This is a genomic window from Herminiimonas sp. Marseille-P9896 (genome assembly GCF_903993245.1).
Taxonomy (GTDB): Bacteria; Pseudomonadota; Gammaproteobacteria; order Burkholderiales; family Burkholderiaceae_D; genus Oxalicibacterium; species Oxalicibacterium contaminans.
On sequence record NZ_CAJEVT010000002.1, the window covers coordinates 917918 to 1033260 of the forward strand.

Sequence of the window (115343 nt, forward strand, 5' to 3'; positions counted from 1 at the left end):
TGAGTAGGGAAGCCAACAGGATGGGAAGTTTGGGCAGACGGATCATTTAACACCTCATGGTAAAAGTAGGGCGTGAATAGGGATTTCAACGTCTATGAAACGAACTGTGTTACGAACTCGGGAACTACGGGGAAGTGCGACAGCAAACAGAGATTAATCTTTAATGTATTTGCAGCTGTTGATGGTGCCTACAAGTGTAGACGAATGCAAGATTAAATTACGCCCAAACAACGGCCCTGCCAGCACAGCAAGGCTTTATGCTGCTTTGCAGCGTTCTCCCGGGATGTTTGCAGCTGATTTACCCGCTCGGAAATGGACGTGTAACAGCTGTTTCACTTTAAAATTCCGGACGATTATTCCAGAACTGTATGATCATTAAATACTTTGCAAAAGCGATCATGCAAAATCATTTTCATAACTACTTCAAGGAGTGTTGATATGAAAAGTGTGAAATATTTGATCCAGGTCCAGGAGAAGCACGGCCTGAAAAATGATGCTGCCTTAGCCGAGAAACTGAAGATCACCCGCAGCGCGATCAGCTTATACAAAAGTGGTCAACGCATCATGGATGAAGACACCTGTCTCAAGGTTGCCGTGGCGTTGAAATTAGATAATCCGCTGGAAGTATTAATGGCAGCCGGCACAGACCGGGCGAAAAAATCCGGCAAAAAATCGATTTGGTCTTACTTCACCCGTAAACAAGGTAAAGCGGTATTTCAGTAATGAGTAGTAAAGAGTCGCCTGGATGCGTGGCATTTCATTGCCGTTGAAACACTTGTACACGGTTGATTGCACTGGCGGGCGCAATCAACCGTTTTTACATCTGGCTTACTAGAACGCGTAACCCACACCTGCACTAATCGTTGTATAGCGGGTCCGGCTATCCGGTTCCCAGGTAACCGTGCCGCCGACCGGATAATTGGCGCTGGCTCCATACTTAAAGGCGGAGTAATTAATGCCCACATTCCCCCTGAATCTCTGCGTAAACGCATAATCCGCTGACAAGCCTGCTCTATACAGGTTGGAGTTGCCCAATCCGCCAGAAAAGCCCAGCGGACCGTTCACGCTAATGTCGGAGCTGAAAGTTCGGCCGATCAAAGCATTAGCGCTCAAGACCAGGCGCGGCATAGGCGAATATTGGGCGAGGGCGCCGATACCGTAGTAATTATTGGTATAGGTTTCACCTTGATTGACACCACGTTTCCATTCATGACGGCCGAATTCAAGGAAGGGAGTGAACATGCTGCTCTGGTTTACGCTAAAGCCTTTACCCCAGCGCAGACTGTAGTCAGTCAGCGTCGCATCATTCTCCTGTACGGCCGAGCCGAACACGCCACCAGTCAAGCGTGAGCCGGTATAGTCGGTATGCCCTTTATTCCGGCTGTACTGGAACTGCAGATAGTCATTCCCGAACAACCAATCCTTCATCACAGAAGCAGAAACCGCAAAGCCCGGCACCCAGCCCTTTTCTGTATTCAAGGTTCCGACCGTGGTGCCAAAGCGGCCGTCGTTGGTTTCCGTGTAGTCGACATAGCTGGAAATGCCTTGTATTCCGATCTGATTATTCGATGATTTGATTTCCTGGATTTGCGCTAGGGCGCTGATGCAGGAGACGGATGAGGCTACAAAAACGATTGCTTTGCAGATATTCATGGCAGTCTCCAGTGAGGTTGGATGATTGTTGCCTAAATTGCAGTTAACCACAGTTAAGCACAAGATGAAGATGATTGCCATCAATTTTAGATTCAGATGTTTTACATTAATTAGAACTCCTAAATTCATGTTTTTATTGATTAATTTAAAATTAAACGAGGTAAGCAATGCTCATTATAGAAAAATCCACTCAAGTCATACAACGTTGTTTTACTGTGCGTAGCCATCCATAGAATCGGGATAATGTCTCCTATTTATCTCATTGGGGGTCGCCCCGAAGCAGATGCCATGAACTGGTATCTACAGCGCAAGGACAGGCTGCCGGACGTGCTTTGGAAGCACGCTATCGCCACGGTTTGGGGTGACTGTCGTTGTGGTTGAGGATATGATTAACTTCGTATAATTTATATTATGTCAAATAACGTTTGCCAGAGGACTCAGACGTTCACATGCCTATATGCCCTACAACGATAAGCCCGCTAGCTGCAGGCTTATCTACGCTCCGGCTTTTCAGTTGTTCTTCTGAAAGGCGCTTCCTGCTGATGCTGGTGTCGCACCATCCTTGAGTTCAAATACGCACTCCAGATAAGGCTTGACGGTATCCCATGGCAGATTCTTGTCCAGCATGGCGACCAGGTTCCTGCCAACCTCGATCACACCGCCTTGGCTGGCAGCGCGTGCGTAATTCAGGGCGTCGCCGGAATCTGCGTGCCCATGCAAGGCGGTGTCCTGGTTGCCGTATGCATGGAACTGTGCGATTGAGCCGGGTTTAAACATGGCGATAGCTCCATTGCATTGCTTCCCATAGATAGGCTCGGCTCTTTCCACATGTCCGGCGGCGAAACTGTCTTCGACGACGTGGAGCAAGCTGCCAAAGGCTACTTCATCAATGTTGCGGCGTAATGCCACATTACCCAATGTGAATAAATCCTGGACGTTCCATTCGGTTCTGCCGAAGTGTTCGGCAAAACCCTCAATTTTCACGTCGCGCAGACGTGTATCCAGGCCATATTCCCGCAAGGCGATACGCCAGCTGAACTCTGCCCACATAAGGATCTTTTGACGCGTTACCTCAGGCGTTTCACCGTCTTTGGATGCCATCGCATGCAGGAATTGCAGATCGCCAAAATGAGAGCGATGTAATAGGGAGTAACCATTGGATCCATCCATCGCCACACCACTCTTTGCCCTCTTCTCTGCATCCCAGAATAAACCAGCCCAGCATTTTGGTTGCGTGATGAAACGTACGGTTTCATCGGTCTTGCATGGCAAATTCTTGGCCTGATCTGGCAATAAGCGAAAAGGCGGATCGTCGTTCCAGCGTACGCCAGCTATGACATATGGACTGGCCATGCCGAGGTCGGCATCCTGACAAAATGCGGTATCTCCTTCGCAGCCATAGATGCGTTGGGTAATCTCTTCGTGGACTGCTTCTGTAAACAGGGGTAATCCTTTGAGCGCGGCACTGTTAAGTAATTTATCGAAGAAACCGGAATTCATCCTGCTGAGCTTGCGCTCCATCGCCGTGCCTTCCGTCGATAACTTAAAGGCATATGAGGGCGCGGAAAGCGTTAAAGCGAGTAGCAGGACGCTCCCACTTTTCAAGCAAGCTGTAATCGTCATTCTTGTCTTCCTCCTGATTTTTTTGAATTGTTCACGTCATTTTTAAGCAGCCAGCTTTATCGCAATAATGACGCGCTTATGCCGCCCCATATTTATGGGAATTTTAAAACGGGAAAGCATAACGAAACTTGACCGTACCCACACAACCGGTCATTCAAGTGCCGAACGACTGTGTTTACACATGTGCCGTACTTTATCCAATTAGTTAACTTTTTAGGTTGACGGGTGTTGAGATCAGGCATTACATTCGTCAAAACACCACAAAACAAGTAAGCCTATTTATTTAGGAGCGCAAGAATGTGGAATCCTTTTGCGAAGGTACCGTCTGACACCAGCCCTTCCAGTCGCAAGGAAGAATTGCGCAGTTTTGTATTCCTCTCAGTTGTCATCGCCCCCATCCTCGCAGTAATGATCGTTGCCAGTTATGGCTTCGCAATCTGGTTTTACCAAATCCTGACCGGTCCGCCGGGTAGTTAGTTTCTAGCGTTCCCTCGAGTAGCCAATCCAACAGGACCAGCCAATGAGTGATGAATTGCATATTGTTAGCCTGATTGTCCATTCGATGCCAGCGTCGGTCGCTTCGGTGAGCGCGCTCATTACTACCCTCCCCGAGGCGCGTATCCACGGCTCACAAGCCAATGGCAAGCTGGTTGTCACGCTTGAAGCCTTGAGTTCGGCAGAGATCCTGGATCAGATCGCAATCCTCCAGCGCAGCGACGGCGTGATTAATGTCGCCATGGTCTATCAACATATCGAATCCCTGGAATCATTAAACACGGAGATGCATCATGCCGATTACACGACGTGACTTTATGAGGCAATCTGCCGCCGTTGCGGCGGGTACGGTTGCCGGTATTCCTATCGTCAACGCGCAGAGCGGCAACGCTTATGCTGATGCCTCCAAGCTGACCTGGTCCAAAGCTCCTTGCCGGTTCTGCGGCACCGGCTGTGGCGTGAGCGTGGCGGTGAAGGATAACCGCGTCGTTGCGACTCAAGGGGACGTCGAGGCGGAAGTGAATCGCGGACTGAATTGCGTGAAGGGTTATTTCCTTTCCAAGATCATGTACGGCGCTGACCGGCTGACTACGCCTATGCTGCGCATGAAGAATGGGCAGTACGCCAAGGATGGCGAGTTCCAGCCGATCTCCTGGGATCGTGCCTTCGACGAGATGGCAGTTCAGTTCAAAAAGACACTCAAAGCCAAAGGACCAACTGCAGTGGGGATGTTCGGCTCCGGCCAGTGGACGGTATGGGAAGGTTATGCCGCCTCCAAGTTGATGAAGGCCGGATTCCGTACCAATAATATAGATCCCAATGCGCGCCATTGCATGGCCTCTGCCGTTACCGGTTTCATGCGTACCTTCGGGATGGATGAGCCTATGGGCTGCTACGACGATATCGAAGCAGCGACCGTGTTCGTGCTGTGGGGCTCGAATATGGCGGAGATGCATCCTGTGTTGTGGACACGTGTCACCGACCGCCGCCTGAGCGGCCCTGACGTCAAGGTAGTGCTGCTGTCTACGTTTGAACAGCGCTCCTACGAGCTGGCCGACATTGAGCTGACTTTCACACCGCAGACCGATCTCGCGATCCTCAATTACATCGCGCATCATATTATTTCCACCGGCAAGGTGAATCAGGAGTTCGTCCAGAAGCACGCAATTTTCAAGATCGGCAATCCTGATATCGGCTACGGCCTGCGGCCTGAGCATCCGTTGCAAAAAGCAGCGAAGCACGCCGATGATCCGAATGGTGCGCAACCTTATACCTTTGAAGAATACGCCAAGTTCGTCTCGACTTACGATCTTGATTACACCGCCAAACTGACCGGGGTACCGAAGAATCGTTTGCTGGCACTGGCCGAGCTGTATGCCGATCCGAAAACCAAGGTGATGTCGTTCTGGACCATGGGCTTCAACCAGCATACGCGTGGTACCTGGGCCAACAATATGATTTACAACATTCATCTGTTGACCGGCAAGATATCCACCCCGGGCAACAGCCCGTTCTCGCTGACGGGTCAACCATCCGCCTGCGGCACGGCACGCGAGGTCGGTACCTTCTCGCACCGCTTGCCAGCCGATATGGTGGTCACCAATCCCAAGCATCGTGCCACGGCCGAAGAAATCTGGCGCATACCGCCCGGCACCATACCCGACAAGCCTGGCTACCATGCGGTGCTGCAAAACCGCATGCTCAAGGACGGCAAACTCAACTGCTATTGGGTGATGGTGAACAACAATATGCAGGCTGGTGCCAACATCATGCAGGAAGGCTATGCCGGTTATCGCAATCCGGAAAACTTCATCGTAGTTTCTGACGCCTATCCAACCGTCACCGGTATCGCGGCCGATCTGGTGCTGCCAACCGCAATGTGGGTGGAAAAGGAAGGCGCTTACGGTAATGCCGAACGACGCACGCAGTTCTGGCATCAGCTGGTGACCGCACCTGGTGAAGCGCGTTCCGATCTGTGGCAATTGATGGAGTTTTCCAAACGCTTCAAGGTAGAAGAAGTCTGGCCGGAAGAGCTGATCGCGAAGAAGCCGGAGCTGCGCGGCAAGACCCTATTCGAAGTGCTGTACAAAAACGGTAACGTGGATAAATTCCCTATAACGGAAACCGCGAAGGAATACCCGAACGACGAAGCCAAGGCCTTTGGTTTCTATGTGCAAAAAGGCCTGTTCGAAGAATACGCAGCCTTCGGTCGCGGCCACGGACATGATCTCGCACCATTTGACGATTACCACAAGGCACGCGGCATACGCTGGCCGGTTGTTAACGGCAAGGAAACACGCTGGCGCTACCGTGAGGGCTCCGACCCGTATGTGAAAGCAGGTACCGGCTTCCAGTTCTATGGCAATCCCGATGGCAAGGCCATTATCTTTGCCCTGCCCTATGAACCTCCAGCCGAATCACCAGACAAGGAATATCCATTCTGGCTATCTACTGGCCGGGTACTCGAGCACTGGCATTCCGGTTCCATGACGCGACGTGTGCCGGAGTTGCATCGCGCGGTGCCGAATGCGCTGTGCTATATGCATCCGGACGACGCCAAAGCACTAGGTGTACGACGCGGCACCGAAGTCGCAATCACTTCACGCCGCGGCACGATGCGTACCCGGGTCGAAACACGCGGCCGCAACAAGCCACCGATGGGCCTGGTTTTTGTGCCATGGTTCGACGCCAGTCAGCTGATCAACAAGGTCACGCTGGATGCCACTGATCCGATCTCGCTGCAGACTGACTTCAAGAAGTGCGCGGTCAAGATCACCAAGGTCTGAGACGAGGAGCCACGGTTATGAGAGCCCTACTCCGCACCATCACCCTGCTGCTTTGCCTGGTGCCTGTGTTTGCCCAGGCGCAGCAGGCCAAGCCGGTCAAGCCCTTCATCGATGCAGCACGCGGCCCGACTGCAATTCCGGATGAACCCAAGCCACCAGTACTGGGTAATGCCGTCAACGATGACCTGCGTCGCACACGCAACTACGCGATGCAACCACCGACCATTCCACATCGCGTCGACGGTTATCAGGTGGATAAAAACTTTAATAAATGCCTGGATTGCCACGCCCGCGCCAAGATCGAAATGTCGCAAGCGATTCCGGTCAGTATTACCCACTATATGGATAGGGACGGCCGCATGCTGGGGCAGATTTCGACACGGCGTTATTTCTGCCTGCAATGTCATGTGCCACAGGATCCAGTGAAGCCGATAGTGCCGAATACCTTTGAGGACATAGATACCGTGATCCAGAAATCGCTGAAAACGTCGAAGAAATAAGGCTGACCGGAGACGCCAACCATGCTGAATTCTCTCATGCGACTTGTGCAACGTTACTGGACGGTAATACGCCGTCCCAGTGTTCATTTCAGCCTGGGTTTCCTGACCATCGGTGGCTTTATCGGCGGCATCATCTTCTGGGGTGCTTTCAATACTGCGATGGAGCTGACCAATACCGAAAAGTTCTGCACCGGCTGTCATGAGATGCGCGACAACGTATTCGCTGAACTGAAGACCACCATTCACTACACCAACCGTTCCGGTGTGCGCGCCGTGTGTTCAGACTGCCATGTGCCGCATAACTGGACCGACAAAATAGCGCGCAAGATGCAGGCCTCCAAAGAAGTCTGGGGCAAGATCTTTGGCACCATCAATACCAGGGAAAAATTCCAGGACAAGCGACTGGAGCTGGCGCAACACGAATGGGCGCGCATGAAGGCCAACGATTCGCTTGAGTGCCGCAACTGCCATAACTACGACTCGATGGACTTCACGCGGCAAAGTCTGCGGGCGCAAGCCATGCATTCGACCTACCTGGCCAATAAGGAAAAAACCTGTATTGATTGCCACAAGGGTATTGCCCATCATTTGCCGCACATACCGCCCGGTGAAGGGCCTACCGACTCCCCAGGTCAGCAAGTTCCTAAAGGTGACCATGCTTCGTAATTCGTATGGGGAAAATATGCTGTCTGCACATAGCCTGCACTGCCGCCGCGGCGGCCGTACCGTGCTGAAGAATATGAGCTTTACGGTCAGTCCTGGCCAGGTGCTGGAACTGCACGGTGCCAATGGCAGCGGCAAGACCAGCCTGTTGCGTGTGCTGGCAGGCCTGGCACCGCTCGCCAGCGGTCAACTATCGTGGGGAGAACAAGCACTGAAGCCAGGTGATGCCGGACATGCGGCTCGCATGGCTTACCTCGGACATCAAAATGGCTTGAGCGCAGAACTCAGCGCAACAGAAAACCTGTGCTTCTCGCAGCAACTGGGCGGTGGCACAGAAGTCGCAGCTGCACTGCAAGCATGGAACCTGGACACCCTAGCCGAACAGCCGGTACGTTATCTGTCGCAAGGACAACGCCGACGCCTGGCGCTGGCACGCGTCTGGCTCAGTCAACGCGCGCTCTGGTTGCTGGATGAACCCTGCGCAGCACTCGATAGTGCCGGCGTTGCCATGTTCGATACACACTTGTCACAACACCTGGCAGCCGGTGGCATGGCCGTAATCGCCACACACCGTGCACTGGCAGTGCCAGCACAGGCATTGCAACGTGTTGATCTCGATGCCTTAGCCTTGAATCCCACACTCCATGAGGACACTTACGCTGCATGCTGATTCCTGTTTTCACGCGCGAACTGCTACTGGCAGTGCGACGTCCTTCGGATGCGCTCAGCGGCCTTTTGTTTTTCATTCTCGTCGGCAGTCTGTTCCCGCTGGCCATAGGCCCGGACGCTGCCTTATTGCGCGTGATCGGTCCTGGTGTCGTCTGGGTCGCAGCGCTGCTGGCCGTGCTGATTTCCCTCCATCGCTTGTTCGAACACGATCTGGCAGACGGCAGCCTCGAGCAATGGCTACTGGTTCCGCGTACGCTGATCGGTCTGGTCGCAACCAAGATAGCCGCACATTGGCTGATTGCCTGTTTGCCGCTGATCCTGGTGGCGCCGTTGCTGGCTTTGCAATACGGGCTTTCCAACGAAGCGACACTTTGTTTGCTCATCACCCTGTTGCTCGGCACGCCGACCCTGGCCTTGCTTGGCGCACTCGGTGCGGCGCTCACACTGGGCATGCGCGGCCAGGTCTTGCAGGCCTTGATCGTGCTGCCTATGAGTATTCCGCCGCTAGTGTTTGCCTGCTCGGCAGTGTCCGCCAGTCAGCAAGGTTTACCTGCCGGGCCTGCTTTGAATCTACTCGGTGCCTGCCTGTCGCTGGCGGCTTTTCTTTGTCCATGGGCCACCGCTGCGGCCTTGCGCCTGGCACTGGAATGATGAAATGAATATTTCACCTGCCTCCCCTACCACTGCACCACATATCGCGCGTAACTGGCGCAGCCTGGCCTCGCCCCGCATCTTTTATCCATTTGCTGGCAAGCTCATTCCCTGGTTTATCGCCATCGCCGTGATCACCTCCGTAGCTGGTTTATGGATAGGCTTCTTTGTTGCGCCAACGGATCATCAACAAGGTGAGGTCTACCGCATCATTTTCCTGCACGTGCCTGCAGCGTGGATGTCGATGTTTCTGTACTTGCTCGCTGCCATGCATGCGGGCATCGGCCTGGTATTCGGTACACGCCTGTCACCGTTAATGGCGCGTGCATTGGCACCGACCGGTGCGCTGTTCACCGTGATTGCACTATGGACCGGTGCAGCCTGGGGCAAGCCGACCTGGGGTGCATGGTGGGTGTGGGATGCACGCCTCACCTCCGAACTGATTTTGCTATTCCTTTACCTGGGTTACCTCGGATTGGTATCTGCGATCGAGGATCCACGCCGAGCCGATAATGCCGGCGCGATTGTGCTGTTAGCAGGTGTGGTCAACGTCCCCATTATCTATTTCTCGGTGCAGTGGTGGAGTACGCTGCATCAGGGAGCAACCATACGGTTTGATGCCGCACCCAGCATGACTCAAGCAATGCTGGCTGGCATGTTGCTGATGGCCGTAGCCTGCTGGGCCTACAGCATAGCCGTTGCACTGGCGCGGGTACGTTGCCTGATCACTGAGCGTGCTGCACTGGAGAGAACGTGATGAACCATACTTTCTACCTGTCCCTAGCCTACGGTGTCGGCGCAGTGTTACTGCTGCTTGAAATCATTTTATTGCGTCGCCGTTGCCGTCGTGCCCGCAAGTTGCAGCAAGGCGAGCAAGTATGACGCCACGCAAACGACGCCTTGCTTTCATTGCACTCGGGCTCGCTGCGGTATCGATCACGATTGCACTGGTGCTGAATGCCTTGAATAGCAATGTGATGTTTTTTTATAGCCCGAGTCAAATACAGGCTGGTGAAGCGCCGCGCCAGACCAGTTTCAGATTGGGTGGCCTGGTCGAAACCGGTTCCTTGCGGCGTGGTGCTGACGGTCTGGATGTGCATTTCGTAGTGACCGATGGTGCTTACAGTATTCCAGTCAGCTATCGCGGTTTGCTGCCCGATTTGTTCCGTGAAGGTAAAGGCGTGGTGGTCGCCGGTCAGATGCATGATGGCACTGCATTCACAGCAACCGAAGTACTGGCCAAGCACGACGAAAACTACATGCCGCCGGAAGCCGCCGCGGCCCTGAAGCAAGCACATGATGCCAAGGGAGTGAACCTGAAATGATGCCGGAAGCCGGTCTATTCGCACTGATACTGGCACTACTGGTCGCCGTGGTGCAGGCCATCCTGCCGCTGGCTGGCGCACACTGGGGCATCAATTCATGGATGCGCGTGGCGCGTCCTGCCGCTGCACTGCAGTGCCTGCTGGTCTGGCTGGCACTGGCCATCCTGGCGCATGCTTTTCTGACGAATGATTTCTCTGTCCTGTATGTCGCGTCCAATTCACATACCGACTTGCCTGCCATCTACCGCTTCACTGCGGTATGGGGTGGTCATGAAGGATCGATGTTGCTGTGGCAGGGCTTGCTTTCAGCCTGGACGCTGGCGGTGGCCTTACGCAGTCATCAATTGCCGCAAGCATATGCCGCGCGTGTGCTTGGTGTCATGGCTGTACTCAGTGTCGGACTACTGCTTTTCCTGCTGCTATTGTCCAATCCGTTCGAACGCCTGATTCCGGTCGCGATCCAGGGACGTGACCTCAATCCGCTGCTGCAAGATCCCGGCATGGTGGTGCATCCGCCGCTGCTTTACATGGGCTATGTAGGCTTCTCGGTCGCCTTTGCATTTGCGATTGCGGCGCTGCTGTCGGGTGAACTCAATGCTGCATGGGCGCGCTGGTCACGTCCGTGGACACTGGCGGCGTGGAGCTTTCTCACGCTCGGCATCCTGCTGGGTAGCGGCTGGGCGTACTACCTGCTGGGCTGGGGCGGCTGGTGGTTTTGGGATCCGGTGGAGAATGCGTCCTTCATGCCCTGGCTGGTTGGTACTGCCCTCATCCATTCACTGATTGTCACCGACCAGCGTGGTGCTTTCCGCAGCTGGACAGTGATGCTTGCGATCACTGCTTTCTCGCTGAGCTTGCTGGGTACCTTCCTGGTTCGTTCCGGCGTGCTGACTTCGGTGCATGCCTTCGCCGTCGATCCTGGCCGCGGGCTCTACATCCTCTGCTTCATGGTTTTTGTGGTGGGTACTTCGCTGTTGCTGTTCGCCTGGCGTGCGCCCCGTATCGGATTAGGCGGCTGGTTCTCTGTCCTCTCACGTGAATCACTGCTGCTGGTCAATAACGTGTTGTTCACTGCTGCAGCATTGGCGGTACTGACTGGCACACTTTATCCATTGCTGCTGGATGTGCTCGGCAGTGACAAGATCTCAGTCGGCCCACCCTACTTTGACGCTATTTTTGTTCCGTTGATGGTACCGGCGCTGATGCTGATGGGCGTAGGCCCGCTCGCGCGCTGGAAACGCAGCACCCTGCCCGACCTGAAACGACAGCTACGCTGGGCATTGGTCGCCAGTGGCATCAGCGCCTTATTGCTGGGCTTGCTGTTACCGGTCAGTGCGAGTGGCTGGACACCGATGTCGGCTTTCGGATTATTGCTGGCAACCTGGTGTGTCTGCAGCACGCTGGCGCATGCGTGGCAGCGCTTGAGGGGCAATGGCGGCAATGCACAGCGCGTCTCGCGGCAACCGCTTAGCTGGTGGGGCATGTTGGCCGCGCATTTGGGTATAGGCATATTCGTCTTTGGCGCGACGCTGGCGACCAGCTTTGAAGTAAAGCGCGAGTTGAGCCTGTCCATGCATCAGGATGTCAGCGTTGGCGGCTACGACTTCCGCTTCGACAAACTGGAATTGGTTGCAGGTCCCAACTATGACGCGCAACGTGCGTCCATCAGCGTACAGCGCGATGGCAAACTGGTCGGCGTGTTGCAGCCAGAGAAGCGGCTGTATCGTGCGCAAAATATGCCACTCAGCCAGGCTGCCATCGATAGCGGGCTGACGCGCGATCTGTTCGTCGCATTGGGTGATGCAGTGAATGAAAAAACCTGGACCCTGCGCATCCAGGTCAAGCCTTTCATGAACTGGATCTGGGGTGGTTGCCTGCTGATGGCGCTCGGTGGTTTCCTGGCGCTGGCTGATCGTCGCTATCGTATCTACGCAGCGCGTCGCGCAAACCAGGCTACCGCCACCGCGCCGCTCAAAGCCGGAGGAATCGCCTGATGCGCTACATCCTCCCCCTCGTCGCATTCCTCATCCTGGCGGCAGTACTCGGCCTCGGTCTCCAACGTGATCCGCGCGCACTGCCCTCGGCCTTGCTGGATAGGCCGGCTCCAATGATAGAGCTGCCGTTATTGAATGAAGCACAGCGCCAGTTTGACTCCAGCAAATTGCAAGGCCAGGTCTGGCTGCTCAATGTATGGGCTTCATGGTGCGGTCCCTGCCGTGAAGAATTACCCGCACTGAAAGTGCTGGCGAGTCGCGACCAGGTTCCGCTGTACGGTTTGAATTACAAGGACGATACCGAGCAAGCACGCATGCTATTGCAACAAGTCGGCAATCCTTACCTCGGATCAGCGGTCGACAGCAAAGGCCGCGTTGGTATGGACTATGGCGTGCAAGGTGTGCCTGAGACCTTTGTGATCGATGCTGCCGGACGCATACGTTATCGCCATGTGGGCCCAGTCACGGCGGAAGTATGGCGCGAAAAATTGCTGCCATTGGTGAGGTCCTTGCAATGAGAACGCTGACTTTGCTCCTAAGCCTGCTGCTGGCGACGCCACTATATGCAGTCGACCAGGCCGAACTCGATGCACGCGAAGCACGCTTGGCGTCGCAATTGCGTTGCGTAGTGTGCCAGAACCAGACTGTGGCCGAATCCAATGCGCCACTGGCAGCCGACATGCGCAATGAGATACGCAAGCAATTGGAAAATGGCCGTACGGATCAACAAGTCATCGATTTCTTTGAACAGCGTTATGGCAGCTTCGTGCACTACCTTCCACCATTTCGTCCTGCCACCTGGTTGCTCTGGGGAGCACCTTTCCTGTTTGGCCTGTGCGGATTGGTACTGCTATTCCGCGTACTGCGTCGCCGCAGCCGTGAGCCGCATGCAAGGCCATTGACTGACGAGCAGCGCGCGCAGGCACGTCGTCTATTGAATGAGGATTCAATATCATGAGGATCCCAGCATGAATGCATTGTGGCCCTTATGGGCAAGCGCACTTGCGCTATTGCTGCTGACCCTGGGTGGCTTGCTGTGGCCTTTATTACGCGAGTCCAATGAGACAGTTACTGGCAATCCGGATGCTGGTGAACGCTTGCGCCAGATCTACCGCACCCAGCTCGCGGAACTGGAGCGCGAACACCAGCGCAAGTCCTTGACAGATGATGACTATGCACAAGCTGTCCTTGAACTGGAGCGACGCCTGCTGGAAGACCTGGACGGCATCCCTGCCCCTGTCCAGCTAGCAAAGGAAGGCGTATGGCGTAAACGCATGCCAGCGGCATTCCTGAGTGTGCTGCTACCCGCTGTTGCGTTTGTACTGTATCTGCAGGTCGGTGATCCGCGTGCTGCGGCCACGGTAGCCATGGGGACGCCGGATATCCACGCCAATACTGGTGCCGATGTAGAAGACATGGTGCGACGACTGGAAGAACGCTTGCGCGAGACGCCGGATAATCTCGAAGGCTGGATCGTGCTCGCCCGTTCACGTGAGGTACTGGAAGATTTTCCGGCAGCTACCGCTGCCTATCAGCGCGCGCTGGAACTGGCGGTGCAGCAGAAAACGCCACCAGCATTGCAAGCGCGTCTATATGCCGACATGGCCGACGCGATGGCGTCCGCGCGCGGCGGTGCATTGGATAAGCCGGTGCAAGCCGCACTCAACTCTGCGTTGCAACTGGATGCCGAGCAACCCAAGGCACTGGCACTCGCCGGTACCGCAGCCTTGCGTGAAGGTGACCTCGCCGGCGCGCGGCAATATTGGCAGCGCTTGTTGAAATTACTGGAACCTGATTCCGACATGGCTTTGCGTGTGCAAAACGATCTCGCGCGTCTGGAGCCCGGCAAGCAAGACCAGCCACCAGCCGAAGCCAACGCTGTAGCAGGCCTGACCGGTACCGTAAGGCTGGATCCTGCGTTACAGGACAGAGTTGAACCAGGCGATACCGTATTCATCGTGGCGCGTGCAGCCGAAACCGGTCGCATGCCAGTGGCAGTACTGCGCCTGACTGCAGCACAACTACCTGCGCAGTTCAAACTGGATGATACGAATGCGATGACGCCTGATATGCCGCTGTCGCGTTTCGACGAACTGATGATAGAAGCCCGTATCAGCCGCTCAGGGACGGCTCAACGGCAACCGGGGCAGCCTGTCAGCATCGTGCAAACTGTACGTCGTGGCAGTAGCGGACTCACCTTGCTGATAGGGGCGATTGAGCCCTAACGATAGTTTGACTAATCCGCGCACTGTCAGCTGTCACTGGCGCTTGTGGTGCGTCCGGCGACTTGCAGGACGGCATTGATCACTGTCCTGTATAACGATGCCGGCAGGTCGTGCCCCATCCCCTCTATCAACATCAGCTCGGCATGTGGAATGACGTCCGAAGTATCCATGCCACATGCGGGCAATATCAATGGATCATCCGTCCCATGTATGACCAAGGTCGGCACGGCAATGCTTGCCAGACGCGTGCGTCGATCACCAGTCACAGCCATCGCAGCAATCTGGCGGCCGGTGCCGCCCGGATGATAGGCACGGCGGACTTCATCCAGGATCAACGCACGATGCGCATCTTCATCAAATGTATAACGCGTTCCGGCAATTCGACGCGCGAAAGCCAACGCAACACTTAGATAAGCTGCTTCATCAACCCTTGGGTCAGGCACCGGACGCATCATGCTCGCCATGACATCAGGAGCGGCCTGAGGCAGTGCCGGATTACCGGTGCTTGACATGATAGACGTGAGCGACCGTACCCGATCCGGATACTCACTCGCCATGATCTGCGCAATCATCCCGCCCATGGAACGGCCCACGACATGAGCGCGCTTGATTTCAAGCACATCCAGCAAACCAATTGCATCCGCTGCCATGTCATACAAGGTATAAGGCACATCCGGCCGTTGTCCGGACATGAGTGTCGCCACCAGCGTGTTGAAATCGGGCACACCATGCGTAGTGAAATGCGTCGAACAACCAGCGTCGCGATTATCGAAACGTATAACGCGATAACCGGCCTGTGCCAGTTCCACACAGAATGGATCTGTCCAGCGAATCATTTGCGTGCCCAGCCCGGCGATGAACAGGATGCTCTCGGCAGCTTGGTCGCCGAAACTATCGTAGGCCAGTGTTACATCTCTGACTTTTGCATACTCCATCGCTGTCACCCGCCGAATGAACGTTCAGATAAAGGCAGCAAGCGTGCATCTTCAAGTGCGGCAGCACGGTGACCTATCCCTGCGAGATAAGCCTCATGGCTGGCAAAAGCCAGGAAGGATGCGACACTGTTTTGCCGCACCAGCATTACCTTGTCCCAGCGCTCCTCATCCGGCCCGATAAGCAAGTGACCACCATCACCAAGGAAAACAATGTCACCGCCACTTGCGCGCAAATGAGGCAAGGTATGTTCGATATAGAGGTCGAATGCCGTCGCGCCGCTGATAGGCGTGGCAGGTGCCAGCTCGGGATGTGCCGAATAATCAGCAACGTCGCGGAAGCGCAGCATATTCAGCATGACTATATTTCCCGCCATGCCACGCTTCACAAAGCGCGCGCCCGTGGTTTGTGTCGGTTCCAGATAACTTTTATTCATTGATTCAGACATGGTATGCCTCTGCTCTATTTGCTTATGCTGGCCGCTGGTGCTGACAATTGCAGGATATAAGCCTTGACGTCCTGCGGCCATTTCTTGATCAGTTGTTCCAGCTTCGGATAATCGTGCGCAAACAGTGCCCGTGTAGCCTCTTCGTAGCCAACCCTGTCACCGGCAATCGCCAGCATGAATTGATAAGTCGCCTCCTGCGCTGCTTTCTTTTGCTGTGCTCCCGTATTGCGCCTCGCTTCGTCTACCAGCTTGCGGATGATTGAAGATGCTCCCTCCGGTTGCGCGGCCAGCCATTCCCACTGCGCGGGCAACAGCGTAATCTCTCGTGACACCACGCCCAGTTTGGGCCGTCCCCGACCGCGTGGCTCGGCACCTTCATCCTTGCTTTCAGTTGTCTTGTTTGGTGAACGGAAACGTCCGCTCGTTGCCGGATGTGGTTGCGACAACCTGGCGATGACATCCGCGCTGCTGCCTCGCAAATCCAGATCGATGACGCGTCCATTCGCATCGTCAAAAACCAGGATGGCTTCATTCAGATTGCGCTCAGCTGCCGCTTGCACGCTCAGGATGACATCCGCCAATGGTCCGGACGCCAGGCGCCGCGTGCCCTGGAAGGCTGTGCAAGGTTTGTTTGCTAGATCGGTCATATCGCACACCATGATTTATAGTGAGCGAATAATACCCGGATAAAAATAGTTCGTCAATAATACCCGGGTATTAATTGGCTGCTGTAACACAGCAAATGTGGCAGCATAGAGTTTCTCTCGATAAATACGACAACCATGTCTACTAACAAACTCCCCGTACTGGAATACCTGCAAAAATCCCTGGCTGGCACGCTGCAGGATGGCGACACCACGCATATGCAGTACCCCACTCCGATTTCGCAAACACTGGGGATACGCATCGTTGAAGTTGGCCTCGGTACGGCCACAGTAGAGATAGATGCATCGCCGGATTTGCACGGCAATCAGCAGGCAACTGTTCACGGGGGCTTAATGTGTGAGCTGGCAGATGCGGCAATCGGAACCGCGCATTCAACGCTAATGGCAGAAGGTGAATCATTCGCCAGCATTGATTTAAAGATTAATTTCTTCCGTCCGGTCTGGGCCACCAGATTGCGCGCTACCGCCAAGCCGATACAAAGCGGGCGCACCATCACTCACTACACCTGCGAGATAGTGCGTGAAGATGGCAAGGCGGCTGCGACAGTGATCAGTTCTGTCATGACCTTGCGTGGCGAAAAAGCCCAGGGAAGATAAGGCTACTGCACCTGCCACCACGCTGGCAGCAAGTCCATCACATCCGGCCGCGCAAAGCGATCATCAATCAGGTGGATATAGCCACGGTCATCCTGCGTGCGGATGACGCGACCGGCAGCCTGCACCACTTTCTGCATGCCCGGATAGAGATAGGTGTAGTCATAGCCTTTGCCGAAAATCTGATCCATACGCACACGCATTTCTTCATTGATCGGATTCATTTGCGGCAAGCCTAAGGTAGCGACGAACGCACCGATCAGGCGCTCACCCGGCAAATCCACGCCTTCAGCAAACGCGCCACCGAGTACGGCAAAGCCTATGCCCTGCCCGCCATCAGTGAAACGCGCGAGAAAGTCCTGCTTTTCACCTTCACCCATGCCACGTGACTGCTGCCAGATCGTGACATCCGGATACAGTTCAGCAAATAAATCAAGGACCTGCTGCAGGTAATCAAAGCTGCTGAAGAATGCCATGTAGTTACCCGGCGTATGGCTGTACTGCGCAGCGATCAGCTTGGCGATAGGTGCCAGCGAGTGTGACCGGTGCTGGTAGCGGGTCGAGATGGTGCGCGCTATGCGTACCGATAATTGCTGCGCCATGAATGGTGACTCCACATCTATCCATGCCGTGTCGTCCGGCAAGCCCAGCATGTCGGAATAGAAATGATGCGGCCCCAGCGTGGCGGAGAATAAGGTGGCGGTATGTGCAGTGGCGAAGCGTTGCTTGAGGAAAGGTGCCGGCACGATATTGCGTATGCACAGCGTCGCTTGCGGCTTAGGGCCGGACATGTCCGTGGTGATATCAAACATCGAATGCTCGCCAAACACCTCAGCCAGTTTGGAAAACTGCATCGCATCGAAGTAAAAGCGTTGCAGCTCCGGACTCACGCTATCCGGCTCATCCGTCATCAGATCGGTGATATCGGTACCGGCCTGCTGCAAGGCAAACAGGAATTTTTCCGCGATCGCGTGATACACCGCGTACTCGGCTTCCTGATTGCGATACAAGTCATTCCACTGTCGATTGACGCGATCCAGTACCGTCTTCAATGATTTGGGCGCTGACTTGCGCGCGTAGCGGAAGCTGCTTTGCGTCAGCTCGGCGCTATACATCTTGCGCGCACGCCCCACCATATTGTGTGCTTCATCCACCAGCACGGCGACACGCCAGTCATTCTCTACGGTCAGGCCATACAGCATCGCGCTGATGTCGAAGTAGTAGTTGTAATCCCCGACCACCACATCACTCCACCGCACCAACTCCTGGCTCAGGTAATACGGGCAGACCTGATGCGCGAGCGCGATGGCGCGCAAGGCTTGCTGATCCAGTACCGCTGCCCGGACTGCAGCCTGGCGTGCAGCCACGACGCGATCATAGAATCCCTGCGCCAATGGACAGGACTCACCGTGGCAGGCCTTATCCGGATGCTCACATGCCTTGTCACGTGCGACCAACTCCAACACGCGCAATGGCAAGACGGCAGAGTCCTTGCCCTTGCCGATCAACTCCATCGCATCCAGCGCCAGAGCACGGCCCGGTGTCTTCGCTGCCAGGAAGAATATCTTGTCCAGTTTTTGCCCCGGGCTGGCTTTCAGCAAGGGGAAGATGGTCGCAACTGTCTTGCCTATGCCGGTCGGTGCCTGCGCCATCAGATGACGACCGGACAGTGCTGCCTTGTAAACTGATTCAGCCAGATGACGTTGCCCGGGACGGAATTCCGCATGCGGGAACGCCAGTCCGGTCAGTGCCGTATCGCGCGCCAGCCTGTGCTGGGTCTCTTGTTCCGCCCATGCCACGAAGCGCTCGCACAAGTGATCGAAATGCAGCTCCAGCGCATCGGCCGAGTGCTTCTCGACCAGCATGGTTTCTTTTTGCGTGCCGATATCAAAGTAGACCAGCGCGACATTGATTTCTTTCAAGCCGCGCGTCTGGCACAGCAGCCATGCATATACCTTGACCTGCGCCCAATGCAGCTGGCGGTGGTTGTCGGGTATCGCATGCAGATCACCGCGGAAGGTTTTGAATTCTTCAACCCGGTTGTAGCCAGGATCATAGCCATCGGCGCGACCGCGTACGCGCAACTGCTTATAGAGTCCGCTCAGGCTGACCTCTGCTTCGTAATGTTTGCCACGTCGGGACACCACCGTGCCGTGACCGGCTATGCCTTGCTGTGCGGTCGGTGCGGGCGTGAAGCGCAGGTCCAGGTCGCCGACCTTGGCCGCGAATTCGCACAAGGTGCGCACGGCGACGACATAGCTCACGCTGTCTGCTCCGACCATTGCACATAGGTGACCGCCACCGGCATCTGGTGCGCTATGCAGTAATTGATCCAGCGTATCTGGTTATCCTGCAGACGGTCGCCTGGCCCTTTCACTTCCAGCATGCGGTAACGTTGCTCTTGTGGCCAGAACTGAATCAGGTCAGGCAAGCCGGATCGATTGGCCGGGATATCGCGCAAGATACGTTCGAAATACTTTTTCAAATGTGCCGCCGGGATGCAGTGCAAGGCCAGCTTCAGCAACTCTTCATCTACCGTGCTCCAGAATACGAACGGCGACTGGATGTTGGTTTTCGCATGAAAGGTGTTCATGATGGTTTGCTGGTAACGCCCGTCATCAAGCTGTGCCAGGCACACATCAAACAAATCCTGCCGTTTTTGCACGAAGTCAGGATGATGCAAATCGACTGGCCCCAGATGGAAAGGATGGAAGAATGCACCCGGCAAGGCAGCAAATACCGCAGGCCAGCACAACAAGCCAAACAAGGTATTGATCAGCGCATTCTCGACATAGAACACTGGCGCCTCTGCGCTGGAATAATGTGCTTGCACCACCTGCTCCACAGATGCCGGCAAGGCCGGATAAGGCAAACTCAGGCTTAGTTCTTCGATCGCAGGCGCTTTGTCGGCCAGCACCTTCGCATGCCCTGCCTTGCGTCGCAAACGCGGCAACATGCGCAATAAAGCCTGCTGCTCGGTTTCGCTTTCCGCTTGCTGCCATGCAGTCATGGCCAGTGCATATGCCTCTGCCTCGGCACCACTCTTTTCCAGCACGCGTATGGTACGCACACGCGCTCCAGCGTAGTTGCAGTTGCGATAAAGCGCGAGTGCACTGTCCAGTTCATTACAGCGTTCATACTCTTGCGCAAAGCGAAACAACAGTTTGTTGCGCCGCCCTTCCAGCCAGCTATTTGCATAAGGCACTGTCGGTATATCCGGCAATATCTCATCCAGATACTCGCCTTCATCAAAGCGCTGACGGCAATGATGCAGATGCAGGTAATCGTCTATGTCCTGCCGTGAACGAAATCCGCGCGAGGTTTCTGAGAATTCGACCACTTCATAGCGATAAATGCCCAGATCCGACAGCACGAACTCTGACCAGTCCTGGTACAGATTGCCAAAGAACATCAGGCGCAAACGTTCACACAGCGCTGTGACCTGCACCGCATAAATGGATTCGGCCAACTCCGGTGCCCAGCGCGTCATCGGCTGGCTGTCGGGGAAAGCCTGCGCCAGTTCTTCCAGCATTTCATGCTTCCTGGCCGTGCTGGCGGCTGCAGAGTAGCGAAACGCTAGTGCCAGCTCGGCCTTGCGCAACAAGGCAAATAGCTGCGTCACATTCAGGGACGGGTTTTGCACTATCCATCCCAGCGCAAGCAGAGGTGTCACCGCAGCATCCGGGCAGCCTATTTCTGCATAACGCAATTTACCCGAGCGGAAGACCTCACCCTTACGCATCACCATGCGTACCAGCAAGGCACGCGATGCCTGCGGCAGCGTCGGGAATTGTTCGATGAAGTTACGCTCGTCATCGGCCAACAAATCGCTGTAACGCTGCGCGATCCAGTCAAGGACGCGCTGGAAGTTCTGCAGGTAGTAGAACGGGTCAGGAAGCGTAATGGGCATGGGTGCAGCGACAGAATATTCGATGAGTTACAGCTGTTAGCGTATGGCTGGATCAGGTTTAGCACTGGATATAAAAACAGTATATTGAAGAGCCAGAATAACCGCAATGGCTGACAGGGAATAGCAATTCCATCTTGTTTAAAAAGAGTGCAACGCTTATTATCCAAGGCGTTTCTTTGGTATTTAAGGCCTTACTTCAGGAATCTCCATGTCTGTCACCACTTCCATCTGGCTATTTCAGGTCGTCATCGCTATCGGCCTGGCCAACTGGCTCTCAATTGCAGCGATCAATAATCTGCGCGCATTCCGCGCATCGGTTTGGGCCGTCGGCAATACCATGGCCATGACACCATTAAGCGAAGAACCGCGCATAGATATTCCCTTGCAAACACGTGCAATCACATCTCCAGCCCTGCATCGCCTTGCCCTTGTCGTCGTGATCATTCTGCAAATCATTGCTGCGGTAGCTTGCTGGATGGGTTGTTATCAATTGGCGCTCGCGGGCAACCTGCATGCTGCACGACCATTGCTCAACCTCGCCTTGTGCAGCTTTGCCGCCTTCATCTTTGCCATGCATTTAGGCGGAATATGGTTCGCGTACTGGATACGCCAGGGCGAGCTGCAACTGACGCACATCAGTTTGCTGCTGTGGGCACTGTTAGCCTTTTTCCTTTTTAATATCACCTGGATATAGTCAACCATGCGTGAACGTCTGGAGAAACTGCTGGCTGAAGGGCGCGACAACGCCCTGCTCCGTTTCGGTCTCGGCAACGCCTGCCTGCAGGAAGATGATGCTGCCAGCGCTGTTCTTCATTTACAGCAAGCGACACTGCAAAATCCTGCCTACTCTGCGGCATGGAAACTACTGGGTGTTGCCTTGCGGAAGCTGGAACGCCTGGACGAGGCTGAACAGGCCTGGAATAGCGGCTTAAAAGTCGCACAGGAACAAGGCGACCTGCAGGCGGTCAAGGAAATGACGGTCTTCGTCAAACGCCTGCACCAAGCTAAGTGAGAGCGAAGCACTTACATGCACGGCACTTCGTCTTCACATCAAGCTGATGGCATCTCCTTAAGGCCTATCCAGTGGCCACAGGATGCAGAAAAGATCGCATCGCTGGACGCGTCCTACAGCAGCTTGTACACATATGAAACCAGGCAGAACGGGCTGGGCTTTTCTTTGCACCAGGTCGAGCGCGCAGAGCCTTTCCATAAAAGCTATCCGATGGAGGACATCGCAGATGACGCGCGGGATGCCGACGTCGCCTGGATTGCTGAAGACAGCAGCGGCAAAGTGGCAGGCTTGGCGACCGCCGCATATCAGGAGTGGAATCGCAGCGTGCTGATTACCGGAATCTTTGTCGCACCGGCATACAAGCAGCAAGGCATAGGCCGCAGCCTGCTCGAATTGATAGACAAGTTTGCCCGCACTACTTCGGCACGGTGTTTGCAACTGGAAACGCAGAATACCAACGTCCCCGCCATCAACTTTTATCTGAAAGCAGGCTTTCGCCTGAGCGGCATCAATGTCGATCTTTACGATCCACATCAGGTACAGGCCGGGGAAGCCGCCTTGTACTTCACGCGACCATTAGCACCTGCCTGATCCCCGTCAGCCCTTAGCCATCGCCAGCAAGACCAGCAGCAGGCCGATGAGGCCAGGCAAGGCTTGCGCGTAAAGTATCTTGCGCGCCGCAGTCAGTCCGCCGTAGACACCTGCCACCAGTACGCAGAGCAGGAAGAATATCTTGGTGTGGTCGCCTGCAGCACCCAGCCATACACTCCACAACAAGCCTGCGGCGAGAAAGCCGTTATACAAGCCCTGATTCGCAGCCAGCACTTTCGACGCCGCGGAGAACTCAGCGCTCAGACCAAACGCCTTCCTGCCCTTGGGCGTATCCCATAAAAACATTTCGAGATACAGGATATAGATGTGCAGAATGCCCACCAATGCGGTGGCAATACTTGCGATGGTGTGCATGTCGGAATCTCCCTTATTATTTTTAGCGGGTTGCGACGATGAATAAACGTGGGAAAGGCAGCAATACTGTGCCATCTGACAAGGCAGGATACGCTGCGCGCACCGCATCTTCATAACGCGCCAGATAGTCTTGTTGCTCCTCTTCCGTCAGCGGTGCCAGATAAGGCCGGAGTCCACTGCCCTTGAACCATGCGACCACATCGGCCGCGCCGCCCGGCAAGGCGTGATAGTAGGTGGTGCGCCAGACATCCACGCTTTTGCATAGTGGCCGCAACAATTCGAGGTACCAGTTCGCATTATTGCGTGGGGTACGCCTGACATCGACCAGCCGCTCGGCCCACGGCCCGTTATCTGCGACCTTACGCATGAGTTGATGTGCGGGCTCACCCAGGTTATCCGGTGTTTGCACCGCCAGGACACCACCCGCTTCCAGATTGCTAATCAGTCGCGGATACAGCGTCGCGTGATCCGGTACCCATTGCAATGACGCGTTAGCGAAGATCAGATCAACCTTTGCTGTCGGGTGCCAGTCTTGCGCGCCCATGAGTTCAAACCGGACGCCAGGCAGACGCTTGCGTGCCGTGTCCAGCATATCTTCCGAACTATCCAGCGCCGACACTTGCGCCTCAGGGAAACGTGCGACCAGCGCTTCGGTCGAGTTGCCCGGACCGCAGCCTATATCGACTGCCGTGCGCACCTGCGCCAGCGGGATTGCATTCAGCAGGTCTCGTACCGGACGTGTGCGCTCATCTTCAAAGGTGGTGTACTGCTTCGCATACTGCGTGGCCCAATTCATTTCCTGGCTCCTTCCATACCAACCAATAATGTAAATCCAATCCGCAAACAATAAGGGCGAAACATGCTTGCACACATTTCGCCCCAGTACCGTTTTTTACCTATGCATCAAAGTGCCAGGTCTGCCGTTTCACGTTTAGGTGCAGGCGCAGGAGCTGCCTGCGGCACGACCGTACGATCGATTGCTGGCGGCGGTGTCAGTTGCAACACCTGGCCAGTGCTTACCCATTCCTGATAAACCTTATCCGGCGAGTCGTTCAGCTTGGTGCCGTAACTCGGCACGATCTGGCGGATTTTGCCTTGCCACGCTGGTGATGCAACTTTGTCCTTGAACACTTTCTTCAGCACATCCAGCATGATAGGTGCCGCAGTCGATGCACCTGGCGATGCGCCGAGCAAGCCCGCTATGCTGCCATCTTTCGATGCCACCACTTCGGTGCCGAGCTTCAATACGCCGCCCTTGTCTGCATCACGCTTGATGATTTGCACGCGTTGACCAGCCTGCCACAAGCGCCAGTCTTCTTTCTTCGCATTCGGGAAGTATTCCTGCAATGCTTTCAGGCGATCATCATCTGACAGCATCAACTGACCGGCCAGGTATTCCACCAGCGGATACTCGGCAACGCCGACTTTGACCATAGGCCAGACATTGTGTGTGGTCGTGCTGGTCAGCAAATCAAAGTAAGAACCTTCCTTCAGGAACTTGGTGGAGAAAGTGGCAAATGGTCCAAACAGGATCACGCGCTTGCCATCCAGCACGCGGGTATCCAGATGCGGCACCGACATCGGTGGCGCACCGACCGAAGCCTTGCCATACGCTTTTGCCAGATGACGTTCGGCAATTGCCGGATTCTCCGTTACCAGGAAGGAGCCGCCCACCGGGAAGCCTGCATATTCATTGGCTTCTGGTATGCCGGACTTTTGCAGCAAGTGCAAGGCGCCGCCACCGGCACCGATGAAGACGAACTTGGCATCGGTTTCAGTTTTAGTGCCATCCTTGACGTTCTTGTAGCCTATGCGCCAGGTGCCATCCGCATTACGCTTGATGTCTTGTACTTCGCTGGACAGCTTGAGGGAGAAGTTAGGCTTGCTTTGCAGGTTGGCGACGAACTGGCGGGTGATCTCACCAAAGTTGACGTCGGTACCGATAGGCGTCCAGGTAGCTGCGATCTTCTGGTTGGCAGGACGGCCTTCCATCATCAGCGGTACCCATTTCTTGATTTGCTCTGGATCTTCCGAATACTGCATGCCGCGGAACAACGGGCTGGCCTGCAATGCGTCGTAGCGTTTCTTCAGGTATTTGATATTCTCGTCGCCCCAGACGAAGCTCATATGTGGGGTCGAGTTAATGAAGGAGCGCGGATTCTTCAGGACGCCGTTCTTGACTTGCCAGGCCCAGAATTGACGGGAGATCTGGAAGGCTTCATTGATTTCGATCGCTTTCACAATCTCAATCTTGCCATCCTTGGTTTCCGGTGTGTAGTTCAGTTCGGCGAGTGCCGAGTGACCAGTACCGGCGTTGTTCCAGCCATTTGAGCTTTCCTTGGCGACGCCATCAAGACGCTCGACCATTTCCATGCTCCAGCCGGGTTCCAGTTCATTGAGCCAGATCCCGAGTGTGGCGCTCATGATGCCGCCACCGATCAACATGACATCTACTTTTTTAATTTCTGCAGCGTGCAGAGGCGTGACTACGAGGGTAAAAAGAAAGCCAAATATGGCGAGGTGGTTTTTTTTAAACATTATCGAATCCCTTGATTCATTGATTAACATCCGCTTTCATGTAAGGCAACGGTACTTGCTACATGTACAAACCTAAGGACAGTGTGTGTCCCCGGCAGTGCTGATATGGTGAAGATTCAATACGGAGGTACGAGGCCCTCCTGAGACTGTCTTTCCGGCGAGTAAGCTTTCTGTAACAGACCGATGGAATTTTACTCTTCCTTGGCTTTTCAGGCTTTGCACCACGATTTGGCTGCTATAGTCCTGCCTCTCCGGCTGCATCGCAGATCATGCAAAATTGCAGATCATCGTTACTGCTTAAAAGTTCAACCGCTCGCAATAAATGAATTTGAAGACCCTATTCCGCTCCACCCTTGTGCTGTCTTGCCTGCTCCTGATCACTACTTCGGCATCAGCCGCACCGCGCGCCAAGCCGCTGCATGAACGCACCTATAAAAACTGTCTGGTAGTCGGCGTGACCGATGGCGACACATTGAAAGCACGCTGCGGCAAGCCGGGCTCATACCAGAAAATGATCGTGCGACTCGGCGGCATAGATGCGCCGGAACGCAAGCAAGCGTATGGCAACCGTGCACGCAAGGCTTTGAGCGACCTGAGCTTTGGCAAGCAAGCGAATCTGGTGTGCAATGCGCGCGACCAGTACAAACGTCACATATGCAAAGTGATGGTAGCGCCCGGCTCTGCGCCAAATGGCGCCAAGACGCTGGATAGTGGTCTCGCACTAATTACCGTCGGCCTCGGCTGGTGGTACAAGGCTTACGCGCATGAACAAAGCCCGCAGGAGCGTGGACAATATGAATTCGCTGAATTTGAGGCACGCGCCAAACACGCTGGTTTATGGGCTGATGCGCTTCCGGTAGCACCGTGGGAATGGCGCAGGAATGAAAAGGCGCGACACGATCAGCAGCACTAACTGATCAGCAAGGAATGCCTCGGCATCCCTGCCATCTCCGGTTTACTTATCGGTATCAGCTTGCAGTGCTTTACCTATCGCGTAGAAATTACCGCCTGCTATGTAGTGCAGGCTACCCAGTTCCGGGTTCGCATCTTCAAAATGCCAATGCCCATCCCTGAACACGCGGGTATCTGACCAGGCACCGACGACTTCGCCGATGAACAGATCATAGGTATTTTGATTGTGTGCTTCCGGGATGAGGCGGCATGCCAGCCAGGCCGAGCATCCTGCGACAAATGGCGTCTCATAGCCATCGATCTGAAACAACTCCACGCCAGCACGTTCCAGTTTATCAGGCTCCTGCAGCAGGCTCTTGCTGCCTACATCGTGTGTCAACTGCAGCTGTGCCACGGTCGGCACCTGGATCACGAAATTGCCACTGTTTTCCACCAGCGCGCGTGTCCGTGTCGCCTTGTCGATCACGACAGTCAACTTAGGCGGCGCAAAGTCCAGCGCGCAACACCATGCTGCCGCCATCACATTGTTTACACCTGCATGACTGGCCGACACCAGCACGGTCGGCCCGTGGTTGATCAATCTGTAGGCCTTTTCCAGCGCGACTGGCGCGATATGTTTATCCATATAAATTCATCCGTGCAGCAAGAGCAACGACGAGAGTAATAATCAGAGACGCATCATGCCTGATAAGGTGTAATCACGTTGAAACAGAATTTGGGTGAAGTTAAGCCACGAGCCGCTCATGACAAGGAGCGGCTCGCTTCCGGTGCCTGAGCGGCACTTTACGAAGCTGAGATCTTCAGGGTGTAGTCAGATTTGACACCCTTGCGCGCAGCAGCACGATTGATGTAAATCCGTATCGTGTAATTGCCCGACACATCCAGCCGCTGGCGCCATTCATTCGCACCCTGCATTTCTCCGACGAATAAGGCGGTCGCGTCATGCGGCGGCAGGATATTGAAATACGTCGAGTTGGCTTTGCTGGCCTTCATGCTGACCGTGAGTGTTTCCCCTTGCTTGACGCCCACGATAAAATCCTTGGTCGATTTTTCCGGCCCCTGCAAGCGTCCTTTCAGGACCACAGGCTCGGCGCCGCGCAGCGCGATCGCATAGACCGGTATGCTGTCTTCTGCCGTGGCCACGCCTGCTGCACCAAGTAAGGCACAGCCGATCAAAATTGTCTTTGCAAATTTACGCAACATATACCCGTCCCTAGAGAATAGCCTTGCGTCAAACGAATGACGCAAGGACTCTGTTTTTGTTGTGTTTGTTGTTTACTGCAGGTCTGTTATTTTAATCTGATCACGCCGCATGACAGGCGCTTGCCCGAGTTGCCGGTTGGCTGTGTCACGAAATCATCCGGATCCGCATGCACGATCAGGCCTTTGCCTATGATGCTATTGGCCGCATTCGGATCAAGTGTGATCTGGCTGGTGGTGAGGTTGAGTGCAGCATTGCCATTGGAGTCGGCCGACAAGTTGCCGAAGTCGCCACCGTGGTGTTCAGAATGGCCGGGTGCGCCGTGCTTCTTGCCATCAGGATTGAAGTGGCCGCCGGTGCTCATGCCATCCGGCGCACTGCAATCACCTTTTTCATGGATGTGGAAACCATGCAGGCCAGGCGACAAACCGGTGATGCGTGCGCTGACCAGAACCTTGTCACCGCTTTGCTTGAAGGAGACGACGCCGTTGGTGGTATTGCCTGCAGTTGGCTGCATCACGGCTTCTGCAGTCGGGCCAGAACCATAGCTGGCACAACCGGTAGCAACGATGGCAGCTGTCAATAGTGTAAGGACTGGAAGGGTTTTCATGCGTGAGCTCCTCTTTTAATGTGGATATTGCGATCAACAAAAATACCTGGATTACACATTCCTGCTGCTGGATCACTGCTGGCTAACTCCGTTGTACACGCAGCCGCAGAAAATGCCAATTTTTATTAGCAATACTTCTACACCTTCATAATGACGTCACAGGCGGCGACTAGTTCCTCTGCCAGCGTTTTAGTATGCGTAGAGGCATCACCTTGCATATGCAAGGTTACCTCCAGATCAGGCACGGCGGCAAAACCGTCAGCCTCGTCCAGCACCTTGTGCTGCGCCGCCATGCGCCGTGGCAACAAGCTAATGCCTAGTCCATCCTGGACTGCTGCACTGACACTGGCCAGGCTGGTACTCACGAAACCGATGCGCCAGCGCTGCCCGGTCGCATCCAGCGCGTGCGTCATTTCATTACGATACAAGCCGCCAATAGGGAAAGCCACCAGCGGCACCGGATTGCGTCCGGCGGCGGGATGCTCACGGCTATCGACCCAGCACAGTGGCTCGGGCCAGCTCGCAATGCCGGGCGCGCTATCCTTGCGCTGTTTCACCAGCGCCATGTCCAGCTTGCCTTGCTGGAATAAGCGCCACAACTCATGACTCAAACCGCTGGTAATTTCGAGGCGTATGCCTGGATAGTTTTCTGCGAACGTGGCAAGTATCGGCGTCAGCGCATGTGCGGCGAAATCCTCCGGCACACCAAGCTGAATTTCACCTTGCTCCACGCTTTGCGTGACCTGCTCGACCGCCTCATCCATTAATTGCATGATGCGTCGTGCGTAACCGAGCAGGCGTTCGCCTTCGGGCGTAGTGGCGACGTAGCGCCCGTTGCGATTAAGCAAATCACAACCGAACTGGATTTCGAGACGCCGGATTTGCTGGCTCACTGTCGATTGCGTCAGATGTACGCTATCTGCCGCGCGTGTGAAACTGCCGGTGTCGGCAACCGCGACGAAACTGCGTAAAAGTATCGGGTCCAGTATTTTCGAGGCTGACATATTCAAGGCTAGTATTAGATATGCTCTCAGCCATGCTGTTCGTCTGCGTGGCTGAATACTTAATGTAATACCTTAGGTATGGGTAAATACACTGAATACTATTCAAACATTTAATTTTTAAATCCACAAGCGTCTGCCTAGAATGAAGCATATACAGATTGCCCCACTTGCCAAGTTGAAACGTTCCATGTTGAAACGCCTCTGCTCGCTCATCGTTTTTTCCTGCCTCATGCTCTTGCTTCCTGTCCATGCAACGCCTTTGCTCAATGCCGTTGCCAACAATGATTTAACTGCCGTTCAGTCCATCCTGCAGCAAAGCAGCAACCGTAATCAGCTGGAAACACGTGATGAATTGGGCCGTACGCCTTTGTTAATGGCGACTGACCACAACCGGATTGCCATCGCGCGTGAACTGATCGCGGCTGGAGCTGACGTGAATGCCAAGGATGCACGGCAAGACAGCCCTTACCTGCTGGCCGGTGCCCAGGGTCGGCTGGAAATACTGAAGATGACACTGGCACATGGTGCCGACCTCGGCAGCACCAATCGTTATGGCGGCACCGCCTTGATTCCAGCTGCCGAGCGCGGCCATGTTGCGGTCGTGCGCACCCTGATCGATGCGGGCGTGAAGGTAGACCACATTAATCGCCTCGGCTGGACCGCTTTACTGGAAGCGATCATTCTTTCTGATGGTGGTACACGGCACCAGGAAATCGTGCATCTGCTGATCGCCGCCGGCGCGAATGTGAATCTTGCGGACAAAGACGGCGTCACACCACTACAGCATGCACAGCGACGCAACTACACAGCGATGGTGGCGCAGTTACGCGCTGCCGGAGCACGCTGATTATTGAAATTCAAAAATCACAAAACAATCACAAAAGGAGCTTGCTTATGTCATCCAATCACGAGAAATTCCTGCGTCAGGCGGTCAATCTGGCGAAAGACAACAAGACACGCGGCGGCCGTCCTTTCGGCGCGGTGCTGGCCGTCGGCGGAGAATCGATAGCGATAGGCGTCAACAACATTGTGCATAGCAACGACCCGACCACGCATGCAGAAATGGAAGCGATCCGTGTCGCCAGCCAGAAGCTGGGACGCCCGAACCTGAAAGGCAGTGTGATTTACGCCAGCGGCCATCCCTGCCCTATGTGCCTGGCAGCGATGTTGCTGACTGGTGTCGACGAGGTCTACTACGCGTTCGATAACAACGACGCTGCACCGTATGGCCTGTCCAGCGAAGCCGTGTATCAAAAACTGGGCGTAACTTTACAGCCGCAACCATTGCCGTTGACGCGACTCGATGTTGGCGTCACCGCAGCACAGTTGTATGGCGGCGAAGCCTGAACACGCTGATCTGAAAAAAATGCCTGAGCCGGTTTAATCCCGCTCAGGCATTTTTGTATGCGCGTTCCAGCGTCGCGATATCTAGCTTTTTCATTTGCAGCATCGCCGCCACCGCGCGTTGCGCGCCGGCGGAATCACCACCTTGCAGCATCTCTATCAATGGCCTGGGCACGATTTGCCACGACAAACCGTAACGATCGCTGAGCCAGCCGCATTGACTCTCCTGTCCACCGACCAGCAGTTTCTCCCACATATCATCGACTTCCTGCTGGTTTTCGCAGTAGACGATGAAAGAAGTTGCAGGTGTAAAACTGAAATCGGCACCGCCGTTCAGGGCGAGGAATTCCTGTCCATCCAGTACAAAGCGTATCGTCATCACCTTGCCTTTCGGCATCGGCATGTGATCCAGGTAGTAGGTGGTTTCCAGTACCTCGGTGTTTTTGAATGTTGATGTATAGAAAGCGACTGCTGCTTCTGCCTGTCCGTTGAACCACAGGCAAGGACAAATCTTTTGCATGGTAGTCTCCTTGAACACCTGCTACAGGTGTCAACTTCTGACTCCATCTCCATGCGTTTGTTCAGATCGACATATATTTATTCCTGCAGCACAAGAGATGCGGATTTTCAGCTAAGATAGCACTCATATGTCAGCGCAACTGGCAAACATAAGAGGAGAATTGCATGGGCGTCTTGTCTACCCTAAAGGCATCACAATGATAGCCATCATATTTGAAGTCATTCCACATCCGGAGTTGAAGCAGAACTACCTGGATACCGCAGCGGCACTGCGCCCGCACCTGGAAAAAATGGATGGGTTTATATCTGTCGAACGCTTCCAGAGCCTGACCAATCCCGACAAAGTCCTGTCGCTGTCCTATTGGCGCGATGAAGCGGCAGTTCAAAACTGGCGCAACCTGGAGGTGCACCGCAAGGCGCAAGCCGCTGGGCGCGACCATATCTTTGCTGATTACCGTTTGCGGGTGGCGCATGTGCTGCGCGATTACGGCTTGAATGAGCGAGCCGAAGCGCCGGATGATTCACGTCAGGCGCACAAGGCCTGATCTGATTAACTAACAGCTCGGACGCCGGTACTCGCAGTTTTTTACCGGCGTTCTTTATGTTCCTTATCGAATTTCTTCTCGGCCTCCGCCAGGTGGCTGATCAATATATGTGAAATGATATTCACGCCTATACCGGCAAAGATCGCCGGGATCAAGTACAAAGCCACCGACATTTCCGAAGCAAAGATGCTGTCATCCAGCAAGGATGGCGTATCCCGCGCCAGTATCCGCAGCAAGTGCAGGAGGAAGATATTCCCGCCTGACACCGCAATCAGGAGCACGCCAAACAGCAGCACGACTTTGCGCGAGATCGAGCGCTTCCACATCATGTAACTGTATATGCCGATCGGGAGCACGAAGGTGCAGGCTATCAGCATGAAAAACTGAATCTCTACAAACACGGAATTATTCATTTCCAGCCCTCATCACTACCGTTCGGCTATCAGACAGCCTTGCTGTCCGGAGATTCCTAGGGTTTCAGCTTATTTTAAGCAAGCGAATGTAAAGTTATTCCTTCGCTTTTACGCGCTTTTGTAAAGTAATTAAACGCTCAGGCTTTTTATGCAAATGCGCCCTATAATCAATCTCCCAAATCGCGCAGATATCACCCGCCGCAAATGACCGACCATACCGACAGCAGCACTCCCCCAGCAGCACCCCGCCCTAACCGTACGCGCCCTGGCAAAACCCGCCGCACCCTGATCTGGATACTCGTCATACTGATAGCAGCCGGACTCGGCTTCTGGTGGTGGAAAAGCCCGTCCAGCGAAAACAAGGCGGCGCAAGGCGGTGGCGGCCGTTTCGGCGGACCGAATATGGTGCAACCGGTATCGGTGGCGGAAGCGCGGCGGCAGGATATACGCGTCACCGTGAACGCCATCGGCAGCATCAATGCCGCCAATACCGCCATCGTACGGGTGCAAGTCAGCGGCGTCCTGCAGCAAATCAATTTCAAGGAAGGCCAGCAAGTCCAGGCCGGTCAATTGCTCGCACAAATCGATCCGCGTGCGTTCCAGGCCACGCTGGGCCAGGCTGAAGGCGTATTAGCGCGCGACAAGGCGCAACTCGACAATGCCCGCATCGACCTCGCCCGTTACAAGGATTTGCTGTCCAAAGACGCCATCCCTAAACAGCAACTCGATACCCAGGAAGCACTGGTACGCCAGCTTGAAGGCACCGTCAAATCCGACCAGGGCACGGTAGACAGCGCCAAACTGCAGCTGTCCTACACCCGCGTCACCGCACCTATCGCTGGTCGCGTCGGTCTCAAGCAGGCTGATCTCGGCAATGTGGTACAGCCTTCAGACACCAACGGTGTCGTCATCATTACGCAAACCCGCCCTATCGCACTGGTGTTCTCGGTGCCATCGGCCAACGTCCCTGCCATCACCACTCGCCTGCGTGCGAATGAAAGCATGGCCGTCGAAGCCTGGGATCGCACTGGCAAAACCAAGCTGGCGACCGGCCAGCTGTCTACAGTCGACAACACGATTGATGTGACCACCGACACCATCAAGGTGAAAGCGATGTTCCCCAACCTGGACGATGCGCTCTTCCCTAACCAGGCGGTCAGCGTCGTGATGCAGCTCAACACCCTGAAAGATGTGCTGGCCGTACCGCAAGCAGCCGTCCTGCGCGGCGCGCAAGGCTTCTATGTATACGTCGTCAATGCTGACAGCACCGTCAGTACCCGTGTCGTCAAACCCGGCGCGATCGACAGTGGCTGGATGGCAGTCGAAGCCAAGCTGGAAGCAGGAGAAAAAGTCGTGATCGACGGTACCGACCGCCTGCGCGAAGGCGGCAAGGTCGAAGTCATCGCCGCCGATCCCAAGCAGCGTGCCGGTGCGAGCCCGCCACCAGCAGACAGCAAGCGTCGCAACATCCCGCCGGAAATGGCAGAAAAGCTGAAGAATATGAGCCCGGAAGAACGTCGCGCATGGTTCCAGCAAAACGGTGGCGGCAAGAAAGATAAGCAGGACAAACCAGCCGCTCCGTCCAACTGAAGTTGTTTTAAAAAGCCTGCACCATGAATCCATCACGCATCTTTATTGAGCGTCCGGTTGCCACTTCGCTCTTGATGCTCGCCATTCTGCTGGCAGGCTTGCTGGCGTATCGCCTGCTGCCGCTGTCTGCCTTGCCGGAAGTTGATTACCCGACCATTCAGGTCACCACGCTGTATCCGGGCGCCAGCCCGGACGTCATCTCGACCACGGTGACCGCACCGCTGGAACGCCAGTTCGGCCAGATGCCGGGCCTGAACCAAATGACTTCGACCAGCTCGGGTGGCGCGTCGGTCATCACGCTGCGCTTCTCGCTGGGTCTGTCACTGGACGTCGCCGAACAGGAAGTACAGGCCGCGATCAATGCCGGTAGCAATCTGCTGCCCGGCGATCTGCCTATGCCGCCTATCTATAGCAAGGTGAATCCGGCAGATGCGCCGGTGCTGACGATCGCGATTACCTCGCCGACATTACCGATTATCAAAGTGCATGACCTGGTGGAAAATCGCCTTGCGCCGAAGTTATCGCAAGTTGACGGTGTCGGCCTGGTCAGCATTGCTGGCGGCCAGCGTCCTGCAGTACGCATCCAAGGCAATCCGCAAGCTTTGGCTTCGCTCGGCCTGTCACTGGATGACATCCGTACTGCCATCGTGGCAGCCAACGTCAATCAGGCCAAAGGCAGCTTCGACGGTGCGCAACGCGCATCCACCATTGATGCCAACGACCAGCTGAAATCTGCCGCCGAGTATCAAAACCTCATCATCGCGTGGAAAAACGGTAATCCCTTACGCCTGAGCGATGTCGCGCAAATCGTTGATGATGCCGAAAACCTGCGCCTCGCAGCCTGGGTCGATCGCACGCCAGGCGTGATCCTGAACGTGCAGCGTCAACCAGGTGCGAACGTGATCCAGACCGTGGACCGGGTCAAAGCCTTGCTGCCCAAGCTGCAAGCCTCATTACCGGGTTCGGTCGATGTACAGGTGATCGCTGATCGTACGACCACCATCCGTGCCTCGGTCGATGACACGCAATTTGAATTGCTGCTGGCGATTGCGCTGGTGGTGATGGTGATCTTCCTGTTCCTGCGCAGCGCCTCCGCCACCATCATTCCTAGCGTCGCCGTACCTTTGTCGCTGGTCGGCACCTTTGGTGTGATTTACCTGGCCGGATTCTCCATCAATAACCTGACGCTGATGGCGCTCACCATCTCGACCGGCTTCGTGGTCGATGATGCGATCGTCATGATCGAGAACATTGCGCGCTTCGTCGAAGAAGGTGACTCACCGATGGAAGCCGCACTCAAGGGCTCCAAGCAAATCGGCTTCACCATTATTTCGTTGACCGTATCGCTGATCGCGGTCTTGATCCCGCTGCTATTCATGGGTGATGTCGTCGGTCGTTTGTTCCATGAATTCGCGATTACCATGGCAGTCGCCATCCTGATCTCAGCCTTCGTATCGCTGACGCTGACGCCTATGATGAGCGCCCGTCTGCTGCGTCCTGAGCACGAAAACAAACCAACCCGCCTCGGCAAATGGAGCGAAGAGCAGTTCAACCGCATGGTTGCCGCTTACGGTCGTGCACTGGTGTGGGTGCTGGACCGGCCACGTGCGACGCTGGGCGTATTCGGCCTGACGCTGGCGCTGACCGCACTGCTCTACGTCATCGTGCCTAAAGGCTTTTTCCCGGTACAGGATACCGGGCTGATCCAGGTCATTACCGAAGCGACGCAAACCAGCTCCTTTGAAGCGATGTCACGGCGTCAACAGGCACTGGCCGACATCATCCTCAAGGATAAGGATGTCGATCATCTTGCATCCTTCATCGGCGTCGACGGTGCGAACCCGACCCTCAGTACCGGGCGCATGCAAATCACGCTGAAGCCGTTTGCCGAACGCGACGCTTCCGCCAGCGAGATCATCCGTCGCCTGAACGAAGCCACCTCGCGCCTGCCCGGCATCACTGCATATATGCAACCGGTGCAGGATTTGACCATCGAAGACCGCGTCTCCAAAACCCAGTATCAATTCCTGCTCAGCTCGCCGGATTCGACTGACCTCGCGAAGTCGAATGAATTGCTGCTGGCACGCCTGAAAGAGATACCGGAACTGGTAGATGTCGCCAGCGATCTACAAAACCAGGGCTTGCAAACATATGTCCAGATAGACCGCGAAACTGCAGGTCGTCTCGGCGTCACCGTCGCTGCCATTGATAATGCGCTGTACAACGCCTTTGGCCAGCGCCTGATCTCTACTATCTATACGCAATCCAGCCAGTACCGCGTGGTGCTGGAAGCAGAAGCCGGACGCAGACGCGGCCCGGTGTCACTGGAAGGTTTGTATGTGCCGGTGACCAACAACAATACCAACACCACCAACGGTACTGGTGGCACCAGCTCGACACTGGTCTTCCCTGCCACCGGACAGGTACCGCTAACTTCGGTCGCACAAATCATCGAGCGTCCTACTGCGCTGGCGATCAACCATGTGGCGCAATTCCCGTCGGCGACGATTTCATTCAACCTCGCACCGGGTGCCTCACTCGGTAAGGCGGTCGATGCGATCAAGGCCGAAGAAGCCAAGCTGAACCTGCCGCCTAGTGTGGAAACCAGTTTCCAGGGCGCGGCCGAAGCCTTCCGCGCTTCGCTCAGCAGTACTTTGCTGCTGATCCTGGCGGCGGTCGTCACCATGTATATCGTGCTTGGCGTGCTGTATGAAAGCTACATCCATCCAGTCACCATTCTCTCGACCTTACCGTCTGCCGGTCTCGGTGCCTTGCTGGCACTACTGGTCGCCGGACTCGATCTGGGCATCGTCGGCATCATCGGTATCGTGCTGCTGATCGGTATCGTGAAGAAGAACGCGATCATGATGATCGACTTCGCGCTGTATGCGGAACGGGAAGAACACCTGGCGCCACGCGAAGCGATTTACAAAGCCTGCCTGCTGCGCTTCCGTCCTATCCTGATGACCACCATGGCCGCTTTGCTGGGTGCCTTGCCGCTGATGCTGGGTACCGGTGCCGGACATGAGCTGCGTCATCCGCTCGGCGTCACCATGGTCGGTGGTCTGATCGTCAGTCAGTTGCTGACCTTGTTCACCACTCCGGTGATTTACCTCGGCTTTGCCAAACAGGCACAACGCCTGAAAGAGTGGCAGGAACGCCGTGCCGCTGCCCGCGCCCAGGGTGGAAGCGCAACGTGAACATCTCTGCGCCATTTATTGCGCGGCCAGTTGCGACCACGCTGATCACGATAGGTATCGCGCTGGCTGGTGTGCTGGGTTTCAACCTGCTGCCTATCGCGCCGCTGCCGCAGGTAGACTTCCCGACCATCTCGGTCAGTGCATCGCTGCCTGGCGCCAGCCCGGATACCATGGCGGCCACCGTCGCCACGCCACTGGAACGTGCGCTCGGCAGCATCGCCGGCGTCAATGAAATCACCTCGCGCTCTTCATTAGGCTCGACCAACGTCGTGCTGCAATTCGACCTCGATCGCGATATCGACGGTGCGGCACGCGACGTGCAGGCGGCAATCAATGCAGCCCGCACGCTATTGCCGACCGGGATGCCGAGCAACCCGACCTACCGCAAGGTCAATCCGGCCGCCGCGCCCATCATGATCATCGCGCTGACCTCGGATACGCTCACGCGTGGCCAGATGTATGACGCTGCCTCCACCGTGCTGGCGCAACGTTTGTCACAGGTCGATGGTGTAGGCCAGGTCAACGTCGGTGGCGGTGCCCTGCCCGCGGTGCGCGTGCAGTTGAACCCGGACAAGCTCGCCAACATCGGCATCTCGCTCGACAACGTACGCACCGCCATCACCAATACCAATGCCAACCGTCCCAAGGGTTCAGTCGAACTGGATGATCTGTACTGGCAAATAGGTGCGAATGACCAGGCCCGCACCGCTGCCGAATACGCACCGGTCGTCATCAACTATCGCAACGGCGCAGCAGTACGCCTGCGTGATGTAGCCGAGGTCGTCGATTCGGTACAGGACGTGCGCAACTATGGCCTGGCCAACGGCAAGCCTGCGATCGTGCTGTTTCTGCTGAAGGAACCGGGCGCCAACATCATCAAAACCGTAGAAAACGTGCGTGAAATCCTGCCGCGCCTGCAGGCATCCATCCCGCAGGCGATACAGATGAACGTCATTACTGACCGCACGCCGACCATCAAGGCCTCATTGCGTGAAGTCGAACGTTCGATGGGCATCGCGGTGGGCCTGGTGATCCTGGTCGTGTTGCTGTTCCTGCGTAACTGGCGCGCCACGCTGATCCCTGCGGTCGCAGTGCCGGTTTCGCTGGCGGGTACCTTTGGCGTCATGTATCTGTGTGGTTATAGTCTGGATAATCTATCGGCTATGGCACTCACGGTAGCGACCGGCTTCGTGGTCGATGATGCGATCGTGGTGCTGGAAAACATCACGCGCTATCTGGAACAGGGTCTGAGTCCGCGTGAAGCGGCCCTCAAAGGTGCACGTGAAATCGGCTTTACCGTGGTCTCGATCAGCCTGTCGCTGATCGCCGTCTTCATTCCCCTGCTGATGATGGGTGGCGTAGTCGGTCGTCTGTTCCGCGAATTTGCCGTGGTGCTGACGGCGGCCATCCTGGTATCCATGGTGGTGTCGCTGACCACCACGCCTATGATGGCGGCTACCCTGCTGCAGCCCAAGCGTGAAACCCGCAATCCGGGACGCATCGCAATCCTGTTTGCTCGCTTCAATCGCGCCGTCATGCGCGGCTATCGTCATACCCTGATCTGGACTTTGCGCCACCAACCGCTGGCCATCATTGCCTTGCTCGCAGTGGTCGCGCTTAATGTCCATCTCTACGTCGCGATACCGAAGACCTTTTTCCCGCAACAGGACACCGGCGTGTTGATAGGTGGTGTGCAAGCCGACCAGGGCAGCTCCTTCCAGATGATGCAAAAGCGGCTGGATACCTTCTCCGACATCATCCGCTCCGATCCTGCGGTTGCCAACGTCAGCGGCAATACCGGCGGTGGTCAAAGCAACTCGGCGATGTTTTACATCACGCTCAAACCGCTGGCCGAACGCAAAGTTCCGGCCGATGTCGTGATTGCCCGCCTGCGCAAGCAACTGGCGCATGAACCGGGAGCCAACCTCTTTATGGTGCCGGTGCAGGATATCCGTATCGGTGGGCGTCAATCGAACGCGCAGTACCAGTACACACTGCAAGCCGACACGATAGAAGACTTGCGTACCTGGGATCCGCTGATCCGTAATGCGCTGGCGCAAATCCCTGAGCTGACAGACGTCAATTCCGATCAGCAGGACAAGGGCATGCAAACCTCGCTGGTGATAGACCGTGAAGCAGCCGCACGTCTCGGTATCAGCGTCGCCACCATAGACAGCACGCTCAATAACGCCTTCGGCCAACGTCAGGTCGGCGTCATCTACAACCCGCTGAATCAATACCGGGTCGTGATGGAACTGGCCCCTGAATTCCTGCAAGGGCCGGAAACCCTGAAGCGCCTGTACGTTACCAGCAGTAGCGGCGCGCAAGTGCCGCTGTCTGCTTTCACGCGGGTCGAAACCACCAACACGCCGCTGGCGGTCAGCCACCAAAGCGGCACCCCCGCTTCGACCATCAGCTTCAACTTGCCGCTGGGTGTGTCCTTGTCGGATGCAACGGTCGCCATCAATACTGCGATCAGCAAGCTGGGTGTGCCGGTGTCGGTACGCGGCGGCTTCCAGGGCACGGCGAATGCGTTCCAGCAATCGTTGTCGTCGCAACCCTTGCTGATAGGCGCGGCGATTATCGTGATTTATCTGGTGCTGGGTATATTGTATGAAAGCCTGATCCACCCGATCACCATCCTGTCGACCTTGCCATCGGCTGGTGTCGGTGCGTTGCTGGCTTTGAAAATGTTCAATACCGAGTTCTCCATCATCGCGCTGATCGGTGTGATCCTGCTAATAGGTATCGTCAAGAAGAACGCCATCATGATGATCGACTTTGCGATTACCCGGCAGCGCCACGGCAGCATCAGTGCCGGCCCGGCGATTTATCGTGCAGCGCTGTTACGCGTGCGCCCTATCCTGATGACGACCTTTGCCGCCATCTTTGGTGCCTTGCCATTGGCGCTGGGCAGCGGCGACGGCGCAGAGTTGCGCCAGCCGCTGGGTATCGCCATCGTCGGCGGCCTGATCCTGAGCCAATTGCTGACGCTGTACACCACACCTGTGGTCTTTGTCTTGATGGACAAGCTGCGCCGTGACAAACATAAGCCCAGCCCGGCTCCACAATTGGCTACGGCCTGAGTTTTAGAGGAATTTTATGCGCCCTTACTATTTATTAATTGCGCCCACCTTGCTGCTGGCAGCTTGCGCCAGTGCGCCGACCCCACCTCCACCGGTCGCCGCGCCGACCCAGTTCAAGGAAGCTGGCTTGTGGCAGGAAGGCACAGCAGCTAACGCCGCGACCGTCCCGGACGACTGGTGGACGCTGTTCAATGATCCGATCCTGAACGAGCTGGAGGGCCGCCTCGTCGTCGGCAATGAAAACCTGAAGTCGCTGGTAGCCCAGGTCGCCGCCGCACGCGCCGCCGTTGCCGCCAGCTATAGCGCCCGCCTGCCCACCTTGTCGGTCGGGCTGGACGGCACGCGCAGCAGCAGTGCGACCAGCACCAATCGCTCGACTGCAGTGCGGGATCCCAACAACAACGTTTCGCTATCCGGCAATGCAAGCTGGGAGATAGACCTGTGGGGTCGCCTGGCACAAGCAACGACTGGCGCACAAGCCAGCCTGCAAGCCAGCGTAGACGACCTCGCTGCGGCGCGCTTATCAGCCCAGGCCACGTTGGCGCAAACCTATTTCTCGCTGCGCACCGCCGATGCGCAAATGGTGGTACTCGAACGCAGCGTCGCCGCTTACCAACGCTCGCTCGACCTGACACAGTTCCGTTATGGCGGTGGTGTGGCAGCACGCGTAGATGTGTTGCAGGCGCAAACCCAGCTCAAAGCGGCACAGGCGCAATTGGCTGAAGCTGTCGCGCAACGGCAGATACTGGAGCATGCAATCGCCGTATTGCTGGGCGTGCCGCCCTCCGCACTGGCGCTGGAGCGCAATACCGCCTTGCCGCAGGCACCGCTGGTACCGCAACTGCTGCCAGCCACCCTGCTCGAACGTCGGCCTGACATTGCCGCGGCGCAAAGACGGGTCGCCGCAGCCTACGCGCAAATCGGCGTGGCCCACGCCGCCTACTTTCCATCTCTGGTGCTATCAGCGGGTGGCGGTTATCAAAACAGTTCGCTGAATAACCTGATCAGTGCACCGAATCTATTCTGGTCGCTGGGTGCATCAGTAGCGCAAGCTATCTTCGACGGCGGCCAAAGACAACTGGCCAGCGCGCAGGCACAAAGCGCCGCGGACCAGGCCACTTCGACTTACCGCCAAACAGTGCTGACAGCCCTGCAGGAAGTAGAAGACAATCTCATCCTCGCCGCACAACTGCAGCAAGAAGCGCAGCTGCAGCGCGAAAGCCTGGAAGCCGCGCAAAGAACGCTGGAAATTACGCTGGATCAATATCGTGCTGGTACCGTCAGCTACCTGAATGTAGTGATCGCGCAGAACACTGCGTTGACCAGCGAAAACAGTTTGCTCAGTACACAGAACCGTCAATTGGCAGCCGTGAACATTCTGCTGAAGAACATTGCCGGACGTTGGGAACCTGATAATCCGGATGCTGCCAAAACGAAGCAGGAAACAAAAGTTGAATAAATTCAGATACTTGCAACAACATCTGAATCTCGATTAGCTGAAGTAAATTATGACCAGATTATCCGTACTGCAATACCCTGATCCTCGCCTGCATACGGTTGCAGAACCGGTGCAGCAGATCACGCCGGATATCCGTCGCCTGGTCGCAGACATGACGCAAACCATGTATGCACTCGACGGCATAGGCCTGGCCGCAACCCAGGTCGATGTGCATCTGCAAATCATCGTGCTGGATGTATCAGAAAAAGGAAACCGCCCGCAGGTGCTGATCAACCCCGTCATCATCAAGATAGGTGGCAAGGCTGAATTCGAGGAAGGCTGTTTGTCGGTACCGGATGTGTATGAAAGTGTGCGACGTGCAGCGTGGGTGCATGTGCGCGCACTGGACCTGAATGGCAAGACTATCGATGTGCAGGCCGAAGGTTTAAAAGCGATGTGCATCCAACATGAAATGGATCACTTGCAGGGCATGGTATTCGTCGAACACCTATCCCCGACCAACCAGCGCCGCGTCCTCGCGTCATTAAGCAAACAAGGCAGGCGGAGTAACGCCAAGGCAATTGTTAAATAGCGATATTTCATTTAAATTCAAATAGATGCAAAATAAATCTAATTTGAATTATCATGTTATTTAACCTTCTATTTTGTTGCCAGACGCGCCTCTACCGGTGCCATAGCCCCGGTCGCCGGATGCCTTAACTTGCTGACACGCGCCACCAATACCTGCTCCAGCTGATCCTGCTGCAGCTTATGTCGCGTCAGATAATCATCCGGAATTTCTATCTCGGCGATCACCAGGCCCTGCTCCCGCAGTATCTCCAGCGCGCTGACTTTGCCAAACAAATCGATTTGCAATCCGCTTACCGGATTGCGGATATCGATGAAACGCGGCTCTATCGCATTGATAAATTGCTGCTCATTCAGGGAATTCAAAACCGGAAAGCAGCCGCTAATTTCTATTCTTGTTTTCATACGAACTCTGTTTTAATTTCCACATGGAAATATTATCTGCGTCTTAAAGCGCTTATTATCTGCGCTTCGTTGCGCTTTAACAAAATTAATGAGCTGCAAATTCTCTTTTGCCAATAAATTCGCGGAGCGCGAGACGACTTGAGATAAAATTCCGCCTTCCCCGCTTCTTTTACCGCCACTTAGCCGCCGTAGAGAATGAAAACCAAGCTCGCGCCAACTATCCGCTCCAAGCTGGTTTTACTCGTCATGGCATGCGTGGTGCCTGCGGCCCTGATGGCCGTCCTCCTCATCACCCACGATTACCAGCGCGCCCGCGATCAGTTGCTGCTCAATTCACTGAGCACTGCCCGCGCAATGATTTCAGTTGTTGACCGCGACTTCGCCAGTATCGAATCTTCGCTGATTACCCTGGCGACCTCACCCTACCTCGCGAATAACGATTTACGCGCCTTCTATAACCAGGCGCAGGAAGTCCTGAAAAACCAGCGCGACCAGGACGGCATCAACATCGTGCTGTCAGACAGTCAGGGCAACCAGTATCTGAACACGCATCAGCCTTACGGTTCCGCGCTGCCACCGCATACTGAAATCATCCGCCTGGAAGAGTTATTCAAGGATGAGCAGCCGGTAATTTCCGACCTGTTTTTTGGTACCGTCTCCAAACAAAACCTGTTTGCCATTACCGTGCCTGTGCCTGGCAAGCGCGATATACGCTATAGCCTGAGTGCCGGGGTCTTGCCCGAACGCATGGATAAGCTGCTTCAACAGCAGCACGTACCGGACGGCTGGATCGCCGCCATCTTTGACAGCACCGGCACCATCGTCGCCCGTACCGGCAACAAGCCAGAATTGATAGGTAAAAAAGGCGTGCCTGAAATCGTGCGCCGCATGCGCAGCACTGATGAAGACATGTTTGAAAGCGTGACCTATGACGGCACCGCGGTACAAACCGTTTTCAGCCGTTCCAAATTGTCGAACTGGGCGCTGGCAATCGGCATCCCGACCCAGGACATCATGCATGAGCTGCGCAATACCCTGTTCCTGCTCATCCTCGCCACCATCATCCTGCTGGCTTGCAGCGTCGCCGCCGCCTGGCTGATCGGCGGCCGCATCGCCGATTCCATCCATGGCCTGACCGGCCCGGCGCTGGCGCTGGGTGCAGGCAAGCTGGTCACCGTGCCGCCACTGCATCTGCGCGAAGCGGATGAAGTCGGCACTTCACTCGCACGTGCTTCGGAAATGCTGCATCAGGCGCAGCATCAAGCCAATCACGACGTCCTCACGGGTTTGGCGAATCGCGCGCTATTCCATGAAATTGTCAGCCAACAACTGGCACTATGCGAACGCAACAAGACCGTGCTGTCGATACTCTATATCGACCTCGATGGCTTCAAGGCAGTCAATGACAAGTACGGCCACGAAGCGGGTGATAAATTGCTGCGCGCCGTCGCCACACGGCTGAAAACAAACAGCCGTCATTCCGACGTAGTGGCGCGACTGGGTGGCGATGAATTCGCGATGGTGATGGTTGGCGCCACCATGGACAATGCCCGTTTTGTTGCTGAAAAGATGGTGGAAGCCATTTCTGCACCTTATGTGCTGGACGACACGCTCACGTCACATATCTCTGCCAGTATAGGCGTCGCGACGTATCCGGAGTCCGGCACCACCAGTGAAGGCTTGCTGCATCGCGCTGACGGTGCCATGTACAAGGCGAAGAACCTGGGACGACGACGGGTTGCACTTGCCACCTCGCATTAGCGCGGACATCTCCTTATTTACCCGAGGGTAAAAGAATCAAGAAAGACTGAGCATGCGTTTTACCCCCTACACTCTCCCGCTGCTGCGTAGCGCACTGGTCATCATGGCCGCAGCGACCAGCCTGAACCTCCACGCGGCACGGCCGATGATTACCGACGATGCGCGCATCGTAGATGCCAAAGCCTGTCAGGTCGAAAGCTGGGTCAAGGGCAACAAGAACAGCACCGAATACTGGGCCATCCCGGCCTGCAACTTCACCGGCAACCTCGAAGTCAGCCTGGGCGCTACCGCCATCAATGAATACGGCCATACGCAAAACCACGGCTACGTCATGCAGGGCAAGACCCTGTTCAAGACGCTGGAGAAAAACGGCTGGGGCATAGGCCTGGCCTTCGGCAACTCCATGCAGCCGCGCTCGGATACCCAGCGCCATCTGCTCAGCTCGCCCTACGCTTATGTACCAGCTAGTTTCTCGTTTGCCGATGATCGCTTCGTGCTGCATACCAACGTCGGCTGGCTGCATGACAAGCCCAACAACCGCAATCGCGCCACCTGGGGTCTGGGTTCAGAAACCCAGTTGTCGGAACGTACCTGGCTGATCGCAGAAACCTTCGATCAAAGCGCAGGCCGTCCCTTCTATCAGCTTGGTGTGCGTCACTGGCTGGTGCCTGACCATGTGCAGATCGACACCACTTACGGCAATCGCTTTGGCAGCGGTAGCGAAGAACGCTGGATCTCGATCGGTTTGCGCCTGTTGTCCGTACCGTTCCTGCCGTAAAACACACACTGAAGCACTGCAAGATCAAGGACTTGCAAGCGCTGGTTTACGCCGATTATTTAAAGTGAATTCAGAAAGAAAAACAGCCACTGCAGTTGTGCAGTGGCTGTTTTGATTTGAGTGCCAGGTCAGATTAGCCGCGATACAAATCGTCGAGGCGTTTCTTCTCCCGCTCTTCAGGTGAGCCTGGGGCTGGTGCTGCCGGTGTTTGCAGCTGTGGCGTCGTGTTCGGATCGGTATTGAACATACGCTCCCAGAAACTCTTCTGTTCATCCACATCCAGCGATTTGACTGAATCGCCATTCGCGTACTCATCGTACATCCAGTCGCCGTCCACCTGCGTGACACCCGGCGGCGCGATCTTGGCCATTTCCGGCTTGCCGCGCAAGGCGGTACGCATATAGTCGATCCAGATCGGCAAGGCCAGCGTGCCGCCGAACTCGCGGGTACCGAGTGAGCGTGGCTTGTCGTAACCCATCCATGCGACCGCGACGATATCCCGACCATAACCGGCAAACCAGCCATCCATCGCATTATCGGTAGTACCTGTTTTACCTGCCAGGTCACTACGACCCAGGCGCTGGCTGGCCAGGTAGCCGGTACCGGAACGCACGACGTCACGCATCATGGAATCGGTAATAAAGGCATTGCGCGGATCGATGGCGCGTGCGGTTTCATCACCGGCCTGCGGATGCTGCGCTTCCAGCAAGACCTTGCCGCGCGCATCGACCACTTTTTCGATCAGATACGGTGCAACCTTGAAGCCGCCATTGGCAAATACCGAATACGCGCCTGCCATTTGCAGCGGTGTGACCGAACCGGTACCCAGCGTCAGCGTCAGGTTGGCCGGTTGTTTGTCTGCTTCGAAGCCAAAATGGCCGAGATGCTCAATCGCGTATGCAGGCGTGATCTTGCGCAGGATGCGGATCGAAACCAGGTTCTTCGAACGCTTGAGGCCGGTACGCATGGTCACTGGACCGTCGTATTTGCCATTGTCATTACCCGGGTTCCAGGCTTTGCTACCCTGCTCGCCGTCGCTGTCTTCTGCCAGCGGCGCATCATTAATCAGCGTGCCTGGCGAGAAGCCTTTTTCCAGCGCAGCCGAGTAAATGAAAGGCTTGATGGTCGAACCCGGCTGACGCCAGGCTTGCGTGACGTGATCGAACTGATTCAATGCGAAGTCGAAACCACCAACCAGCGCACGGATGGAACCATCCTGGCCATTGACTGCGACAAAGGCTGCCGCCACTTCAGGCAACTGCGAGATCATCCATTTTTTCTTCGCATCCTGTACCACGCGGATGACGGAGCCCGGCACCAGCTTCTTCTGTGCGGTCGCCTTATCGGACAGATAAGCAGTAGCAAAGCGCAAGCCTTCGCCGGTGATCTCTACCGTTTCACCTGACAACAACTCGGCGCGTATCAGTTTGGAATTCGCCTCTGTCACCACGGCGGCGCGCAGATCATCGCTATCCGGGTATTTGGCCAGCACGTCATCGATGGCTTGCTGTCTGTCTTCTTCATCCTTGGGCAGATCGACAGAGCCTTCCGGTCCGCGATAGCCATGACGACGGTCATAGTCCAGCACGCCACGGCGCACCGCATCATAAGCTGCGTCCTGATCCGCCTTGGTCAGCGTGGTGTAGACGGTGAAACCGCTGGTATAAATCTCGTCTTTATATTGTGCGTACATGAACTGACGCACGGTTTCAGCCGCGTGTTCTGCGTGGGTGCGGAAACGATTGCCGTTCGGCAGCACGTTCAGTTTCTCGGCCGCGGCCTGCTTGTACTGCTCATCCGTGATGAACTTCAACTCATGCATGCGCTTGAGGATGTACTGCTGGCGCTCGGTCGCACGCTTCGGATTGACCACCGGATTCGCGCTGGCGGGCGCTTTCGGGATACCCGCCAGCATCGCCGACTCGGCTATCGTCAGATCCTTGATCGGCTTGCCGAAATAAATCCGCGCCGCACTGCCGAAGCCGTAGGCACGTTCACCCAGGTAGATCTGATTCATATACAGCTCAAGAATCTGGTCTTTGCTCAGGTTCTTTTCTATGCGGTAAGCGAGGATGACTTCCTGCAGTTTACGACTGTAAGTTTTCTTGCGCGTCAGCAGGAAGGTACGTGCCACCTGCATGGTGATGGTCGACGCACCCTGCGAACGGCTACGCACCAGATTAGCCAGACCGGCACGCACCACACCCAGCACATCGACGCCGCCATGCTCATAGAAGTTATTGTCTTCAATCGCGATGATCGCATTCTTCATGCTGGCCGGAATATTCGCGACCGAGACAAAGTCACGGCGCTCTTCGCCGTATTCGCCGATGAGGACATTATCTGCGGTGTACACACGCAGTGGAATCTTGGGTTTGTAATCAGTCAGCGCATCAATGGATGGCAGGTTCGGCACGATAAAGAGCAGCGTGTAAGCGACACCCAGGATGGCAACTAAGATGGAAGCGATGAAGGCAGCGATGGCTGCTTGACGGAGCTTGATATTGGTTGGTCGTTCGGACCAGGCAACAAACTGTGATGAAATGTACGAGAAAAACCGCAACGCGATCCCCTATTAAGTCTTAGCGTCGCAACTTTAGCAGGCATTGGCCATTTAAGTTGAAACCAATTGTTATCTTGTTAGAAATACATTTGTCTTGCATTTGTCATTTCAACAGCTGTTTACCGGGCGCATATAGCAATGGCCCGCATCACAGCGGGCCATTTTGCAATGTATACGGCTGTAAGCCGGATACTCAGTATCTGATCTGCTAGTTATCTGCGACCGATTTCATTACCGATCACGCCGCCAACCGCAGCACCACCAACGGTACCCAGCGTGCTGCCACCTGTCAGGATCGCGCCGCCGACAGCGCCGATACTGGCACCAGTCACCATATTCCGGTCGCGGCGCGACATACCACTACAACCTGCAACGGTAAGCACCACAACAGCAATCACGGCAGTACTGGCAATTTTTTGCATCATTTTCATCGAAGACCTCAAGACAGAGTGTTAAGACAGGTAAATAGAAAAGTTAATTACCTGTCACTGACAGCAAAGGCAGCGGAAAGATTCCCTGCCCGTCGCAGCAAATTTTCAATCTTGCCGGCACTCAACAAAATATGTGGTGACAGCTCAGGGCGAAAGCTGCGACAGCGGCGCCATCGTAAAAAAATCTGTCCAAGTTAGCCATCAGACAATGCAGCTACTTGCTGTAGGAATACGGGAAGGAACCCGTTTTTAACGACGCCCGGCATGCGCTACTTTTGCAAAACTGATGAAAATAATTCGCATTTGGCCGGATTCGCTATATACGTTTGGACATAGCTAGCTATAATCAAACCTCATTACCGTATTCAGGCTGCATGATGAGCACTACACAGTATTTGGCACCCGCCGACCAGACGATCATGGAATCGCGCCGCGAAGTCTACAAAGGCTGGAAGATCCTGGTTGAAATCTCCGGTGCCTCCCGTTATGAAGATGCCACCGTCTGCATGTACGCGCCGCGCATCGTCGTCACCGAACAGCTTTCCATCGGCTTTCGTGAGCTGGATGTCGCCACCGAGCACTGTTTTATGACGCCAGCGCAGTGTTTACAAGGCGGCATGATGATCGCGCGCGATTTTATTGACCGGCGCGGTTAGCAGTTTCCCCATCTTTTGCTAGAATGCGGGCGATATTGTTGTCGGAGCCCGGCAAGAAGCACATTTGGGACATTATTTAAATAAGGGAAGCAAGCATGAGTTCGAACTATTGGCGTGAGCGCTGGATCAAGGCATTGGTAAAAACCGGCATGGACCGTAGCGCCGCAGAAGCTGCTTTTGCAGCAACCTACAGCAAAGAACCTGCAGATCAATCCAAAAGCCCTGAAATCCAGGCGCTGATGTCCATCGATCTCGGCCAGGGCAACTTCAAAGCAGCGGCCCCAGCCCACGCTTAAGACGCCAGCCGTCAGCAAACCAGCCAGGCCTGACACTCGTCAGGCTGTCTGTCCGCCGAATACATAGCCGGACACGACTACATTCATTACCTTGTCTTCAAAAATCTTGCGTCCGGTATCGTCACCGGCGGCACCTGCTGCGACCATCAACGGTAGCAAGTGATCCGGATGTGGCTGCGTCAGTTTTGCATCCGGCGCTTTTTCCCACTCTGTCAGCAAGGCATCACGTTCCTGTGCGCTGGGTGCAGCGATGCTATCGCTGAGCCAGGTATCAAAGCGTTTCGATGGTTCGGTGAACGCCGGGCTGAAGCCGCGCATATTGTGGAAACTCATGCCACTGCCGACGATCAGCACGCCTTCATCGCGTAGCTGCTGCAAGGCGGCACCTGCCTTGAGGTGCTCGGCCGGGTCCAGTGTTTTCTTCATCGACAATTGCAGCACCGGGATATCCGCATCCGGATAGATCAGCTTGAACGGAATAAACACGCCGTGATCATAGCCGCGCTGATTATCGGTATGCACCGGGATATTTGCAGCCGTCAGCAATTCGACGACGCGCTGCGCCACATCAGGCGCGCCCGGCGCCGGATAGGTCAGCTCATAGGTATGCGGAGGAAAACCGTAGTAATCGTAAATCAGCGACGGCTGTGCCGTGCTCATCACGGTGAATTCATCCTCCATCCAGTGCCCGGAAATGATCAGGATGGCTTTGGGTTTGCTGCCGACTTCCTTATGCATATTGCGCAGGAAGTCCGCCATCTTGTCCCACATATGCGGATCACCCGGCCAGTCCATGAAAAAGCACGGACCACCGCCGTGGGGAATGAAAAAGGTTGGGACGCGCTTGGAATCGGCCATGGCTATATCCTGTTCTGCTGTTTCAAATTAGTACTAATTAAAACAGTATTGTGCAGCCGTTGTGATTTTTTTGCTGGCGCTGCGTTTTCAGGTGTCAGCGCAGGACGGTAAACATGGCCTGGCGTATTACTCCGCTTCGTTTTCCGGTAATTTGAGCTGACCGGTGTGATAGTCATATTCATAGACTTCACCATAACGTCCCCACTCCACCACCACTTCCAGCACACGCTTGGCTTCTTCTTCCTTGAGGAATTCTTCCAGCGTATCGAGGAAACGTTTCTCCGACAGCGAGCCATTCGGTTCGCGCTCCAGGCTTTGACGAATATGGGTTGCCAGCGGCACATGCGTCAGCAACTGCTGGCCAAAGATTTCCTTGCGCCGGATATGTGCTGCCTGTGCATAGCCATGACCGAGGGCGGTCAGCGTAATGTCACCCTTCTCTACCTGCGCCAGGCCCAGCAAGCCGAGCGCTTCATATGTCGGGAACAATTCTTCATCCGGCAGCTTCGCTTCTTCGGTCAGCTCCGGCAAGTCGGCGCGACCGTTGAACGGCGGTGCCGCCAGCAAATCGAGTACGCCTTCGATATGCGCAACGTCGGTTTCCGGCAAGCGATAGCTGAGGTGCGCCTGCACGGCCACACCGGTCGTCGCTTCCTGCGGGGTACGCATGGTCATCAGTGCATAGACTTCATCGATCAGTGCACGCACTTCAGCCGAATCCGGATTACGCGGACGCGGCAAACTGATTTTGATCTCGCTGCGTATCCGTCCTGGGCTGCTCGACAGCACCAGGATGCGATCCGACATCATCACCGCTTCTTCGATATTGTGCGAAACGATCAATATACCCTTGGTCGGGATACGCTTTTCTTCCCACATCTCAAGGATGTCATCGCGCAAGGTTTCGCCCGTCAACACGTCGAGCGCCGAGAACGCCTCATCCATCAACAGCACATCCGGCCCGGTCACCAGGCCACGCGCGATACCGACGCGCTGCTTCATGCCACCCGATAATTCACGCGGCAAAGCGCCGCCAAAACCAGCGAGTCCGATCAGGTCCAGCATTGCATCGGCGCGTTTTTCACGCTCCTCCGGTGGCACACCTTGCGCCTCCAGTCCGAGCTCCACGTTTTGCTGCACTGTCAGCCACGGAAACAAGGCAAACGACTGGAACACCATCGCGATCCCTGCGACCGGGCCATAAATAGTCTGGCCACGATAGGTAGCGCTACCACTATCGGCCGGAATCAAACCAGCCATGATGCGCAACAGCGTCGATTTACCGGAGCCGGACTTACCCAGCAAGGCGACGATCTCACCTTCGGCCAGCGTGAAATCCACCTGCTCCAGCACACTCGAAGGCGTGCCGTCTGCGGTCTGGAAGGATTTATCGACGCCCTTCAAATTGATCAATACATTCTGGCTCATCATGCCTCCTCAACGACTGCGGTCTTCTGCCAGCAGGTACAGCTTGCGCCAGAAAAATCGGTTCAACAACATTACAAATATGCACATCACGCCTATGCCAAGCGCGATGCGATGAAAATCACCAGCATCCGTCATCTGTTTGATGTAACTGCCGAGGCCGTCAGCGATCAGTGTCGTCTTGCCCCATGTCACATACTCGGCGACGATGCTGGCATTCCACGAACCGCCGCTTGCGGTAATCGCACCGGTGATATAGCTGGGGAACACTGCAGGCAAATAAACCCGTTTCCACTTCAACCAGCCTTTCAAGCCCAGGTTGTCCGCGGCCAGGCGCAATTCATTCGGGATGGTCGATGCACCTGCCACCACATTGAACAGGATGTACCACTGTGTACCGAACACCATCAGGGGACTGAGCCAGATATTCGGATTCAGCTGCAAAGTCAGCAGTACATACACCACCAGCGGGAACATCAGGTTCACCGGGAAGGCCGCGAGGAATTGCGCCAGTCCCTGCACGCGTTGTGAATACTTGGGACGCAGACCTATCCACACTGCTATCGGCACCCACACCAGCGATGCCAGTGCGATCAGCAATAAAACACGCGTCAACGTAATCAGCCCCAGCCACACCACATGCCCGACCTCGGCCCAGCCGACATCGCTATGGACAAAAATCACCAGGCGATACAAAGCCAGACAGGCGGCGATCAGCAGGAAAATGTTCCACGCCCGCATCCACATCGGATGGATAGCGCGTGCGCTCGCACGTGGTGCCGTGCCGTCGTACGACACACTGAACCAGCCCAAGGTCCTGCGCAGCATCGCCCACATGCGGTCGGTACCGGCACGCATCCAGCGGCTGCGCCGTCCCCAGTTCAGCAGCCACGAACGCTGCCCGGTTTCGCCCTGCGACTCTTCGAAACGGAATTTATCGGCCCAGGCCAACAAGGGACGGAAAAACAATTGGTCATACAAGATGATACCGGCCAACATCGCACCGATAGCCCACAAGATCGCGTGCAAATTCTTTTCTTCGATCGCCACTGCGATATAAGCACCGATGCCGGGCAATTTAATATCCTGATTGGCGACTGAAATTGCCTCGGCCGCAACCAGGAAGAACCAGCCGCCGGACATGGACATCATCATGTTCCACAACAAGCCCGGCATCGCAAACGGCAACTCCAGCCGCCAGAAGCGCTGCCAGCCGGACAGGCGAAATACGCGCGCCGCTTCATTCAATTCTGACGGCACGGTGCGTATCGACTGATACAGGCTAAACGCCATATTCCACGCCTGCGATGAAAAAATCGCAAAGATCGCAGCACACTCGACACCGAGCAAACTACCCGGAAACAAAGCAATGAACGGCGCAATCGCAATCGCCTGAAAACCGAGGATAGGCACCGACTGCAGGATATCCAGCGTCGGGATCATCACCTTCTCTGCCGCACGGTACTTGGCCGCAATCGCGGCAAAGACAAAGCTGAACAACAAGGCACAGCCAAGCGCAATAAACATACGCAAGATAGTGCGCAGCAGGTAATAAGGAAGGTTGGCCGGATCGAGTGAGATAGGCGTGACTTCACCAACCACAAATGGTCGGGCCATCTGCATCGCGCCGAAACCGACTGCTACCAGTACCGACAGCACCAATGGCAGCAAAGCCCAGTCCCAGCGATTGGGTGTGACCGCGAGCAGGGAGCGCTCGGTCTTGCGAGGAACGATGGCCTCAAACATATCAATAAAACCTTGTATTCAGGGTATCGGCTTGGGTGACATGGAGAGTTCGTCAACCATCATCCGGCGCGGCCATGTATGCCGCCACCTCATTAGCCAGATACAACGCAGTCGCGCCCTGGGCGGTGCACACGGGCAACGCAGGGCGAACCAGATAAATCGATCAATCAGGGAGTAGATAAAGAACCAACGAGAACCGTCAGTCCGGTATGCCACTACCCGCCATTGCGGCAAGGTAGCGATGAGGAGATGAGCTACCTTGCCAGTGTACTGCCTGTGTGAGAACTACAACTGGAACAGCTCATGCTGGAACCCCATAACAAAATAATCGACGCACTTTACCACCAAGCCAGCACCTCCGCCAGCGAATATGCGTTTCTTGGTTTACGGCAGAAAACTTTTATTGGCAGATAGATACCTGCACGCTTAATCCGGTACGCGCTGCTCTTGCGGAAAACAAATCGCACCAACGATCACCAGCACACACAAAGCACCCAGCGCCTGCAGCATCAAGCCAAAGCCGCCGCTCTCATGCAAGCTCGCCACCACACCGACCGATACACCTGCCGCCGTGAAGCCCAGGAAGTAGCGTACTGAATACGCACGGGCGCGCCATTCATCGCTGGTGTACTTGCCTATCATCGCGTCATTCACCGTGACCTGGCCGAAGATGCAAATCACGATGCCTATGCAGATCAATATCAGTGGCAAACCAAACAGGCTGGCGCTGAAGTACAGCAGCGGTGCCAAAGTGAATGCCAGCGGCAGGAATAAGGTTTTCAGCGAGTGCTTATCCAGCAAATGGCCGATGGTGTACTGCGCCAGCGCTCCGAATGTATAAGTCCCGGCAACGATCATGCCGAGCAATGCCGCATTCACCGTGATGCCTGACAGCCGCTCGGCAAATAACTTGGGCATGGCAACAGTGAACGCGTTAAAGGTCGTCGAGCTGGCAATGATGGTGATGACCAATGCGACGATCACGCGCCACATCGCATCCCGGGATACGCGCACCGAACCCTGCTGCCCTCCTTTGCGCACGATGCGCGCTTCATGTTTGACGTTGATGGCAAACATGATGCCCAGGACTACCGTAGCAAAACCAGGCAGCAGGAAAGCCCAGCGCCAGCCCAGGTACTGGCACACGACGCCGGTGATCAAAGCCGACGATGCCACGCCCAGATTGCCCCATACGCCATTGATACCAACTTCACGCCCGAGCTTCTCTGCATGCGCGACCAGCATCGCAGTGCCGACCGGATGATAAATCGCAGCGAACAAACCGACTGCCAGCAAGGCGATGCCCAGCTGCAGCGGCGTCTGCGTCAGACCAACTGCCATCATGGCAGCGCCTATGCCGATGAAGAACAGCACCATCATGTGCCGCCGACTCCAGCGATCACCGAGCCAGCCGGTGACCAGTGCACCAGCGCCGAATGCAACAAAACCCGGCGTCGCATACGGCAACAACTCGCCATAGCTCATACCAAACACCGGCGCGATCACGATCACCGCCGCTGCGAATACCAGCATGGCGTAGTGGTCGATGAAGTGGGCGATGTTGATGTAGGCGATGACGGTGCTGGGTTTGTTCCGGGGCTGATCCATGAGCTGCTTTCCTTAAAAACAGCAGCTAGGTTAATATGACCAGTCATCGATAGGAAGACAAGCAACATCGCCAATGCGCCAAATTGCATGTTTCCAATTAGCCTCCATCACAGGGAATGAAATGAATATAGGCGCCCGCTTCTATCCACGTGGCACGCACCTCGGCTTGCACGTACATCGCGAAGCGCAATTGCTATTCGCGTCCAGCGGCGTGATGCAAGTGACGACGCCGAAAGGCCGCTGGCTGGTGCCGCCTGCACGTGCGGTCTGGCTGCCACCTGGTATCGAACATGCAGTCGATATGCTGGCCGATATAGAAATGCGCGCCCTGCTGATTCCGTCCGAAATGCTGGCCCAGCATCCGGAGGCGCCGCGTCTGGAAAAAGAGTTTGTCGTCGCCGTCGGTCCGCTGCTGCGCGAAACCATACTCGGTGCGTTCAAACCAGATTTAAATTCAGCGCAACATCCGCGCCGCATCGCCCTGCTGGTTGAGCTGGCCTTGTTCGAACTGGCCGAAGATGAAGATGCAGCGACCTTCATGCCCATGCCTGCCGATGCACGTGCGCGCCGCGTCGCAGACATCATCCTGGCCGATCCGGCGAATAACAGTGAACTCGAATTACTGGCACACACTGCAGGCGCATCAGCGCGCACCATCACGCGTTTGTTTCCGGCAGAAACCAATCTGACTTTCAAGGAATGGCGACAACGCGCGCGCATCATGGCGGCGGTCGAAGTGCTGGGCAATGGCCAGACTTCCATCAAGCAACTGGCAGCGCAACTGGGCTTTAGCAGCGTCGCCGCGTTTGGTCATGCATTCCGCCAAATCATGGGGATGACGCCGAGTGAAATGATGCAACGTTCCGATATGGAAAACTCATAATTGCCTCACTTCACTTCCTGCATTCTTACAACAGGTCACAAGCTACGCTGACATCGCAATTTTTTATCTTTCGATATGATGTTTCCCATCACACCGGAGCCGGCGGTTCGAAAATATACCGGTACCAATTCCTGACTGAAACACATGCATTTCCTCTGTTTCAGCACTCCCAGCAGTTCATATCCAGTCAACGCTTATCTTTTGTTCAGATAGCTGCTCGGTGATTCGCCGAGTACACGTTTGAACATCGCTGAAAAAGCACTGGGACTGGCATAGCCTAGTTCATCTGCCAGCGTTGCTATCGGCACGCCATCTTCCAGGCGACTCAAGGCACTCGCCAGCTTTACTTGCTGCACCCACTGACGGAAAGTGAGATCGGTTTCCTTGAGAAACAAGCGGATCAGGGTACGACTACTCGCCCCGACCTGCTCTGCCCAGTACTCAATACTCATCGCATGCTCGGGCGCATCCAGTATCGTCTGGCACACCGCAAGCAAACGCCGATCGGTCGGCCAAGGTATGGCGAGCGGGATGGTTTTGGAATGCTGTAGCTGATGCAGGATCAGTGTCACGACCGCACGATTTTTTTCATTGTCTTCATACTCCACCGGCTCTTCTACCAGCGCCAGTATCAGTTCACGCAACATGGGGCTGACCTCAATCACGCGCACTTTGTCGCCCAGATGCGCAGCGTGCCTTTCATCTATATACAGTGTGCGCATCTGCACTGCGCTGAGTATCAACTGATCGTGCACGATACCTGCCGGTATCCATAAGCCACGTGTCGGTGGGATGAACCAGATACCATTGTTGCTGGCGACGCGCATCAATCCTTTAGTCGCGTACAGCAATTGTCCGCGCGCATGCTGGTGCGGCGTGTTGTAGCTGCCGGTTTCCTGATCACGCGCCAAGGCAGTGATAGGTTGGCGCACATATTGATAATCGTCGGCATTCTCGCTGCGCCCTTGAGCGAATCTGTCACTTTTACGACGATTTTTGGCATTCATTGATATTTACCCTCCCGGTAGCAAAAATTATAGTTTGCCCGTACAGCAAGTAGCAAACATTGTTATCGGACGAAGGGAAATACCATCATGCATCACAACACGCATTCATCGACCGCGGCGACCACAGTCGCGCATACACACCGCATCACCGCCATCATCGGCTTGCTCGTCCTGTCACTCGCACTGCGACCCGGCATCGTTTCCATCGGGCCTATCCTGCTGCAGATCCAGCATGAGTTCGCACTCAGCTATACCAAATCGTCGTTGCTGATCGCCATTCCGGATATCTGCATGGGTGTGTTTGCCCTGTTCGTCCCGCGGATAGCCCGCACGCTGGGCAGCGACCGCGCGGTTATCACTGCATTGTTTTTGTTGGCAGCCGCCACCTTGTTGCGCGGATTGTCTGGCTCAGTTTCCACCCTGCTCTTATCCACTCTCTTTGTCGGTATAGGCATAGCGGTTTCGGGTTCGCTGGTAGGCGGCTGGATTAAAACCCACTTCCCGCGTGAAGCGTCGTTCTTTATGGGAATTTACGCAGCAGGACTGAGCGTAGGCGCAACCGCCGCAGCGGTGTTGACGGATGTGGTGGCGCAGATCAATCAGGACTGGCGCTGGGCAGCAGCCATGTGGTCGCTGCTGTGTGTGACAGCCATCCTGAGCTGGCGCACATTGATCAGGAAATTCCCGTCTACAGACGCAAATAAATCAGTGAAGCAACAAGCGACTTCCATCAAGCTGCCGTTCCGCAATGGCAAAGCCTGGCTTATCGCACTCTACTTCGGCATCAGCCAATTCATGGTCTACGCCTGCTTCGCGTGGATCGCACCCAGCAGTACGGAAATGAATCTTCCGCACATCAGTGCTGGTGTATTGCTGGCGCTGCTCACTCTGACCTTCGCGATTGCCAGCTTTGCGGCCGGGTATATTGCACGTCACTCGACTGACAGACGCGGCTGGCTGCTGCTTGCCATGTTGTTGACGATTGTTGGCTTCGCGGGTCTCTGCTTCTGGCCGACATCTTATGCGATGGCTGACATCATCCTCGTCGCAATAGGACAAGGCATCTGCTTTCCGCTGGTGATGACACTTCCGCTGGACAATACCGCGAGTACCAACGACGCCAACTTATGGACAGTGTTCATGCTCTTCATCGGTTATCTGATTGCTGCACTCGGCCCGGTGAGCTTTGGTTTGCTGCGTGACCTGACGCATGGTTACGGTGCTTCGTATGGATTGTTAACAGCAGCTAGCGTGCTCCTGCTCGTCATGACTCCGGCGCTGAAACCGAATACCAAAACAGCGGCTAATGCCGTCTGATAAGCGATCGCTAAGCGCGGCGCAGTTCTATGTTCAGGAATTGTGCTGCGCCAGGATGGCGTTCAGCAAGCCGGGGAAACGGCTTTCAATATCGGCCCGTCGCAGCGTGTTCATGTGGATGGTGCCACTGTTTTCCGTATGCACCAGGCCGGACTCGCGCAAGACCTTGAAGTGATGGGAGACGGTGGATTTGGGACGCCCGCCATCCAGCTCACCGCAGGTAGCAGCATCAACGCGCGCCAGGTGGCGCACGATGTCCAGACGTATCGAATCGCTCAATGCATACAGCACACGTTCGAGCGAAAACTCACTGGCAGCAGGATGTTTAAAAGGACGCATGAGCAACATTATACGCGTTGCGCTATACTTATTCCATTGTTCGTATATTTACGAACTAACGAAGCAATTAGCACGCAATGCCGATCAATTACTTATAGACAACTTACTGAAAGCCATCATGTCCGCTCTATTTCAGCCTTACACCCTCAAAGACGTCACCCTCCGCAACCGCATCGCCATCCCGCCCATGTGCCAATACATGGCGGTCGATGGCCTGGTTAACGACTGGCATCAAACTCACTATGCCAGCCTGGCACGTGGCGGCGCGGGCCTGGTCATCGTCGAAGCAACTGCGGTCGCCCCGGAAGGCCGCATCACACCAGGCTGCACCGGCATCTGGAATGAAGCGCAGGCACAAGCATTCGTCCCCATCGTGCAAGCCATCAAGGCTGCAGGTTCGGTACCCGGCATCCAGATCGCACATGCCGGACGCAAGGCCAGCGCCAACCGTCCATGGGAAGGCGACGACCACATTGCGGACGGCGACGCACGCGGCTGGCAAACAATCGCTCCATCCGCCCTCGCCTACGGCAAAGGTTTGCCGAAGGTACCGCAAGCAATGACGCTGGATGACATCGCCCGTGTCCGCCAAAACTTCGTCGACGCCGCTATCCGCGCGCGTGACGTCGGCTTCGAATGGCTGGAACTGCACTTCGCACACGGCTATCTGGCGCAAAGCTTCTTCTCCGCCCACTCCAACCAGCGTGACGACATCTATGGTGGCAGCGCAGAAAACCGCGCGCGCTTCCTGCTCGAAACCTTGCGTGCAGTCCGTGCCGTGTGGCCAGAGAACCTGCCGCTGACCGTGCGTTTCGGTGTGCTCGAATACGATGGCCGCGATGAAGAAACATTGATCGAATCCATCAAGCTGGTGCGCGAATTCAAAAAATCCGGCATGGACATGATCAGTGTCAGCATCGGCTTCACCATTCCGGAAACTTCGATTCCATGGGGTCCGGCCTTCCTCGGCCCCATCGCTGAACGTGTACGTCGTGAAGCTGATGTACCGGTTTCATCGGCATGGGGCTTTGGTACTCCAGAGATCGCTGAACGTGTGGTCGCTGACCAGCAACTGGACATCGTCATGGTCGGCCGCTCGCACCTGGCCAATCCACACTGGCCTTACCAGGCAGCGAAAGAACTCAAGGTCGAACGCGCGTCATGGGTATTGCCTGCGCCTTACGCGCACTGGCTGGAACGCTATTAATCACTAGTCAGCAACAGGTACGCGGCAGGCTGTCGCGTACCACCTGAAACTACTGGAGGAACGCAATGGGTAAGCCAGAATTTTTTATCACTCCCGGCTATGGCGATTTCATGCTCAAGGAGTTGCACTACTCGCAGGCAGTCAAGATAGGCAATCGTGTCGAAACGTCAGGACAAGGTGGCTGGGATGACGCGTTTAACTTTCCGGCATCCGTAGAAGATGAAATCGCTAAAGCGTTCGACAACATCACACGCACGCTGGCTACTGCAGGTGCAAGCTGGGAGCATGTGATCCACGTTAACTCTTACCATGTCGGTGGTTTTCCGCCGGAAGTGAATGCAACTATGGTCAAGCTGTTCCGGCGGTACATGCCACAGCACTCACCTATCTGGACCCAGCTTGGCGTTGCTGCACTCGGACTGCCACAGATGCGTATAGAGATACGCGTGACTGCGATTATTCCTGAATAACAGGAAACCTTACTGCAGCAAGCGAGAGCCAAGCGGCTCTCGCCTTGCAATCTTCAGAGGAGTTATTTGCGCGTACGCGCGAAGCTATACCACAACCCTACTGCGATGGGCGCAGCCAAAGCGCCCCATGCAAACCAGTGCCAGACACCAGTCTTGACCAGCGCGATGATCAGGCCGAACAAAGTCAGTGCAGCCAGCAATATGGGCATGCGCCAGACGAACCAGAAGTGACTGCGTTTTGCAGTATGAGTAGCTTTCATATTCTTTCAAGTTTCAAGCTGATGCGCCTGTATCAGTTTCTCCATGCGCGCTTCATTCGTCTTGCGTCGCACTATCCACAAATACAAACCACTCCCCAGTACCACGATGGAAATCAGGTCGAGTATCGCCCACATGATTTGCATAGGACGTCCGCCGTAATCACCGAAATGCAAAGGCTGCGACAACAACAAGCCCGTCAGGTACCACGGCAAGGTACGGCTATCCGTTACCTCACCCGTCGTCGCATCCACCAGCACCGGCTTGAACAAGCGCGAAGTCAATGCTTCGGTACCACGCATGAAAATGCCGTAATGATGTGGACTGGTAAAGCTGGTGCCGGGGAATGCGATAAAGCCCATCTTCATATCAGGCTCCAGTGTGATCGCGGCATCAACCGCTTTTTGCAGTGAACCCAATTCGGTCAGCGCCGGCTTGCCCTTGTATGGCGCAACCATCTCTGCCATCTGATCGAACTGCCAGTACTTCACCAGCAGATCGGCCCAGGTATTGATGACACCTGTCGCACCGACCACCAATAACCAGGACAGCGTCACGATGCCGAGCAGATTGTGCAGGTCCAGCCACTTCAGGCGATTCGATCGTTCCGCACGTACCGTACCGAACTCCAGCTTCTTCATGAATGGCCCGTACAACACCACACCAGACACGATGGCCACCAGCAGCAAGATGCCCATGAAGCCGAGGAACAGCATGCCCGCCAGACCGGCAAACAGATTCACATGCAGCGAAAACATGATGTACATAAAGCCGCTGCTTAACGGCGGCTGGCCGAGTACCTCGCCAGTACGCGCATCTACCGCTACCTGCTTCATATCCACTTCAGAAGTCGGCGTCGTCGCCAGTGTCACGAACCAGATGCGATCATCGTCCGGCTCCTGCGAAGCAAACATGCCGACCTTGTCCGGATGCTGCGCCAGCGCAATCTCCATCACGCGATCCATGCTGATGCGCGGCGTATGCGCAGGCATTTCCTTCGCCTCTATCTCGGTGCCGAGCAAATGCCCGATCTCGTGATGGAAGATCAGTGGCAAGCCGGTCACGCATAGCAGCAGCATGAACACTGTACACACCAGGCTGGACCACTTATGGATCCAGGCCCAGCGCCTGAGTTTGGTACCTGTCATCAGAAGTCGACGGAAGCGGTCAGGCTGAAGGTGCGTGGATTGCCCAGAACCAGATAGCCGCTGCCTTCGGAGCCACCAACGGAAGCCCAGTAGTTGCGATCGGTGACGTTATCCACGCGGGCACGGAAGGTAACCAGCTTGCCCTGCACTTCGGTCAGATAACGTGCACCTATATCCAGACGTGCCCAGCCCGGCACTTTCAAGGTATTGACCGCGTCTGCGTAGCTGCTGCCAGTCGCTGTTACACGGCCATTCACCGAGAATCCTTGCACGCTCGCGACATCCCACTCGGCGCCCAGGCTACCCTGCACTTTAGGCACACCGATCACACGCTTGCCATCAGTCGTGGCACTACCGCTGGATTCCTGTTTCGCATCCAGGAAAGTGACGCCGCCCAAAATCTTCAGGCCGCGCGTAATTTCACCGAAGGCTGTCAGCTCCAGGCCTTTATGGTTATCCGTTCCCTGCGCGCCATAGATACCGGCCGCATTGGTGAATACGCGAGGTTTATCAGTTGTGAACACAACCGCAGATGCACCCAGTCTGCCGCCATCATATTTCACGCCCACTTCTTTTTGCTTCGCGACATAAGGCGAGAGTATTTCCCCGGCATTTGCCACCGGACGCGTGCCGTCCAGCGTAGGTGCTACTTTGCCCGGGCTGAGACTCTCTATGTAGTTGGCATAAATGGAAACTTCTTTTGCAGGCTTATAGACTATGCCAGCGGCCGGACTCACACGACTTGCTTTATATGCGCTGGTTTGGATGGCGCTACCGTAGGCGTAACCCCTGGTATCCACTGTTTGGTGACGGGCGCCAACCGTGAGCAAGACTTTGTCGTCGAGGAAAGACATCGTGTCGCCGATTGCATAGCTGGTGAGCTGATTTTTTGCAGTTAATGTCGGATTTGCCAGACTGCCACCACCTATTGCGCCAGCACTGAACGCCGGGAGTGTGGTTAACACTGGATTGTACAAATTCGTATTTTGCGTATTGCCCGCATCATATGTGTAGGCATTTTTCCGCTCTGAATCAAAGTAGGCATATGACGCTACCAGCGTATGTTTGACTGAACCGGTCACCAGCTTGCCGCGGATACCGAGCTCCCCTGCCTTCACTGTTTCTATCGCCGTATTATCGAAGCGATACGTGGTACCGGCACCGCTGAGCGCATCGCTCAATCTAATATTTCCGAGCGAGTTGGCTTCCTTGCCGCGACGCATGCCAGCGGCAAACCAGGTCGTCACATTCGAATTGATGTCATATTCACCGCGCACAGTGCCAAAGGTATCGCGCTCATCCGAGTAGCTGCCCGGCTGCGCCCAGTTACTGGAAGCGTCCGGTGTACGCGGCACCGAAGTGACGCCACTGACATCCACGTTAGTACGTGTTTCATTCAGGCGATGATTCTGATGACCGATATCGGCGGACAGTCGCGCATTACTACTACGCCAGTCGACACCGACCGAGACCACATTCAGATTTACATTTTCACGGCTAACACCAGTGCCACCATCCCTGTGCGCAGCATTGATGCGTATACCTGTGCTGTCGTTCGGGCCAAAGCGACGCGAAAGATCTGCCGCGACATACGCTTGCGATCCGCTGGCTGTACCTGCAGTGACTTGTGTCAACGGATCGTTTCCAGCGCGTTTAGGCAAAAGGTTAATCGTGCCACCTATGCCATCACCGCTAGGTGTGATACCGGTCAGGAAGGTGCTCGCACCGTGCAATACTTCGACGCGTTCAAACAGTTCGGAAGAAATGTACTGACGTGGCAACAAACTGTAGAGGCCGTTGTAAGCAATGTTGTCGGAACTCAAAAGGAAGCCACGTACAAAGTACGATTCCTGGAAATTACCAAAGCCGCGCGCTACACGTATCGATGGATCATTTTGTAAAACATCACCGACGCTGCGCGCCTGTTGATTCTGTATCAGTTCATTGGTATAGCTGGTAATGGAAAACGGCGTATCCATATTGTCCTGCGTACCCAAAATACCAGCACGTCCGCCGCGCGCCACCTGCCCACCGGCATATGCCTTCGACAAACCTTCAGCTGATGCATCGGCACTCGATGTCACCGTAATCGCTTCCAGCTGCGTGGTAGTCGGCGCCTGCGTAGTTTGTGCATGCGCTGTACTAATAAAAAACGGGAGCGCTGCCTGCAAGGCGCACACTAATAAAGTTGGTTTGAAAAAAGCCGGAAGATTGAGATGGGCAGCCATCGATGTTTCCTTTGTTCTGGGAGTAGATAGACAGTTGTTGACCACTGGAAACAGTTGCAAACAATAATAGAAATGATTCTCATTATAAATTTTGCATAAAAGTGCCGCAATTGATCTTTGGGCAGACGCGCGTTTTCCCGCTGCCTATATGCAGGCAGCGGCAGCGCTACAGAGGGGGAATCAGAAGTTTACAGCTGTGGTCAGTGAACAACAGCACGTGCTCAGGCGCTGATATCGTCAAGGAAACGATGCATCACATAGGCATCGACATAGCCCAGCTCGCTATGCAGGTAAGCCTTGGGTACGATGCCAACGATGGTGAAGCCCAGTTTCTTCCACAAGGCGATGGCTGCTTCATTGCTGCTGACGACGAAGTTGAATTGCATGGCGCTGAAGCCGGCAGCTTTGGCGGTTTGCAGGCAATGCTGCCCCATCAGCTTGCCTGCGCCCTTGCCGCTGCAATCCGGATCAACCATGAAGGAAGCATTCGCGACGTGCGAACCGAGATCACGCTGATTGGCGATCAGTTTGTACATACCAACGATACGTCCGTCGTCTTCTGCAACATATGAAGTCACGCCAGGCGCAAACCAGTATGCGTATGCATCTTCATAACTGGTATCTGCAGCGAAGACATAACTCACACCCGGCGCTACGACCTTTTGAAAAATAGGCCACATGGCACCGAAATCTGCTGCTATCGCACGACGAATAATCATGACAAAGAAATTGCTGGCCCGAAAGCCAGAATTTTAACCTGCCTGTACTGCTGGTGCCGGAGACGGGCGATGCAGCAAACGCGCTCTTTGCAGCAGATGGACGTCTGCTTCATCTTCGTAGTTGGCGCTTTCTACACGTGGCGGCTTGCGGACCTCAAGCGCCGCATGTATTTTGCGTGGCGATTTGCCGACTATCTCGCTGCGCGCAATGAAGCCTTGTGCAGTGAAATTGTGTTCCAGGAAGATTTCGATGAAATCACGTGCCGCTTCCGGCTGCCTGGCTGCCAGCGGAATCGTTACTGCATGCGAGATGGCGGAAGCTTGCACGATGTTTTTTCCATCGCCAGTCAGGTCATGCTTTGCTGAGGAATAATGCGCATTGAATGCCGGATTAGAAAGGTCCATCGTGTCTGGCAAGGATGCGTACGATATCTTTTTTGCGATGCACTCCGTGCGGTAAGCGAATGCATAGTCAGTCACTTCCGTGTCGGCTGCCACTACTTTGCGGCCAGGATGGTTCAACAAGGTGCGCGACATGCCGGGCGCTACGCTATCCGCTAACATGCATGCCATCAAGGCGGCATAACCTACCGAGTGTGCATTTGGTTCGAAGTGGGCGATCGATGCTTTCGGATCGCTCAGTTTTTCACGCCAGTTTTTCGCATTCAGGATTTTTCCCGGTGCATAGGCCAGCACCATGCTGTTACCGGCAAAGACGTAATATCCGTCGGTATGCTCCGGCATCATCGCAGCGGCCACGCCGCTGTCTGCCAGAATAGCCAGATCGTATACATCGCCGGTTTTCAGTTGTTGCAGACTATCTTTTGCACCTGCGATGCTGACTACTGCCTGTATTTCCGGGTGGCTTGCGTTGAAACGCTTCACTGCCTGACCTACCTGCGCCGAGAAACAAGCATCGGCAAGAATACGAAGTTCTTTCATGTTGTTCATTCTTTAAGCTATCAATTTTCGGTGGTAACGAAACATGCATTTAAGCCCGCACTTTCGATATGCACGGAAGGATATAGCGTTGATCGTCACTACGCAAGAAATTGATGCGCAAAAACGAAGAAATATGAGAATGAGCATCGCTTGATAACTTCTGCTTATCAAGCGATTACATACAGTAATGAAGTATGGGTATTTACACAGGCGACAGGCAATAAAAAAGCACCCGATACGGGTGCTTTGTAGCCATGTATATATAGCGAGCTTTAGCTGGCAGCGGCTGCCCTGGCCCGTGCCTGATGCAGTTTCCGGTAACTATCCATCAGGCGATGGTGTCTATCCAGCCCGTCCAGTTGCATATTGGTAGGTGTCAATCCATAGAAGCGCACGCTGCCATCGACCGAGCCCAGCACCGCATCCATGCGCGCATTGCCAAACATGCGACGGAAGTTAGTCTCGTAGTCTTCCAACTCCAGATCATCATCCAGCACGACTTCCAGCACCACATTCAACGCCTGATAGAACAAGCCGCGCTCTACTGTGTTGTCGTTGTATTGCAGGAATGCGCCAACCAGATCATGCGCGTCTTCGAATTTCTTCAACGCGAGATTGATCAGCAGTTTCAATTCGAGCACGGTCAGCTGACCCCAGTCTGTGTTCTCGTCAAACTCGACGCCGATCAGGGTGGCGATATCCGAGTATTCATCCAGCTCATTGTTTTCCAGGCGATCCAGTAATGCTGCCAGCTTCTTCTTGTCGAGTGTATGCAGGTTCAGGATGTCAGCGCGGAACAGCAGCGATTTGTTGGTGTTATCCCAGATCAAATCTTCTACCGGGTAAACCTCGGAGTAACCAGGCACCAGGATGCGGCATGCAGTCGCGCCCAGCTGGTCGTATACGGCTGTATAAACCTCCTTACCCATGCCCTCGAGTATGCCGAACAGCATCGCTGCTTCTTCCGCATTTGAGTTCTCGCCCTGCCCTGAGAAATCCCATTCGACGAATTCATAGTCAGCCTTGGCGCTGAAGAAGCGCCACGACACCACGCCGCTGGAATCAATGAAGTGTTCAACGAAGTTGTATGGCTCGGTCACGGCATTGCTGGCGAAGGTAGGACGCGGCAAGTCGTTCAAACCTTCAAAGCTGCGCCCCTGCATCAATTCCGTCAGGCTGCGCTCCAGCGCGACTTCCAGGCTAGGATGTGCACCGAAGGAAGCGAACACGCCACCGGTGCGCGGATTCATCAGGGTCACGCACATGACCGGATAAGTACCGCCCAGCGATGCATCTTTCACCAGTACCGGAAAGCCCTGCTCTTCCAGACCTTTAATCCCGGCCACGATGCCAGGATATTTCGCCAGCACTTCTTGCGGCACATCCGGCAAGGCAATTTCGCCTTCGAGGATTTCGCGTTTGACCGCGCGCTCAAAGATTTCAGATAAACATTGCACCTGCGCTTCAACCAGCGTGTTGCCTGCACTCATGCCATTGCTGGCGTACAGGTTTTCCACCAGGTTAGATGGGAAGTACACGGTTTCACCATCCGATTGCCGCACAAATGGCAAGGAACAGATGCCGCGCTCCACATTGCCGGAGTTGGTATCGATCAGATGTGAGCCGCGCAGCTCGCCATCAGGATCGTATACCTCACGGCAGTATTCATCGAGGATGTCGACAGGCAGCGCATCTTTGCGGCCAGGTTTGAACCAGCGCTCGTTCGGGTAATGGACGAACTCCGCATTCGCAAACTCTTCACCCCAGTAGGTACCAGCATAGAAATGGTTGTTGCTCAGGCGCTCGATGTACTCGCCAAGCGCCGAAGCCAGCGCACTTTCCTTGGTCGCGCCTTTGCCATTGGTGAAGCACATGGGCGAATGCGCATCGCGGATATGCAGCGACCAGACATTCGGCACGATGTTGCGCCATGACGCAATTTCTATCTTGATGCCCAGTCCGGCCAGCAAGCTCGACATATTCGCGATAGTTTGCTCCAGCGGCAAATCCTTGCCCGCTATATAAGTGTGTGCATCCGCAGTTGGTGCCAGGGTCAGCAGTGCCTGTGCATCAGCGTCCAGGTTGTCGACTTCTTCAATCACGAAATCCGGGCCGGCCTGCACGACTTTCTTCACTGTGCAGCGCTCGATCGAACGCAAGATGCCGCGCCTGTCTACATCCGGCAGGTCGGCTGGCAGTTCAACCTGGATCTTGAAGATTTGTTTGTAGCGATCTTCCGGGTCAACGATATTGTTTTGCGACAGGCGGATGTTTTCGGTCGGGATGTTGCGCGTATTGCAGTACAGCTTCACGAAATAAGCCGCACACAAGGCTGACGACGCAAGGAAGTAATCGAATGGGCCAGGCGCGGAACCGTCGCCTTTGTAACGTATAGGCTGATCGGCGATCACCGTGAAATCATCGAACTTGGCTTCCAGGCGAAGCTTGTCGAGAAAGTTGACCTTAATTTCCATGGGGGAATTCCAAAAATGATGCTTGATTTGAAGCGCTAGGCGCGCTGGCGGCGACACTTTAACACGAGCAGTCATACCAGACAGCTAGGCATGTCCTGCCGGCCTCATGCAAATCCGACATTGCACAGAATGACTATCCCGTTGAAAATTGCCATTCTTTAAAGATAGATAGCACGAATGAATATCGAAAATATAAGATCGCAGCTCGAAGAAAAGCAGGTCGCGATCTACTTTGCGGCAGTAGTGATCGCCGCCATTACCGCATTGCTGATACCTGGCACCACCGCGGCCGAGAGTGCGATTAATCCTGCGCTGGCATTCATGCTGTTTGTCACCTTCCTGCAAGTGCCGCTGGTCAAACTGGGCCAGGCCCTTAAACAATTGCGCTTTATGGCTGCACTGCTAATCGCCAACTTTATTGTTATTCCTCTACTGGTTTTCGCGCTGGTGGGATTCTTTCTTGAAGATACTATGCTGCGCCTGGGCGTGATGCTGGTCTTGCTGGCTCCGTGCATAGATTACGTCGTCACCTTCGCGCACCTCGGCCGTGCCGATGCCAGACTCTTGCTCGCAGCCACACCGATACTGCTCATCGCGCAGATGCTGATGCTGCCGCTCTACCTGCGCCTGATGCTGGGCGCAGAAGTCGCCAACTATATAGAAGTGGCTCCCTTCATCCATGCCTTTACCTGGCTGATCGCAGTACCGCTGTTCCTGGCCGCGATCATGCAGTTGTTCGCCAAACGCAGTGCGACCGGCACCAGCATCAGCAACTACCTCGGCCTGGCTCCGGTTCCGGCCACTGCACTGGTACTCATCATCGTCATCATCTCGGTGCTACCGCAACTGGGTACGGCACTGACATCGGTACAACAAGTGCTGCCGCTGTATGTCGCTTATGCGGTACTGGCTCCGCTTTGCGGCTGGTGGATCGCCCGCAAGGCCAGGCTGGAAGCAGCATCCTCCCGCGCGATAGCCTTTAGCTCGGCGACACGCAATTCACTGGTGATACTGCCGCTTGCACTGGCCATTCCCGGTGCGATACCAGTCCTGCCGGCCATCATCGTGGCGCAAACGCTAGTGGAATTAATCAGTGAACTCGTTTATGTCCGTGTCATCGCCAGATGGGGACAAAAATAAAACTGACGCTATAAAACCTGCTCAATTACCACTCCAATTTCCCGCTTCGGGGGCAAATCTGCCATGACCGTTTACAATGTCGTATCTGAGCGTAGAAATGAAAGCAGGAAATGCCGTTTGTCGTCACCGAAGCATGTATTCAATGTAAATACACCGATTGTGTGGTCGTTTGCCCGATGGACTGCTTTTTTGAAGGTCCCAACTTCCTGGCCATCAATCCGGATGAATGCATAGATTGCTCGGTGTGCGTACCGGAATGCCCGGTGAATGCCATCATAGGGGCGACTGAGGTGTCACCGGAACAGCAGCATTTCGTCGCCCTGAATCGTGAACTGTCGCAGCATCCGGACTGGAAGCGCATCAGCAAGCAAAAGGAACCTATGCCCGAGCATGACAAATGGGCGCAGGTCAAAGACAAGTTGCCCTTGCTGCTGATTGATGACAAGATCACATGAAGTAACAGCCGTCCTGATAAACCAATTACCGCCTTGCTTCGCATCGCGGTCCACATGAGTAAAGAATACGAGCCAGGAATATGAGCCAGCCTTCCCCATCCAGCACTGATCCCGCCTTGACCGTCAACGCGCTGCGCGCCAGTTGCTCCACCTGCAGCATGCATCAGTTGTGCCTGCCGATGGGACTGGGTGAAAACGATATGGACAGGCTGGACAAGATCATCGGTCGCCGCCGCAAGGTGGCGCGTGATGATTATCTGTACCGGATGGGCGATGCCTTTACCAATCTGTATGCGGTACGCGTCGGGCATTTCAAAACCTGTCAGATCAATGCCGGCGGCGAACAGCAAATTACCGGTTTCCAGATGACAGGTGAATTGCTCGGCATGGATGCGATCAGCACCGATCGCCACCACTGCAATGCAGTCGCACTCGAAGATAGCGAAGTCTGCGAAATTCCATTCCCGCGCCTGGAAGAATTGTTCAGCACCATGCCGACGCTGCTGCGTCATTTCCACCGCATGATGAGCCAGGAAATCACGCGTGAACAAAGCGTCATGCTCTTGCTGGGCAATATGCGCGCCGAGCAGCGCTTCGCTGCTTTCCTGGTCAACCTCGCCTCGCGTTACACCACACGTGGCTACTCATCGACCAACTTCCAGTTGCGCATGTCGCGTGAAGACATAGGCAACTACCTCGGCCTCACCATAGAAAGCATCAGCCGCCTGCTCTCCAAGTTCAAGAAACAGGGACTGCTGAAAGTCAACAACCGTGAAATCGAATTGCTCGACCTCACGCTGTTGAAGGCGATGGCAGCCGGCACCGAAACCTGCAGCTAAACCGGCAGGTACGCGAACAGCTTCCCCCTGCTCAAAACTTCACCAGTAAATTGGCTTTGACTGAATGCTGCTTCGCATCCAGGCCAAGCTGGCCTTGATAGGCAAAGGTGAGCGTGCTCGATGACGACAAACGCAAGTCAAGACTGGTTTCGACCAGCGCGCTATTTTTGACGATAGGCACGCCTGCCACCGTGAAAACATTACCCGCCGAAAACGCCTGCGTCGATAATGGTGCGCTATCGCCAAACGCATGACGCCAGCCCAACGCGCCGCGCACGGTCGCGCTTTTACCACCCAAGGCGAGCTGATTGGCAGCACGCAAACCAACGGTGGTGAAACTCGCACTGGTGTTCTGGCTCTCGGCATCCAATGCCGCCGCCCCCAAAGTCGCAAAGAAATATAAAGGTCGTGACCAGGATAGATACGCAGACTTTACATTCATGATTTTTTAAAAGACCAAAGGACTGCCCCGCACATTTATTGCTAAACGTACGGAACCGGACACCGACCAGGCGGCATCTCTTGTTTGCTAGGCTTGAATTAAAATATGCAGTTCTGGATCAACACTATCCAGTGTTGAAGACCGACCTAAGCAACTACTCATCGTTGTTCGTCAGGCGAACCAGTCGGCTAATGCATCCTGATTTCTGAATGATGCGGGGATATATACGGCAAGGGGTTGGTGCTAAGCATAGGGTAAAGCAAGAGCCTGGATGAAAGCCCATTGTGCGCAATCCCATACGGCAATGATTGCACTATCGTTCTAACTTGCACGATCATCCAATTATTTTTTCATGTGCATTGCGCACGGCTCGACGTATCTATTCCATACATTTATTGCGCAGAATATTGCTGCGACAGGGCCTCACGTCGATAGTGTCCGGGTGATACGCCGACATAACGCTTGAAGAAACGCGTCAGGTGTGACTGATCGGAATAGCCACAGGCAAACGCAATGTCCAGCAACGTGAACTGAGGATCACACATCAGCTCCTTGGCTTTTTCTATGCGCAAAAATTGCAGATACTGATTCGGCGTCATGTTTGCCGTCATCGTGAAGCGTTCGAAGAAGCTGGTGCGTCCCATTCCTATCAGCGCCGCCAGTCCGGCGACCTGCATACGGCCATTCAGATGCGCTGCAAGATAAGCACACACCTTATCCATTTGCGCATTGGACAGGGGCACGCGCTTGTGCACTGGAACAGCAGTGGCACAGACGTACTGCGCAGAGACAGTCATCTTTTCCTGAGACTCAATTTGTTCACTGACAAAGAAATTCATATACAAACCTCACCATAATTTGCACACCAAAAATCGCGTGTTGAATGTGTTCCAGACTCCTTAGAACAATCATTCGTTTTTTGATATGGGAGTACTGTAATGGAGAGAAGGCCCGCAATTTCATCGCGCCCCGAGCTTCAAGAACAATCCTATCCGCATCGCTTTTATGCGATTACGCACGCAGACTCAGGTAAAAAAACAATTCTCCCGCGACCTCTTCGCAGCTATCAAGAGAGCCGATGCATCGGAAATTGCTGGTGGTGTTCGCAGAGTAGCGATACAGGAATGAATAGTAGAAAACGACCAGAAGCAAAAGGTCGTCGGCCGCCGTTACTTCATGAGCGGACAAAAGTCAGCTGCGTAAGACCGGCTTGCACGGGAAAGATCAATTAGCGCCGCCAGTTATGAGAGTTTTCTGTGACGGTCATAGCTATACATCGCCAGGCTACCGGTCGGCCGGCACATCAACATCCGTCAGCTCGCGCTGCCTGGATGCAGAGCAAGTATGGCGGCGCTATGGATCTCGGAACGCTGGGTAGAGTCTTTGTCTATCTCATAGTTTCTCATCGGCGTCGACGGCGAAGTTTTCCTGTGTCGGCCACAACCACACGCCGCCCAGGCGCCAATCGCGCTGCTTGTTCTCAACCAGTATCTGCCAGCGTCCGGCTTCCAGATCTGGCAAGCTGATTTCGAACCGTCCGGCGGCATCGGTCTTCGCGTAGAGCACGATGTCTTTCTCCGGCAAGGTGGCGTGGATCAGGCGTAACTGGATTTCACCTGCTTGCTGGCGCGCATCGCTGGAAACATTACCGACCAGCTTCTGTTTGTCGGTGTCGTAGTAAACCTTGAAATGCATGCCCAGGTTGCTGGCGACACGGTCGCGACGCAGATCCTGGTTAATCGCCTTACCTTGCTTGTAGTAGTCGTCTACCACCAGCGCATCCTGTTGCTTGACCGCTATCCATATCGTGAAGATACCGGCGATGACGACTATGAACGGCCCCAGCATCAGTAGCCACGGCCAGCGATGCTTGTACCATGGCGCTTCTTCAGGCAGGCGGTTTAGAACTGGTGATGTCGTTGCCATGATGTTCTCCTTGTTATTGCTATCAGCGTGGTACAAAAAAGACCGCCTTTTCGGTGACGCGCAGGCTCTCATCATCCACGGCCTGCAGGCTGAAGCTAATGTCATTCGAGCCCGGCGCACCCTGCCCTGCTTCTGCCTGCACCCGGACCGGTACAGCGCGTGTTTCGGTACCGTCCAGCTGGACTTCGTCCGAGTTGACCAACTTCAATGTGTCTATGCCATCGACAGTGATTTTGTATAAATGGGCTGTTTCCGAGGTGTTCATGATTTGCAGCCGGTAGACGTTTTCTATCATGCCGTCCTCGACCTCGCGCCCCAATGCACCACGATCACGAATGACGTCCAGCTTCAATGGCGTACGCATGGTCAGCGCGGTGAAGAAGGCGATGACTATCATGCTCAGGATCGCGCCATAGATCAGCACGCGTGGCCGCAATGCGCGTCGCTTGATTTCCTTGACTGACAGATTGTTCGCCAACGCGTTGTCGGTTGTATAGCGTATGAGCCCACGTGCATCTCCGGTTTTGTCCATCACCGAATTACAGGCGTCGACGCAGGCGGCACAGCCTATGCATTCGTATTGCAAACCATCGCGGATGTCGATGCCGACCGGACACACTTGCACGCACATCGAGCAATCTATGCAGGAGCCGAACTGCTTGCCCTGCGCCTCGCTGTGTTTATTCGGCATGCCGCGCGGCTCGCCACGCTTGCGGTCGTAACTGATGATGAGCGAATCCTTGTCAAACATCGAGCTTTGGAAGCGCGCGTACGGGCACATGTATTTACAGACCTGTTCGCGCAACCAGCCGGCATTGCCGTAGGTGGCGAATGAGTAGAACAGTACCCAAAAGGTTTGCCACGGCCCCAGCGTCATCGCGGTAACTTGCAGCGCCAGTTCGCGTATCGGCGTGAAGTAGCCGACAAAGGTGAAGCCGGTCCAGAGTGCCACGCTGCCCCAGGCCAGATGCTTGGCGGTTTTCTTCGCGTACTTGCTGAGCGAGGCTGGCTGCTTGTCCAGGCGGATGCGCGCGCTACGCTTGCCTTCTATGACGCGCTCTATCCACAGGAAGATTTCGGTGTAGACCGTTTGCGGACAGGTGAAGCCGCACCAGACCCGTCCTGCGATCGCCGTTGCAAGGAATAGCAAGTAGGCGCAGATGATGAGCAAAGCGGCCAGGTAGATGAAATCCTGCGGCCACAAGACGATGCCAAAGATGTAGAACTTGCGCGCCGCCAGGTCAAACAGCAAAGCCTGCCGACCGTTCCAGCTCAGCCACGGCAAACCGTAGAAAGCCAGCTGCGTCAGCCACACGCATAGCCAGCGTATGCTGGCGTAACGTCCCTTGATCTCGCGCGGGTAAATCTCTTCCCGCGCCGCATACATCTTGATGACGGAGATTTCAGGCTTGCTGTTGTCCATACTCATTGCTTAGCAGCTGCTTCTTTCTTTTCAGCGTTCGACAGGCTCCAGACATAAGCGGCCAGCACCTGTATTTTGGCGTCACCGAGGAAGTCTTCAAACGGCGGCATATTGTTGTCGCGCCCTTTGCGTATGGTTTCCATGATGGTGTTCACACCGCCGCCATACAGCCAGACCTTGTCGCTCAGGTTGGGTGCGCCCAGCGCCTGGTTACCCTTGCCGTCCGCACCATGGCAGGCAGCACAGGCAGCCATGAATTTAGGCTTGCCGAATACCACCTTGATCGGATCCGCAGTACTGCCGGACAGGCTGAGCACATAGTGCGCGACGTTTTCCACATCCTTGTCCGAACCGAGCGCGGCAGCCATCGGTGGCATTACGCCATGCCGTCCGTGCAGGATGGTGGTCTTGATGGTTTCCGGCTCGCCGCCATACAACCAGTCCCTGTCGGTCAGGTTCGGGAAGCCCTTGTTGCCGCGTGCGTCCGAACCGTGGCATTGCGCGCAGTAATTGAGAAACAAACGTTCACCGATGGCCTGTGCCTGCGGATCAGCCGCTACTTCCTTCAAGTCCTGCTGCTGATATTTGGCAAACAGCGGGCCGTATTCAGCATCGGCTTTCTTCAATTCGGTTTCGTAAGCACCTGTCGACTTCCAGCCGAGCTTGCCTGCGTAGCTACCCAGTCCCGGGAACAGCACCAGATATGCCAGGCCGAAGGCGATGGTCAGGTAAAACAGCCACATCCACCAGCGCGGCATCGGTGTATTCAGCTCAGTCAGGTTTTCATCCCAGACATGGCCGGTGGTTTCCGCCGCACGTCCGGTTTCTTTATCAAGCTTGACCTTCACTTTCGATTGCGACCACAGCAGGATGCCGCAGCCGAAGATGCCGAGCAGTGTCAGGATGCTGATGTAGAGATCCCAGAACCCGTTGGTGAAATCAGCCATGCTTGTTCTCCTGCTGCTCCATATCTTCTTCATCGGCAAACGGTGCCCGCGCCGCGACGGCGAAGTCGGTGTCACGATGCAGGACGAAGGTCCAGGCCAGGATGCCGAGGAAGGTCAGGAAACTCACTACGGTAACGATGCTGCTGGCATCTATGCTGATATGGTCTAGTGTCATGATTAGCGTCTCGCTTTGATCAAAGTGCCCAATCCCTGCAGGTATGCGACCAGCGCGTCCTGCTCCGTCTTGCCTTCCAGCTCGGCTGGTGCGGCTTTGATTTCTTCATCCGTGTACGGCACGCCGAGACGTTGCAAGGCGCGCATGCGCGGCATGATTTCGTTCGGTACCAGTTTGGTTTTTGCCAGCCACGGATAACCCGGCATATTCGATTCCGGCACCAGGTCACGCGGCCTATCCAGATGCGCGCGATGCCATTCATCGTTGTAACGACCACCTACCCGCGCCAGGTCGGGACCGGTACGCTTCGAGCCCCACTGGAACGGATGGTCATAGACAAACTCACCGGCCACCGAGTAATGGCCATAGCGCTCGGTCTCGGCGCGGAACGGACGTATCATTTGCGAGTGACAGTTGTAGCAACCTTCGCGGGTGTACACATCGCGTCCGGCCAGGCGCAGCGGCGAATACGGTTTCAGTCCGGCCACTGGTTCGGTGGTCGATTTCTGGAAGAACAGCGGCACGATCTCTACCGCACCACCGACGCTGACCACCAGTGTCACCAGCGCGATCAGCAGCCACGGATTTTTTTCTATCCACTCATGGGAAAATTTCATACTTGCTCCTTGCAACTATTCGATATGCGATGTTCAGGCGTGAGCCGTGACGACCGGGATGCGGGCAGCTACTGCTTCGCCGTCACGCATGGTCATGAAGGTGTTGTAAGCCATCAGCAACATGCCACCCAGGTACAGCGCGCCACCGGTAAAGCGGATCACGTAGTACGGATAAGTCGCTTTCACGCTTTCCACAAAGGTGTAGGTCAAGGTGCCGTCCGGATTCACCGCACGCCACATCAGGCCCTGCATCACACCGGCGATCCACATCGAGGCGATGTACAGCACGATGCCGATGGTCGCGACCCAGAAGTGCAACTCGATCAGGTTGGTACTCCACATTTGCTTCTTGCCCGAAAGGCGTGGAATCAGGTAGTAGATCGAGCCCATGGTGATGAAGCCGACCCAGCCGAGCGCACCAGCGTGCACGTGGCCGATGGTCCAGTCGGTGTAATGCGACAAGGCATTCACGGTTTTGATCGACATCATCGGACCTTCGAAGGTAGCGATACCGTAGAAGGACAAAGAAACGATGAGGAATTTGAGGATAGGATCCGAGCGCAATTTATGCCATGCGCCAGACAGGGTCATCATGCCGTTGATCATGCCGCCCCACGACGGTGCCAGCAGGATCAGCGAGAACACCATACCGATGGACTGGGTCCAGTCCGGCAATGCGGTGTAGTGCAAGTGATGCGGACCTGCCCACATATAGGTGAAGATCAGCGCCCAGAAGTGGACGATGGACAGACGATACGAATACACCGGACGCTCTGCCTGCTTCGGAATGAAGTAGTACACCATGCCGAGATAACCGGCGGTGAGGATGAAGCCCACCGCGTTATGGCCGTACCACCACTGGATCATTGCATCCTGTACCCCGGCATAGGCCGAGTAAGACTTGCCCAATGACGCAGGACTCACCGCACCGTTGACGATGTGTAGCAAGGCGACCGCGATGATGTATGCGCCGAAGAACCAGTTGGCGACGTAGATATGCTGCACCTTGCGCTTGATCAGGGTGCCGAAGAACACCACTGCATACGCCACCCAGACGATGGTGATCAGGATGGCGATAGGCCATTCCAGCTCAGCGTATTCCTTGCCGCGGGTCCAGCCCATAGGCAGCGTAATCACCGCGAGCACCAGCACCAGTTGCCAGCCCCAGAATGTGAAAGCCGCCAGCTTGTCCGAAAACAGTCGTACCTGGCAGGTACGCTGCACCACGTAATACGAAGTGGCAAACAGGCCACAGATACCGAAAGCGAAGATTACGCCATTCGTATGCAAAGGACGTAATCGTCCATAACTCAACCACGCAATATCGAAATTCAGCGCTGGCCATGCCAGTTGCGCCGCGATGAAGACGCCGACCAGCATGCCGATCACGCCCCACACAACTGTCGCGATCGCGAACTGCTTGACGACCTTGTAGTTGTAATTAAGTGCTGTATCCACTGACCACTCCCCTTAGAGCTCACTATGATGATCAGAGAGTAAGTGCGAGTGCGTGTTGGCGTTTTGATTTGCATCAAACGGAAGTGAAACAGCAGGCGTGGCGCGGCTTTTATCCGACATGCGCTTGTATCAGCAATGCTGATAGCAAGTGTCGTTTAATCAAAGCAAATATGATTATGGAATCAGCCTGCAGTGCTGTCGTCGTCCTGCAGTATGCGTTCGGCCGGTCCCTGCAGATCTTCAAACTGCCCGCCATCGGACGCCTTGAAGAAAAGCCAGATCGCGAAGAAAACCAGGCCAGTACTGAGCGGTATCAAAAGATAAAGCGCTTCCATCTGCCCTCCTACACGCGCAGCGGACGCGCCAGGCGTGCCGGTTCAGGTTTGAATCTGAGTCGTGATACGCGACGCAGGCGCAAGGCATTCAGTACCACCAGCGCCGAACTCAGCGACATGCCTACGCCGGACATCCACGGATTGATCCAGCCTATCGCAGCAGCCGGGATCGCAATCAGGTTATAGGCCGTGGCCCAGCCCAGATTCTGCCGGATCACGCGCATGGTACGCGCTGCCAGCTCGGCGGTATCAGCTATAGCCGACAACCTTGGCGACAGCAGGACGGTATCCGCATGTGTTTGCGCCAGCTCGGCACCGCTGCCCATCGCGAATGACACATCGGCCGCACGCAGCACGGCTGCATCATTGATGCCGTCGCCTACCATCGCCACCATAGCGCCCTGCTGTTGCAACTGCTGAACGTAGGCCAGCTTTTGCTCCGGCAGGCAGCCGCCATGCGCTACACGTATGCCTAACCGGTCCGCCACATACTGCGCGACCGCTTGCTGATCGCCGCTCAGCAGGATGACTTGCTTGCCCAGTTTCTGGAAGTGCTGTACCACTTGCTGTGCATCGCTGCGGATAGCATCGGCCAGATCGAAACGTGCCAGCCAGGTGCCGCTGCAACCCAGGTACACAGGCGTCATTCCGGCTGGCACCTGGTCTTGTATGGATGAGCCGGTCAGTTCTGCGACATAGGCCGCATTGCCGAGACGATACGGGATGCCATCAACCAGTCCTTCCAAGCCCTGCCCTGCTTGCGTGACAACTTCATCTGCGATCACTTCCGGCAGCAAGGTAAGGTCAGCCGCCGCAACGATGGCCTGCGCCAGTGGATGTGCGCTATTCGCCTCCAGGGCAGCTGCAAATTGCAGGCAGGCGGCACTTTCCATTTCATCGAAAGTAAGCACTTTTTGCAAAGCTGGCTTACCGACTGTCAGCGTGCCGGTTTTATCGAACACGATATGTGTAGTGCGATGCAGGACTTCGAGTACATGCGGCTGCACGAGGAGTACGCCTTGCCGCACCAGCCGGTCGGTCGCCGCCGCCAGCGCGGTCGGTGTTGCCAGCGACAAGGCGCAAGGACATGACACCACCAGCACCGCAATCGCGATCGGCCATGCGCGTGCCGGATCATGCCATTGCCAGAATGCGAATACTGCGATGGCAAACAATAGCAGGGCCGCCACGAACCAGCTCGCCACACTATCTGCCCATAGTGCAATACGTGGCTTGCCATTGCCTGCGCGCTCTATGAGTTTGAGCAAGGAAGCCAGTGTACTGTCAGCTGCCAGCTTGCTGACACGCAGCACGATCACTTGCGCAATATTGATCGCACCGCCTGGCACCTGATCGCCCTGACCTTTGCGCATCGCAGCGCTCTCACCTGTCAGCAAGGACATATCCAACGAACTTTCACCAGCCACGATTTCACCATCGGCCGGTATCGCCTCACCCGGCTTGACCAGGATATAATCGCCTTCGCGCAACTGTGCCGCGGCCACCACATCCACCTGGTGGTTGCCGGGATAAGCAGGCATGCGCGCTGCCGATGCGGGTAAGGCATGCTGCAGTTTTTCCACTGCACCTGCTGCCTTGCGTCGTGCCACCAGTTCCAGATAGCGGCTGCATAGCAGGAGGAAGATGAACATGGTCACCGAATCGAAATACACTTCACCGCTGCCACGCCACACCGCCAACACACTGGCACCGAAAGCGGCGGCTATGCCCAGTGCAACCGGCACATCCATGCCCAGCGTGCGCTGGCGCAGATAACCATACGCGCCACGGAAGAATGGCAAGGCTGAATAGCAGACCGCAGGTATCGTCAGCAGCAAGCTGGCCCAGCGCATCAAACCCGCCATATCCGCATCCAGCGTGCCGTCGTCGGCGATGTAAGCCGGTACCGCATACATCATGACTTGCATCATCGACAAACCGGCGACAAATAATTGGCGGAACAGGGTTTTACCGGCACGACGCAATTGAGCTTCATGCCGCTCGGCATCGTAGGGATAGGCGGCGTAACCGATATCGCGCACAGCCTGCAGCACTGTGCTGGGCTTGCAGCTGCTTTTACTCCAGCGCACATACAGACGTTCAGTCGCCACGTTCAGATTGACGGCCAGCACACCGGGTACACGTGCCAGTCGTCGCTCTATCAGCCAGACGCAGGCAGCACAGCGTATGCCTTCCACCGTGAGCGTTGCTTCGGCACTTTCCGCATCCAGATCGAATTGCTGCTGCGCATCCGGCAAGTCATAGAGCAGCAATTCAGGCGGTAACAATGTTTGCCTGTCTACTGTAGAAGCGAAGGCCGAACGCGTGCGGTAGTAATCTTCCAGTCCCATGTCGACGATGGCTTGCGCCGCCGCCTCACAGCCAGGACAACACATCGCGCGTGCGACCCCGCCTATCTGTACCTTCCACGCACCCGCCGCCGGTAACGGCAAGCCACAGTGGTAGCAGTCGTAAACTTGAGCAAGCATGTCCATCAATGCCCTCCGATCTGTGGCGTCAGGCACAGGATATCCAGCCAGCCATTGGCGACCATGCCACTAGCGCGCAGCAAACCCAGCACGCCGAAAGCCAGCACGATCAGTCCGCAAGCGATGCGCACACTGCGCTGCTGCGCCAGTACACACAAGCGACTGCCCAGCATGCCGAGGCCAAGCAGCGCAGGCAAAGTACCAAGGCCAAAAGCCAGCATCACGCTGGCACCCGATAAAGCTGAACCGGAAAACATCGCCGTCAGCAACACGCTATACACCATGCCGCACGGCAGCCAGCCCCAGATGCCACCAAGGGCAAATGCTTTGCCCATGCTATCCATCGGCAATAAGGGTTGTATCAACGGACGCAAACGCGACCACAGTATCTGCCCCCATGCTTCCAGCCGGGTCAGGCCATGCCACGCATCCATCAGGTACAAACCCAGTGCCACCAGCATCAGGTTGGCCAGCCAGTAGCCAGCCACCTGTATGGCTGAAATATTGATCAGGCTGTGTACACCACCGGCCAGCCCGCCGACGATAGCACCGGCGACGGCATAGCTGCCTATGCGCCCGGCGTTATAAGCAAGTACGTGCGTCGCAGCTGTTAATGCCTGATAACGCACGGTAGGGATAGTGACGACCACAGCCGGAAATGGACGAGTGGGTCGCGGCTTCGCGGGCCCTGTCGCAGCCGAGAACGCACTCACGATGCCACCGCACATGCCTATGCAATGCAGGCTGCCGAGCAGGCCTAACATGAAGATGGGTATGAGTGCGACAGCTGTCATTGATCGGTCTTTAAATCGTTTTCGAGTAACGCAATGGTTGCGTCGCGCCATCGTCAGCTTTTGCGGCCTGCGCAGAAGCCAGGTAGCGATCAAACACCATGCAGATATTGCGTATCAGGAGCCGGCCTTTCGGCGTGACCGTGATCCACTCTTCGTCTATGGTGAGCAAGCCACTCTGCTCCAGCTCACGCAGCTTCAGCAACTCCGTCGCGAAGTAGCTGTTGAAGGTGATCGGGTACGCCAGCTCTATCGATGCAATCGACAGTTCGAAATTACACATCAGCATCTGGATGATGATGCGTCTGAGCAAATCATCCATATTCAGCTTGATGCCGCGTGCGATCGGCAGCTCGTTTTGCTCTATGTGTTCGTAATATTCATCCAGCGTTTTGACATTCTGGCTGTAGGTCGCACCAATCGCACTGATGGCGGAGACGCCGCAGGAAACCAGATCCGCACCGACATGCGTCGAGTAACCCTGGAAGTTGCGATGCAACCTGCCCTGACGCTGCGCGATTGCGAGATCGTCAGTCGGTTTGGCAAAGTGATCCATGCCTATATAGATGTAGCCCGCATCATTCAGGCGCTTGATACACAGCGCCAGCATGTCCAGCTTGGTTTCGGCGGATGGCAGGTCGGCTTCCGCGATCCGTCGTTGCGGCTTGAACAGATGCGGCATATGCGCATAGTTGTAGATGGCGATACGATCCGGATCGGCTGCAATCACCTTCTCCAGCGTCTGCTCCATCGTCTGCAGGTTTTGCTTCGGCAGGCCGTAGATCAGGTCTACGCTGACCGAACGGAAACCGGCAGCGCGCGCAGCATCGATAATCGCGACGGTTTCACTTTCCGGCTGCATGCGGTTCACCGCCTTCTGCACTTCAGCGTCGAAGTCCTGCACGCCTAGGCTAATGCGATTGAAACCCTGGCGGCGCAGGCTGTGCACGCGCTCTGGCGTGACAGTACGCGGATCGACCTCTATCGAGTATTCGCCCTCAGCATCCGGCGCAAAGTTGAACCAGCGACGCAGGTGTTGCATCAGCTCGCCCATCTGCGCATCGCTGAGGTAGGTCGGTGTACCGCCACCGAAATGCAGTTGCTCGACCTGGTTGGCACCTGCCAGCAGCTTGCCTTGCATTTCAATTTCGCGTTTCAGGTAGATCAGGTAGTTGGCGGCCTTGCTCCTGTCCCTGGTGACTATCTTGTTGCAACCACAGTAGTAGCAAATCGATTCACAAAACGGGATATGGATGTAGAGCGACAACGGATGCATATTGCCGCGCGCGGTGGCACCGGTCACCGCCTGCAGGTAATCGCGGTAACCGAACTCGGCATTGAACCGGTCTGCGGTCGGATACGAGGTATAGCGTGGCCCAAGCTGGCTCAGCTTCCTGATCAGCGCAGTATCGAATTCCACAGTTTGCGTTACGGGTAGCAGTGCTGCCGATCCTACCGTTCCTTCCATACCTCACTCCTGTTGCCGGACGCGTCCAACATGGATGCATCCAGATTAGTTCAGAGTGTAAGCAGGGTCGGACGTAGTCGCTTTGACATATATCAAAAACGATAGAGAGGCATGCGCGGTAGTCAGGCGTGTACTGAAAACCACGCGCAAAGACCGAGATCATTATTGAATACACAAGTTAAGTTTAGCTTTGCACAACTCTGCACCCGTATTAACAAACGTTTACTCGTGAGTGCCAAAACGCTTTGCTAAGGTGAAAGCAGGCCAGTAACAGCCGTAAACATATCGACCACGGAAAGAATGATATGAAACCCAATCACCGCCCTCTCTCCATCAAGCCCATCGCCGTCAACAACGACGACGGCACTTTGCGTGTGATTCATCCGCTGCTGGCAAGTCGTGCGCGTCGCATGACGCATTGGCTGGCAACGCAATTGGGCGTCGAGCGGCCGCATGATGCAGGCTTGTGGTTGCTGCGTGTTTTCATCCGTCCAAAGAAAGCGGTCAGCCTGACGCTGCAACAAGTCCCCGATCCACTCCATCTACTCGCCGCCCGCCTGGATGTGAAGAACCAGCGTTCGTTACGTGAATGGCTGCTGCGCACCTTCGTCCTTGCATCCAAACCGGCAGCAGCGCAAGAACTGCGTTTGTCGACAGATGCCGACAACGCCGCACCAGCACCGCAAAAGACCGAAAACCAGCAGCGCTACGCTGCCTGAACTACTCCCGCCAGCTTCCCTCCCGTCCATCGCGGCTTCTTATATAGAAGCCGCGTTGCGCATGAAAATATCAATTTGCAAATACTTCCACCAGCAGTGCAACTAAGGGTATGCTAACGAAAGTTGATAAAAAATATACTCTTTAAGCTGAGCCTTGCATCACCCGCGGCTTCGGCAGTAGTTAGACTGATTTTGGCAGTACCTGGATTTCGCGCCTTTAGCTAAGCACAATTCAACCTATCCAAGTCAGGGCCCTGAGATGCAATACTGGAGCTTGTACTTTTTTGCCAAGTTCGCCTTGTATTTCAACCACGCGATTAAATTCAACTGGTTCCTGAATCTACTGCTCGCGATTTTTGTCACCTTCAGCTTCCGTCATCCGCGCTGGCGCATCGCCCAGCAAAGCATCGCCGTCATCGCTGCCGTCGCCCTGCTGTATTACGAATCCAGCCTGCCCCCACCAGCACGCCTGCTGGCAGAGCTTGCGCGCATGAGCAGCTACAGTTTTGACTACCTGCTGGAATTGCTGGCCCGCTTTATCAACCTTTGGTATGTCCTCATCTTTGCAGCGATGGTGGCGCTGTATGCGTTGCTGGCCAACCGTTTGCGCTTCAGCAGCTTCGTCTTTGTCGGCATCCTGTGCATTCCTGTACTCGCGCACTTTGGCTTGCCCAACCCGAATATCGAGGTCGTGGCCGGTAGCGCTGAAAAAGGCAGCGAGCGCGACCCGACTGTCATGTTGCAGAACTTCTATACCGCAGAAAAAAGCCGCCAACTGAGCCTGCCGTCCATCGCCCACGCCAAACACCCGTTCGATATCGTGATCCTGCAGCCGGGCGAACTGAGCTGGGATGACCTGGCATTTGTCGATGCACCGTATCCCAAATTCCTGAATCGCTTCGATGCGGTAATGCTCAATTTCAACTCCGTGACCAGCCATAGCACGCCAGCGGCCAAGCGCCTGATGCGCGGTAGCTGTGGCCAAACCAGCGATAGCGTGCTGGCTGAAGCGGCAGCACCCGGATGCGCGCTCTTCCCCGGCTTGAAACAGGCTGGTTACGACACCGCCGCAGTGATGAATCACAACGGCCGTTACAACGATTTCGGCACTACCCTCAGCGCCTATGCCGGTACCCGCGCGCTTGAAGGCAAGTGGGGCGCGGTCACCATGCACGGCTTCGATGGCACCCCGGTCTATGACGATTTTTCGGTGCTATCCAAATGGTGGAGCAAGCACCACGCGCATCCTGGCACCAAGCCGGTTGCGCTGTACTACAACAGCATCACCCTGCACGACGGCACCACTATAGACCACGCCCGTCCTGTCAACAGCGTGCAAAGTTACAAGCCGCGGCTGGATAAGCTGCTGCAGGACTTTGAACACTTTATCGAACAAGTCGAACATAGCGGCCGCCCTACCGTCGTCATCTTAATCCCGGCGCACGGTGTAGCGATGCGTGGCGATACGCTGCAGGCGGCCGGAGTACGTGAGATACCCAGCCCCAGGCTGACGCTGGTACCAGTCGCCATCAAACTGGTCGGGCTGCAACGCGACAAGGAAGCAGGGCCGCCGCTGGAAGTGAAGCACCCTATCAGCTACTTCGGCTTATTCAGCTTGCTGGCCGACCTGATGGCGGATAATCCGTACCAACAAACCGGCAAATCATGGGCTGAACGCCTGGCGCTGCTACCGGAAACCAGCTTCGTCAGCGAGAATGAAAACATCGTCATCATGCGCCGCAACGATGGCTACGTGATGCGCTCGGCAGAAGACCTCTGGATTAAATACGACAGCAACTGAGCTTCGAAGATGTCGCGTCAGCACACAAAATATTTCTGCATTTTTCAACGCGACGGGAGTTTCTGATATGTCAGATTATGGTATTAATGAAGGGCTTGGATTTTCATAAGCAAGTAATGATGGCAACGTCATTAAAGGTCGTTGGATGAGGCTAACACTAAAAATAATGGAGCAAGAGACAGATGAATACATTCAAGAAAACCGCAATTAGCCTGCTATTCCTGGCTGCCCTGCCTGCCTTCGCGCAAAACAAGCCCGTCGTGCAATTCATCGCTACCGGCGGCACGATTGCGATGAAGATAGACCCGGTCAAGAATGCACCGGTCCCCGCCATTTCCGGTGATGACTTGCTGGCGACCGTACCGGATGTCGCCAAGTACGCGACCATCGAAGTCAACAATCTGTCGAACGTGCCGTCCGACTATATGGATCCGCCACGCTGGATCGGCCTGACCAAGGCGGTACAAACCGCGCTGGATCGCAGCGATGTCTCCGGCGTAATCGTGTCGCACGGTACCGATACGCTGGAAGAAACCGCTTACTGGCTGGACCTGACGGTCAAGTCGAACAAGCCTATCGTGCTGATCGGCGCGCAGCGCAACGCGTCGGTGTCCGACTTTGACGGCCCACGCAACCTGCTGAATGCGGTGCGCATCGCAGTTGATCCGCAAGCCAAGGACAAAGGCGCAATGCTGGCCATGAATAACCAGATCAATGCCGCTCGCTACGTCACCAAGACGCATACCGCCAACGTTGAAACCTTCAAGTCCGGCGACTATGGCTTCCTCGGTGAAGTCTATCCGGATCGCGTGACCTTCTCCTACACCCAGCTACGTCGCATGCATATCCCTATCCGCACTGACAAAATGCCGGAAGTTGAAATCATTGCGATGTACGGTGGTGCCGATGGCGCAGCCTTGCGCAACGCGGTTGATCGCGGCGTGCGCGGCATCGTGGTACAGGCACTGGGCATGGGCAATATGAACGTCGCCATGCTGGAAGCAGTGAAGTATGCGATCTCGAAAAACGTCGCCGTCGTGGTGTCGACCCGCGTCCATAACGGCCGCGTGCTGCCTAGCTACGGCTTCCAGGGTGGCGGCAAGACCTCGTTCGAGGCTGGCGCAGTGATGGCGGATGATTTGAAACCGGCGAAGGCACGCATACTGCTGATGCTGGCGCTGCAACATGGCATCAGCACACAAAAAGGCCTGCAGGAAGTTTTCGACCGTTAATCCCGGCGTCTGAATAAGCAGTCTGTAGAGTAAAAACGCCCGGCAACTACCGGGCGTTTTTTATTGCTCATAGAGGACAGTTCAGGCTGCCACCCGGTTGCGTCCCAGGTTCTTCGCCCTATACATCATTTCATCCGCGCGCTGCAGCAGCGCTTCGAAGCTCTGGTCACTATCCTTGAGCTGGGCGACGCCAAAGCTGGCAGTGAACGCCAGTTTTTTGCCCTGGTAATAGATTTCGGTCGTGTTTACCAGTTCGCGCAAGCGTTCGGCAGTCGCCGCAGCCTGCTCGAGAGTTGATCCCGGCAGCAGGATGGCGAACTCTTCGCCCCCTATCCGGGCGACAAAATCAATCTCGCGTACCGCATTCTTGCTGACGCTGGCGGCGGCCTTGATTACTTCATCGCCTGCCGCATGCCCGTAGTTGTCATTGATCAGCTTGAACATATCGATATCGAAGGAAATCATGGACAAGGGATGATGATTACGCCGCACCTTGGCAAACTCAAGTGTCGCCACTTCATTGAAGTACCTGCGGTTGTAAGCACCAGTCAGCGCATCTATCCGCGACAGGCGTTCTGCCTCATCCCGCGCCTTGCATAGCTCGGCTGTGCGCTCCGAAACGATACGCTCGAGGTCATCCTTGGCCTGCTGCAACAAGGCATTGGATTCCAGTTTTTGTTCGATGATGGCTTTTTCTGCGACTTCATTTTGCAGACGCAGGAATTTGATGCGGTCCGCCAGCGCCAGCGACAGCAGGATCACGTCCAGCAAGATGCCGAACTCCACCGCGTGGAAACTGATAAAGCTGTACGGCATGAAACCGCTGACCGTCATTGCTGTGATAAACGCGCCGACCAGGTTACCCATAGACGCAATGACAAAGAAACGTGCGGCAGGAAAGCCTGAACGCCATACCAGGAAGCCTGCCACCGCAGTCAAAGGCGAATACAGGAATACGAAGTACACACCGGTCGCGTTATGCACGACCGGGTCGGCAAAAGCCAGGGTGAGCAACCATGCGGCCACCATCGCATACAGGAACAGGCACAGCACGCGATGCATGCGCGGCAGGCGCTTGGCCGTTTCCAGGAACACCATCGCAAAGATGATGGCCATCAATTGGTATAGGAACACCCAGCTGGTGTAGGTCCAGTTTGCCCAGCGCGGTGCATCCGGCCACAAGTACTGGAAAGAAAAGCCGTTATACGAAAAATTCATAATGAAGAACGCCGCCAGGTACAGGCAGTAATACAGGTAGCTGCGATCCCAGGTCGAAATCCAGATGAAGGCGTTGTACAACAGCATGACCAAAACCACACCGTAGAACATGCCGAAGTAACCGAGCAGCAAACGGTCATTGTCATGGAAAGCCTGTGCGTCCCACAGCTCTATCGGCGACAGCAAAGCCTGGGTACTGCGGATGCGCAGGTAATAGGTTTGCTTGCCAGGCTGCACTTGCAGGTCTGCCAGGAACTGCGGATTCGGATGCAGGCGCTCAGCGAAGGGCAAGCTGTCCCCAAGCTGTACCACCTGATAGCCGCCCGCAGCTTCCGGTATGTATACGCTGATGTCGTCGAGCCAGGCGGTACGCAAGACCAGCATCATATTGCGTACCTGCGCTGACGGATTATCGACTTCGAAGCGGAACCAGTAAGCCGATTTGGTGAAACCGAAACTGAATACCCCGGTGTGATATTCCTTGAAGGCAACATTGCCTTTACTGATATCGGCAAAGTTCAGTTGGGCGTGCGGATCTTCCACCACATCGACGACCTTGTGCACCAGGTAGCTGTGGCGTCCGGACTCCAGCGCAATCGTACCGGCATGTGCCCATCCGGCGCATGCGAGCATGGCCAGGGTCACCAATAATAAGATCCGTTTAGTCACTAACATACACATGTCATGCCGCTGGGGCCCTATTCATCTTGCGTATCAGAAAACCGTACCTATTTAATAGCGGTCTTTAGTAAAGGATCTTTAGCAAAAGAGTATTGCGTACACACAAGTATCTACCTATTGCCGCAGATAATAAATACCATCGGGAAAGAATTCGGGGGAATAAATGAAAGTACTGATTTTTGGCGCGACCGGCATGGTCGGACAAGGTGTGCTGCGTGAATGTTTGCTTGATCCGGAAGTGACGCAGGTGCTCAGTCTCGGACGTAGGCCGACTGGAATACAGCATCCGAAACTGCGTGAAATTATCCATACCGATCTGTACGATTACAGCAACATCGAATCCGAATTAACAGGTGTAGACGCTTGTTTTTATTGCCTTGGAGTATCTTCTGTCGGCATGAAAGAAGCTGACTATGCCCGCATCAGCTACGACATGACCCTGGCAGCCGCCCAGGTACTGGCCCGACTGAATCCGAATATGGTGTTTACGTATGTCTCCGGTGCCGGTACCGACAGCACGGAAAAAGGTGCGGTCATGTGGGCACGGGTCAAAGGCAAAACAGAAAACGCACTGCTGCGCCTGCCCTTGCGCGCTTATATGTTCCGTCCCGGTATCATCCAGCCGCTACACGGCGTGCGCTCCAAAACCCGGCTTTATCAGTTCTTTTACACGCTGGCTGCGCCACTCTTCCCCATCTTCCGCGCCATCTTCCCGCATCAAATCACCACCACTGAACAGGTCGGCAAGGCCATGCTCATCGTCGCCCGGCGCGGCAGCGATAAAAAACTGCTCGAAAGCAAAGATATCGTGACACTGCGATAATGACGCACTAGTCAGTTTGCAGCGGTATATTTGCAGCCAACCGCAGCATCAGCAACACACATCCAAAACGACAGCGCCCGCGTATCCCGCCTGGCGCCGCCGTTCACTATTACGGAGGCAGTTTGCAATCCATCATTTCCGTCCAGGGCCTGACCAAGCAGTATGCGTCCGGCTTCCAGGCACTCAAGGGCATAGACCTCGAAATCCGGCGCGGCGAAATCTTCGCGCTGCTCGGCCCGAACGGCGCCGGCAAAACCACGCTGATCAGCATCATCTGCGGCATCGTCAATCCGAGTAGCGGTACCGTGCTGGCCGATGGCCATGACATCGTGCAGGATTACCGCGCCGCACGTACCAAGATAGGTCTGGTACCGCAGGAACTGTCGACCGATGCATTTGAAACCGTCTGGGCCACTGTTAATTTCAGCCGTGGCATTTTCGGCAAACCGAAAGACCATGCCCATATAGAGAAAGTCCTGCGTTCGCTGTCGCTGTGGGACAAACGTGATTCCAAGATCTTTGCACTGTCGGGCGGCATGAAGCGTCGCGTGATGATCGCCAAGGCACTGTCGCATGAACCGCAAATCCTGTTCCTCGATGAACCGACTGCCGGTGTCGACGTTGAATTGCGCCGCGACATGTGGGAAATGGTGCGTGGCCTGCGCGAAAGTGGTGTGACCATCATCCTCACCACCCACTATATTGAAGAAGCCGAGGAAATGGCGGACCGTATCGGCGTGATCCGCAAAGGCGAGCTGATCCTGGTCGAAGACAAGGCCGCGCTGATGGCGCAACTAGGCAAGAAGCAGTTGCGTTTACACCTGCAACAACCGCTGCAAACCATACCGTACGAGCTGTCGAACTGGCAGCTGGAACTGTCCACCGATGGCAATGAGCTGGTCTACACCTTCGATGCGCAGAGTGAGCAAACCGGTATCGCCGAATTGCTGAAGAAGCTGGGCGAACACGGCATTGACTTCAAGGACCTGCAATCCAGTCAGAGCTCGCTGGAAGAAATCTTCGTTAATTTGGTAAAGGCGCCAGCATGAATATCTACGCAATCCGCGCCATCTATAAATTCGAACTGGCGCGCACCTGGCGCACCCTCATGCAAAGCATCGCGTCGCCGGTTATCTCCACTTCGCTCTACTTCGTCGTATTCGGCGCGGCCATCGGTTCGCGCATGGTTGAAGTCAACGGCGTCAGCTACGGTGCCTTCATCGTACCGGGCCTGATCATGATGGCTCTGATGACGGAGAGTATTTCCAATGCGTCGTTCGGTATCTTCATGCCCAAGTACGCCGGCACTATCTACGAGATCTTGTCGGCACCGGTGTCCTATGTTGAGATTGTAATCGGCTATGTCGGCGCAGCGGCGACCAAGTCCATCATCCTCGGCGTACTGATACTGGTCACGGCGCGCCTGTTTGTCAGCTTTGAAATCGCACATCCGTTGTGGATGATTACCTTCCTGATCCTGACTTCGGTCACTTTCAGCATGTTTGGCTTCATCATCGGCATCTGGGCGACCGGCTTTGAGAAGCTGCAAATCATTCCTATGCTAATCGTCACACCGCTGGCCTTCCTCGGCGGCAGCTTTTACTCGATCAGCATGTTGCCGGATGTCTGGCAAAAGATCGCGCTGGTGAATCCGGTGGTGTACCTGATCAGTGGCTTCCGCTGGAGTTTTTACGGCGTATCGGATGTCAGTGTGGCAGTCAGCATCGTGATGACGCTGGTATTCCTGAGCGCCTGTATGGCAGCGGTCTGGTATATCTTCAAGACCGGTTATCGCCTGAAAACCTGATCCGGGCAGCAGTTTTATTGACGTTAATCAAAATATCAAGCAAGCTGTCGCGGTAATCTACAGACCTAGAGTCCGCGACACCTAGCTACATATACGCACCAACTTCTTTTCGACAGGGATACGATGAATAAAATTACACTGGCTTTTTTGACCTTGCTCCCGGTAACCGCTTTTGCACAACAAGTTGATCCTTGTCTCTCCAAAGGCACACCGCAAGAAATGACAGCCTGCGCCAAGGAAGCGAGCCAAAAGGCGCAAGAGAAGCTGGATACCGTCTACAAGGCATTGCTGAAACAAATCCCTAACCAGGACCAGGAAGGCATTCCTTACACCGCGACCAAGAAACAATTGCGTATCGCGCAAAAGGACTGGAGCCAGTTCGTAGAGCAGGATTGCAAAACCATCAGCATCTACAACAAGGGCAGCATCCTGAAAGATATCGAATACTACAGCTGCACCCGCCTGCACGCAGAACAACGCACTTCGGACCTCGAGCGTTTCCTGAGCCGTCGCAGCAAGGCTAAATCATAATCATCGTTATACCTGGCGGGCTGGCCTGAACACGATCAACGTTCTTTCAGGTTGGCTCGCATACTGCCATACGGGTCGTCTATGATGTAACGCCACGAGCCGTCCTCCTGCTTGCGCAAGACTTCCAGTGTGTCCACGCTGGCCTGCACCAACTTCCCTTCCGCATCCTTCCACGACAGATCCGCTTTCATGCGATTGGTCGCCAATGTGCCATCGCCACTCAGCGTGAATTTGATGAAGGCAATCTCGAACTTCGGCTTTAGTGCAATCAGCGCGGCATTGTTTTTACGTATTTCAGCTAGTCCTGTCATGGTACGACCTGATTTGGAAAACAGTACGGCACTCGGCTCATACACCGCCAGCGAGGTTTCGATATCACCTGTCTCCAGCGCCTGCACCAGCACACGGCTGACGTCATCAGGTTGACGCGTACGCGCGCTCAAATCATTGCTTGTGTTCGGCATCATCATTCCCGGAAAAAATAAACGGCAAGTACAGGGTACTTGCCGCTCTTCATTTTGTCACTAGATGCCGACCGGCATTTCCACCGTATTAAAAGCCCAGGCTGGCCTGCAACCATGCAGTCGGGCCACGGCTGCTCCACTCCGGTACCGAGGTTGGTGCGCCGCCATAGGCGCGCCAGGCCAGTGATGCCTTGATTTGCACATTCGCATAAAAAGCGTTCACACCGAAACCGGCGCCGGACAAGGTGCGCGTATTCGATGCAGCTGTGCCGAACGGTGTGTGGTTGATCTTGACCGAGCCGGTATCGTAGAACAGCGTGCCTTGCAAAGCGGGTGTGAAGCTATGACGCCACTCGACAGTCGCCAGCACGCCCTCGTCCCCTATGCCCTCGCCTTGCGGATATGCACGGACACCGGTGGCACCACCCAGCGCAAACTTCTCGGATGAATCCAGATTCTTGCTGGCTTCCTGTCCGGAGACGGCTACATACACATTATTGCTATCTGTAATGCGTTGCAGGCGTGCCAGGTTGTATGACCAGCGCGCGTAGTTACCGTTGGTTTTGGCCGACGCATTGTCGATGACCAGTGCCGACGGCGATTTGATATCAAGCTGGCCGAATATCGCAGACAAACTCAGGCTATTGATACCACCGCCAACCCATGCATCCTGGCGCGTACCGAAGATACCAGCCGTCACCAGTCTGGCGCTCTTGTCGGTAACGGTAGCGGTCGCATCCACGCTATCGCTTAACTTCTTTTGCTCCCAGCTCAGGGTACCGTTCAGGTTGCTGAACTGGCTGCGTATGAATGGATACGTCGCGAACACGCTGGCGCTGCTGGCGCTGCCGTGCGCGTTCAGCATTTTGAATTCCTTCGCCAGTTCGTAATGTGTTTCAAAATAAGCCGCACCCACGCGCAAACCATCGCTACCCAGTGGCAGCTGATAAGCCACGCGACCGTAGTTGAGGCCGCTGCCGCTGGTCAGCACATTGGCAGTTAACACATCGCCTATCTGCAAGGGGCTGTTGATATTCAGCGTCCCGCCGAGGCGATAGGCGCCGACATAACGATTACCGTAGTTATCAAAATCGATGTTGCCACTGTAGGCTGCGCCCGGCTCCAATTGCACCACCAGATCGGAAGTGCCGACGCTGGCACCCGGTTGCAGCGTTGCGCGCGCATTCGTTACACCAGGCGTATCGTTGAGCAGCAACAAGCCACGATCTATGCTGTCGCTACGTATCACTCCACCTTTTCCGGAGCGCTCCAGATAGGCCGCTGCGCGTTCATCGGACAGGCGTGATTTGTTATTCAGCTGTTGCGCAGCAATGCGTCCTTCTACGACGGCTATCGTTACCGCACCATCCTTGATTTCCTGCGCTGGCAAATACGCACGCGCCACCGGGTAACCTTGCTCGCGGTAGTACGAAGTAATGCGTTCAGCCGCAAGGTTCAAATCTTTCAGGCTGCGGGTGCCACCTTCCAGCTCACTTACCAATGCATGCAGCTCCGCTTGCGTAAATGTCGTGTTGCCGGTGATCGCGATTGTTTTCAGGACGAAACTGCTGCCCTGGTCGGTACTTGCATTCAGGGCCCGTTCTTCCACTTCCAGCGTCGGCCCGGCTTTGGGTGCGGTCAGCTCGGGTTGTTGCTGCAACTCGCGCAGGATCTGGCCGGCATTCGGCAGCATTTGCGCGGTGCTGTTTGCGCTATGCAGCAGTGTCAATGTCAGCGCACACAGGAACGGCGCTTTCTTGCTACGGATATGGCTATACATGGGAAACCTGAACTTGAATAAAGTAGTCATCAGCAACCGCCATTGTTCGCGGCCGGCGGCAAGGTCATGCCGCACGCAGAAATGCTCAGGCGCGGCGTAGCTTGCGAAGGATCTGCAGCATTCGGTTTGGGTGGCGTGATGGCTGCGATTTGCAAGTCCTCGTCCTTGCCGTCTGTACCCTGAGGCAGATCATTGCTGTTGTTACGTATGGCCGTGTTGTAGGCTGCAAGCAGTTCACCAGGAACAGCGCCGCTCGGAGCGGATACGACCGGACGTATGACGAGCGCACCGTCAACAAAAGTGACTGCGTAATTGGAACTGCTTAATCCGTTGGCCGAGATGATGTAGCTGCCGGCGCCGGTCGCACCTTGCGCACTGCCACCATAAGTCAACGCGCCTTGAAGATCGGCTATGGTTTCACCATGTACCAGCCCGTTCAGTGTCACACCGTTGCCGCCAACGTAAGCCAGGTTGTTAAACAATTTGCTGGCATCGTTCGCCGTCACCGTGAGCGCGGCGCGGTTGATCGTGCTATTGCTGCTGTCGACTACCGTCACGTTGTAGTTGTTGCCGTTATTGCCGTCGTTCACTGTGACGCCGGACGCGCTCACCGTTTTGTTATTGCCGGCATCCTTGTTGTTGAAACTAAAGCCGCTGGCCGTCACTTCATCTTGACCGTACAATTGCCCGCTCTGCACTGCCAGTGCCGCCACTGCATTGTTCGTGCCATCGTAGGTTTTGGTGACGTCCGTCACATGCAGGGTCAGGTTCGCTTGCGCGATGGAACCGGTGCTGTTGTTGACGTAGCTGATGTTGTAGTTATCGGTGACATCATTGTTGGCGCCATCCTTGATGGTGACGCCGCTGGCGATGACGGTTTTGCCGCTGCCTGCATTCTTATCGTCAAAAGCCAGCGATCCACCGGAATTAACCAGGTCACCGGCACCGGCCAATGTGCCCACGTTTATCGTGCCGGCTGCTGTGGTCGTGCCGTCATAGGTTTTGCTTGCGCTACCCGCGGTGACGGTCAGGTTGGCCTTGTTGATAGTCAGGCTGGCATCGGCATAGCTGATGTCGTAACCCTGCTGGGTCGAATACAAACCGCCTTGCTGCAAGGTACCGGCGCTGCTGCTATAGCTGCCCGCATTTTTGGAGCTGGTGAAAACCAGGCTGCCGTTCAGGGTCACTCCGGCGATGGGAGTGTAGCTGTTGGCGGTAGTTTCGCTGCCGTCGTAAGTCTTGCTGAGAGTGGTAGCGCTGACCGTAATAGGTGTAAGGAAAGAACGCAGCAAAGGTCCGCTCAGACCGTCATAGATACGCCAAATGGTTGAGCTACCGCCAGTTGTGCCCATGTCCCAACCGGCATTCATGAAGGTGGATGCCTGCTGTGCCTGGGCGCTGCTGATACCTGTCAAGCCATTGTTAGTTCCTACTACCACACCTGTGCTGTTCGTGTCGCTATTCCAGAACGAGTTGTTGACGGTGCCATTGTTGATGCCGATGAAACCGCCTGTCGCAGCTCCAGCCGCCACAGCGCCGTTAGCATAGCTATTCGAAATGGTGCCGTCATTCACCCCGACCAGACCACCCGTAACAGCCACACCGTTGACACTTGCTACGGCATAGCTGTTCGAAATGCTGCCCCTGTTCGATCCGGCCAGGCCACCGCCTCCTTGATAGACGCTTACCTGACCTGCCGCATAGCTACCGTCGATAATGCCATCTGTATAGTTACTGCCAACCAGGCCACCCACATCCCGATCACCGCTCACAATGCCATCGGCATATGAATTGCTGATCCTTCCCCCATTAGCTCCCACCAGACCTCCAACAAAGCCCGCCAGTGAACTAACTGTCACGTTGCCATAAGCGGCATTGATGGTACCCATGTTGAGGCCGGCCAGGCCACCGACACTTATTCCTCCTGTAACCTGCCCTTGCACCGAAACATTGCTTACTTCGCCCCGGTTATATCCGATCAAGCCACCAACCTGGTCCTGCCCGCTGATAGCAGCGGACACCAGGCTGACATTCTGTACCTTGCTGCCGATTGCCGTCACACCAAACATGCCGACGTTATCAGACGTAGGTTTTATGATGCGCAAATTGCTGATCTTGTGATTTTTCCCATCCAGCGTTCCACTGAAAGCGGCCTGCGAATTTCCGATGGACGCAAAACCAGCCGTACTCCACATGCCACTGGCATTGCTACCGGTCGCAGTACTGAGGTCTATGTTTTTAGCGAGGGTGTAATTTGCCGAAAGATTCGCGGCCATCAGTTGCAACTGATGTGCGTTGCCTACCGTGGTCGACCATTCGCTGTAGAGGAAGGGACGGGTCGAGCCTTCGACCATCACCCATTGCGGATTGTTGCTGCCGTCATAGGCTACCCAGACGCCAGAACCGGCCGCGGTTTCGCGCCATGTGCCCAGCACGTTATAAGCACTGTGCTGGTAGCGGTTGGCTGAAGTGACTTCAGTAGTATTAGTGGCACTACCGTTAGGCGCTGCATAAGCAACCTGCCCAGAGCTACTGCTATCCCAGACTGCATTGTTAGTCGGTGCGCTATCGAAACCTACCAAACCGCCGGCATAGGTACCGGAAAGAGCCGGATTGGCAACAAGTGTGACATTGCCGCTGGCGTATGCATTGCTGATTGATCCGCCAGGGTAGTTCCACGCTACCAGCCCGCCTGCCAGACTATCCGCCGACACCGCACCGGTTGCATACGCGTAGCTGATAGAGCCGGAATTCAAGCCGACCAATCCACCGGCACGACTGCCGCCAAAACTACCGATGACATTGCCGCTCGCATAAGATTGGCTAATCGACGCGCCTGCATTATTGGTGCCAACCAGACCACCGACCAGCCCCGCACCGTTTACCTCTCCCTCGGCATAAGAATTGGATATGCTGCCGCTATTGGTACCCACCAGTCCACCGCTGCTGCTATTGCCACTAGCGACCGTCACATTGGCGTATGAATTGCTGAGTGTGCCACCGTTCAGGTAACCCAGCAGGCCGCCTATGCGTGTCGTTCCACCTACCGTCACTCCAGTGGCATAGACATTATCGATGGTGCCGCCAGTGTTGCGCCCGGCGATCGCGCCAACATCGCCATTTGCACCATAAATATTGCCGCCTACCATACCCAGGTCACGCACCACGGACCCCGCGCCTATTAACGCAAATAAACCTGCGCCGCCTGTCCCATTGATAGTGAGGTTGCTGATGGTATGCCCCATCCCGGCAAAGGTACCAAGGAAGGTTGTACTGCTGGTACTACCCAGCAAACTCCTGGTATAGGTCGTACCGGCTGCATCTAGGTCTTGTGCCAGCGCGTAGTAGCCGCTGAGCTGACGTACCGTCCCGGTATTCGTCACCGCGTTATAGCCATCCAGCAGATCCAGCTGCGACATGCTACGTATCAGGGTGTAATTATTGCCATTGATATTCAGCGTGGAGTTGCTGCCGCTCAAAGTGATCGGTGCTTTGACCTTGTAGTCACCGGCATACGTCAATTTCAAACCAGCGGTGTTGCCGGTAGCAGTCACGGCAGCATTGAAGTTGATATTGCGCTGCGCGATCAGTTCGAGGACGCTGTTGCTGCCCCAGCTGACCGCATCATTGACATTGATGTCGCCCGCCGTGCCGCTCGCACCTTGCGTATTCATGATGGTGACCAGGCCGTTATTCGCCAGCTGCGTCGAGAGTGCCTTGCCGGTGATGTCGCCACCGCTGGCGGCCACCGTGAAGTCGACTGGATCGATTAGCCAGGTACCGCTAGTGCCATTATTCGCCCTGGTAGTGATGAGTGCATCGTCAGCGATTTTGACATGAGCGGCACTGGTTTCTATGAAGCCACCGTCACCTGTCGTTGGTGCACTCGCATCCAGCGCGCCTGCAACATTGACGGTACCGACATCCATATCGCCCATCAGCATGATGCGACCGTTGCGGTTCTCCAGCGTCTTTGCTTCTATCAGGCCGCTGTTATTGACGACTGCGGTGGTCAGATTATTCAAGGCCTTGGCAGACATTAAAACCTGACCACCGTTTGCCTGTATCAGCTGCTTGTTCTCAGCTAAAGCATTCAGCGCGCCCTGGTCTATGCTGTAACCGAGCAGGCTGCCGTTATTGATATTCAGCGTGACTTTATTGCCCGCAGCCAGCAAGGCGGTACCCAACTGCGCATTGATCTCACCTTCGTTACGTACCGTACCTGCGATCAGCGCGACGTAACCACCGTCAGCTGCATTAATCTTGCCTTTATTGATGACGCTACCGTTCGTATTGCCACCCAGCGCAAATACCATGCGCCCGGCTTCCAGATCCGCGTTACTCATGCCCAGCGTCGAGGCTACCAGGCCACCGACGTTGACTTGCGCGCCTGCGCCAAACAGCACGCCATTCGGATTGAGGATGAAGACTTGCCCATTCGCAGTCAGGCTGCCGAGTAAGGTACTCGGGCTGGAGCCAGTAATGCGGTTCAGTGCGATGGCTGAAGAATTGGGCTGATTGAAGATCAGCGCTTCGTTAGCTGCTGTCGACAAACCGACCCAGTCGATGGCGAGGTTTTGGGAATTCTGTTTGATGGTGGTGGTGTTTCCTACCGTGCTGACGCTGCCGTTACCCAGTGTGACCGTCGCATCGGCAGCATTCGCGGCATAGGCCGATGGCACAATCAACATCGTTCCCAGTGCCGCAGCCAAGCTACCCGCCCGCGTTGCTTTGCCATGCGCTCTTGCATTTTCTGCAACAGCTACCCACGCTTGTGCCAAGGCACTCCAGACCAGCCGGTAGATATGGTTCATTTTTATTCTTCCCTATAAGACGACAACAGGCGCTTGTTTCAGTCATCAAGCGGCCAGGCCAACTGCGCTGTCGTCCCGTCGGGACTGTGTGCGCTTGTATGGTATTTTTTTGTGCCACGACTATAGGGAGTGCGCTGCTCTTTGTATGTAGCGCAAATGTGCTACACACAACTGTAAACACCGGGCGTAAAATGGCTGACCCATGAATTCACCCGTCAACAACTCAGAGCCCCTGCCCATCCACGTCGCCATCGTCGAGGACGATCCCGGCTTTCGCTCGGCCTTAAGCAAGGTAGTGCAGGACGCACCCGATACGCACCTGGCCGGTTCCGCCGGCACCCGTGCTGAAGGTTTGGCCTTATTGCAAGGTGCCCCGGCGGATGTTTTGCTGGTCGACCTCGGCCTGCCTGACGGTTCTGGCATCGATGTAATCAAGGCGGCAGTGCAGCTATGGCCGAGCTGCAGCATCATGGTGAGCACCAATTTTGGCGACGAAATGCACGTCATGCGCTCGATAGAATCAGGTGCGGCCGGTTACCTGTTGAAGGACAGCTCGCCGAGCCGCATGATCGATGAAATCCGCAGCATCGCCAGTGGTGGCAGCCCGATCAGCCCTATCATCGCGCGCCAGATCCTGGCGCGTTTCCGTGGCAATGCACCGGTCAGCACCGAAGATCAGGCACCCGCCGAAGACAATTCCGCCCTGCTTTCCACGCGTGAACGCGAAGTGCTGGATTTCATCAGCAAAGGCTTCACCACGCAGGAAATCGCCAAGTTGATGCAGCTGTCACATTTCACCGTACGCACTTTTGTGCGTCGTATCTATAGCAAGCTCAAGGTCACGTCCAAAGCCGAAGCACTGTATGAGGCCAGGACCCAGGGCTTGTTGTCGAGTTAGCAGCCACCGATGCCTACCTTTAATTTGATATTCCAATTCGGACTACTGCCAGCATGAGTCAACGGCCATCCCTGATCTCGACCATGCTGCTGATATTTTCGGTGGTGTTGCTGATGTTGGTGGGGGCTTTTTCTTTCGGTGGCTATAGCGACTCCAGCGTTGACCTGCACGCACAGAAAATTGAATGGCAGGTACAGCAAAGTAACGGATACGACCCGCTGACACCTGCAAATTTCGATAGCCATACCTTGCCTGCAGAGTGGCAGTCCGTGGACTTGCCATTTGCCTTGCCGATCGCCTTGCTGGGCCAGGCCAGTACCATGCGTACTCCCGACGCAACCCAGACTACCTGGTTCAGGCTGCAACTACCGGACATCTCCACCCGCGACAAACCGCTCGCGCTATACGCCGCCCGGGTTCGTACCGGTGGCACTGTCGCGATTTATGCGAATGGTCAGCTGGTGCACCGCGCCCAGCAAAACGGCACTTTATGGAATAGCAGCCGCACCCCGCTCTGGATAGAATTCGCCAAAACCGACGATAGCCCGCCACTGCGCGAGATCCTGATACGCCTCGAACACAGCGCCAAAAGCCAGGTCGCGCTGTCGTCGATATGGATAGGCTCGACCGAATCTCTCTACAGCCGCTACCACGTCCGCTTATGGCTGCAGCAGGAATTGCCCGCCATGTTGAGCATGGCGTTTCTCGCGGTCGGCATTTTCGCGTTGCTGGTCTGGACGCAAAGAAAGCATGAGATCGCTTACCTGCTGTTCTTCCAGCTGGCAGCCACCGCCTTCCTGCGCGGACTGCATTTCTACAGCAGCATACCGATAGCGAATGACTGGTTTGCCTGGCTGACGGTCAACTCGCTGTTCTGGCTGGTCACCTCGGTGCATTTCTTCCTGCGCCAGTTACATGGACGGCCGCTGAAATGGCTCACGCGCGCGCTGGTCACCACTACCGTGCTGGTCGGTATACTGACCCTCCCGCTGTTTACCTTGTTGCCGAATACACCCAAGATCACGCCGCTCATCTACGTGGTCGCAGCGACTATGGGTGCGACTGCCGGTCTGATAGGCGGCATCAATGCGTGGCGTGTTTCAAGCGAAGGTCGGCTGATCGCAGTCGGCATACTGATTTGCACCTTGCTCGGTGTCGATGACTGGCTGCTGCAGAATAATTTCATCAGCCCGGAAGGCTGGTATCTGGGTGCTTACATGAATGCAGTCTGCTTTACCGTGTTCGGCGTGCTGATGTACCGTCGCTATGTGAACGCCATCAATGAAATAGAAGAAGTCAACGCCAGCCTCGCCCTGCGCCTGCAGCAGCGGGAAGCAGAACTGGAAATGAGTCATCAGCGCCTGCGTGAAATAGAACTGCGACAAACGATTAGCGACGAACGTCAACGCCTGATGCAAGACATGCACGATGGCCTGGGCTCCTCACTGATCAGCGCGATCCGTTCGATGGAAAGCGGTGGCATGAGCGAGCTGCAAGTGTCACAAATACTGAAGGATTGTCTGGACGACCTGAAGCTGACCATAGACTCGATGGAACCAGTAGACGCCGACCTATTGCTACTGCTCGCCACCCTGCGCTTCCGCCTCGAACCACGACTGGAAGGTACCGGCATTGCGCTGCATTGGGAGGTACAGGAATTGCCCACCATGAGCTGGCTCGATCCATCCAGCGCACTACATATCTTGCGCATTGTGCAGGAGAGTATCGCCAATATCCTGCGCCACACACGCGCCGATGCGATACGCGTGGCGACTGCACGCGACGTGGATGGCGTCACCATCAGCATCGAAGACAATGGCCACGGTTTTGATATAGAGCACGCACTGGCTAATGCAAATGGACGTGGCTTGCGTAACCAGCACAGGCGCGCACAGGCGCTGGATGGCAAGGTGAGCTGGCGCTCCAGTGCCACGGGAACGCTATTCCAGCTATGGCTGCCTTTGCAGCGCGGCGCATAGCCAGGCAATTTGCTTTATGCTGCAGGTATGAAACTGGTCCCCTTCAACGAAGACACTATCCTGCAGCGCTACGAATGGCGGGATGAAGATCGTCTGATCGGCTTCATCGACTATTACGTCTTTGATCAGGTATGCATGATCATGCATACCGAAGTGTCACCCGAGCTCGGCGGCCAGGGTTATGGCTCACGCATGGCGACCAGGGCGATCGAACATGTGCAGACGCTGGGCAAGCGCATCGTCCCTATCTGCGGTTTTTTCATCAACTACCTGCGCAAAAACCCGCAACATCACGCCCTCGTAACAGCAGAAAGCCGACGCATTTTCAGCATCGGCTTTCCGTAACAACTGTTAATGCCGGTCACACCTGCCCGTTCAGGAACAGGTGCTGGCAACATGCTTAACCCAGCGCAGGATAATCGGTATAGCCTTCAGCGTTACCGCTGTAGAAGGTTTCCGGACGCGGCGCATTCAAAGGCGCATCGTCTTTCAGACGACGTGGCAGATCAGGATTCGAGATAAACAGTTTACCGAATGCGACGGCATCGGCTTCGCCGGTGGCGATAACGTTCTCGGCGATTTCCTTGGTCATCTTTTCATTCGCGATATACACACCACCGAATGCCTTCTTCAGCTGCGGGCCAAGGCGATTTTCGCCCAGCGATTCACGCGCGCAAATGAATGCGATACCGCGTTTGCCCACTTCGGCGGCAACATAACCGAAGGTAGCAGCCGGATCAGAGTCGTGCAGATCGTGCGAATCACCGCGTGGTGCCAGGTGCAAACCTACGCGTCCTGCGCCCCACACTTCGATACATGCATCGGTTACTTCCAGCATCAGGCGTGCACGGTTCTCTATCGAGCCACCGTAGATATCGGTACGCTGATTGGTGCTGCTTTGCAGGAACTGATCCAGCAGGTAGCCGTTGGCACCATGCACTTCGACACCGTCAAAACCGGCACGCTTGGCATTCTCTGCACCTTTGCGATAAGCGGCAACGATGCCAGGGATTTCATCGAGCTCCAGCGCACGTGGCGTGACATATTCAACTTGTGGACGCACGATGCTGACGTGACCGGCAGGCTTGATCGCGCTAGGTGCGACCGGCAAATCACCGTTCAGGAACATAGGATGCGAAATGCGACCAACGTGCCACAGCTGCAGCGAAATCAGGCCACCTGCCTTATGCACGGCATCGGTCACTTTCTTCCAGCCCGCAACCTGTTCATCCGACCAGATGCCCGGTGTATCCGCATAGCCCACGCCTTGTGGCGTCACCGCAGTCGCTTCGGTCAGGATCAGGCCTGCCGATGCACGCTGCGCATAGTATTCGACCATCAGGTCATTCGGTACACGGCCGCCGCCAATAGCGCGCGAGCGTGTCAGTGGCGCCATGATGACGCGGTTAGCGAGAGTCAGGTCACCGACTTTGATAGGAGTAAATAAATGGCTAGTCATCATATTCTTTCAAAAAATTATTCAGGATTAAGCTACTGCAACAGCAGGTGCTGTCGCTTCATCACCGGCCAGGCACATCGATACGCGCATTGCCAACACTGCGGTCAGCGCAAGCACGCCTGCGGCCAACGGTACTGCCTGCAAACCAAAACCAGCACTGATCACGGAGCCACCGACCCACGCGCCCAGCGCATTACCAACATTGAACGCGCCGATATTCAGCGTCGCCACCAGATTCGGTGCTGCCTTGCCAAAGATCATCACGTTGACCTGCAAACCTGGAACCGCGGCGAATGACACCATGGCCCACAGGAATAAATTGATCTCTACAGAAATTAAATCAGGACTGGTCCAGCGCACGATGGAGCTGACTACTGCCAGCGCCAGGAAAATGCCGGTCAGGGCCGTACCCAGACGCCAGTCGGCGAGACGACCACCGATGTAGTTACCGACCGTCAGGCCGACGCCAATCAGAAATAGCGTCCAGGTCACACCGCGCGGCGACAGATGGGTAACGTCTTCCAGCAAAGGTGCGACATATGTAAACAGCGCAAAAGTTGCAGCAGAAAACAGCATGGTGGTTGCCAATGCAGCCCACAAACCGGCATTGCGCAATTGACCGATCTCGCCGCGCAAATCAGTTTTTTCTTCATGACGGTTCACCGGCATCACGCGCCACAAACCGATCAGTGACAGCACGCCGAGTATGGCCACGGCCCAGAACGGCATTTGCCAGCCAGCGACTTGACCCAGTGCAGTACCCAAAGGTACGCCCAGTACGTTCGCCAGCGTCAGGCCTGTAAACATCAATGCAACTGCGGAAGCCTTGCGGTTTTCCGGTACCAGGCTGGCAGCGACGACGGAGCCTATGCCAAAGAAAGCGCCATGACACAGCGCAGTGATAATGCGCGCCACCATCAGGAAGTTGTAATTGGTTGCAACCGCACACAAGACATTGCCAACGATGAAGATACCCATCAATAAGAGCAAGGCACGTTTGCGCGGCAACGAGGCTGTGGCCACTGCCATGATGGGTGCGCCTATCGCGACACCCAGGGCATAACCGCTGATCAACCAGCCGGCGCTGGGTATCGACACCGACAAGCTACGCGCCACATCAGGCAGCAAGCCCATGATGACGAACTCGGTGGTACCGATGGCAAAGGCGCTAAGCGCCAGGATGACTAAAGCTAAGGGCATACAGTCTTTCTGAATATGGGATTACAAATCGCCGTGTATCGAATCCAGAAAGGCCTGGATCGTGGCTTCATTGCGTTTGAAGAACACCCATTGACCGACACGACGCGGAGTAATCAACTCCGCCGCCTGCAAGGTCGCCAAGTGGGCGGAAATGGTGGATTGCGACAAGCCACTACGCTTGTCGATCATGCCGCAGCAAACACCGAAATCCAGCGGGTGCTCCTGCTCTGCGAAATACTCTTCAGGCGATTTCAGCCAGTGCAGGATTTGCCTGCGTACCGGGTTAGCCAGCGCTTTGTGTATAGCATCTATGTCCATGATGGTGATCCTTCCAAATGTCTCTGTTCATTACTTTTCGTTAAAATGCGAAACAAATATCGCCTTCATCAGAATTTAATATCGTAATTTTACGATATATAAAAAATGTTTGCTGGCAGCGGCCATTTTTTCCGCTGGTGCCTCTCAAGAATCTCGGGACTTCAGCTCATGGCGCAGTAGTTAACAGCCGTGGATAGCCTTGTTAACACCTGATTCCTTGTCATAAGCCTGTCATGCTCCGGTGCAACAATGCCGTACGGAAACACATCCAAGCAAGTCCAAACGGCTCTTACACCAGGCGCTCCGCCTGCGGCACTTGCCCACCATCCGATGGAAGACCTTCTGCCATGACCATACGCCTGCGTATCACCCTACTCGTCATACTGACCTTCATCGCCATCTCCCTGATTGGCGGCTACGCGGTATTCCAGTCACGCGGCAGCGCGGTCGAAGTAAAAACCGTTACCGAAGGCGTGGTGCCAAGCACCCTCGCCTCATCCGATCTGGTGGCCCAGCTGAAAGAAGTCCAGCTCTCGGCGATGGCCATCGTGTCCGAGCCGGATCAACAGATCGCCATACAGAACAATGAAAAATTGGTAGGCAAGAAAGCCATCCTCGAAAAAGCACTCGACAAGCAACTGGCGCAAGTCGACAGCCAGGCACAGCGCGGTCTGGTCGAGCAGGCGAACGAAAGCCTGGTCAACTACTTCGATGCGATAGACAGCACCATGCAGCTGAAGCTGGCAGGCAAGGAAGAAATCGCCAAGGCCTCATTGTTCGGCAACGTCGTACAGTTCCAGCAAGAACTCGAACAAATCATCGACACCCTGCGCATCGAGAAAAACCGCAGCAAGGACGTCGCGATTGCCGCCTTGAACGCGAACCTGGCAACCACCACTACTGCGATTACGGTCGTCACCATCCTCGCCGTGATCTTCCTGGCGACTATCGGTTTCCTGCTGTATCGCCAGATCACCGGCCCGATCAGCCGCATGCAAAAGATGATGAGCGAAATCGCAGCCAGCCAGGATTTCACCCGTCGCGTCCCTATCGATCGCATGGATGAAGTCGGTCACTCGATCAAAGCCTTTAACGGCATGCTGGAAAAAATTGAAGAAGCATCAGCGCTGGTACGCCAGAAGACAGCCGATATCCAGACCATGCTGCAAAACATCCCGCAAGGCATCCTGACCATCGTCGACGGCAACAAAATCCATCCGGAGTACTCGGCCTATCTGGAAACCGTGTTCGAAACCAAAGACATCGTCGGTCGCAACATCATGGACTTTGTGTTTGCTGATACCAATCTCGGCACTGATGCACTGGCGCAGATGGAAGCTATCGGTGGTGCCTGCATAGGTGAAGACTTAATGAACTTCGAGTTCAACCAGCACCTGATGGTTGGTGAAATCGAAAAACGCATGGCCGATGGCCGCGTCAAGGTACTGGACCTGAGCTGGTCGCCTATCATTGATGAAAACGACATAATCGTGCGCCTGATGCTGTGCGTACGCGACGTGACTGAACTGCGCCAACTGGCAGCAGAAGCCAACGAACAAAAACGCGAACTCGAAATCATTGGTGAAATCCTCGCGGTCAGCCAGGATAAATTTCATGACTTCATCATCAGCTCGCTGAAATTCATCGATGAAAACGAGCTGATCATCCGGCACAGCACCGACACCGGCGAATTTACCATCGCCAAATTATTCCGCAATATGCACACCATCAAGGGCAATGGCCGCACCTACGGTTTGCTGCACCTGGCCGACATCGTCCACGAAGCGGAGCAGCACTACGACGAATTGCGCAAACCGGACAGCGGCCGTGTATGGAACCAGGAATTGTTGCTGGATGAGCTGGCCGGTGTACGCGCTGCGATTGAACGCTATGCGCGCATCAATGAAGTCAGCCTGAGCCGTCAAGGCCCGGGCCGCGGCGGCAAGATCGACAGCTATCTGATGATAGATAAAAAACACATCCAGGAAAGCCTGCATCGACTGGAAAACGTCAACACTGCAAATCTGCATGAACTGGTAGCTGTCCGTAATGCAGTACGTCGCACGCTGCGCCTGCTCGGCACCGAACGTCTGGATGAAACACTGTCCGGCGTGATCGCTTCGATGCCAGCGCTGGCAGAAGAGCTGGGTAAGCAAGCACCTGTCATCGAGATCAAGGATGGCGGTTACGTCGTGCATAACCAGATCAGCGCCCTGCTCAAGGATGTCTTTATGCACCTGATCCGCAACGCGATGGATCACGGCATAGAAACACCGGAAGTACGCGTCGCAAACGGCAAGCCAGAAGCCGGCAAAATCAGCCTGCACATGGGTATGGATGAACACACGCTGAACATCAGCTTGCGTGACGATGGTCGCGGCCTGGCATTGAAACGCATACGCCAGATCGCACAGCAAAAAGGGTTGCATGAAGCACCGGAACAACTGGATGACTTGGCTGCCGCACAACTGATCCTGCAGGCAGGTTTCTCCACCGCAGACAAAGTCAGCGAAGTATCCGGTCGTGGCGTCGGCATGGATGCGGTGCTGGCCTTCGTCAGCCGTGAAGGCGGCACAATAGATATCCAGTTTGACGATGATGCAGTCGGCGCCGACTTCCGTCAGTTCCACCTCACTGTGGCCCTGCCCGCTGCATTTGGCGTCAAGGCCGATGAAGCTGATGACAACTTGTTGCACGAGTTGTTGCAAACGCCTTTGTCTGAACACAGCAGCAACAAGGATGCGCAAGACGATAGCCGCGTTGCTTAAGCAGCGTCATCACATGCACTACTGAACCGAGAATCACATTCATCATGCTTAACTCTATTATTTTCTTCGTCGTCGGCTTCCTGCTCTGTGGCCTGTTGCAGCAATGGCGTATCCGCAAGCTGCAACAACGCCTGAGCGGCATGGTCGACATCGCACAAGCGCAAGCGCTGGAACAGGATTTGCAAAACGTCATGCGCGACATGCAGCAAAAGATGGAACAGCATGAGCAATTGCTGGAACAGGAAAAACTGGTGAACCAGGAACAACTGTCACAGCTGCAAGAGGAGCATGAGCAACTGATACAAAGTCTGTCCGAGCGTAACGCCGACAGCAATGCAGTCGCGGTAGAGAATTGCGAACGCGCTGCCGACACCATTGCCCGTCTGATGGGTCTGATCAAAACCTTTGAACGCTGGCACGACGACATGGGCGTGCTGATCAAGCACAACCGTGAAATGCGCGTGAAGAACGACGAGTTCGCCCTCATCGTGAATCAGGTCATCATCGTTGCGCTGAATGCATCGATAGAAGCAGCACGGGCCGGTGAATATGGCCGCGGCTTCGCGGTGGTCGCCGCTGAAGTACGTTCACTGGCACAACGCGCAGAGAAACTCTCGAAAAGCTATCGCAGCAATCTGCACGAAAGCGACCTCATCACCACCACTACCTTCCAGGACCTGCAGGCAGGCGGCAAGATGATTGTCGGTGCCGTCATCGGCCTCAACCTCGTCAACGACAAAACCAAAGAAGCACTCACCGTTTAAGCATCATGATCAGCCCACACGCCCAGGAAGGCTTTGACCTCCTCCTCATACGCTCACTGAAAGCCAGCCTGCCGTCGGCGCTGCAGCATAGTGAAATCGGCATCACTTCCGATGTCACCAGCCTGATCGAACAGGAAGCGGTCGTCCTTACCGTTTCTTCCTATTTGTTCCGCCTGATGGTGATGATCCACTTCAAGCAGGATGCGCAAACCAGATCCTATATGGCTGGCCTGCATGAAACGTCGGAAACAGGTGACGACAAACAAGCCTTCCATGACGCGATAGCGGAGTACGGCAATTTGTTCTGCGGCATCCTGAATCGTGAACTCGGCAGCTACTTCCCGCACATCGGCATGTCCACGCCCAACTTCCTCGATGGTCACTGCCTGTCCTATATACAGATGCTCAATTGCAGCCACATCCAGCACTTCGCGGTGGATGTCGATGGCAGCCCTTTGTTCCACGTCAGCCTGTGCGTCAGTGCTTATGACGATATCGATTTTGAAGTAGCAGAAGATGAAGCAAGCGCCAGCACCGGCGAACTTGAACTGTTTTAAACCAATTATTTTAGAAATTACTTGAGAAGAAAAACATGGCAAAAATACTGGTAGTCGATGATTCCGCCACCGTCCGTAATGAAGTCGGTGATTACCTGAAGAAAAATGATCTGGATGTGGTGCTGGCAGTCGACGGCCGCGACGGCCTTGCCAAGATGAAAGGCGACAGCTCCATCAAGCTGGTGATTTCAGACGTGAACATGCCGAATATGGATGGCCTGACCATGGCGGAAAAAATCCGCAGCGAACTCGGCAACAGCAGCGTCAATATCATCATGCTGACCACCGAAAACTCGCCGATGATGAAAGAACGCGGCAAGGCTGCCGGTATCAAGGGCTGGATCGTCAAACCATTCAAAGGCGATGCCGTACTCGCTACCTTCAAAAAACTGGTGGCCTGATAGTTTTATCGAATCTGCTAGTTGTAGATGGGCAGCGCCAGGAATAGTTTGATCACCAGCGCATTCGCGATGTCGATAAAGAATGCGCTGACCATGGGCACCACCAAAAATGCCACATGTGACGGCCCGAAACGTTCGGTCACCGCCTGCATATTCGCTATCGCGGTCGGTGTCGCACCCAGGCCAAAGCCGCAATGCCCCGCCGCCAACACCGCAGCATCATAGTTGGAACCCATCACCTTGAAAGTGACGAACGCGGCATAAGCCGCCATCGCTACTGCCTGCACTGCCAGTATCAGCAAGACCGGCAAAGCCAGCGTCGCCAGATCCCACAAGCGCAAGCTCATCAAGGCCATGGCCAGGAATAGCGACAAGCTGACATTGCCCAGCAACTGGATCGCCCGTTCAAAAATCTTGTAGCCCACCAGTGCCGACAAACTATTGCTCAGCACCACACCGACGAACAGTACACAGACAAACGTCGGTAATTCAAATGCGGTGCCGTTCAATTGGCTCGCAAACATGGTGCCGACCGAAAGGCTGATCGCAATCAAGGCCAGCGCTTCTATGAAAGCCTGCGGTGTAATCAATTGCACCGCCTTAGGCTGCTCGAAGCTCTGCAGTATCTGGTCCTCATCTTCCGGCTCGGTTGCAGTTGATTGCAACTTGAAGCGCCGCACCAGGAACCCCGCCACCGGGCCGCCGACCAGTCCACCCAGGACCAGACCAAAGGTGGCGCAGGCAATCGCAATTTCGGTCGCTGCTGCCAGACCATGCCGCTCGGCAAACACTTTGCCCCAGGCCGCACCAGTGCCATGACCACCAGACAGTGAAATTGACGCACCAAGCAAACCGATTAGCGGGTCCAGCCCCATCAGCTTCGCCATGCTGATGCCTATGATGTTTTGCGCGACCAGCAAACCGAGCACGACGAGCAGGAACAAAGCCAGCGTACGCCCGCCTGCTTTCAGGCTGGCAAGATTCGCATTCAAGCCTATGGTGGCAAAGAAGGTCAGCATCAGCGGCCCCTGCAGGCTGCCATCGAACTGCACCCGCATGTCGGATACGCCACGCAGCGCAAACAGGAGCAATGCAACCAGCAAACCACCGACTACCGGCTCGGGGATGCTATAGGTTTTGAGGAAGGAGGAAGACGCGACCAGCTTGCGTCCCAATAACAATACCAGCGATGCTGCAACCAGCGTTTCCAGTACGTCCAGGCTAATCATCTGCTTCCTTTCGATGGGTGGACCGACGATCAGAACACAAGCAATAGCCTCACATTACAGCACTGCAATTTTTCCTTCAAGCTGCTTGGGTGTAACCGAAGCACGTAAAGCGTCGGCAAACGAGGTCAAGGCGGGCGTCCAGCCGGTACGCTCGGCAGCGACAAAATAGGTATCCACCACGCCCAGTCGCTGCGGCAGTTTCAGGCTGTAAATCGGAAAGCGGTGTTTATGTGCATCGAACACCACCTTGGGCATCAGTGCATAGCCCATACCGGCACCGACACAACCGAGGATCGCATCAAGCGAACCGAAATCCACCATGCGCGAAGAAAACACCCCAATGTCAGCCAGCAGCACATCGACGCGCTGACGATAACTGCACCCCTGGCCAAATACCAGGAATGTTGACGCCCGTAATGTATCGGCCGACGGCATGCTCTTCATCGGAGTAGCAGACACCAGCACCAGCTCTTCACGATAGGCTTTGGACTGATACAGGCGCGGATCCTCCAGCTTGCCAGCGATGAAGACACAATCGAAGCGCCCTTCATTCAGACCGACCACCAGTTTGGCGGTCGGCCCGGTGGTGAGCTTCAGGTCAACTTCCGGATGATCGGCGTGAAATTGCGTCAGCAATGGTGGCAGGCGCAGCGCAGTCGTCGTTTCCATCGCGCCTACCCGCAGGCTGCCACTGACATTTCCACCCTTGAACAAGGCCAGCGCTTCGTCATGCGCCTGCAACATGCGTTCAGCATAAGCCATCAAGGTAAAGCCAGCCGAGCTCGGACGTGCGCGTACGCCGCGCTCTATCAGTTGCGCGCCGACTTCATCTTCCAGCTTCTTGATATGCGCGGTCACATTCGACTGCACCGTGTGATGACGCTCGGCAGCCGCGACAAAACTGCCGGTTTCAGCAACCGCCAGAAACAAACGTAGTGACTTCAGATCCATGATTCCACCTCATGCCGCATCTCTAAACGTGATACAGCATATCATTACTAATCGTTTGTAGTGTTAGCAGGCTCAGCCTATGATGTATCTACAAAACGCGTTCTTGTGCCACAGGAAACCATATGCCCTCACGTAGCGACTTGCCCGCCATCGCAGTTGGAACCACCGCCACCCTGGCTGCGGTCGGCCTGGCACGCCTCGCCTACACGCCATTGTTGCCAGCTGTCATCCATCAGGGCTGGTTCCACAGTTCGCAGGCGGTTTACCTTGGGGCCGCCAACCTGCTCGGCTATTTGCTGGGCGCCTTGCTGGCGGTTCGTTTATCCGAACGTTTTGACACGCGCAAACTATTGGGCATCTCCTTTGCCAGCATCGTACTGAGCTTCGTACTGTGCGCACTGCCGGCGGCGTTTAGCTGGTTTTTCGTCTGGCGCTTTATCTCGGGGCTGGCGGGCGGCTTGTTGATGGTGCTTGGTCCTTCAGTCGCGCTGACCGCGATCCCGCCGGAGCGTCGGGGCCTTGTTGCTTCATTCGTGTTCACCGGCATCGGCATGGGCGCAATATTGTCGGCCAGCCTGATACCCATGTTGCTACGCCTGAACCTGAGCGCAGCCTGGCTGGTACTCGGGCTCTTATCGCTGGGCGCAGGCTTGCTGGCAGACTGGGGCTTGCGTCGCCTCACACTCAACAAAGCACTGACGTCCACTCAGCCGGATGTCGCATTGCCCGTTCCGGCACTCAGTCTGGCCGCGCTGCTGGTCGTACTGGCTTACGGCCTGGACGCGATCGGTTTCATCCCGCACACCGTATTCTGGGTCGACTTCCTCGATAGGGAAAACGCACTGGGCACCGACGCAGCATCCATGCAGTGGCTGCTATTTGGCATAGGCGCGATCATCGGCCCCTTGTTGGCCGGTTATCTCGGCAAGCGCTTGGGCTGGCACCGTAGCCTGGCTTTGGGCTTTTTTATCAAGGCCGCCGCGATTGCGATTCCGCTGCTGTCGATTACACTCTTCTGGCGCTCGGCTTCATCGCTCATCGTCGGCATCATGGTGACCGGCATGGTGACCCTCACCTCGGGACGCGTGATGGAACTGGTCGGCCCTGCCGCTTATAAACGGGTATGGGGTATAGGCGCAGTATCATTCTCCAGCGCACAAGCTTTGTCCGGTTACGGCATGTCGGCACTATATGGCGTACTCGGCACTTACCTGCCGCTGTTTGCGATCGGCAGCCTGGTCATGCTGAGTGCCTGCCTTTTGCTCATGCTCACACCCAGAACGCAAACTACACCCGCCGCTACGATCAACCTCTGCAAGAACGGACACTGATATGGAACTCCTGCTCAATCGCACCTCGCCTTATGCCCGCATCGCACGCGTAGTTGCGCTGGAAAAAGGCTGCGCCGACAAGCTGGTATTAGTCTGGAGCGATCCATGGAATGAAGATGCCAAGCTGCTGCAACACAATCCGGTGCGCCGCGTACCGGTACTGGTCACAGATGACGGTCACAGCATTACGGAATCGCTGCTGATCGCTTTATATCTGGATCAGGTCGGCACTGGCGACACGCTGCTGCCGCCCGCGCGCTATGCAGAAATCCTGCAACTGACAGGCTGGGCGCAAGGCTTGATTGATGCGGCGTTCACCACCATGATCACGCGCAAGCACCACGGCAAGGAAATCGATGACAGCGTGCTCGGCCAGCGTCGCCGGCAAGCGATAGAACGTACCTTGCCCGCGTTGAACACTGCCTATACAGTGTCCTTGCCATCATCTGATTCCGTGACGCTGGCAGATATCGTCATCGCCGTGGCACTCGACTACATCTCCTTCCGTTTGCCGGAAGTCGAATGGCAAGGCAAGTATCCGGCGCTGTCCGCCCTGCGCACCCGCATGCTGCAACGTGACAGTTTCTCAAGCACTGTTTTCAGTTGATGACGGACGGCTGAACCACCAAAACAACAAAGCCAGTCCGCTGACGGCAGCGCCCAGCATACACACCGCCGACCAGCCGCCGTAAGCAAAAGCTCTGGTCGCGGCGATCGCACCCAGACCACTGCCCGCCGCATAAAACAGCATATAACAGCCGACCAGACGACTCGACGATCCCTGCTGCACGTTAAAGATCATGCTTTGATTCGTCACATGTATCGCCTGCCCGGCCAGATCCAAAGCAATAATGCCAACAACCAGGAACACCCAACCATGCTGCATCAGTGCCAGCGGCAACCACGACATAACTAACAGTATCAAGGCAAGCGCACTGGTTCTTTGTCCCCAGCCCTGGTCCGCCCAACGTCCGGTCCGGCTCGCAGCCAGCGCACCGAGCACACCAATCAGGCCGAGCGCACCTATCGTTGTCTTTGAATAGTTATAGGGTGCGGCACTGAGCGGCAACACTATCGCACTCCAGAAAATACTCAACGCAGCAAACATCAGTAGCGCAATCACGCCGCGCACTTGCAGCACACGTTCACGCCACATCAACTGTCCCATCGAAGCCAGCAATTGAGGGTAAGACAAACCAGAAGGATGGCTTGTACGCTGCGGCAACACGCGCAGCAAAACCAAAGCCAGCATCACCATCAACCCTGCCGACACCATGTACACCATGCGCCAGCCTGAGAGGTCCGCAATTGCTCCTGCCAGTATGCGCGCCGACAGCAAGCCGACCAATACACCAGCCTGCGTCGTGCCAACCACACGACCACGCTCGGTTGGTGCAGCGATCGTCGCCGCATACGCAATCAAGCCTTGCGTCATCGCCGTCCCCAGCATGCCGACGAACAGCATCCCTATCAATAAATAAACCGGCGTCGCTGCGGCAGCCACCAGCAACAATGCCAGCGCCAGTGCGCCCAGCTGCGCCAGCAGCAGGCGACGCCGATTCAACATATCACCGAGCGGCACCAGCAACAGCAAAGCAACTGCGCTACCCAGCTGCGTCACGGTCACGACTATGCCGATGACACCTGTTGCCACCTTGAAGTCGGCTGCCAGCGCATCCAGCAAGGGCTGTGCATAGTAGACATTGGCCACGCTCAAACCACAGGCGATGGCAAACAGCCACACCATCCAGTCCGGGACGCTGGCGTCCGTGTCGGATTCTGCGCAGGAATTTAGTAAGGTTGTTGAAACTTGCTGGCAAGACATAGGACACTCCAATCTGGTTGCAATTTAAAACCAGTTGAAGCATATCGAATATGGTTTTAAAATGCAACCAGATATTTTCATTGCAGAGGAAGCATCCATGTCCAGAAAAGCAAGCCAGCAAGCAGAGCCCTGCCCGGTCGCCCGCGCGCTCGATGTCATCGGCGACAGATGGTCGCTGCTGATCGTACGCAATGCCTTCGACGGCATGGGACGCTTCGGTGACTTTCAAAAAGACCTGGGTATCGCCAAGAACATCCTGTCCGATCGCCTGCACAAGCTGATAGAGCAAGGCATATTGGAAGCGATACCCGCAACCGACGGCAGCGCTTATCAGGACTATGTACTGACCGTGAAAGGCGAAGCACTCTTCACGCTCATCGTCAGCTTGCGGCAATGGGGTGAAGAATATTTGTTTGATAAAGATGAACCACGTTCGTTGCTGCTGGAAAAACAAAGCGGCAAGGTCATACCCAAAATAGAAGCACGCTCAGCCAACGGTCGCAAATTAAATGCCAGCAACACCCGGGTACAGAAACTCAACGGCTGACAATACACTTGGCAGTATGCAAACTGCCTTAAGTTGTCCTTAAGTATTGCCGCCTAATCTGCCTCCCGTACCAGTTAACAACGGGAAGCAGGCATGAACCAGACCGATAAAGCCCCACCTTACACATCCCTAGTCGCGGCCACGCGGACGCAAAAACTCTCCATCAAGAGCATGATGCCCATGCTCGGCGTATTCCTGCCGGCATTGTTGTTCTGCGCACTCGCAATCGACATCAAGAACGACGTCGGCTATGCCTTCGATTCATCCTTCCTGCTCGCGCTGCATGCATACGCGACGCCTTTGCTGGATAAGCTGGCGCTGAAAATATCGGCCGCCGTTACCGTGTTCAGCTTGTTGGTACTGGCGGTGCTGGTACTCAAGCGAGAATGGCATGCGCTGCTGTTCTGGCTGACCGCAGTCGGTGGCTCCGCCATCCTGAACGTGACCGTCAAGCACATAGTCGAACGGCACCGCCCTGCCTTGTGGGCGCTGGCCGCACCGGAAAACACCTTCAGCTTCCCGAGTGGTCATGCGATGCAAGCGATGACGCTCGCGCTGGCACTGGTTTTCCTGCTACGTGCATCACGCCATCTGCGCGTCATAGTGATAGCAGCAGGCGCATTCGTGCTGCTAGTTGGCTTCTGCCGCATGTACCTCGGCTTGCACTATCCATCCGATATCGCCGCCAGCCTGCTGCTTTCGTTGGCATGGGTCACCAGCGTCACCATGCTGTTTGACCAGCGGCGTTTGCTCCTGTTTACAAGCAATAAATTTCCTGCGGGCAAGCAATCGCATGCTTAACCCGCTCTTAACGTCGGCAGCGCTAGCCTGCTCGCACAGGCTGGCCCCGACGGGGGCGGTTTTGCCATGAATGGAGCAAGCATGCGGGTACTACTGGTAGAAGACGATACGATGATAGGCGAGAGCCTGGAAGAAGGATTGCGCAAGGAAAACTACGCAGTCGACTGGGTGCAGGATGGTCACGCGGCTGAGCTGGCGCTGTGCAATCACACTTACGACCTCATCCTGCTCGATATCGGTTTACCGCGCAAAGATGGCATCTGCGTACTAGATGACTATCGCCGCAAGCAAGGCGATGCCGCCGTACTCATCCTGTCGGCT

At 55.4% G+C, this 115343-nt stretch carries 112 protein-coding genes (2 of these 112 running past the window's edge); 58 read left to right on the plus strand and 54 right to left on the minus strand.

The window, feature by feature from the left end:
- Positions 1-46, minus strand: the start of a protein-coding gene (locus tag H7U06_RS09775) for a putative selenate ABC transporter substrate-binding protein (RefSeq protein WP_175625925.1). Its footprint begins 824 nt before the window's first position; only the first 46 of its 870 coding nucleotides appear in the window; its start codon is at positions 44-46; its stop codon lies off the left edge, out of view.
- Between the two features lie 392 nt (positions 47-438).
- Here H7U06_RS09775 and H7U06_RS09780 point away from each other — a divergent pair, with 392 nt between their 5' ends.
- Positions 439-723: a helix-turn-helix transcriptional regulator gene (locus H7U06_RS09780; protein ID WP_175625926.1), complete on the plus strand. Its 285-nt coding sequence runs from the start codon at positions 439-441 to the stop codon at positions 721-723.
- Between the two features lie 108 nt (positions 724-831).
- On the opposite strand, the gene H7U06_RS09785 is transcribed toward H7U06_RS09780, so the two are convergent.
- Both H7U06_RS09785 and H7U06_RS09790 read right to left on the minus strand, forming a co-directional pair.
- The gene (locus H7U06_RS09785; RefSeq protein WP_175625927.1) at positions 832-1653 is read right to left on the minus strand and encodes a hypothetical protein; all 822 of its coding nucleotides are present in this window, start codon (positions 1651-1653) and stop codon (positions 832-834) included.
- A 510-nt stretch (positions 1654-2163) separates the two neighbouring features.
- On the minus strand, positions 2164-3174 hold the full coding sequence (locus H7U06_RS09790; protein WP_175625928.1) for a hypothetical protein: 1011 nt from the start codon (positions 3172-3174) through the stop codon (positions 2164-2166).
- A gap of 399 nt (positions 3175-3573) precedes the next feature.
- Here H7U06_RS09790 and napE point away from each other — a divergent pair, with 399 nt between their 5' ends.
- The 14 genes from napE to ccmI are packed head-to-tail and all read left to right on the plus strand — an operon-like array spanning position 3574 to position 14584.
- Positions 3574-3753 carry a periplasmic nitrate reductase, NapE protein gene (napE, locus tag H7U06_RS09795; protein ID WP_175625929.1) on the plus strand — a complete coding sequence of 60 codons (180 nt, stop codon included), beginning with the start codon at positions 3574-3576 and terminating at the stop codon, positions 3751-3753.
- A gap of 43 nt (positions 3754-3796) precedes the next feature.
- Positions 3797-4084: a chaperone NapD gene (locus H7U06_RS09800; protein WP_175625930.1), complete on the plus strand. Its 288-nt coding sequence runs from the start codon at positions 3797-3799 to the stop codon at positions 4082-4084.
- Positions 4065-6557 carry a periplasmic nitrate reductase subunit alpha gene (gene napA / locus H7U06_RS09805; protein WP_175625931.1) on the plus strand — a complete coding sequence of 831 codons (2493 nt, stop codon included), beginning with the start codon at positions 4065-4067 and terminating at the stop codon, positions 6555-6557. Before H7U06_RS09800 ends, napA begins: the two co-directional genes overlap by 20 nt.
- Positions 6558-6574: 17 nt before the next feature.
- On the plus strand, positions 6575-7057 hold the full coding sequence (locus tag H7U06_RS09810) for a nitrate reductase cytochrome c-type subunit (RefSeq protein WP_175625932.1): 483 nt from the start codon (positions 6575-6577) through the stop codon (positions 7055-7057).
- A 21-nt stretch (positions 7058-7078) separates the two neighbouring features.
- Positions 7079-7723, plus strand: a complete 645-nt coding sequence (locus tag H7U06_RS09815; protein ID WP_303049237.1) for a NapC/NirT family cytochrome c — start codon at positions 7079-7081, stop codon at positions 7721-7723.
- Between the two features lie 16 nt (positions 7724-7739).
- Complete coding sequence (gene ccmA / locus H7U06_RS09820; RefSeq protein WP_254873202.1) at positions 7740-8390, plus strand: cytochrome c biogenesis heme-transporting ATPase CcmA; 651 nt, start codon at positions 7740-7742, stop codon at positions 8388-8390.
- A complete protein-coding gene (gene ccmB, locus H7U06_RS09825) occupies positions 8384-9040 on the plus strand; it encodes a heme exporter protein CcmB (protein ID WP_175625934.1) in 657 nt (218 codons plus the stop codon). Before ccmA ends, ccmB begins: the two co-directional genes overlap by 7 nt.
- A gap of 4 nt (positions 9041-9044) precedes the next feature.
- On the plus strand, positions 9045-9797 hold the full coding sequence (gene ccmC / locus H7U06_RS09830) for a heme ABC transporter permease CcmC (RefSeq protein WP_175625935.1): 753 nt from the start codon (positions 9045-9047) through the stop codon (positions 9795-9797).
- Entirely contained in the window at positions 9797-9922 is a 126-nt protein-coding gene (gene ccmD / locus H7U06_RS09835) for a heme exporter protein CcmD (protein WP_254873214.1), read from the plus strand. Before ccmC ends, ccmD begins: the two co-directional genes overlap by 1 nt.
- Positions 9919-10365 carry a cytochrome c maturation protein CcmE gene (gene ccmE, locus H7U06_RS09840; protein ID WP_175625937.1) on the plus strand — a complete coding sequence of 149 codons (447 nt, stop codon included), beginning with the start codon at positions 9919-9921 and terminating at the stop codon, positions 10363-10365. Before ccmD ends, ccmE begins: the two co-directional genes overlap by 4 nt.
- Positions 10362-12359 (plus strand): heme lyase CcmF/NrfE family subunit, encoded by a 1998-nt coding sequence (locus H7U06_RS09845; RefSeq protein ID WP_175625938.1) that lies wholly within the window; start codon positions 10362-10364, stop codon positions 12357-12359. The genes ccmE and H7U06_RS09845 overlap by 4 nt, the downstream gene beginning before the upstream one ends.
- A complete protein-coding gene (locus tag H7U06_RS09850) occupies positions 12356-12877 on the plus strand; it encodes a DsbE family thiol:disulfide interchange protein (RefSeq protein ID WP_254873215.1) in 522 nt (173 codons plus the stop codon). The genes H7U06_RS09845 and H7U06_RS09850 overlap by 4 nt, the downstream gene beginning before the upstream one ends.
- Complete coding sequence (locus H7U06_RS09855) at positions 12874-13317, plus strand: cytochrome c-type biogenesis protein (RefSeq protein WP_175625940.1); 444 nt, start codon at positions 12874-12876, stop codon at positions 13315-13317. The genes H7U06_RS09850 and H7U06_RS09855 overlap by 4 nt, the downstream gene beginning before the upstream one ends.
- A 10-nt stretch (positions 13318-13327) precedes the next feature.
- The gene (ccmI, locus tag H7U06_RS09860) at positions 13328-14584 is read left to right on the plus strand and encodes a c-type cytochrome biogenesis protein CcmI (protein WP_175625941.1); all 1257 of its coding nucleotides are present in this window, start codon (positions 13328-13330) and stop codon (positions 14582-14584) included.
- Positions 14585-14610: 26 nt separating this feature from the next.
- On the opposite strand, the gene H7U06_RS09865 is transcribed toward ccmI, so the two are convergent.
- The 3 genes from H7U06_RS09865 to H7U06_RS09875 are packed head-to-tail and all read right to left on the minus strand — an operon-like array spanning position 14611 to position 16612.
- Entirely contained in the window at positions 14611-15519 is a 909-nt protein-coding gene (locus H7U06_RS09865) for an alpha/beta fold hydrolase (protein ID WP_175625942.1), read from the minus strand.
- A 5-nt stretch (positions 15520-15524) separates the two neighbouring features.
- The gene (locus tag H7U06_RS09870) at positions 15525-15965 is read right to left on the minus strand and encodes a DUF1330 domain-containing protein (RefSeq protein ID WP_175625943.1); all 441 of its coding nucleotides are present in this window, start codon (positions 15963-15965) and stop codon (positions 15525-15527) included.
- Between the two features lie 14 nt (positions 15966-15979).
- Complete coding sequence (locus tag H7U06_RS09875; protein WP_175625944.1) at positions 15980-16612, minus strand: DUF2239 family protein; 633 nt, start codon at positions 16610-16612, stop codon at positions 15980-15982.
- A 135-nt stretch (positions 16613-16747) separates the two neighbouring features.
- On the opposite strand from H7U06_RS09875, the gene H7U06_RS09880 reads away from it, so the two are divergent.
- Positions 16748-17227: a PaaI family thioesterase gene (locus H7U06_RS09880; protein WP_175625945.1), complete on the plus strand. Its 480-nt coding sequence runs from the start codon at positions 16748-16750 to the stop codon at positions 17225-17227.
- A 2-nt stretch (positions 17228-17229) separates the two neighbouring features.
- On the opposite strand, the gene H7U06_RS09885 is transcribed toward H7U06_RS09880, so the two are convergent.
- On the minus strand, positions 17230-19488 hold the full coding sequence (locus tag H7U06_RS09885) for an ATP-dependent DNA helicase (protein WP_175625946.1): 2259 nt from the start codon (positions 19486-19488) through the stop codon (positions 17230-17232).
- On the minus strand, positions 19485-21134 hold the full coding sequence (locus H7U06_RS09890; protein ID WP_175625947.1) for a VRR-NUC domain-containing protein: 1650 nt from the start codon (positions 21132-21134) through the stop codon (positions 19485-19487). The genes H7U06_RS09885 and H7U06_RS09890 overlap by 4 nt, the downstream gene beginning before the upstream one ends.
- A gap of 208 nt (positions 21135-21342) precedes the next feature.
- Between H7U06_RS09890 and H7U06_RS09895 the strand changes: the two genes are divergently transcribed.
- The 3 genes from H7U06_RS09895 to H7U06_RS09905 are packed head-to-tail and all read left to right on the plus strand — an operon-like array spanning position 21343 to position 22737.
- The gene (locus H7U06_RS09895; RefSeq protein WP_175625948.1) at positions 21343-21828 is read left to right on the plus strand and encodes a DUF2165 family protein; all 486 of its coding nucleotides are present in this window, start codon (positions 21343-21345) and stop codon (positions 21826-21828) included.
- A 6-nt stretch (positions 21829-21834) separates the two neighbouring features.
- Positions 21835-22146 carry a tetratricopeptide repeat protein gene (locus H7U06_RS09900; RefSeq protein WP_175625949.1) on the plus strand — a complete coding sequence of 104 codons (312 nt, stop codon included), beginning with the start codon at positions 21835-21837 and terminating at the stop codon, positions 22144-22146.
- Positions 22147-22161: 15 nt separating this feature from the next.
- Positions 22162-22737 carry a GNAT family N-acetyltransferase gene (locus H7U06_RS09905; RefSeq protein WP_175625950.1) on the plus strand — a complete coding sequence of 192 codons (576 nt, stop codon included), beginning with the start codon at positions 22162-22164 and terminating at the stop codon, positions 22735-22737.
- 6 nt (positions 22738-22743) lie between these two features.
- Here the strand turns inward: H7U06_RS09905 and H7U06_RS09910 are convergent, their stop codons facing one another.
- From H7U06_RS09910 to mqo, 3 genes are all read right to left on the minus strand, one after another.
- Entirely contained in the window at positions 22744-23112 is a 369-nt protein-coding gene (locus tag H7U06_RS09910) for a DUF1304 domain-containing protein (RefSeq protein WP_175625951.1), read from the minus strand.
- Positions 23113-23134: 22 nt separating this feature from the next.
- Complete coding sequence (gene tam, locus H7U06_RS09915; protein WP_175625952.1) at positions 23135-23908, minus strand: trans-aconitate 2-methyltransferase; 774 nt, start codon at positions 23906-23908, stop codon at positions 23135-23137.
- A 107-nt stretch (positions 23909-24015) separates the two neighbouring features.
- Positions 24016-25650 (minus strand): malate dehydrogenase (quinone), encoded by a 1635-nt coding sequence (mqo, locus tag H7U06_RS09920; RefSeq protein WP_175625953.1) that lies wholly within the window; start codon positions 25648-25650, stop codon positions 24016-24018.
- Between the two features lie 322 nt (positions 25651-25972).
- Between mqo and H7U06_RS09925 the strand changes: the two genes are divergently transcribed.
- A complete protein-coding gene (locus H7U06_RS09925; protein WP_175625954.1) occupies positions 25973-26563 on the plus strand; it encodes a thermonuclease family protein in 591 nt (196 codons plus the stop codon).
- A gap of 42 nt (positions 26564-26605) precedes the next feature.
- Here H7U06_RS09925 and H7U06_RS09930 read toward each other — a convergent pair whose 3' ends face one another.
- From H7U06_RS09930 to H7U06_RS09945, 4 genes are all read right to left on the minus strand, one after another.
- Complete coding sequence (locus H7U06_RS09930) at positions 26606-27187, minus strand: flavin reductase family protein (RefSeq protein WP_175625955.1); 582 nt, start codon at positions 27185-27187, stop codon at positions 26606-26608.
- A 158-nt stretch (positions 27188-27345) separates the two neighbouring features.
- On the minus strand, positions 27346-27765 hold the full coding sequence (locus H7U06_RS09935; RefSeq protein ID WP_175625956.1) for a hypothetical protein: 420 nt from the start codon (positions 27763-27765) through the stop codon (positions 27346-27348).
- A gap of 86 nt (positions 27766-27851) precedes the next feature.
- The gene (locus H7U06_RS09940; RefSeq protein WP_175625957.1) at positions 27852-28373 is read right to left on the minus strand and encodes a superoxide dismutase family protein; all 522 of its coding nucleotides are present in this window, start codon (positions 28371-28373) and stop codon (positions 27852-27854) included.
- Between the two features lie 137 nt (positions 28374-28510).
- On the minus strand, positions 28511-29377 hold the full coding sequence (locus H7U06_RS09945; protein WP_175625958.1) for a LysR family transcriptional regulator: 867 nt from the start codon (positions 29375-29377) through the stop codon (positions 28511-28513).
- A gap of 187 nt (positions 29378-29564) precedes the next feature.
- Between H7U06_RS09945 and H7U06_RS09950 the strand changes: the two genes are divergently transcribed.
- Entirely contained in the window at positions 29565-30224 is a 660-nt protein-coding gene (locus H7U06_RS09950) for an ankyrin repeat domain-containing protein (protein WP_175625959.1), read from the plus strand.
- Positions 30225-30271: 47 nt separating this feature from the next.
- Positions 30272-30724: a nucleoside deaminase gene (locus H7U06_RS09955; protein WP_175625960.1), complete on the plus strand. Its 453-nt coding sequence runs from the start codon at positions 30272-30274 to the stop codon at positions 30722-30724.
- A 43-nt stretch (positions 30725-30767) separates the two neighbouring features.
- Here H7U06_RS09955 and H7U06_RS09960 read toward each other — a convergent pair whose 3' ends face one another.
- Entirely contained in the window at positions 30768-31241 is a 474-nt protein-coding gene (locus tag H7U06_RS09960; protein WP_175625961.1) for a VOC family protein, read from the minus strand.
- Positions 31242-31437: 196 nt separating this feature from the next.
- Between H7U06_RS09960 and H7U06_RS09965 the strand changes: the two genes are divergently transcribed.
- Positions 31438-31785, plus strand: coding sequence for an antibiotic biosynthesis monooxygenase (locus H7U06_RS09965; RefSeq protein WP_175625962.1), 348 nt, complete (start codon positions 31438-31440; stop codon positions 31783-31785).
- A 41-nt stretch (positions 31786-31826) separates the two neighbouring features.
- Here H7U06_RS09965 and H7U06_RS09970 read toward each other — a convergent pair whose 3' ends face one another.
- Positions 31827-32198, minus strand: coding sequence for a hypothetical protein (locus H7U06_RS09970; protein WP_175625963.1), 372 nt, complete (start codon positions 32196-32198; stop codon positions 31827-31829).
- A gap of 204 nt (positions 32199-32402) precedes the next feature.
- Between H7U06_RS09970 and H7U06_RS09975 the strand changes: the two genes are divergently transcribed.
- Genes H7U06_RS09975 through def form a run of 5 tightly spaced genes read left to right on the plus strand, consistent with a single transcriptional unit; the run spans position 32403 to position 42104 of the window.
- Positions 32403-33788: an MdtA/MuxA family multidrug efflux RND transporter periplasmic adaptor subunit gene (locus tag H7U06_RS09975; protein WP_175625964.1), complete on the plus strand. Its 1386-nt coding sequence runs from the start codon at positions 32403-32405 to the stop codon at positions 33786-33788.
- 23 nt (positions 33789-33811) lie between these two features.
- On the plus strand, positions 33812-36988 hold the full coding sequence (locus H7U06_RS09980) for an MdtB/MuxB family multidrug efflux RND transporter permease subunit (RefSeq protein WP_175625965.1): 3177 nt from the start codon (positions 33812-33814) through the stop codon (positions 36986-36988).
- A complete protein-coding gene (locus tag H7U06_RS09985; protein WP_175625966.1) occupies positions 36985-40074 on the plus strand; it encodes a multidrug efflux RND transporter permease subunit in 3090 nt (1029 codons plus the stop codon). Before H7U06_RS09980 ends, H7U06_RS09985 begins: the two co-directional genes overlap by 4 nt.
- A 16-nt stretch (positions 40075-40090) precedes the next feature.
- On the plus strand, positions 40091-41533 hold the full coding sequence (locus H7U06_RS09990) for an efflux transporter outer membrane subunit (protein WP_175625967.1): 1443 nt from the start codon (positions 40091-40093) through the stop codon (positions 41531-41533).
- Positions 41534-41582: 49 nt separating this feature from the next.
- The gene (def, locus tag H7U06_RS09995) at positions 41583-42104 is read left to right on the plus strand and encodes a peptide deformylase (RefSeq protein WP_175625968.1); all 522 of its coding nucleotides are present in this window, start codon (positions 41583-41585) and stop codon (positions 42102-42104) included.
- A 68-nt stretch (positions 42105-42172) separates the two neighbouring features.
- On the opposite strand, the gene H7U06_RS10000 is transcribed toward def, so the two are convergent.
- Positions 42173-42505, minus strand: a complete 333-nt coding sequence (locus tag H7U06_RS10000; RefSeq protein WP_175625969.1) for a hypothetical protein — start codon at positions 42503-42505, stop codon at positions 42173-42175.
- Between the two features lie 195 nt (positions 42506-42700).
- On the opposite strand from H7U06_RS10000, the gene H7U06_RS10005 reads away from it, so the two are divergent.
- Both H7U06_RS10005 and H7U06_RS10010 read left to right on the plus strand, forming a co-directional pair.
- Complete coding sequence (locus tag H7U06_RS10005; RefSeq protein ID WP_175625970.1) at positions 42701-44266, plus strand: sensor domain-containing diguanylate cyclase; 1566 nt, start codon at positions 42701-42703, stop codon at positions 44264-44266.
- A 52-nt stretch (positions 44267-44318) separates the two neighbouring features.
- Complete coding sequence (locus tag H7U06_RS10010) at positions 44319-45044, plus strand: hypothetical protein (protein WP_217703454.1); 726 nt, start codon at positions 44319-44321, stop codon at positions 45042-45044.
- 133 nt (positions 45045-45177) lie between these two features.
- Here the strand turns inward: H7U06_RS10010 and H7U06_RS10015 are convergent, their stop codons facing one another.
- Positions 45178-47607, minus strand: a complete 2430-nt coding sequence (locus H7U06_RS10015; RefSeq protein WP_175625971.1) for a penicillin-binding protein 1A — start codon at positions 47605-47607, stop codon at positions 45178-45180.
- Positions 47608-47819: 212 nt separating this feature from the next.
- A complete protein-coding gene (locus H7U06_RS10020) occupies positions 47820-48038 on the minus strand; it encodes a glycine zipper 2TM domain-containing protein (protein WP_124574050.1) in 219 nt (72 codons plus the stop codon).
- Between the two features lie 374 nt (positions 48039-48412).
- On the opposite strand from H7U06_RS10020, the gene H7U06_RS10025 reads away from it, so the two are divergent.
- Together H7U06_RS10025 and H7U06_RS10030 are read left to right on the plus strand one after the other, a co-directional pair.
- Positions 48413-48694 (plus strand): hypothetical protein, encoded by a 282-nt coding sequence (locus H7U06_RS10025; protein ID WP_175625972.1) that lies wholly within the window; start codon positions 48413-48415, stop codon positions 48692-48694.
- A gap of 95 nt (positions 48695-48789) precedes the next feature.
- Positions 48790-48990: a hypothetical protein gene (locus H7U06_RS10030; protein WP_175625973.1), complete on the plus strand. Its 201-nt coding sequence runs from the start codon at positions 48790-48792 to the stop codon at positions 48988-48990.
- 39 nt (positions 48991-49029) lie between these two features.
- On the opposite strand, the gene H7U06_RS10035 is transcribed toward H7U06_RS10030, so the two are convergent.
- From H7U06_RS10035 to H7U06_RS10050, 4 genes are all read right to left on the minus strand, one after another.
- Positions 49030-49848: a class III extradiol ring-cleavage dioxygenase gene (locus H7U06_RS10035; protein WP_175625974.1), complete on the minus strand. Its 819-nt coding sequence runs from the start codon at positions 49846-49848 to the stop codon at positions 49030-49032.
- A gap of 126 nt (positions 49849-49974) precedes the next feature.
- The gene (locus H7U06_RS10040) at positions 49975-51276 is read right to left on the minus strand and encodes an AAA-associated domain-containing protein (protein WP_175626112.1); all 1302 of its coding nucleotides are present in this window, start codon (positions 51274-51276) and stop codon (positions 49975-49977) included.
- 9 nt (positions 51277-51285) lie between these two features.
- Positions 51286-53019, minus strand: a complete 1734-nt coding sequence (locus H7U06_RS10045; protein WP_175625975.1) for an ABC transporter permease subunit — start codon at positions 53017-53019, stop codon at positions 51286-51288.
- Between the two features lie 426 nt (positions 53020-53445).
- Positions 53446-54627 (minus strand): MFS transporter, encoded by a 1182-nt coding sequence (locus tag H7U06_RS10050; RefSeq protein ID WP_175625976.1) that lies wholly within the window; start codon positions 54625-54627, stop codon positions 53446-53448.
- A 121-nt stretch (positions 54628-54748) separates the two neighbouring features.
- On the opposite strand from H7U06_RS10050, the gene H7U06_RS10055 reads away from it, so the two are divergent.
- A complete protein-coding gene (locus tag H7U06_RS10055) occupies positions 54749-55510 on the plus strand; it encodes a helix-turn-helix transcriptional regulator (protein ID WP_175625977.1) in 762 nt (253 codons plus the stop codon).
- A gap of 194 nt (positions 55511-55704) precedes the next feature.
- On the opposite strand, the gene H7U06_RS10060 is transcribed toward H7U06_RS10055, so the two are convergent.
- On the minus strand, positions 55705-56517 hold the full coding sequence (locus H7U06_RS10060; protein WP_175625978.1) for a helix-turn-helix domain-containing protein: 813 nt from the start codon (positions 56515-56517) through the stop codon (positions 55705-55707).
- 87 nt (positions 56518-56604) lie between these two features.
- Here H7U06_RS10060 and H7U06_RS10065 point away from each other — a divergent pair, with 87 nt between their 5' ends.
- The gene (locus H7U06_RS10065; RefSeq protein ID WP_175625979.1) at positions 56605-57834 is read left to right on the plus strand and encodes a CynX/NimT family MFS transporter; all 1230 of its coding nucleotides are present in this window, start codon (positions 56605-56607) and stop codon (positions 57832-57834) included.
- A gap of 33 nt (positions 57835-57867) precedes the next feature.
- On the opposite strand, the gene H7U06_RS10070 is transcribed toward H7U06_RS10065, so the two are convergent.
- The gene (locus tag H7U06_RS10070) at positions 57868-58173 is read right to left on the minus strand and encodes a helix-turn-helix transcriptional regulator (RefSeq protein WP_175625980.1); all 306 of its coding nucleotides are present in this window, start codon (positions 58171-58173) and stop codon (positions 57868-57870) included.
- Positions 58174-58291: 118 nt separating this feature from the next.
- Here H7U06_RS10070 and H7U06_RS10075 point away from each other — a divergent pair, with 118 nt between their 5' ends.
- Positions 58292-59380 carry an NADH:flavin oxidoreductase/NADH oxidase gene (locus H7U06_RS10075; protein ID WP_175625981.1) on the plus strand — a complete coding sequence of 363 codons (1089 nt, stop codon included), beginning with the start codon at positions 58292-58294 and terminating at the stop codon, positions 59378-59380.
- Between the two features lie 65 nt (positions 59381-59445).
- A complete protein-coding gene (locus H7U06_RS10080; RefSeq protein ID WP_175625982.1) occupies positions 59446-59850 on the plus strand; it encodes a RidA family protein in 405 nt (134 codons plus the stop codon).
- Between the two features lie 62 nt (positions 59851-59912).
- On the opposite strand, the gene H7U06_RS10085 is transcribed toward H7U06_RS10080, so the two are convergent.
- The 6 genes from H7U06_RS10085 to H7U06_RS10110 all read right to left on the minus strand — a co-directional run bounded on the left by H7U06_RS10085 (position 59913) and on the right by H7U06_RS10110 (position 67619).
- A complete protein-coding gene (locus tag H7U06_RS10085) occupies positions 59913-60110 on the minus strand; it encodes a hypothetical protein (RefSeq protein ID WP_175625983.1) in 198 nt (65 codons plus the stop codon).
- Positions 60111-60116: 6 nt separating this feature from the next.
- A complete protein-coding gene (locus H7U06_RS10090) occupies positions 60117-61256 on the minus strand; it encodes a PepSY domain-containing protein (RefSeq protein ID WP_175625984.1) in 1140 nt (379 codons plus the stop codon).
- A complete protein-coding gene (locus tag H7U06_RS10095; RefSeq protein ID WP_175625985.1) occupies positions 61256-63484 on the minus strand; it encodes a TonB-dependent siderophore receptor in 2229 nt (742 codons plus the stop codon). Before H7U06_RS10095 ends, H7U06_RS10090 begins: the two co-directional genes overlap by 1 nt.
- Positions 63485-63705: 221 nt before the next feature.
- A complete protein-coding gene (locus H7U06_RS10100) occupies positions 63706-64203 on the minus strand; it encodes a GNAT family N-acetyltransferase (RefSeq protein WP_175625986.1) in 498 nt (165 codons plus the stop codon).
- A 33-nt stretch (positions 64204-64236) separates the two neighbouring features.
- Entirely contained in the window at positions 64237-65145 is a 909-nt protein-coding gene (locus tag H7U06_RS10105) for a substrate-binding domain-containing protein (protein WP_175625987.1), read from the minus strand.
- Positions 65146-65417: 272 nt separating this feature from the next.
- Positions 65418-67619: an OsmC domain/YcaO domain-containing protein gene (locus H7U06_RS10110; protein WP_175625988.1), complete on the minus strand. Its 2202-nt coding sequence runs from the start codon at positions 67617-67619 to the stop codon at positions 65418-65420.
- 183 nt (positions 67620-67802) lie between these two features.
- Between H7U06_RS10110 and H7U06_RS10115 the strand changes: the two genes are divergently transcribed.
- The 3 genes from H7U06_RS10115 (at position 67803) to fnr (ending at position 70053) form a co-directional block, all read left to right on the plus strand.
- Positions 67803-68759, plus strand: a complete 957-nt coding sequence (locus tag H7U06_RS10115; RefSeq protein WP_217703460.1) for an arsenic resistance protein — start codon at positions 67803-67805, stop codon at positions 68757-68759.
- A 110-nt stretch (positions 68760-68869) separates the two neighbouring features.
- A complete protein-coding gene (fdxA, locus tag H7U06_RS10120; protein WP_175625990.1) occupies positions 68870-69214 on the plus strand; it encodes a ferredoxin FdxA in 345 nt (114 codons plus the stop codon).
- An 80-nt stretch (positions 69215-69294) separates the two neighbouring features.
- On the plus strand, positions 69295-70053 hold the full coding sequence (gene fnr / locus H7U06_RS10125; RefSeq protein WP_175625991.1) for a fumarate/nitrate reduction transcriptional regulator Fnr: 759 nt from the start codon (positions 69295-69297) through the stop codon (positions 70051-70053).
- A gap of 31 nt (positions 70054-70084) precedes the next feature.
- On the opposite strand, the gene H7U06_RS10130 is transcribed toward fnr, so the two are convergent.
- The 12 genes from H7U06_RS10130 to hemN form a co-directional block, all read right to left on the minus strand.
- A complete protein-coding gene (locus H7U06_RS10130) occupies positions 70085-70495 on the minus strand; it encodes an autotransporter domain-containing protein (RefSeq protein ID WP_175625992.1) in 411 nt (136 codons plus the stop codon).
- A gap of 392 nt (positions 70496-70887) precedes the next feature.
- Complete coding sequence (locus H7U06_RS10135) at positions 70888-71292, minus strand: AraC family transcriptional regulator (protein ID WP_230089568.1); 405 nt, start codon at positions 71290-71292, stop codon at positions 70888-70890.
- 595 nt (positions 71293-71887) lie between these two features.
- A complete protein-coding gene (locus H7U06_RS10140) occupies positions 71888-72421 on the minus strand; it encodes a FixH family protein (protein WP_175625994.1) in 534 nt (177 codons plus the stop codon).
- A 22-nt stretch (positions 72422-72443) separates the two neighbouring features.
- Positions 72444-73844, minus strand: a complete 1401-nt coding sequence (gene ccoG, locus H7U06_RS10145) for a cytochrome c oxidase accessory protein CcoG (RefSeq protein ID WP_175625995.1) — start codon at positions 73842-73844, stop codon at positions 72444-72446.
- Between the two features lie 2 nt (positions 73845-73846).
- Complete coding sequence (gene ccoP / locus H7U06_RS10150; protein ID WP_175625996.1) at positions 73847-74791, minus strand: cytochrome-c oxidase, cbb3-type subunit III; 945 nt, start codon at positions 74789-74791, stop codon at positions 73847-73849.
- On the minus strand, positions 74784-74966 hold the full coding sequence (locus H7U06_RS10155) for a cbb3-type cytochrome c oxidase subunit 3 (RefSeq protein ID WP_175625997.1): 183 nt from the start codon (positions 74964-74966) through the stop codon (positions 74784-74786). The genes ccoP and H7U06_RS10155 overlap by 8 nt, the downstream gene beginning before the upstream one ends.
- Positions 74967-74968: 2 nt before the next feature.
- Positions 74969-75583 carry a cytochrome-c oxidase, cbb3-type subunit II gene (ccoO, locus tag H7U06_RS10160; protein ID WP_175625998.1) on the minus strand — a complete coding sequence of 205 codons (615 nt, stop codon included), beginning with the start codon at positions 75581-75583 and terminating at the stop codon, positions 74969-74971.
- Between the two features lie 33 nt (positions 75584-75616).
- Positions 75617-77041 carry a cytochrome-c oxidase, cbb3-type subunit I gene (gene ccoN, locus H7U06_RS10165; protein WP_175625999.1) on the minus strand — a complete coding sequence of 475 codons (1425 nt, stop codon included), beginning with the start codon at positions 77039-77041 and terminating at the stop codon, positions 75617-75619.
- Positions 77042-77223: 182 nt separating this feature from the next.
- Positions 77224-77376: a cbb3-type cytochrome oxidase assembly protein CcoS gene (gene ccoS / locus H7U06_RS10170; protein WP_124574024.1), complete on the minus strand. Its 153-nt coding sequence runs from the start codon at positions 77374-77376 to the stop codon at positions 77224-77226.
- An 8-nt stretch (positions 77377-77384) separates the two neighbouring features.
- Positions 77385-79865: a heavy metal translocating P-type ATPase gene (locus H7U06_RS10175; protein ID WP_370458615.1), complete on the minus strand. Its 2481-nt coding sequence runs from the start codon at positions 79863-79865 to the stop codon at positions 77385-77387.
- A gap of 5 nt (positions 79866-79870) precedes the next feature.
- Positions 79871-80659, minus strand: a complete 789-nt coding sequence (locus tag H7U06_RS10180; RefSeq protein ID WP_175626001.1) for a sulfite exporter TauE/SafE family protein — start codon at positions 80657-80659, stop codon at positions 79871-79873.
- 10 nt (positions 80660-80669) lie between these two features.
- Positions 80670-82124 carry an oxygen-independent coproporphyrinogen III oxidase gene (gene hemN / locus H7U06_RS10185; protein ID WP_175626002.1) on the minus strand — a complete coding sequence of 485 codons (1455 nt, stop codon included), beginning with the start codon at positions 82122-82124 and terminating at the stop codon, positions 80670-80672.
- 305 nt (positions 82125-82429) lie between these two features.
- Here hemN and H7U06_RS10190 point away from each other — a divergent pair, with 305 nt between their 5' ends.
- The 3 genes from H7U06_RS10190 to H7U06_RS10200 all read left to right on the plus strand — a co-directional run bounded on the left by H7U06_RS10190 (position 82430) and on the right by H7U06_RS10200 (position 85876).
- Positions 82430-82843 carry a hypothetical protein gene (locus H7U06_RS10190; protein WP_175626003.1) on the plus strand — a complete coding sequence of 138 codons (414 nt, stop codon included), beginning with the start codon at positions 82430-82432 and terminating at the stop codon, positions 82841-82843.
- 259 nt (positions 82844-83102) lie between these two features.
- Complete coding sequence (bcsG, locus tag H7U06_RS10195) at positions 83103-84644, plus strand: cellulose biosynthesis protein BcsG (protein WP_175626004.1); 1542 nt, start codon at positions 83103-83105, stop codon at positions 84642-84644.
- A gap of 182 nt (positions 84645-84826) precedes the next feature.
- Positions 84827-85876 carry an asparaginase gene (locus tag H7U06_RS10200; protein ID WP_175626005.1) on the plus strand — a complete coding sequence of 350 codons (1050 nt, stop codon included), beginning with the start codon at positions 84827-84829 and terminating at the stop codon, positions 85874-85876.
- Positions 85877-85957: 81 nt separating this feature from the next.
- Here the strand turns inward: H7U06_RS10200 and H7U06_RS10205 are convergent, their stop codons facing one another.
- Entirely contained in the window at positions 85958-87769 is a 1812-nt protein-coding gene (locus tag H7U06_RS10205; protein WP_175626006.1) for a diguanylate cyclase, read from the minus strand.
- 169 nt (positions 87770-87938) lie between these two features.
- Here H7U06_RS10205 and H7U06_RS10210 point away from each other — a divergent pair, with 169 nt between their 5' ends.
- The 4 genes from H7U06_RS10210 to H7U06_RS10225 all read left to right on the plus strand — a co-directional run bounded on the left by H7U06_RS10210 (position 87939) and on the right by H7U06_RS10225 (position 90936).
- Positions 87939-88598 carry an NAD-dependent epimerase/dehydratase family protein gene (locus tag H7U06_RS10210; protein WP_175626007.1) on the plus strand — a complete coding sequence of 220 codons (660 nt, stop codon included), beginning with the start codon at positions 87939-87941 and terminating at the stop codon, positions 88596-88598.
- A 122-nt stretch (positions 88599-88720) separates the two neighbouring features.
- The gene (locus H7U06_RS10215) at positions 88721-89647 is read left to right on the plus strand and encodes an ABC transporter ATP-binding protein (RefSeq protein ID WP_175626008.1); all 927 of its coding nucleotides are present in this window, start codon (positions 88721-88723) and stop codon (positions 89645-89647) included.
- The gene (locus tag H7U06_RS10220) at positions 89644-90405 is read left to right on the plus strand and encodes an ABC transporter permease (RefSeq protein ID WP_124574014.1); all 762 of its coding nucleotides are present in this window, start codon (positions 89644-89646) and stop codon (positions 90403-90405) included. The genes H7U06_RS10215 and H7U06_RS10220 overlap by 4 nt, the downstream gene beginning before the upstream one ends.
- Positions 90406-90528: 123 nt before the next feature.
- A complete protein-coding gene (locus H7U06_RS10225) occupies positions 90529-90936 on the plus strand; it encodes a lysozyme inhibitor LprI family protein (RefSeq protein ID WP_175626009.1) in 408 nt (135 codons plus the stop codon).
- Positions 90937-90971: 35 nt separating this feature from the next.
- Here H7U06_RS10225 and H7U06_RS10230 read toward each other — a convergent pair whose 3' ends face one another.
- From H7U06_RS10230 to H7U06_RS10240, 3 genes are all read right to left on the minus strand, one after another.
- On the minus strand, positions 90972-91400 hold the full coding sequence (locus H7U06_RS10230) for a DUF4440 domain-containing protein (RefSeq protein WP_175626010.1): 429 nt from the start codon (positions 91398-91400) through the stop codon (positions 90972-90974).
- An 88-nt stretch (positions 91401-91488) separates the two neighbouring features.
- Positions 91489-93210 (minus strand): ShlB/FhaC/HecB family hemolysin secretion/activation protein, encoded by a 1722-nt coding sequence (locus tag H7U06_RS10235; protein ID WP_175626011.1) that lies wholly within the window; start codon positions 93208-93210, stop codon positions 91489-91491.
- Positions 93210-97994: an S-layer family protein gene (locus H7U06_RS10240; RefSeq protein ID WP_175626012.1), complete on the minus strand. Its 4785-nt coding sequence runs from the start codon at positions 97992-97994 to the stop codon at positions 93210-93212. Before H7U06_RS10240 ends, H7U06_RS10235 begins: the two co-directional genes overlap by 1 nt.
- 202 nt (positions 97995-98196) lie before the next feature.
- Between H7U06_RS10240 and H7U06_RS10245 the strand changes: the two genes are divergently transcribed.
- From H7U06_RS10245 to H7U06_RS10255, 3 genes are read left to right on the plus strand one after another with little or no spacing between them, the layout of a single operon-like run.
- Complete coding sequence (locus H7U06_RS10245) at positions 98197-98892, plus strand: response regulator transcription factor (RefSeq protein ID WP_175626013.1); 696 nt, start codon at positions 98197-98199, stop codon at positions 98890-98892.
- A 53-nt stretch (positions 98893-98945) separates the two neighbouring features.
- Positions 98946-100871 (plus strand): ATP-binding protein, encoded by a 1926-nt coding sequence (locus tag H7U06_RS10250; protein WP_175626014.1) that lies wholly within the window; start codon positions 98946-98948, stop codon positions 100869-100871.
- Positions 100872-100898: 27 nt separating this feature from the next.
- Positions 100899-101216 carry a GNAT family N-acetyltransferase gene (locus H7U06_RS10255; RefSeq protein WP_254873203.1) on the plus strand — a complete coding sequence of 106 codons (318 nt, stop codon included), beginning with the start codon at positions 100899-100901 and terminating at the stop codon, positions 101214-101216.
- A 55-nt stretch (positions 101217-101271) separates the two neighbouring features.
- On the opposite strand, the gene H7U06_RS10260 is transcribed toward H7U06_RS10255, so the two are convergent.
- The 3 genes from H7U06_RS10260 to H7U06_RS10270 are packed head-to-tail and all read right to left on the minus strand — an operon-like array spanning position 101272 to position 103848.
- Complete coding sequence (locus tag H7U06_RS10260; RefSeq protein WP_303049238.1) at positions 101272-102330, minus strand: alkene reductase; 1059 nt, start codon at positions 102328-102330, stop codon at positions 101272-101274.
- A 27-nt stretch (positions 102331-102357) separates the two neighbouring features.
- Positions 102358-103530, minus strand: coding sequence for an MFS transporter (locus H7U06_RS10265; protein ID WP_175626017.1), 1173 nt, complete (start codon positions 103528-103530; stop codon positions 102358-102360).
- A 21-nt stretch (positions 103531-103551) separates the two neighbouring features.
- On the minus strand, positions 103552-103848 hold the full coding sequence (locus H7U06_RS10270) for a helix-turn-helix transcriptional regulator (RefSeq protein WP_175626018.1): 297 nt from the start codon (positions 103846-103848) through the stop codon (positions 103552-103554).
- 347 nt (positions 103849-104195) lie between these two features.
- Between H7U06_RS10270 and H7U06_RS10275 the strand changes: the two genes are divergently transcribed.
- From H7U06_RS10275 to H7U06_RS10290, 4 genes are read left to right on the plus strand one after another with little or no spacing between them, the layout of a single operon-like run.
- Complete coding sequence (locus tag H7U06_RS10275) at positions 104196-106616, plus strand: HAMP domain-containing protein (RefSeq protein ID WP_175626019.1); 2421 nt, start codon at positions 104196-104198, stop codon at positions 106614-106616.
- Between the two features lie 44 nt (positions 106617-106660).
- Positions 106661-107380, plus strand: a complete 720-nt coding sequence (locus H7U06_RS10280; RefSeq protein ID WP_175626020.1) for a methyl-accepting chemotaxis protein — start codon at positions 106661-106663, stop codon at positions 107378-107380.
- A gap of 5 nt (positions 107381-107385) precedes the next feature.
- Positions 107386-107937, plus strand: coding sequence for a hypothetical protein (locus H7U06_RS10285; RefSeq protein WP_175626021.1), 552 nt, complete (start codon positions 107386-107388; stop codon positions 107935-107937).
- Between the two features lie 35 nt (positions 107938-107972).
- Positions 107973-108338, plus strand: a complete 366-nt coding sequence (locus H7U06_RS10290) for a response regulator (RefSeq protein WP_175626022.1) — start codon at positions 107973-107975, stop codon at positions 108336-108338.
- 17 nt (positions 108339-108355) lie between these two features.
- Here H7U06_RS10290 and gltS read toward each other — a convergent pair whose 3' ends face one another.
- Complete coding sequence (gene gltS, locus H7U06_RS10295) at positions 108356-109567, minus strand: sodium/glutamate symporter (protein WP_175626023.1); 1212 nt, start codon at positions 109565-109567, stop codon at positions 108356-108358.
- Between the two features lie 54 nt (positions 109568-109621).
- Positions 109622-110518 carry a LysR substrate-binding domain-containing protein gene (locus H7U06_RS10300; protein WP_175626024.1) on the minus strand — a complete coding sequence of 299 codons (897 nt, stop codon included), beginning with the start codon at positions 110516-110518 and terminating at the stop codon, positions 109622-109624.
- Between the two features lie 122 nt (positions 110519-110640).
- Between H7U06_RS10300 and H7U06_RS10305 the strand changes: the two genes are divergently transcribed.
- Together H7U06_RS10305 and H7U06_RS10310 are read left to right on the plus strand one after the other, a co-directional pair.
- Complete coding sequence (locus H7U06_RS10305) at positions 110641-111849, plus strand: YbfB/YjiJ family MFS transporter (protein ID WP_175626025.1); 1209 nt, start codon at positions 110641-110643, stop codon at positions 111847-111849.
- Position 111850: 1 nt separating this feature from the next.
- Positions 111851-112456: a glutathione S-transferase N-terminal domain-containing protein gene (locus H7U06_RS10310; protein WP_175626026.1), complete on the plus strand. Its 606-nt coding sequence runs from the start codon at positions 111851-111853 to the stop codon at positions 112454-112456.
- Here H7U06_RS10310 and H7U06_RS10315 read toward each other — a convergent pair.
- The gene (locus H7U06_RS10315; RefSeq protein WP_175626027.1) at positions 112436-113674 is read right to left on the minus strand and encodes an MFS transporter; all 1239 of its coding nucleotides are present in this window, start codon (positions 113672-113674) and stop codon (positions 112436-112438) included. The two genes, H7U06_RS10310 and H7U06_RS10315, sit on opposite strands and share 21 nt — an antisense overlap.
- Before the next feature lie 97 nt (positions 113675-113771).
- Between H7U06_RS10315 and H7U06_RS10320 the strand changes: the two genes are divergently transcribed.
- The 3 genes from H7U06_RS10320 to H7U06_RS10330 form a co-directional block, all read left to right on the plus strand.
- Positions 113772-114221: a helix-turn-helix domain-containing protein gene (locus tag H7U06_RS10320; protein ID WP_175626028.1), complete on the plus strand. Its 450-nt coding sequence runs from the start codon at positions 113772-113774 to the stop codon at positions 114219-114221.
- 93 nt (positions 114222-114314) lie between these two features.
- On the plus strand, positions 114315-115022 hold the full coding sequence (locus H7U06_RS10325) for a phosphatase PAP2 family protein (protein WP_175626029.1): 708 nt from the start codon (positions 114315-114317) through the stop codon (positions 115020-115022).
- A gap of 81 nt (positions 115023-115103) precedes the next feature.
- A protein-coding gene (locus H7U06_RS10330; protein ID WP_175626030.1) for a response regulator transcription factor crosses the window boundary here: on the plus strand, positions 115104-115343 show its 5' portion. The gene runs 423 nt beyond the window's last position; the window shows 240 of its 663 coding nt (coding positions 1-240); it begins with the start codon at positions 115104-115106; the stop codon falls past the right edge of the window.

Bases quoted from the DNA above. Each gene is read 5' to 3' on its own strand.
- H7U06_RS09780 (WP_175625926.1), top strand. From the start codon at position 439: ATGAAAAGTGTGAAATATTTGATCCAGGTCCAGGAGAAGCACGGCCTG.
- H7U06_RS09785 (WP_175625927.1), bottom strand. From the start codon at position 1,653: ATGAATATCTGCAAAGCAATCGTTTTTGTAGCCTCATCCGTCTCCTGC.
- H7U06_RS09790 (WP_175625928.1), bottom strand. From the start codon at position 3,174: ATGGAGCGCAAGCTCAGCAGGATGAATTCCGGTTTCTTCGATAAATTA.
- napE (WP_175625929.1), top strand. From the start codon at position 3,574: ATGTGGAATCCTTTTGCGAAGGTACCGTCTGACACCAGCCCTTCCAGT.
- H7U06_RS09800 (WP_175625930.1), top strand. From the start codon at position 3,797: ATGAGTGATGAATTGCATATTGTTAGCCTGATTGTCCATTCGATGCCA.
- napA (WP_175625931.1), top strand. From the start codon at position 4,065: ATGCCGATTACACGACGTGACTTTATGAGGCAATCTGCCGCCGTTGCG.
- H7U06_RS09810 (WP_175625932.1), top strand. From the start codon at position 6,575: ATGAGAGCCCTACTCCGCACCATCACCCTGCTGCTTTGCCTGGTGCCT.
- H7U06_RS09815 (WP_303049237.1), top strand. From the start codon at position 7,079: ATGCTGAATTCTCTCATGCGACTTGTGCAACGTTACTGGACGGTAATA.
- ccmA (WP_254873202.1), top strand. From the start codon at position 7,740: ATGCTGTCTGCACATAGCCTGCACTGCCGCCGCGGCGGCCGTACCGTG.
- ccmB (WP_175625934.1), top strand. From the start codon at position 8,384: ATGCTGATTCCTGTTTTCACGCGCGAACTGCTACTGGCAGTGCGACGT.
- ccmC (WP_175625935.1), top strand. From the start codon at position 9,045: ATGAATATTTCACCTGCCTCCCCTACCACTGCACCACATATCGCGCGT.
- ccmD (WP_254873214.1), top strand. From the start codon at position 9,797: ATGAACCATACTTTCTACCTGTCCCTAGCCTACGGTGTCGGCGCAGTG.
- ccmE (WP_175625937.1), top strand. From the start codon at position 9,919: ATGACGCCACGCAAACGACGCCTTGCTTTCATTGCACTCGGGCTCGCT.
- H7U06_RS09845 (WP_175625938.1), top strand. From the start codon at position 10,362: ATGATGCCGGAAGCCGGTCTATTCGCACTGATACTGGCACTACTGGTC.
- H7U06_RS09855 (WP_175625940.1), top strand. From the start codon at position 12,874: ATGAGAACGCTGACTTTGCTCCTAAGCCTGCTGCTGGCGACGCCACTA.
- ccmI (WP_175625941.1), top strand. From the start codon at position 13,328: ATGAATGCATTGTGGCCCTTATGGGCAAGCGCACTTGCGCTATTGCTG.
- H7U06_RS09865 (WP_175625942.1), bottom strand. From the start codon at position 15,519: ATGGAGTATGCAAAAGTCAGAGATGTAACACTGGCCTACGATAGTTTC.
- H7U06_RS09870 (WP_175625943.1), bottom strand. From the start codon at position 15,965: ATGTCTGAATCAATGAATAAAAGTTATCTGGAACCGACACAAACCACG.
- H7U06_RS09875 (WP_175625944.1), bottom strand. From the start codon at position 16,612: ATGACCGATCTAGCAAACAAACCTTGCACAGCCTTCCAGGGCACGCGG.
- H7U06_RS09880 (WP_175625945.1), top strand. From the start codon at position 16,748: ATGTCTACTAACAAACTCCCCGTACTGGAATACCTGCAAAAATCCCTG.
- H7U06_RS09890 (WP_175625947.1), bottom strand. From the start codon at position 21,134: ATGCCCATTACGCTTCCTGACCCGTTCTACTACCTGCAGAACTTCCAG.
- H7U06_RS09895 (WP_175625948.1), top strand. From the start codon at position 21,343: ATGTCTGTCACCACTTCCATCTGGCTATTTCAGGTCGTCATCGCTATC.
- H7U06_RS09900 (WP_175625949.1), top strand. From the start codon at position 21,835: ATGCGTGAACGTCTGGAGAAACTGCTGGCTGAAGGGCGCGACAACGCC.
- H7U06_RS09905 (WP_175625950.1), top strand. From the start codon at position 22,162: ATGCACGGCACTTCGTCTTCACATCAAGCTGATGGCATCTCCTTAAGG.
- H7U06_RS09910 (WP_175625951.1), bottom strand. From the start codon at position 23,112: ATGCACACCATCGCAAGTATTGCCACCGCATTGGTGGGCATTCTGCAC.
- tam (WP_175625952.1), bottom strand. From the start codon at position 23,908: ATGAATTGGGCCACGCAGTATGCGAAGCAGTACACCACCTTTGAAGAT.
- mqo (WP_175625953.1), bottom strand. From the start codon at position 25,650: ATGTTTAAAAAAAACCACCTCGCCATATTTGGCTTTCTTTTTACCCTC.
- H7U06_RS09925 (WP_175625954.1), top strand. From the start codon at position 25,973: ATGAATTTGAAGACCCTATTCCGCTCCACCCTTGTGCTGTCTTGCCTG.
- H7U06_RS09930 (WP_175625955.1), bottom strand. From the start codon at position 27,187: ATGGATAAACATATCGCGCCAGTCGCGCTGGAAAAGGCCTACAGATTG.
- H7U06_RS09935 (WP_175625956.1), bottom strand. From the start codon at position 27,765: ATGTTGCGTAAATTTGCAAAGACAATTTTGATCGGCTGTGCCTTACTT.
- H7U06_RS09940 (WP_175625957.1), bottom strand. From the start codon at position 28,373: ATGAAAACCCTTCCAGTCCTTACACTATTGACAGCTGCCATCGTTGCT.
- H7U06_RS09945 (WP_175625958.1), bottom strand. From the start codon at position 29,377: ATGTCAGCCTCGAAAATACTGGACCCGATACTTTTACGCAGTTTCGTC.
- H7U06_RS09950 (WP_175625959.1), top strand. From the start codon at position 29,565: ATGTTGAAACGCCTCTGCTCGCTCATCGTTTTTTCCTGCCTCATGCTC.
- H7U06_RS09955 (WP_175625960.1), top strand. From the start codon at position 30,272: ATGTCATCCAATCACGAGAAATTCCTGCGTCAGGCGGTCAATCTGGCG.
- H7U06_RS09960 (WP_175625961.1), bottom strand. From the start codon at position 31,241: ATGCAAAAGATTTGTCCTTGCCTGTGGTTCAACGGACAGGCAGAAGCA.
- H7U06_RS09965 (WP_175625962.1), top strand. From the start codon at position 31,438: ATGATAGCCATCATATTTGAAGTCATTCCACATCCGGAGTTGAAGCAG.
- H7U06_RS09970 (WP_175625963.1), bottom strand. From the start codon at position 32,198: ATGAATAATTCCGTGTTTGTAGAGATTCAGTTTTTCATGCTGATAGCC.
- H7U06_RS09975 (WP_175625964.1), top strand. From the start codon at position 32,403: ATGACCGACCATACCGACAGCAGCACTCCCCCAGCAGCACCCCGCCCT.
- H7U06_RS09980 (WP_175625965.1), top strand. From the start codon at position 33,812: ATGAATCCATCACGCATCTTTATTGAGCGTCCGGTTGCCACTTCGCTC.
- H7U06_RS09990 (WP_175625967.1), top strand. From the start codon at position 40,091: ATGCGCCCTTACTATTTATTAATTGCGCCCACCTTGCTGCTGGCAGCT.
- def (WP_175625968.1), top strand. From the start codon at position 41,583: ATGACCAGATTATCCGTACTGCAATACCCTGATCCTCGCCTGCATACG.
- H7U06_RS10000 (WP_175625969.1), bottom strand. From the start codon at position 42,505: ATGAAAACAAGAATAGAAATTAGCGGCTGCTTTCCGGTTTTGAATTCC.
- H7U06_RS10005 (WP_175625970.1), top strand. From the start codon at position 42,701: ATGAAAACCAAGCTCGCGCCAACTATCCGCTCCAAGCTGGTTTTACTC.
- H7U06_RS10010 (WP_217703454.1), top strand. From the start codon at position 44,319: ATGCGTTTTACCCCCTACACTCTCCCGCTGCTGCGTAGCGCACTGGTC.
- H7U06_RS10020 (WP_124574050.1), bottom strand. From the start codon at position 48,038: ATGAAAATGATGCAAAAAATTGCCAGTACTGCCGTGATTGCTGTTGTG.
- H7U06_RS10025 (WP_175625972.1), top strand. From the start codon at position 48,413: ATGATGAGCACTACACAGTATTTGGCACCCGCCGACCAGACGATCATG.
- H7U06_RS10030 (WP_175625973.1), top strand. From the start codon at position 48,790: ATGAGTTCGAACTATTGGCGTGAGCGCTGGATCAAGGCATTGGTAAAA.
- H7U06_RS10035 (WP_175625974.1), bottom strand. From the start codon at position 49,848: ATGGCCGATTCCAAGCGCGTCCCAACCTTTTTCATTCCCCACGGCGGT.
- H7U06_RS10040 (WP_175626112.1), bottom strand. From the start codon at position 51,276: ATGAGCCAGAATGTATTGATCAATTTGAAGGGCGTCGATAAATCCTTC.
- H7U06_RS10045 (WP_175625975.1), bottom strand. From the start codon at position 53,019: ATGTTTGAGGCCATCGTTCCTCGCAAGACCGAGCGCTCCCTGCTCGCG.
- H7U06_RS10050 (WP_175625976.1), bottom strand. From the start codon at position 54,627: ATGGATCAGCCCCGGAACAAACCCAGCACCGTCATCGCCTACATCAAC.
- H7U06_RS10055 (WP_175625977.1), top strand. From the start codon at position 54,749: ATGAATATAGGCGCCCGCTTCTATCCACGTGGCACGCACCTCGGCTTG.
- H7U06_RS10060 (WP_175625978.1), bottom strand. From the start codon at position 56,517: ATGAATGCCAAAAATCGTCGTAAAAGTGACAGATTCGCTCAAGGGCGC.
- H7U06_RS10065 (WP_175625979.1), top strand. From the start codon at position 56,605: ATGCATCACAACACGCATTCATCGACCGCGGCGACCACAGTCGCGCAT.
- H7U06_RS10070 (WP_175625980.1), bottom strand. From the start codon at position 58,173: ATGCGTCCTTTTAAACATCCTGCTGCCAGTGAGTTTTCGCTCGAACGT.
- H7U06_RS10075 (WP_175625981.1), top strand. From the start codon at position 58,292: ATGTCCGCTCTATTTCAGCCTTACACCCTCAAAGACGTCACCCTCCGC.
- H7U06_RS10080 (WP_175625982.1), top strand. From the start codon at position 59,446: ATGGGTAAGCCAGAATTTTTTATCACTCCCGGCTATGGCGATTTCATG.
- H7U06_RS10085 (WP_175625983.1), bottom strand. From the start codon at position 60,110: ATGAAAGCTACTCATACTGCAAAACGCAGTCACTTCTGGTTCGTCTGG.
- H7U06_RS10090 (WP_175625984.1), bottom strand. From the start codon at position 61,256: ATGACAGGTACCAAACTCAGGCGCTGGGCCTGGATCCATAAGTGGTCC.
- H7U06_RS10095 (WP_175625985.1), bottom strand. From the start codon at position 63,484: ATGGCTGCCCATCTCAATCTTCCGGCTTTTTTCAAACCAACTTTATTA.
- H7U06_RS10100 (WP_175625986.1), bottom strand. From the start codon at position 64,203: ATGATTATTCGTCGTGCGATAGCAGCAGATTTCGGTGCCATGTGGCCT.
- H7U06_RS10105 (WP_175625987.1), bottom strand. From the start codon at position 65,145: ATGAAAGAACTTCGTATTCTTGCCGATGCTTGTTTCTCGGCGCAGGTA.
- H7U06_RS10110 (WP_175625988.1), bottom strand. From the start codon at position 67,619: ATGGAAATTAAGGTCAACTTTCTCGACAAGCTTCGCCTGGAAGCCAAG.
- fdxA (WP_175625990.1), top strand. From the start codon at position 68,870: ATGCCGTTTGTCGTCACCGAAGCATGTATTCAATGTAAATACACCGAT.
- fnr (WP_175625991.1), top strand. From the start codon at position 69,295: ATGAGCCAGCCTTCCCCATCCAGCACTGATCCCGCCTTGACCGTCAAC.
- H7U06_RS10130 (WP_175625992.1), bottom strand. From the start codon at position 70,495: ATGAATGTAAAGTCTGCGTATCTATCCTGGTCACGACCTTTATATTTC.
- H7U06_RS10135 (WP_230089568.1), bottom strand. From the start codon at position 71,292: ATGACTGTCTCTGCGCAGTACGTCTGTGCCACTGCTGTTCCAGTGCAC.
- H7U06_RS10140 (WP_175625994.1), bottom strand. From the start codon at position 72,421: ATGGCAACGACATCACCAGTTCTAAACCGCCTGCCTGAAGAAGCGCCA.
- ccoG (WP_175625995.1), bottom strand. From the start codon at position 73,844: ATGGACAACAGCAAGCCTGAAATCTCCGTCATCAAGATGTATGCGGCG.
- ccoP (WP_175625996.1), bottom strand. From the start codon at position 74,791: ATGGCTGATTTCACCAACGGGTTCTGGGATCTCTACATCAGCATCCTG.
- H7U06_RS10155 (WP_175625997.1), bottom strand. From the start codon at position 74,966: ATGACACTAGACCATATCAGCATAGATGCCAGCAGCATCGTTACCGTA.
- ccoO (WP_175625998.1), bottom strand. From the start codon at position 75,583: ATGAAATTTTCCCATGAGTGGATAGAAAAAAATCCGTGGCTGCTGATC.
- ccoS (WP_124574024.1), bottom strand. From the start codon at position 77,376: ATGGAAGCGCTTTATCTTTTGATACCGCTCAGTACTGGCCTGGTTTTC.
- H7U06_RS10175 (WP_370458615.1), bottom strand. From the start codon at position 79,865: ATGCTTGCTCAAGTTTACGACTGCTACCACTGTGGCTTGCCGTTACCG.
- H7U06_RS10180 (WP_175626001.1), bottom strand. From the start codon at position 80,659: ATGACAGCTGTCGCACTCATACCCATCTTCATGTTAGGCCTGCTCGGC.
- hemN (WP_175626002.1), bottom strand. From the start codon at position 82,124: ATGGAAGGAACGGTAGGATCGGCAGCACTGCTACCCGTAACGCAAACT.
- H7U06_RS10190 (WP_175626003.1), top strand. From the start codon at position 82,430: ATGAAACCCAATCACCGCCCTCTCTCCATCAAGCCCATCGCCGTCAAC.
- bcsG (WP_175626004.1), top strand. From the start codon at position 83,103: ATGCAATACTGGAGCTTGTACTTTTTTGCCAAGTTCGCCTTGTATTTC.
- H7U06_RS10200 (WP_175626005.1), top strand. From the start codon at position 84,827: ATGAATACATTCAAGAAAACCGCAATTAGCCTGCTATTCCTGGCTGCC.
- H7U06_RS10205 (WP_175626006.1), bottom strand. From the start codon at position 87,769: ATGTTAGTGACTAAACGGATCTTATTATTGGTGACCCTGGCCATGCTC.
- H7U06_RS10210 (WP_175626007.1), top strand. From the start codon at position 87,939: ATGAAAGTACTGATTTTTGGCGCGACCGGCATGGTCGGACAAGGTGTG.
- H7U06_RS10220 (WP_124574014.1), top strand. From the start codon at position 89,644: ATGAATATCTACGCAATCCGCGCCATCTATAAATTCGAACTGGCGCGC.
- H7U06_RS10225 (WP_175626009.1), top strand. From the start codon at position 90,529: ATGAATAAAATTACACTGGCTTTTTTGACCTTGCTCCCGGTAACCGCT.
- H7U06_RS10230 (WP_175626010.1), bottom strand. From the start codon at position 91,400: ATGCCGAACACAAGCAATGATTTGAGCGCGCGTACGCGTCAACCTGAT.
- H7U06_RS10235 (WP_175626011.1), bottom strand. From the start codon at position 93,210: ATGACTACTTTATTCAAGTTCAGGTTTCCCATGTATAGCCATATCCGT.
- H7U06_RS10240 (WP_175626012.1), bottom strand. From the start codon at position 97,994: ATGAACCATATCTACCGGCTGGTCTGGAGTGCCTTGGCACAAGCGTGG.
- H7U06_RS10245 (WP_175626013.1), top strand. From the start codon at position 98,197: ATGAATTCACCCGTCAACAACTCAGAGCCCCTGCCCATCCACGTCGCC.
- H7U06_RS10250 (WP_175626014.1), top strand. From the start codon at position 98,946: ATGAGTCAACGGCCATCCCTGATCTCGACCATGCTGCTGATATTTTCG.
- H7U06_RS10255 (WP_254873203.1), top strand. From the start codon at position 100,899: ATGAAACTGGTCCCCTTCAACGAAGACACTATCCTGCAGCGCTACGAA.
- H7U06_RS10260 (WP_303049238.1), bottom strand. From the start codon at position 102,330: ATGACTAGCCATTTATTTACTCCTATCAAAGTCGGTGACCTGACTCTC.
- H7U06_RS10265 (WP_175626017.1), bottom strand. From the start codon at position 103,530: ATGCCCTTAGCTTTAGTCATCCTGGCGCTTAGCGCCTTTGCCATCGGT.
- H7U06_RS10270 (WP_175626018.1), bottom strand. From the start codon at position 103,848: ATGGACATAGATGCTATACACAAAGCGCTGGCTAACCCGGTACGCAGG.
- H7U06_RS10275 (WP_175626019.1), top strand. From the start codon at position 104,196: ATGACCATACGCCTGCGTATCACCCTACTCGTCATACTGACCTTCATC.
- H7U06_RS10280 (WP_175626020.1), top strand. From the start codon at position 106,661: ATGCTTAACTCTATTATTTTCTTCGTCGTCGGCTTCCTGCTCTGTGGC.
- H7U06_RS10285 (WP_175626021.1), top strand. From the start codon at position 107,386: ATGATCAGCCCACACGCCCAGGAAGGCTTTGACCTCCTCCTCATACGC.
- H7U06_RS10290 (WP_175626022.1), top strand. From the start codon at position 107,973: ATGGCAAAAATACTGGTAGTCGATGATTCCGCCACCGTCCGTAATGAA.
- gltS (WP_175626023.1), bottom strand. From the start codon at position 109,567: ATGATTAGCCTGGACGTACTGGAAACGCTGGTTGCAGCATCGCTGGTA.
- H7U06_RS10300 (WP_175626024.1), bottom strand. From the start codon at position 110,518: ATGGATCTGAAGTCACTACGTTTGTTTCTGGCGGTTGCTGAAACCGGC.
- H7U06_RS10305 (WP_175626025.1), top strand. From the start codon at position 110,641: ATGCCCTCACGTAGCGACTTGCCCGCCATCGCAGTTGGAACCACCGCC.
- H7U06_RS10310 (WP_175626026.1), top strand. From the start codon at position 111,851: ATGGAACTCCTGCTCAATCGCACCTCGCCTTATGCCCGCATCGCACGC.
- H7U06_RS10315 (WP_175626027.1), bottom strand. From the start codon at position 113,674: ATGTCTTGCCAGCAAGTTTCAACAACCTTACTAAATTCCTGCGCAGAA.
- H7U06_RS10320 (WP_175626028.1), top strand. From the start codon at position 113,772: ATGTCCAGAAAAGCAAGCCAGCAAGCAGAGCCCTGCCCGGTCGCCCGC.
- H7U06_RS10325 (WP_175626029.1), top strand. From the start codon at position 114,315: ATGAACCAGACCGATAAAGCCCCACCTTACACATCCCTAGTCGCGGCC.